Origin of the sequence: Sphingomonas arabinosi, from assembly GCF_036663715.1 — a bacterium.
GTDB lineage: Bacteria > Pseudomonadota > Alphaproteobacteria > Sphingomonadales > Sphingomonadaceae > Sphingomonas.
The window spans coordinates 564,742-660,789 of record NZ_JAXOJN010000001.1; the positions used below are offsets into that span (position 1 = coordinate 564,742).

Annotated in this window: 84 protein-coding genes, 1 tRNA gene and 1 pseudogene (1 of these 86 only partly in view); 43 read left to right on the top strand and 43 right to left on the bottom strand. The window is 64.3% G+C overall.

Annotation, left to right across the window (positions count from 1 at the left end):
- The 4 genes from U1708_RS02595 to U1708_RS02610 all read right to left on the bottom strand — a co-directional run.
- A protein-coding gene (locus tag U1708_RS02595; protein WP_332742404.1) for a lipopolysaccharide biosynthesis protein crosses the window boundary here: on the bottom strand, positions 1 to 999 show its 5' portion. 519 nt of this gene lie to the left of the window's left edge; the window shows 999 of its 1,518 coding nt (coding positions 1-999); it begins with the start codon at positions 997 to 999; the stop codon falls past the left edge of the window.
- A 133-nt stretch (positions 1,000 to 1,132) separates the two neighbouring features.
- Positions 1,133 to 3,907, bottom strand: coding sequence for a DNA polymerase I (polA, locus tag U1708_RS02600; RefSeq protein WP_332742406.1), 2,775 nt, complete (start codon positions 3,905 to 3,907; stop codon positions 1,133 to 1,135).
- Positions 3,908 to 4,314: 407 nt separating this feature from the next.
- The gene (locus tag U1708_RS02605) at positions 4,315 to 5,271 is read right to left on the bottom strand and encodes an isopenicillin N synthase family dioxygenase (protein WP_332742612.1); all 957 of its coding nucleotides are present in this window, start codon (positions 5,269 to 5,271) and stop codon (positions 4,315 to 4,317) included.
- A gap of 113 nt (positions 5,272 to 5,384) precedes the next feature.
- Positions 5,385 to 5,882 (bottom strand): hypothetical protein, encoded by a 498-nt coding sequence (locus U1708_RS02610; RefSeq protein WP_332742408.1) that lies wholly within the window; start codon positions 5,880 to 5,882, stop codon positions 5,385 to 5,387.
- Between the two features lie 128 nt (positions 5,883 to 6,010).
- On the opposite strand from U1708_RS02610, the gene U1708_RS02615 reads away from it, so the two are divergent.
- From U1708_RS02615 to U1708_RS20840, 5 genes are all read left to right on the top strand, one after another.
- On the top strand, positions 6,011 to 7,270 hold the full coding sequence (locus U1708_RS02615; protein WP_332742410.1) for a multidrug effflux MFS transporter: 1,260 nt from the start codon (positions 6,011 to 6,013) through the stop codon (positions 7,268 to 7,270).
- Between the two features lie 79 nt (positions 7,271 to 7,349).
- On the top strand, positions 7,350 to 7,694 hold the full coding sequence (locus U1708_RS02620; protein ID WP_307086950.1) for a DNA primase: 345 nt from the start codon (positions 7,350 to 7,352) through the stop codon (positions 7,692 to 7,694).
- Between the two features lie 437 nt (positions 7,695 to 8,131).
- Positions 8,132 to 8,797 (top strand): outer membrane protein, encoded by a 666-nt coding sequence (locus U1708_RS02625; RefSeq protein WP_307086949.1) that lies wholly within the window; start codon positions 8,132 to 8,134, stop codon positions 8,795 to 8,797.
- A gap of 784 nt (positions 8,798 to 9,581) precedes the next feature.
- Positions 9,582 to 10,400: a thermonuclease family protein gene (locus tag U1708_RS02630; protein ID WP_332742414.1), complete on the top strand. Its 819-nt coding sequence runs from the start codon at positions 9,582 to 9,584 to the stop codon at positions 10,398 to 10,400.
- Between the two features lie 52 nt (positions 10,401 to 10,452).
- Positions 10,453 to 10,629 (top strand): antitoxin, encoded by a 177-nt coding sequence (locus tag U1708_RS20840; RefSeq protein ID WP_503676846.1) that lies wholly within the window; start codon positions 10,453 to 10,455, stop codon positions 10,627 to 10,629.
- A gap of 62 nt (positions 10,630 to 10,691) precedes the next feature.
- Here U1708_RS20840 and U1708_RS02635 read toward each other — a convergent pair whose 3' ends face one another.
- From U1708_RS02635 to U1708_RS02645, 3 genes are all read right to left on the bottom strand, one after another.
- Positions 10,692 to 11,474: a DUF7946 domain-containing protein gene (locus U1708_RS02635; protein ID WP_332742415.1), complete on the bottom strand. Its 783-nt coding sequence runs from the start codon at positions 11,472 to 11,474 to the stop codon at positions 10,692 to 10,694.
- 728 nt (positions 11,475 to 12,202) lie between these two features.
- A complete protein-coding gene (locus tag U1708_RS02640) occupies positions 12,203 to 13,258 on the bottom strand; it encodes a ribonucleotide-diphosphate reductase subunit beta (RefSeq protein WP_332742417.1) in 1,056 nt (351 codons plus the stop codon).
- Positions 13,259 to 13,319: 61 nt separating this feature from the next.
- Positions 13,320 to 13,523: a hypothetical protein gene (locus U1708_RS02645; protein ID WP_187502157.1), complete on the bottom strand. Its 204-nt coding sequence runs from the start codon at positions 13,521 to 13,523 to the stop codon at positions 13,320 to 13,322.
- A gap of 71 nt (positions 13,524 to 13,594) precedes the next feature.
- Between U1708_RS02645 and U1708_RS02650 the strand changes: the two genes are divergently transcribed.
- The gene (locus U1708_RS02650) at positions 13,595 to 13,855 is read left to right on the top strand and encodes a DUF2171 domain-containing protein (RefSeq protein ID WP_307086944.1); all 261 of its coding nucleotides are present in this window, start codon (positions 13,595 to 13,597) and stop codon (positions 13,853 to 13,855) included.
- Positions 13,856 to 13,994: 139 nt separating this feature from the next.
- On the opposite strand, the gene U1708_RS02655 is transcribed toward U1708_RS02650, so the two are convergent.
- The 6 genes from U1708_RS02655 to U1708_RS02680 form a co-directional block, all read right to left on the bottom strand.
- Positions 13,995 to 15,881: a ribonucleoside-diphosphate reductase subunit alpha gene (locus tag U1708_RS02655; protein ID WP_373458502.1), complete on the bottom strand. Its 1,887-nt coding sequence runs from the start codon at positions 15,879 to 15,881 to the stop codon at positions 13,995 to 13,997.
- A gap of 717 nt (positions 15,882 to 16,598) precedes the next feature.
- Positions 16,599 to 18,704, bottom strand: a complete 2,106-nt coding sequence (locus tag U1708_RS02660) for a hybrid sensor histidine kinase/response regulator (RefSeq protein ID WP_332742423.1) — start codon at positions 18,702 to 18,704, stop codon at positions 16,599 to 16,601.
- 166 nt (positions 18,705 to 18,870) lie between these two features.
- Positions 18,871 to 19,596 (bottom strand): haloacid dehalogenase type II, encoded by a 726-nt coding sequence (locus U1708_RS02665; RefSeq protein ID WP_332742425.1) that lies wholly within the window; start codon positions 19,594 to 19,596, stop codon positions 18,871 to 18,873.
- A 320-nt stretch (positions 19,597 to 19,916) separates the two neighbouring features.
- Positions 19,917 to 21,509, bottom strand: coding sequence for an efflux transporter outer membrane subunit (locus U1708_RS02670; RefSeq protein WP_332742427.1), 1,593 nt, complete (start codon positions 21,507 to 21,509; stop codon positions 19,917 to 19,919).
- Positions 21,506 to 24,787, bottom strand: coding sequence for a multidrug efflux RND transporter permease subunit (locus tag U1708_RS02675; protein WP_332742429.1), 3,282 nt, complete (start codon positions 24,785 to 24,787; stop codon positions 21,506 to 21,508). The genes U1708_RS02670 and U1708_RS02675 overlap by 4 nt, the downstream gene beginning before the upstream one ends.
- A gap of 6 nt (positions 24,788 to 24,793) precedes the next feature.
- Positions 24,794 to 26,020: an efflux RND transporter periplasmic adaptor subunit gene (locus U1708_RS02680; protein ID WP_332742614.1), complete on the bottom strand. Its 1,227-nt coding sequence runs from the start codon at positions 26,018 to 26,020 to the stop codon at positions 24,794 to 24,796.
- Positions 26,021 to 26,645: 625 nt separating this feature from the next.
- Between U1708_RS02680 and rpiA the strand changes: the two genes are divergently transcribed.
- The 14 genes from rpiA (at position 26,646) to U1708_RS02750 (ending at position 41,290) form a co-directional block, all read left to right on the top strand.
- Complete coding sequence (gene rpiA / locus U1708_RS02685) at positions 26,646 to 27,320, top strand: ribose-5-phosphate isomerase RpiA (RefSeq protein ID WP_332742431.1); 675 nt, start codon at positions 26,646 to 26,648, stop codon at positions 27,318 to 27,320.
- A gap of 68 nt (positions 27,321 to 27,388) precedes the next feature.
- On the top strand, positions 27,389 to 29,479 hold the full coding sequence (gene tkt / locus U1708_RS02690) for a transketolase (RefSeq protein WP_332742434.1): 2,091 nt from the start codon (positions 27,389 to 27,391) through the stop codon (positions 29,477 to 29,479).
- On the top strand, positions 29,479 to 30,603 hold the full coding sequence (gene tal / locus U1708_RS02695; protein WP_332742435.1) for a transaldolase: 1,125 nt from the start codon (positions 29,479 to 29,481) through the stop codon (positions 30,601 to 30,603). The genes tkt and tal overlap by 1 nt, the downstream gene beginning before the upstream one ends.
- 51 nt (positions 30,604 to 30,654) lie before the next feature.
- Positions 30,655 to 31,638 (top strand): phosphogluconate dehydrogenase (NAD(+)-dependent, decarboxylating), encoded by a 984-nt coding sequence (gene gnd, locus U1708_RS02700; protein ID WP_332742438.1) that lies wholly within the window; start codon positions 30,655 to 30,657, stop codon positions 31,636 to 31,638.
- A gap of 8 nt (positions 31,639 to 31,646) precedes the next feature.
- On the top strand, positions 31,647 to 32,462 hold the full coding sequence (locus tag U1708_RS02705; protein WP_332742440.1) for a Cof-type HAD-IIB family hydrolase: 816 nt from the start codon (positions 31,647 to 31,649) through the stop codon (positions 32,460 to 32,462).
- On the top strand, positions 32,459 to 33,202 hold the full coding sequence (locus tag U1708_RS02710; protein ID WP_332742442.1) for an HAD-IIB family hydrolase: 744 nt from the start codon (positions 32,459 to 32,461) through the stop codon (positions 33,200 to 33,202). Before U1708_RS02705 ends, U1708_RS02710 begins: the two co-directional genes overlap by 4 nt.
- 4 nt (positions 33,203 to 33,206) lie before the next feature.
- Positions 33,207 to 33,674: a GreA/GreB family elongation factor gene (locus tag U1708_RS02715; RefSeq protein ID WP_332742444.1), complete on the top strand. Its 468-nt coding sequence runs from the start codon at positions 33,207 to 33,209 to the stop codon at positions 33,672 to 33,674.
- Complete coding sequence (locus tag U1708_RS02720) at positions 33,674 to 33,856, top strand: hypothetical protein (RefSeq protein WP_055881387.1); 183 nt, start codon at positions 33,674 to 33,676, stop codon at positions 33,854 to 33,856. Before U1708_RS02715 ends, U1708_RS02720 begins: the two co-directional genes overlap by 1 nt.
- A 495-nt stretch (positions 33,857 to 34,351) precedes the next feature.
- Positions 34,352 to 35,524 carry a BaiN/RdsA family NAD(P)/FAD-dependent oxidoreductase gene (locus U1708_RS02725; protein ID WP_332742447.1) on the top strand — a complete coding sequence of 391 codons (1,173 nt, stop codon included), beginning with the start codon at positions 34,352 to 34,354 and terminating at the stop codon, positions 35,522 to 35,524.
- Positions 35,525 to 35,581: 57 nt separating this feature from the next.
- Positions 35,582 to 37,351, top strand: coding sequence for a DEAD/DEAH box helicase (locus U1708_RS02730; protein ID WP_332742449.1), 1,770 nt, complete (start codon positions 35,582 to 35,584; stop codon positions 37,349 to 37,351).
- Positions 37,352 to 37,584: 233 nt separating this feature from the next.
- The gene (locus tag U1708_RS02735) at positions 37,585 to 38,055 is read left to right on the top strand and encodes a YaiI/YqxD family protein (protein WP_332742451.1); all 471 of its coding nucleotides are present in this window, start codon (positions 37,585 to 37,587) and stop codon (positions 38,053 to 38,055) included.
- A 222-nt stretch (positions 38,056 to 38,277) separates the two neighbouring features.
- Positions 38,278 to 39,576, top strand: coding sequence for an Hsp70 family protein (locus tag U1708_RS02740; protein WP_332742453.1), 1,299 nt, complete (start codon positions 38,278 to 38,280; stop codon positions 39,574 to 39,576).
- Positions 39,573 to 40,235 (top strand): spermidine synthase, encoded by a 663-nt coding sequence (locus U1708_RS02745; protein WP_332742455.1) that lies wholly within the window; start codon positions 39,573 to 39,575, stop codon positions 40,233 to 40,235. Before U1708_RS02740 ends, U1708_RS02745 begins: the two co-directional genes overlap by 4 nt.
- Complete coding sequence (locus U1708_RS02750; RefSeq protein ID WP_332742457.1) at positions 40,232 to 41,290, top strand: AbrB family transcriptional regulator; 1,059 nt, start codon at positions 40,232 to 40,234, stop codon at positions 41,288 to 41,290. The genes U1708_RS02745 and U1708_RS02750 overlap by 4 nt, the downstream gene beginning before the upstream one ends.
- Positions 41,291 to 41,443: 153 nt before the next feature.
- Here the strand turns inward: U1708_RS02750 and U1708_RS02755 are convergent, their stop codons facing one another.
- Positions 41,444 to 42,769 carry a sigma-54-dependent transcriptional regulator gene (locus U1708_RS02755; RefSeq protein ID WP_332742459.1) on the bottom strand — a complete coding sequence of 442 codons (1,326 nt, stop codon included), beginning with the start codon at positions 42,767 to 42,769 and terminating at the stop codon, positions 41,444 to 41,446.
- On the bottom strand, positions 42,766 to 44,550 hold the full coding sequence (locus tag U1708_RS02760) for a sensor histidine kinase (protein WP_332742461.1): 1,785 nt from the start codon (positions 44,548 to 44,550) through the stop codon (positions 42,766 to 42,768). The genes U1708_RS02755 and U1708_RS02760 overlap by 4 nt, the downstream gene beginning before the upstream one ends.
- Positions 44,551 to 44,756: 206 nt before the next feature.
- Between U1708_RS02760 and U1708_RS02765 the strand changes: the two genes are divergently transcribed.
- The 4 genes from U1708_RS02765 (at position 44,757) to U1708_RS02780 (ending at position 50,384) form a co-directional block, all read left to right on the top strand.
- Positions 44,757 to 46,124 carry a dicarboxylate/amino acid:cation symporter gene (locus tag U1708_RS02765; RefSeq protein WP_332742463.1) on the top strand — a complete coding sequence of 456 codons (1,368 nt, stop codon included), beginning with the start codon at positions 44,757 to 44,759 and terminating at the stop codon, positions 46,122 to 46,124.
- A 58-nt stretch (positions 46,125 to 46,182) separates the two neighbouring features.
- Positions 46,183 to 47,820: an alginate export family protein gene (locus U1708_RS02770; protein ID WP_332742466.1), complete on the top strand. Its 1,638-nt coding sequence runs from the start codon at positions 46,183 to 46,185 to the stop codon at positions 47,818 to 47,820.
- 280 nt (positions 47,821 to 48,100) lie between these two features.
- On the top strand, positions 48,101 to 49,297 hold the full coding sequence (locus tag U1708_RS02775) for an acyl-CoA dehydrogenase family protein (RefSeq protein WP_332742616.1): 1,197 nt from the start codon (positions 48,101 to 48,103) through the stop codon (positions 49,295 to 49,297).
- A 4-nt stretch (positions 49,298 to 49,301) separates the two neighbouring features.
- A complete protein-coding gene (locus U1708_RS02780) occupies positions 49,302 to 50,384 on the top strand; it encodes an acyl-CoA dehydrogenase family protein (RefSeq protein WP_332742468.1) in 1,083 nt (360 codons plus the stop codon).
- A gap of 160 nt (positions 50,385 to 50,544) precedes the next feature.
- Here the strand turns inward: U1708_RS02780 and U1708_RS02785 are convergent, their stop codons facing one another.
- Positions 50,545 to 50,934 carry a hypothetical protein gene (locus U1708_RS02785; protein WP_332742470.1) on the bottom strand — a complete coding sequence of 130 codons (390 nt, stop codon included), beginning with the start codon at positions 50,932 to 50,934 and terminating at the stop codon, positions 50,545 to 50,547.
- Positions 50,935 to 50,986: 52 nt separating this feature from the next.
- Positions 50,987 to 51,904: a LysR family transcriptional regulator gene (locus U1708_RS02790; protein ID WP_332742472.1), complete on the bottom strand. Its 918-nt coding sequence runs from the start codon at positions 51,902 to 51,904 to the stop codon at positions 50,987 to 50,989.
- A gap of 107 nt (positions 51,905 to 52,011) precedes the next feature.
- On the opposite strand from U1708_RS02790, the gene U1708_RS02795 reads away from it, so the two are divergent.
- Entirely contained in the window at positions 52,012 to 53,538 is a 1,527-nt protein-coding gene (locus U1708_RS02795; protein ID WP_332742474.1) for a CoA-acylating methylmalonate-semialdehyde dehydrogenase, read from the top strand.
- 88 nt (positions 53,539 to 53,626) lie between these two features.
- Here U1708_RS02795 and U1708_RS02800 read toward each other — a convergent pair whose 3' ends face one another.
- Positions 53,627 to 53,971 (bottom strand): GIY-YIG nuclease family protein, encoded by a 345-nt coding sequence (locus U1708_RS02800; protein WP_332742477.1) that lies wholly within the window; start codon positions 53,969 to 53,971, stop codon positions 53,627 to 53,629.
- 91 nt (positions 53,972 to 54,062) lie between these two features.
- Between U1708_RS02800 and U1708_RS02805 the strand changes: the two genes are divergently transcribed.
- From U1708_RS02805 to mmsB, 4 genes are all read left to right on the top strand, one after another.
- Complete coding sequence (locus U1708_RS02805) at positions 54,063 to 55,220, top strand: acyl-CoA dehydrogenase family protein (protein ID WP_332742479.1); 1,158 nt, start codon at positions 54,063 to 54,065, stop codon at positions 55,218 to 55,220.
- 115 nt (positions 55,221 to 55,335) lie between these two features.
- A complete protein-coding gene (locus U1708_RS02810) occupies positions 55,336 to 56,379 on the top strand; it encodes an enoyl-CoA hydratase/isomerase family protein (protein ID WP_332742481.1) in 1,044 nt (347 codons plus the stop codon).
- A 103-nt stretch (positions 56,380 to 56,482) separates the two neighbouring features.
- Positions 56,483 to 57,259 (top strand): enoyl-CoA hydratase, encoded by a 777-nt coding sequence (locus tag U1708_RS02815; protein WP_332742483.1) that lies wholly within the window; start codon positions 56,483 to 56,485, stop codon positions 57,257 to 57,259.
- Positions 57,260 to 57,394: 135 nt separating this feature from the next.
- Entirely contained in the window at positions 57,395 to 58,270 is an 876-nt protein-coding gene (gene mmsB / locus U1708_RS02820; RefSeq protein WP_332742485.1) for a 3-hydroxyisobutyrate dehydrogenase, read from the top strand.
- A 34-nt stretch (positions 58,271 to 58,304) separates the two neighbouring features.
- Here mmsB and U1708_RS02825 read toward each other — a convergent pair whose 3' ends face one another.
- From U1708_RS02825 to U1708_RS02860, 8 genes are all read right to left on the bottom strand, one after another.
- Entirely contained in the window at positions 58,305 to 58,526 is a 222-nt protein-coding gene (locus U1708_RS02825) for a hypothetical protein (protein WP_332742487.1), read from the bottom strand.
- An 85-nt stretch (positions 58,527 to 58,611) separates the two neighbouring features.
- Complete coding sequence (locus tag U1708_RS02830) at positions 58,612 to 59,985, bottom strand: MATE family efflux transporter (RefSeq protein ID WP_332742489.1); 1,374 nt, start codon at positions 59,983 to 59,985, stop codon at positions 58,612 to 58,614.
- A 254-nt stretch (positions 59,986 to 60,239) separates the two neighbouring features.
- Complete coding sequence (locus tag U1708_RS02835) at positions 60,240 to 61,358, bottom strand: extracellular catalytic domain type 1 short-chain-length polyhydroxyalkanoate depolymerase (protein ID WP_332742491.1); 1,119 nt, start codon at positions 61,356 to 61,358, stop codon at positions 60,240 to 60,242.
- 98 nt (positions 61,359 to 61,456) lie between these two features.
- Positions 61,457 to 62,710 carry an adenosylmethionine--8-amino-7-oxononanoate transaminase gene (locus tag U1708_RS02840; protein ID WP_332742493.1) on the bottom strand — a complete coding sequence of 418 codons (1,254 nt, stop codon included), beginning with the start codon at positions 62,708 to 62,710 and terminating at the stop codon, positions 61,457 to 61,459.
- Positions 62,707 to 63,324: a dethiobiotin synthase gene (gene bioD, locus U1708_RS02845; protein ID WP_332742494.1), complete on the bottom strand. Its 618-nt coding sequence runs from the start codon at positions 63,322 to 63,324 to the stop codon at positions 62,707 to 62,709. Before bioD ends, U1708_RS02840 begins: the two co-directional genes overlap by 4 nt.
- Positions 63,321 to 64,442 carry an 8-amino-7-oxononanoate synthase gene (locus U1708_RS02850; RefSeq protein WP_332742496.1) on the bottom strand — a complete coding sequence of 374 codons (1,122 nt, stop codon included), beginning with the start codon at positions 64,440 to 64,442 and terminating at the stop codon, positions 63,321 to 63,323. Before U1708_RS02850 ends, bioD begins: the two co-directional genes overlap by 4 nt.
- Positions 64,443 to 64,498: 56 nt before the next feature.
- Positions 64,499 to 65,134: a 2-dehydro-3-deoxy-6-phosphogalactonate aldolase gene (locus U1708_RS02855; protein WP_332742498.1), complete on the bottom strand. Its 636-nt coding sequence runs from the start codon at positions 65,132 to 65,134 to the stop codon at positions 64,499 to 64,501.
- The gene (locus U1708_RS02860; RefSeq protein WP_443029908.1) at positions 65,131 to 66,000 is read right to left on the bottom strand and encodes a 2-dehydro-3-deoxygalactonokinase; all 870 of its coding nucleotides are present in this window, start codon (positions 65,998 to 66,000) and stop codon (positions 65,131 to 65,133) included. Before U1708_RS02860 ends, U1708_RS02855 begins: the two co-directional genes overlap by 4 nt.
- 131 nt (positions 66,001 to 66,131) lie before the next feature.
- Here U1708_RS02860 and U1708_RS02865 point away from each other — a divergent pair, with 131 nt between their 5' ends.
- The 3 genes from U1708_RS02865 to U1708_RS02875 all read left to right on the top strand — a co-directional run bounded on the left by U1708_RS02865 (position 66,132) and on the right by U1708_RS02875 (position 71,133).
- On the top strand, positions 66,132 to 66,845 hold the full coding sequence (locus tag U1708_RS02865; RefSeq protein WP_332742502.1) for a FadR/GntR family transcriptional regulator: 714 nt from the start codon (positions 66,132 to 66,134) through the stop codon (positions 66,843 to 66,845).
- A 78-nt stretch (positions 66,846 to 66,923) separates the two neighbouring features.
- A complete protein-coding gene (locus tag U1708_RS02870) occupies positions 66,924 to 67,865 on the top strand; it encodes a Gfo/Idh/MocA family protein (RefSeq protein ID WP_332742504.1) in 942 nt (313 codons plus the stop codon).
- Between the two features lie 85 nt (positions 67,866 to 67,950).
- Positions 67,951 to 71,133, top strand: a complete 3,183-nt coding sequence (locus U1708_RS02875) for a TRCF domain-containing protein (protein ID WP_332742506.1) — start codon at positions 67,951 to 67,953, stop codon at positions 71,131 to 71,133.
- A gap of 10 nt (positions 71,134 to 71,143) precedes the next feature.
- Here the strand turns inward: U1708_RS02875 and U1708_RS02880 are convergent, their stop codons facing one another.
- Positions 71,144 to 71,989 carry an N-formylglutamate amidohydrolase gene (locus U1708_RS02880; RefSeq protein WP_332742508.1) on the bottom strand — a complete coding sequence of 282 codons (846 nt, stop codon included), beginning with the start codon at positions 71,987 to 71,989 and terminating at the stop codon, positions 71,144 to 71,146.
- Between the two features lie 110 nt (positions 71,990 to 72,099).
- Between U1708_RS02880 and cpdR the strand changes: the two genes are divergently transcribed.
- The 3 genes from cpdR to U1708_RS02895 all read left to right on the top strand — a co-directional run bounded on the left by cpdR (position 72,100) and on the right by U1708_RS02895 (position 73,754).
- Positions 72,100 to 72,477: a cell cycle two-component system response regulator CpdR gene (cpdR, locus tag U1708_RS02885; protein ID WP_307086902.1), complete on the top strand. Its 378-nt coding sequence runs from the start codon at positions 72,100 to 72,102 to the stop codon at positions 72,475 to 72,477.
- Positions 72,478 to 72,521: 44 nt separating this feature from the next.
- Positions 72,522 to 72,596 (top strand) — tRNA-Val (locus U1708_RS02890).
- A gap of 957 nt (positions 72,597 to 73,553) precedes the next feature.
- Positions 73,554 to 73,754 (top strand): hypothetical protein, encoded by a 201-nt coding sequence (locus tag U1708_RS02895; protein ID WP_332742511.1) that lies wholly within the window; start codon positions 73,554 to 73,556, stop codon positions 73,752 to 73,754.
- 126 nt (positions 73,755 to 73,880) lie between these two features.
- On the opposite strand, the gene U1708_RS02900 is transcribed toward U1708_RS02895, so the two are convergent.
- From U1708_RS02900 to U1708_RS02925, 6 genes are all read right to left on the bottom strand, one after another.
- On the bottom strand, positions 73,881 to 74,339 hold the full coding sequence (locus tag U1708_RS02900) for a hypothetical protein (protein WP_332742513.1): 459 nt from the start codon (positions 74,337 to 74,339) through the stop codon (positions 73,881 to 73,883).
- Positions 74,340 to 74,348: 9 nt separating this feature from the next.
- Positions 74,349 to 74,903, bottom strand: coding sequence for a hypothetical protein (locus tag U1708_RS02905; protein ID WP_332742515.1), 555 nt, complete (start codon positions 74,901 to 74,903; stop codon positions 74,349 to 74,351).
- A 1-nt stretch (position 74,904) separates the two neighbouring features.
- Positions 74,905 to 76,575 (bottom strand): hypothetical protein, encoded by a 1,671-nt coding sequence (locus U1708_RS02910; protein WP_332742517.1) that lies wholly within the window; start codon positions 76,573 to 76,575, stop codon positions 74,905 to 74,907.
- 1,167 nt (positions 76,576 to 77,742) lie between these two features.
- Positions 77,743 to 78,459, bottom strand: a complete 717-nt coding sequence (locus U1708_RS02915; protein ID WP_332742519.1) for a hypothetical protein — start codon at positions 78,457 to 78,459, stop codon at positions 77,743 to 77,745.
- 542 nt (positions 78,460 to 79,001) lie between these two features.
- A complete protein-coding gene (locus tag U1708_RS02920; protein ID WP_332742521.1) occupies positions 79,002 to 80,180 on the bottom strand; it encodes a hypothetical protein in 1,179 nt (392 codons plus the stop codon).
- 155 nt (positions 80,181 to 80,335) lie between these two features.
- Positions 80,336 to 81,562 (bottom strand): hypothetical protein, encoded by a 1,227-nt coding sequence (locus U1708_RS02925; protein WP_332742523.1) that lies wholly within the window; start codon positions 81,560 to 81,562, stop codon positions 80,336 to 80,338.
- An 11-nt stretch (positions 81,563 to 81,573) separates the two neighbouring features.
- On the opposite strand from U1708_RS02925, the gene U1708_RS02930 reads away from it, so the two are divergent.
- The 3 genes from U1708_RS02930 to U1708_RS02940 all read left to right on the top strand — a co-directional run bounded on the left by U1708_RS02930 (position 81,574) and on the right by U1708_RS02940 (position 84,058).
- The gene (locus U1708_RS02930; RefSeq protein WP_332742525.1) at positions 81,574 to 81,756 is read left to right on the top strand and encodes a hypothetical protein; all 183 of its coding nucleotides are present in this window, start codon (positions 81,574 to 81,576) and stop codon (positions 81,754 to 81,756) included.
- 65 nt (positions 81,757 to 81,821) lie between these two features.
- Positions 81,822 to 82,838, top strand: coding sequence for a hypothetical protein (locus U1708_RS02935; protein WP_332742527.1), 1,017 nt, complete (start codon positions 81,822 to 81,824; stop codon positions 82,836 to 82,838).
- Between the two features lie 698 nt (positions 82,839 to 83,536).
- Positions 83,537 to 84,058: a hypothetical protein gene (locus U1708_RS02940; RefSeq protein ID WP_332742529.1), complete on the top strand. Its 522-nt coding sequence runs from the start codon at positions 83,537 to 83,539 to the stop codon at positions 84,056 to 84,058.
- Between the two features lie 503 nt (positions 84,059 to 84,561).
- Here the strand turns inward: U1708_RS02940 and U1708_RS02945 are convergent.
- Together U1708_RS02945 and U1708_RS02950 are read right to left on the bottom strand one after the other, a co-directional pair.
- Positions 84,562 to 85,085, bottom strand: a pseudogene (locus U1708_RS02945) (transposase); the annotation flags it as partial.
- Positions 85,086 to 85,131: 46 nt separating this feature from the next.
- Positions 85,132 to 85,689 (bottom strand): hypothetical protein, encoded by a 558-nt coding sequence (locus U1708_RS02950; RefSeq protein ID WP_332742531.1) that lies wholly within the window; start codon positions 85,687 to 85,689, stop codon positions 85,132 to 85,134.
- 100 nt (positions 85,690 to 85,789) lie between these two features.
- Between U1708_RS02950 and U1708_RS02955 the strand changes: the two genes are divergently transcribed.
- Both U1708_RS02955 and U1708_RS02960 read left to right on the top strand, forming a co-directional pair.
- Positions 85,790 to 86,104 carry a hypothetical protein gene (locus U1708_RS02955; protein ID WP_332742533.1) on the top strand — a complete coding sequence of 105 codons (315 nt, stop codon included), beginning with the start codon at positions 85,790 to 85,792 and terminating at the stop codon, positions 86,102 to 86,104.
- A gap of 246 nt (positions 86,105 to 86,350) precedes the next feature.
- Complete coding sequence (locus U1708_RS02960) at positions 86,351 to 87,004, top strand: PAS domain-containing protein (protein ID WP_332742535.1); 654 nt, start codon at positions 86,351 to 86,353, stop codon at positions 87,002 to 87,004.
- Here the strand turns inward: U1708_RS02960 and U1708_RS02965 are convergent.
- Entirely contained in the window at positions 87,001 to 87,153 is a 153-nt protein-coding gene (locus U1708_RS02965; RefSeq protein ID WP_332742537.1) for a hypothetical protein, read from the bottom strand. The genes U1708_RS02960 and U1708_RS02965 overlap by 4 nt on opposite strands.
- Before the next feature lie 145 nt (positions 87,154 to 87,298).
- Here U1708_RS02965 and U1708_RS02970 point away from each other — a divergent pair, with 145 nt between their 5' ends.
- A complete protein-coding gene (locus U1708_RS02970) occupies positions 87,299 to 88,150 on the top strand; it encodes a LysR family transcriptional regulator (protein ID WP_332742539.1) in 852 nt (283 codons plus the stop codon).
- A 529-nt stretch (positions 88,151 to 88,679) separates the two neighbouring features.
- Here the strand turns inward: U1708_RS02970 and U1708_RS02975 are convergent.
- Both U1708_RS02975 and U1708_RS02980 read right to left on the bottom strand, forming a co-directional pair.
- Positions 88,680 to 89,363, bottom strand: coding sequence for a hypothetical protein (locus U1708_RS02975; protein WP_332742541.1), 684 nt, complete (start codon positions 89,361 to 89,363; stop codon positions 88,680 to 88,682).
- A 331-nt stretch (positions 89,364 to 89,694) separates the two neighbouring features.
- A complete protein-coding gene (locus U1708_RS02980; protein ID WP_332742543.1) occupies positions 89,695 to 90,684 on the bottom strand; it encodes a hypothetical protein in 990 nt (329 codons plus the stop codon).
- Positions 90,685 to 91,322: 638 nt separating this feature from the next.
- Here U1708_RS02980 and U1708_RS02985 point away from each other — a divergent pair.
- Positions 91,323 to 91,982 carry an SOS response-associated peptidase family protein gene (locus U1708_RS02985; RefSeq protein WP_332742545.1) on the top strand — a complete coding sequence of 220 codons (660 nt, stop codon included), beginning with the start codon at positions 91,323 to 91,325 and terminating at the stop codon, positions 91,980 to 91,982.
- 22 nt (positions 91,983 to 92,004) lie between these two features.
- Here the strand turns inward: U1708_RS02985 and U1708_RS02990 are convergent, their stop codons facing one another.
- From U1708_RS02990 to U1708_RS20670, 5 genes are all read right to left on the bottom strand, one after another.
- On the bottom strand, positions 92,005 to 92,349 hold the full coding sequence (locus tag U1708_RS02990) for a hypothetical protein (protein ID WP_332742547.1): 345 nt from the start codon (positions 92,347 to 92,349) through the stop codon (positions 92,005 to 92,007).
- Between the two features lie 56 nt (positions 92,350 to 92,405).
- Positions 92,406 to 93,431: a DinB/UmuC family translesion DNA polymerase gene (locus tag U1708_RS02995; protein WP_332742549.1), complete on the bottom strand. Its 1,026-nt coding sequence runs from the start codon at positions 93,429 to 93,431 to the stop codon at positions 92,406 to 92,408.
- Between the two features lie 211 nt (positions 93,432 to 93,642).
- Positions 93,643 to 94,584 carry a reverse transcriptase family protein gene (locus U1708_RS03000; protein ID WP_332742551.1) on the bottom strand — a complete coding sequence of 314 codons (942 nt, stop codon included), beginning with the start codon at positions 94,582 to 94,584 and terminating at the stop codon, positions 93,643 to 93,645.
- On the bottom strand, positions 94,568 to 94,870 hold the full coding sequence (locus U1708_RS03005; RefSeq protein ID WP_332742553.1) for a helix-turn-helix transcriptional regulator: 303 nt from the start codon (positions 94,868 to 94,870) through the stop codon (positions 94,568 to 94,570). The genes U1708_RS03000 and U1708_RS03005 overlap by 17 nt, the downstream gene beginning before the upstream one ends.
- Before the next feature lie 629 nt (positions 94,871 to 95,499).
- A complete protein-coding gene (locus U1708_RS20670) occupies positions 95,500 to 95,727 on the bottom strand; it encodes a KfrB domain-containing protein (RefSeq protein ID WP_443029918.1) in 228 nt (75 codons plus the stop codon).
- A 49-nt stretch (positions 95,728 to 95,776) separates the two neighbouring features.
- On the opposite strand from U1708_RS20670, the gene U1708_RS20675 reads away from it, so the two are divergent.
- Positions 95,777 to 95,953, top strand: coding sequence for a pyridoxine 5'-phosphate synthase (locus tag U1708_RS20675; protein ID WP_443029919.1), 177 nt, complete (start codon positions 95,777 to 95,779; stop codon positions 95,951 to 95,953).
- Positions 95,954 to 96,048 lie beyond the last annotated feature (95 nt).

A 96,048-nucleotide genomic window follows, 5' to 3' on the forward strand; every position in this document is an offset into this window, starting at 1 on the left:
CGCGGCGGTGCCGGCGACGAACTGCGGGCCGACCACGCCCATCACCGCTTCGCCGGGGATCGAGCCCATCAGCGCGAGTCCGCCTTGTGCGGCCATGATCCAGAACGCGACCTGGCGCACCTGGTTGGCGATGGCGGCGCGGTCGTTGATCGCGAGGCTGTGGGTGATGACGGGGCCGAGGATCGGGTCGAAGCTGGTCTTCAGTTTCTGCGGCAGGCTCGCGACTTGCTGTGCCATGTAGTAAATGCCGACGACCTTCGGCTCGAACATCACGCCGAGGATGAAGCGGTCGACGTTGCGGCTGCCCCATTCGAGGATGTCGGCGCCCGCGAGCGGCACGTTGGCGCGGGCGAGCGCGTAGAGCGGGCGAAGGTGTGGCGGCCAGCCGCGGGGCACGCCGTAGCTGCGCAGGAACGGCACGAGGCTGGCGATCAGCGCCGCGGTCATCGACGCGACGTAGCTCAGCACGAGGCCGTCGCGGATCGTGAAATACGAGAACGCCCAGGCGGCGATCGAGATCGTCCACGGCTCGACCACCGCGCGAGCCGTCACCGCGGCCTTGACGTTGAGGCGATAGGCGAGCGCGGCGAGGCTGACGTCGGACCACGCGATCGCGACGATGATCAGCGGCAGGAACCGGTCGAGGCCGGTGATCGCACTGTTCGGATACATGATCTGCGGGAAGGTGCAGAGGACCGCGCTGGCGATGAGAGATGCAACGAACGCGACCGCCATCGCGTCCCAGACCACGTTGGCATGGGGGCGGTCGGCACTGCTGAGCGCCTGGGCGAGGCCGCGTTTCAGGCCGAGCGTTGCCAGCAAGGCTGCGAGTTCGACGACCACGACTGCGATGGCGAACCGGCCGACGAGGTCCGGCCCGTAGATGCGGCCGGCGATGAACAGGAACGGGATGCGCGCGGCTAGGCGGAGGACGAAGCCGGCGATGTTGGTCCGACCGCCCTTAGCGAGCGTGTCGATATCCTGCGTGGCCTCGGTCACGCTTCCCCCCTCCCTGGAAGGCAGGGGTAGGGGGTGGGTCGGCCCGTGAGGTTCGGTTGCGCCTGCCTCAGGCCGACCCACCCCCGGCCCCTCTCTTCCAGGGAGGGGGGAAGGTTTTCGGGCATCGACTGGCTCAATGCGCGGCGCCCCAGCTGAGGCCGGTGCCGATCTCGATGCCGAGGGGTACGTCGAGTGTTACTGCGGGAAGTGCAGCGGTTGCCATGACGCGTTCGATCACAGGCTTGGCTGCATCGACGTCCCCTTCCGGTAACTCGAACACGAGTTCGTCGTGGACCTGGAGGAGCATGCGGACGTTGGGCAGGCCGGCTTCGAGCAACGCGGGGCCCATGCGGATCATCGCGCGCTTGATGATATCCGCGCTGGTGCCCTGGATCGGGGCGTTGATCGCAGCACGTTCGGCACCCTGGCGTTCGTGCTGGATTTTCGACCGGATGCGCGGGAAGTGCGTTTTGCGGCCGAACAGCGTGGTCGTGTAGCCGGTTGCGCGGACGCTCTCCGTCGTTTCGACGATGTAGGTCGAGATGCCGGGGAAGCGATCGAAATAGCGGTCGATCATCGCCTGCGCTTCGTCAGCGGACACGTCGAGGCGTCCGGCGAGGCCCCAGCGCGAGATGCCGTAGAGGATCGCGAAGTTGATCGTCTTCGCGCGGCCGCGGGTGTCGCGGTTGACCTCGCCGAACAGTTCCTGCGCGGTGAGGCTGTGGATGTCGTCGCCGTTGGCGAACGCCGCCTTCAGCGCGGGGACGTTGGCCATGTGCGCGGCGAGCCGCAGCTCGATCTGCGAGTAATCCGCGGCGAGGATGACGTTGCCGGGCTCGGCGACGAACGCGTCGCGGATCTGGCGGCCGATCTCGGTGCGGATCGGGATGTTCTGCAGGTTCGGATCGGTCGACGACAGCCGTCCGGTCTGCGCGCCGGTGAGGCTGTACGACGTGTGGACGCGGCCCGTCGCCGGGTTGATCTGCGCCTGTAAAGCGTCGGTGTAGGTCGACTTCAGCTTCGACAGCTGGCGCCAGTCGAGCACTTTCCGCGCGATAACGGCGCCAGGCGAATCCTTGTCGGCGGCGATCCGTTCGAGTTCGTTGACGTCGGTCGAATAGACGCCGGACTTGCCTTTTCGGCCGCCCTTGATGCCCATCTTCTCGAACAGCACGTCGCCAAGCTGCTTGGGGCTGCCGATCGTGAACGGCGCGCCGGCGAGCGCGTGGATTTCGGTTTCCAGGCTCGCCATCTGGCCGGCGAACTCGGTCGATAGTTTCGACAGCTTCGCCGCGTCGACCTTGATGCCGTGCATTTCCATCTGCGCGATGACGGGGACGAGCGGGCGGTCGACCATCTCGTAGACGCGGGTCGAGCCTTCCGCGGGAAGGCGGCGCTTGAACCGGCGCCACAGGCGAAGCGTCACGTCGGCGTCTTCGGCGGCGTAGCGGGTGGCGGCCTTGAGGTCGATTTCGTTGAAGGTGCGCTGCGTCTTGCCGGTGCCGACGACGTCCTTGAACGCGATGCAGCTGTGCGAGAGGTGCGTGGCGGCGAGCTCGTCCATGCCGTGGCCGTGCAGCCCGGCGTCGAGATCGAAGCTCATCACGATCGTGTCGTCGAACGGCGCGATCTGCACGCCGCCGGTGGGCGCGTAGGCGCGGCCGAGGACGATCATGTCGTATTTGAGGTTGTGGCCGATTTTCAGGATGCTCGGATCCTCCAGCAACGGCTTCAGTTTCGCGAGCACGAGTGCGCAATCGAGCTGGACCGGGTTTTCCGCGAGCAAATCCGTCCCGCCATGCGCGATAGGTACGTAGCAGGCGAGGTTCGGATGCAGCGCCATGCTGATCCCGACGAGATCGGCACGGGTCGCGTCGATGCCGGTGGTCTCGGTGTCGACCGCGATCCATCCCTGGTGCTTGGCCACGGTGATCCAGCGATCGAGCGCGGCTTCGTCGACGACGGTTTCATAGTCGTCGTGCTTGCACGGTTCGTCGTCGTCCATGTCCGCGACGACGGGCGATTCGGCGACGGGGGCGTCGGCGACCGCGGAGAGCTTGGCGAGCAGCGACTTGAAGCCGTGATGCTCGAGAAACGCCCGCAACGGCGCGTCGGGAATGCCCTTGAGTTCGAGATCCTCGAGCGGTTCGGGCAGCGCGACGTCGCATTTGAGCGAGACGAGCACCTTCGACAGCCGCGCCATCTCGGCATGCTCGATCAGATTGTCGCGCAGCTTGCCCTTCTTCATGCCGTCGGCCGCCGCCAGCACGGATTCGAGATCGCCGTGTTCGAGGATCAGCTTCGCGGCGGTCTTGGGGCCGACGCCGGGGACGCCGGGGACGTTATCGACGCTGTCGCCCATCAGCGCGAGCACGTCGCCGAGCTGCGCCGGTGTGACGCCGTGGAATTTCTCCGCGACGTGCTCCGCGCCGAGCCGGCGGTTGTTCATCGTGTCGTACATGTCGAGCCCGGGCTCGATGAGCTGCATCAGGTCCTTGTCGGAACTGACGATCGTGACTTCCCAGCCCTGCGCGAGCGCGGCCTTCGAATAGCAGGCGATGATGTCGTCGGCTTCGAGTCCTTCGGTCTCGATGCAGGGGAGACTGAACGCGCGCGTGGCGTCGCGGATCATCGGGAACTGCGGGACGAGGTCCTCGGGCGGTGGTGGACGCTGCGCCTTGTACTTGTCGTAGAGATCGTTGCGGAAGGTCTTCGATGATTTGTCGAGGATGACCGCCATGTGGGTCGGGCCGTCGGCCGCGTGGACCTCGTCTGCGAGCTTCCACAGCATCGTCGTATAGCCGTACACCGCGCCGACCGGCTCGCCATGCTTGTTGGTGAGCGGCGGCAGCCGGTGATAGGCGCGGAAGATATAGCCGGAGCCGTCGACGAGATAGAGATGGGGCATCGCGCGCGGTCTAGCGGATGCGCGCGCCTGCACCAATGGGCGAAGCGTGGTTGTTGGGTATCAGGTGGGGAGAAAAGCGGTGGGGTGTTTGGGGGCGCGGCCGTTCCTATGACGAACCGCCACCCCGGCGAAGGCCGGGGCCCAGTTGGGGGACGGTGATAATGAAGCGATGCGTATCGTTACTGCAACCTTTCCAACTGGGCCCCGGCGTCCGCCGGGGTGGAAGAGGAAGGTAGTAGCGGAGGTTTGGGGCGTGCCCGGAATCGCAATCCACCCCCGCCAGGGGGAGGTGGCGCCGAAGGTGACGGAGAGGGAGGGAAGCGGAACGGCGGTTACCCTTTCCTCCCCCTCCGTCTGGCGAGCGCCAGCCACCTCCCCCTGGCGGGGGAGGATCGACATGCCTCGCCCTACTTCTTGATCAGGCCGATCTCGACCAGCCGCTCGTACAGGTAATCATGCGCGGTGATCGGGGTCGGATAGCGGTTCGCGTTGTCCGGCGTGACCGTCCCGGGCAGCGTCTCGATCAGGAAATCCGGCGCGGGATGCAGGAAGAAGGGCATCGAATAGCGCGAATGGCCGCGGCGCTCGGGCGGTGGATTGACGACGCGGTGCGTTGTCGAGGGCAGCACGTTGTTGGTCAGGCGCTGGAGCATGTCGCCGACGTTGACGACCATCGCGCCCTCGGGCGGCTTGATCGACAGCCAGCGGCCGTTGGCGCGGTCGAGCAGTTCTAGACCCGCTTCTTCGGCACCGAGCAGCAGCGTGATGAGGTTGATGTCCTCATGCGCGCCGGCGCGGACGCCCTCTGCATCGGCGGGGATCGGCGGGTAATGCAGCAAACGAAGGATGCTGTTGCCGTCCTTCACCGCCGGATCGAACCAGTCGGGCTTGAGCTTCAGGTGGCGCGCGATCGCAGACAGGAGCTTATCGCCGGCGCGGTCGAATGCAGCGAAGAGTTCGAGGAAGACCGGCTTGAACCCCTCGGGTCGCGTCGGCCAGACGTTGGGCGCCATCGTGTCCGCATAGCGATGGCCCTCGGGCAGTTCGCGGCCGACGTGCCAGAATTCCTTGAGGTCGACGACCTTGGCATCCTTGGCGATCTCGGTCTTGAACGGCGTGTAGCCGCGCGCGCCGCCGCCGCCGGGGATGTGATAGCCGCGCTTCTCGTCCTCGGGCAGGTCGAACAGGAGTTTCGTCTCGGCCCAGGCGCGCTCGATCAGGTCGGCGGGAATGCCGTGGTCGGCAACGATCGCGAAGCCGAACCGCTCGAACGATTCGCCGAACGCGGCGGCGAAGCCGTCGGGGTCGGTGTCCTGCGTGGCGAGGCTGAGCGTCGGGACCTGGGCGGCGGGGGTGTCGAGCATGGGGTTCGTGTCCGGATTGGGGGACTGCTGATATAGGGGATCGGCCATGCCGTGCCAAATGCTTGGGTTAGGGTGAGTTGAGATTTACGCATCCCTGTCATCCCTCTTACGCCTTACCCGCTGATGACGATCGTCCCGGTCGCCTGGTCCTTGCCATCCGGAGCCAGTTCGAGGCGGAAGGGTTTGTTTTCGTCGGTCGTGCCGATCAGGTTCGCCCCCTCGGGATGCACCTGATAGCCGACCTTTCCGAGCCGTTGTGCAAACCAGTCGCGCACAACTAGCGGCGTCGCAGGGCTGGCGAAAGCCACGCGGAGCCCGCCGGCCTTTTCGTTGCCGACGATGTTGAGGGTCTTGATCGTCGAACCCGGGTAGAGTCGCACGCCGTTGAGATCGAAGTTGCTCGTGTCGATCTTGATCTTCGGCAGCTTCACCGAGCCTTGAAAGCCGGGGACGTCGATCTTCATCTCTCCGGTCTCGCCGTTGATTGCGCCGAGCACATTGCCGCCATCGGCGTTGATCGACACCGATGCGCCTTCGTTCGAGCGGTCGCAGGCGGCTAGCGCCAGCACGCCCACGAGACCGACGGTGGCGAGAAAGAGCGGGCGGATCATGGCTATCTCCGAACTGTGTTGTTCTGGCAATACAGATAGGAGGCATCGGCGCATCGTGCAATCATGGCGGAACCGCGCCGGTTAGCGGGTTCCGTGCGATCGCCCGAGCAGGTAAAGGCGCACGCATCATGCAGACCCAGGATCCCCAATCCGACGCGCCGGCGATGCGTGGCGCGCCGATCGGCTTCGTCGAATTCGTCGCGCTCGTCGCCTCGCTGATGTCGCTCACTGCGCTCGGTATCGATTCGATGCTCCCCGCGCTGCCCGCGATCGGCGACTCGCTTGGCGTCGCGTCGGAGAACGGTCGGCAGTTCGTGGTGACCGCGTTCGTGATCGGCTTCGGCGTCGCGCAGCTCGTCCACGGGCCACTGGCGGATCGGTTCGGACGGCGGACGGTGCTGTTGTGGTCGCTGGTCCTGTACATCATCGCGAACGTCGCCTGCGCGACCGCGGGCAGCTTCACGCTGTTGCTGGCCGCGCGGGCATTTGGCGGGGCGGTCATTGCCGCGGCGCGGGTAGCGACGATCGCTTTGGTCCGTGATTGCTATCATGGGCGGGCTATGGCGCGGGTCATGTCTATTGCGTTCATGGTGTTCATGATCGTTCCCATCCTCGCGCCGACGTTCGGGTGGACGGTGCTCCAGTTCGGCGACTGGCGGGCGATCTTCTGGACGGTCGCGGTACTGACATTGGGCGTGCTGATCTGGTTCTACCTGCGGATGCCGGAGACGCTGGCGGCCGAGAACGTATTGCCGATCACACCGGGGCGGATTTTCAGCGACTGGCGCCAGACGCTCGGCGACCGCAATTCGCTTGGCTATACGCTCGCCTCGACCGCGTTGCTGGGATCGTTGTACGGCTATCTCAATTCGATCCAGCAGATCATGGCGGACGTGTTCCACAAGCCGTCGCTGCTCGCACTGATCTTCGCGACGACGTCGGTGACGATGGCAATCTGCAATCTCCTCAACTCGCGGATCGTGATGCGGCTGGGCACCCGCCTGATCAGCCATGGTGCGCTGTCGCTGATGATCCTGGTCTCGCTGGTCCACTTGTTTGCGATCGAGATCGGCTTCGAAACGCTGGTCAGTTTCGCGGTTTTCCAGGCGCTGACGCTGGGCTGTTTCGGGCTGGCGACGTCGAACTTCTCGGCGATGGCGATGGAGAATATGGGGCGTATCGCCGGCACCGCGTCGAGCGTGCAGGGGTTCCTGAGCGTCACCGTCGGCGCAGTGTTCGGCGCGCTGATCGGGCAGGCGTTCGACGGCACCACCGTGCCGCTGGTCGGCGGGTTCCTGATCGCGGGGCTAGCCGCGCTCGTTTCCATCCTGGTCACCGAGCGGGGTCGCCTGTTCCGGCCGGCATCATCCGCACCCACGCGCGCTTGAAGGAACCACCGCGCACGTCCACCGTTCGCATCCGGTAAGCCCGCAACGTGCGGGCGTCCTGGAACGAGGGAGTGTGACCATGGGCGGACATCAGGTGCCGAGTGCCGGTTCGGGCGACGACGGCTACGACGAAGAGGGCTATGACGAGAGCCAGCGCGCCGAGATCCTCGAGGCCACGCGCAACGGCCCGAGCGACGGCATCATCCTGACCGACCTCGAACCCGACCTGGGCGAAGACGACACCGACGACGAGTCGATCGACGAGACCGGGATGGACTCCGAAGAGGTCGGCGAGACGGATTCGTCGGTCACGATGGACGAAGCCGACATGGACGAGGACGATGTCCAGGACGAACTCGACGACGACACCATCGACGACGACGAAGACCTGAAGGACGCCGACGACGTCGCGCTGAAGCCCTGAACGATCCGCGACGCGCCCGTGATGGGCGCGTCGCTCCTAGCCTGAGACGTTTCCCGACGGTGCGTCACTGGCCGCCCACAGAATCCCCGCCGACCGGAACAGAGCCGCCCGGCGGCTGCGGAAAAGGCGGGAAAACTCCATTCATGCTGCACCGCACACAGCAGATCATCAGCCGCTAGGCAGACGACTCTGAAATCCGAGCGAACTGCTTTTTGCCGCTTTTCCGCTGTATTTCTGCCTAGTCCGCCCCAGCACTGCCATGCTTCGTTCATGTAAATGACAGGAACCGTTGCTGTAACGCAACACAGCCGAACAGTTCCCCGAATGTGACATTTTTTGTGCAACCATGTGGCCGCCGGCCTGTTTCGACTTGCCTGGACCAACCGACGCACCGTGCAGTCGGGGATCCACGCAACACACGGTATAAGGTCAAACTCATGCGTAAGCTTTCCCTGGCAATCGCCCTCGCCGCCGCAACGGTCGCAGTTCCCGCCTTCGCGCAGGATATGTCGGCACCGGCACCCGTCGACAACAGCGCACAGCCCGGCGAAGCAGCAGCTCCCGACGGCTCGAAGGCATTCGGCATCGAGCCGTACTTCGGCGTGATGGGCGGCTGGGAGCAGTTCGACAACGAGCGCGGCCACGGCATCCCGCAGGCGCTGAACGCTGACGGTTCGACCCGTCGCGGCTACAAGCCATCGGGCTCGCTGGTCCAGGGCGTGCTCGGCGTGAACGTGCCGCTCGGCCCGGTCTTCGTCGGCGCAGAAGGCAACGTGATTAAGGGCATCGAAGGCAACATCGATTGGGAATACGGCGCAGCAGGCCGCTTCGGCTTCCGCGCTGGCGACAGCGGCCTGATCTACGGCAAGGTCGGCTACCAGTGGGTCAACTTCGACAAGTTCTCGGCACGGTCGACCAACGGTGGCAACACCAACCGTGACTACAGCGCGATCACCTACGGCATCGGCGCAGAAGTCGGTCCGCAGAGCATCGGCCTGAAGGGCATCACCGGCAACGCAGGCTTCCGCATCCGCGCCGAGGTCAACACCTTCGGCGACGCGCAGAGCTTCCGTCCGATGCTCGGCATCATCACGCACTTCTAAGCCTGTGCCTCGAAAGAGGTTCAAGCTGGACGCGTAACGGGGGCGGGGAGTGGCTAGGGCCATTTCCCGCCCTTCGTGTGTCTGGCGTTTCCAGTGGGTTGGTGAGTGAAGTATAGGAAGTATAGACGCTGGCGTGATGATCGCGGGAGGGGGCGCAGGGCGTACGAAGGGCGGGGGGTGGCAGCAACTTTCCCGCCCTTCGTGTGTCCGGCGTTTCCAGTGGGTTGGTGAGTGAAGTATAGGAAGTATAGGCGCTGGCGTGGTGATCGCGGGAGGGGGCGCAGGGAGCACGAAGGGCGGGGGTGGCAGCACTTCCCGCCCTTCGTGCGTCTGGCGACTGCGGGTGTCGGGGAGTGAAGTATAGGAAGTATAGACGCTGGCGTGGTGATCGCGGGAGGGGGCGCAGGGCGTACGAAGGGCGGGGAGTGGCGGCACTTTCCCGCCCTTCGTGCGTCCGGCGCTGCGGGCGTCGGGGAGTGAAGTATAGGAAGTATAGACGCTCGCACGATGATCGCGGGAGGGCGCAGGCCGGTAGGATCGCGGGGGTGTGTGCTCGTCGCGCTGGGGTGGGGTGAGGGCTGGCACGCATCGAACTGGGCACGTCGGCCCCGTGTAGGACAGCGGAAACTCGTGCGTTTGCGGGACGGGGGCATTGTCGGTCCGATTCCTCCGAGACGGGACAGGTAAGATGTTCACGATGCGTTCGCCTCGTTTCCGACTCCGCTGGCCGCAAGTCGGGGCTGCGGCGAGGTGACTTCCGCGCGCGCGCGCGTAGGCGCGGGCGATGATGGAGTATGTGTTTGATTTCATGCGGTTGCTGGGCGGCGATCGCGCTGGCGCCACGCGTGGGCGCGGGAGTGCCGGACGCGGGGGTGCCGGGCGCGGCGCCAAGCCGGGAGTCCTGCTGCAACTTCGCCTGGTGTTCTACGGCGTGCTGCTCGGGCTGATGATTCCGGTGATCCGCCAGGTCGACTGGTCCCCGCTGGTGCCGCCGGGATTGAAGGTCGAATGGCCGACCGGGTTCGGCATCGCCTGGCCCGCCGGGCATCTGCGCGTGCCGGGCGGCTGGGGTTGGGGTAGGGACGCGGCCAAGACGGGGGTGTCGTCCGATGCGGCCGCCGCCGGAACTGCGAGGAATGGCGGTGCCGCCACGGGCGGGGTCACCACAGGGACCTTGGCCACCGCAGCGGGTGTCGCCAGCGCGGCGTCCACCGCCGCTGCCGCCGCATCCGCGCTATCGGGGGGCAAGCCGGTATCGGCGCGCTTCACGATCTGCGGCCGTGCCAAGCGGATCAACTGCATGGTCGACGGCGACACCTTCTGGATGGCCGGCACCAAGATCCGCATCGCCGACATCGACACCCCGGAAACCCACCCACCTCGCTGCGCGCGCGAGGCGCGGCTGGGGCGGGCGGCGACGGTAAAGATGCAAGGGATGCTGAACGCCGGCCCGTTCAAGCTGGCCCCGATCAAGCGTGACGTCGACCGCTACGGGCGCAAATTGCGGATCGTTGAGAGGGGCGGGGTGTCGCTCGGCGCATTGCTAGTCAGGCAGGGCCTCGCGCGGCGGTATGGCGGGGGCAAGCGCTCGCCTTGGTGTTAGCGGGCGTGAGTTGCCGCTGGTCGTGATTGGCGCTGGGGTGTATCTCTGACGAGTGACCCGTGAGAACGCCTTGCTCGATACTAGTGATCAAGCCGCGGAGACTGAGGCCGACGCGCGTGCATATGCAGACGTACAAAACGGACGATTGATCAGCCACGAGGCGGTCAAACGCTGGCTATCGTCATGGGGTTCGACCGAACCTCTGTCCCGACCTGACATTGGCGATTAATTGCGCATCGCTTGAACAAGATTTTGACTATCTACCGCAAATAGCGCTCCGCCAAATCATTATTAAGCCGCGTTTCGCACGTCAAAGCAATCGTAAATAATAATCTTCTTCAGCCGTCCGTCGTTGTGTTTAATTGGGGAGAATTTAATATTAACGCGATCGCCATTGCCTTGCGCATAGCGACGTAGGTAAGTTGATAAATTGGCAACGGTTCTTGATTCTGCATCTCGAGAAACGGCATAAGGAACGGTCCTGCCTAAATCAAACATGTATACGCGACCGCTTCGGTTGTTAACATTTAGCGCGGCAACCGACACATCTTGATTTGAAACCTCTCCCACGACCTCTTCAGTTACAAAATCTTTAGTTCTTGAATTCATTTCAACTTTATCATCGCCATCGATGATGCTAATAGTTTTATCGTCATCGTCTATCCAGCGATGCGCAGATATTAACGCCGATTCTGAAGCCTCTGACATTGCTGCCAAATCGCCGTCTGGTATCTTCGTCCCTGGCACGACAATTACATGCTCATCATCTTGTCCAGTTCCTAATGAAACTAGCTTTGAGAAAAGCGCCTCGGATCGACGCTTGGCGGCGTCTCCCGAAACCCGGTCTGCAAATTTAGATATTTGATCAAAGATGAACTCAAAACTGCCATTTTTAACGCCGGATAATTGTACCTGTAACATCGGCGAATAAGGCGCTCTAAAGCGAACCTCGTTTGTTGCTGCGTAATGGGCGGCTATGGTAGCAACGCGGACTATGCCATCTAGAGACTTGAGCCCTTCGTAAGCTTCAAGTCGATGGTGTTCGGCCTCTGAACCAGAAAAGCTGATCCGCATCAATCTGGTTCCTTTTAGTCGCGGTCAACTGTTCTGGTCCAGGACAGGACAATGAATGACAGAGCTGATAAAATTGCCAATAAAAGAGTTGAGTATCTCCGTATTTCTACAAATTCCGAGCCCAACGTGTAACGCTCTGTCCAAATGTGAGATATGCCAATCAATGTAGGAAGGAAAAAAATTGCTAGTGTGAGTATGCTAAATAGAGCAAGTGTAGTATATTTAATAACTGCAATTATTATGTTTGATTTAACCGATACAATGCCTTGGCCAAATGGTTCAGCCCATGCTTCGTCATTTGGAAAGCTTAAGTATATAAGCTCCGATTTTTCGATGTCTTTTGTATCACATGCAAATTTCAGTCGGCGGTCAAAATTCCGCGAGTCGCATGAGCGAATCATAGATACAATCGATAAAGAAAGTGAGCAGATACAAAATATATATAAGCCGTAAGGTATATCCTTTAAAGGATATCCTGCCACTGATAAGGTCTGACCGATACCCTCAGATCGCAGCATGTACAAAATAGAAAAACAGAGCGAAATAATCATCAGGCGATTTGCGCTCTTAGAGCTCAAGTTTCTCGCGTCAGCTAGGCGTTTAAGGCTCTCGTCTGAGTGTAATTCTGGGCAGCCACTATTGGGTAGCGATGCCCTGTACCAGTCGCGCAGTGCAGACCGTGTCGCTAAATTGTCATTTGCTTCCACGGTCCGCAAGCTACACGTCTATTATTCTGCTGCAACCCCCACATCACTGAACATATCACGAACCTCGCTCAGGTCCACATTAGCCGCAGGCCCCTTCTTCGCGGTCTGGCGCTTGTCGAACGAGTCCCAGACGTCGTTCCACTGGCCCTTGGTCGCGGCCTTCGAATACTCGGTCGCGCGCTGTTCGAAGAAGTTGGCGTGCTCGACGCCGTTGAGCATCGGGGCGAGCCAGGGCAGCGGGTGCTCGTCGATCATGTAGATCGGCTTCAGCCCGAGCTGGGTCATGCGCCAGTCGGCGATGAAGCGGATGTACTTTTTGATCTCCTTGGGGGTCATGCCGTTGACCGGGCCCATCTCGAAGGCGAGATCGATGAAATTGTCCTCGAGGCGGATCGTCGTCTGGCAGACGTCGGCGATGTCGTCCTTGACCGCCTTGGTCAGGCACTGGCGCTCCTGACAGAAGGTGTGGAACATCTTGATGATGCCCTCGCAGTGGAGGCTCTCGTCGCGGATCGACCAGGTGACGATCTGGCCCATGCCCTTCATCTTGTTGAAGCGCGGGAAGTTCATCAGCATCGCGAACGACGCGAACAGCTGGACGCCCTCGGTAAAGCCGCCGAACATGGCGAGCGTGCGGGCGATGTCCTCGTCGTTGTCGACGGTGAACTTCTGCATGTAATCATGCTTTTCCTTCATCTCGGCATATTCGAGGAAGGCGCCATATTCGCTTTCGGGCATGCCGATGGTGTCGAGCAGATGGCTGTAGGCGGCGATGTGGACCGTCTCCATGTTGCTGAACGAGGTCAGCATCATCTTGATCTCGGTCGGCTTGAACACGCGGCCGTACTTCTCGTGGTAGCAATCCTGCACCTCGACGTCGGCCTGCGTGAAGAAGCGGAAGATCTGCGTGAGCAGGTTGCGCTCGTGGTCGCTGAGCTTCTGCGCCCAATCGCGGCAATCCTCGCCCAAGGGCACTTCCTCGGGGAGCCAATGGAGCTGCTGCTGGCGCTTCCAGAACTCGAACGCCCAGGGGTATTCGAACGGCTTGTACTGCTTGGAGGCGTGAAGGAGGGACATGGGGTAAGCCTTTCGGGAATGGGTTTTATATCGGGAAACTGGGGGAATCAGGTCGCGGGTTTCATGTCTCGGTGCTCCATTGCCACATCGCGGCGGCGGACATGGCGAGGACGATCGCGCCCGAGGTGAGCATGATGCCGATCATGCGGAACGCGTAGGTCTGTTGCTCGGTGACGCTCGGGCTGCGCAGACGGAGCAGCATCGCGGTGCCGACGATTCCGAGCACGCCCGCGACCACGAACATGATAGCTGAACCATATGTCATGCGGCGAACTCGCATGACGTGCGTTGAGATGCCGAGCCCCGTATCGGGGAACCCACCACAGGAGAACGACCATGGTCGATGCAACCCAGATCCAGGAACATGCCGAAGTCATCGGCGCGGACGGCGTCCATGTCGGCACCGTCGACAAGGTCGAAGGCAACCGCATCAAGCTGACCAAGAAGGACTCGGGCCCGCAGGTCGTCGAGGGCAAGGGCCGCCATGAAGGGCATCATCACTTCATCTCGCTCGGGCTGGTCGCGGATATCGAGGACGGCAAGGTCCGGCTTTCCGCCAACGCCGACGTGGCGGTGACGTTCGAAGAAGAAGCCTGATCCTCCAGCGGCGCGTGTCGTACGCGCCGCCGAGACTGCCTGGACCCCGGTCCGCTTCGCACGGGCCGGGGTTCGTTGCGTCAGGCGCGCCCCGGTCCGTGTTTCACGGGCCGGGGGCACCTGTGGCAGCCGAGGCGCCTTACTGGCAGGCAAGGCACTCATCGTAATCCTTCGACTCGACGTCGATCTGGCGCAGGTCGATGGTGTTGTCGGCCTCGACCCCGCCGGCGAACCCGGCGCGCTGGACCGACTTCGAGCGGAGGTAGTAGAGCGACTTGATGCCGAGCTCCCACGCGCGGAAGTGGAGCATGAGCAGGTCCCACTTTTCGACGTCGGCCGGGATGAACAGGTTCAGCGACTGCGCCTGGTCGATGTAGGGGGTGCGATCCGCCGCCAGTTCGAGCAGCCAGCGCTGGTCGATCTCGAAGCTCGTCTTGTAGCAGTCCTTTTCCTCGACCGAGAGGAAGTCGAGATGCTGGACCGAGCCGCCCTGCTCGAGGATCGAGTTCCAGACCGCGTCCGAGTTCTTCGACTTCTCGCTCAGCATCTTTTCGAGGTACGGGTTCTTGATCGAGAAGCTGCCCGAGAGCGTCTTGTGCGTGTAGATGTTCGCCGGGATTGGCTCGATGCACGCCGACGTGCCGCCGCAGATGATCGAGATCGACGCGGTCGGTGCGATCGCCATCTTGCAGCTGAAACGCTCCATCGCGCCGACATCGGCGGCATCGGGGCAGGGGCCGCGCTCGATCGCGAGCTGCATCGAGGCTTCGTTAGCCTGGCTGCTGATGTGCTTGAACATCCGCAGGTTCCACGACTTCGCCATCGCGCCCTCGAACGGGATGCCGCGTGCCTGGAGGAAGCTGTGGAAGCCCATCACGCCGAGCCCGACCGACCGCTCGCGGCCGGCGGAGTAGGCGGCGCGTTCCATGCCGGGCTCGTGGCGGTCGATATAGTCCTGCAGGACGTTGTCGAGGAAGCGCATGACGTCCTCGATCAGGCCCTTCTCGTCCTTCCACTGATCCCACGTCTCGAGGTTCAGCGACGACAGGCAGCAGACCGCGGTACGCTCGTTGCCGAGGTGATCCTTGCCGGTCGGCAGCGTGATCTCGGAGCACAGGTTCGAGGTCGAGACCTTGAGGCCGAGTTCGCGGTGATGCTTCGGCATCGCCTTGTTCACGTGATCGGCGAAGACGATGTACGGCTCGCCGGTCTGGAGGCGGGTCTCGACGAGCTTCTGGAACAGCGAGCGCGCGTCGACGGTGGCGCGGATCGCCTGATCCTTCGGCGAGCGGAGATGCCATTCGTCGCCGTTGCGCACGGCTTCCATGAAGTCGTCGGTGATCAGCACGCCGTGGTGGAGGTTCAGTGCCTTGCGGTTGAAATCGCCCGAGGGTTTGCGGATTTCGAGGAATTCCTCGATCTCGGGATGCGAGACGTCAAGATACACGGCGGCCGAACCGCGGCGCAGCGAGCCCTGGCTGATCGCTAGCGTCAGCGAATCCATGACGCGAACGAACGGGATGATGCCGCTGGTCTTGCCGTTGAGGCCGACCGGCTCGCCGATGCCGCGGACGTTGCCCCAATAGGTGCCGATGCCGCCGCCGCGCGAGGCGAGCCAGACATTCTCGTTCCAGGTGTCGACGATGCCGCCGAGGCTGTCGGGAACCGAGTTGAGGTAGCACGAGATCGGCAGGCCGCGACCTGTGCCGCCGTTCGAGAGAACGGGGGTGGCTGGCATGAACCAGAGCTTCGAGATCGCATCGTAGAGGCGCTGGGCGTGGCCGGCGTCGTCGGCATAGGCCGAGGCGACGCGGACGAACAGGTCCTGATAGCTCTCGCCGGGCAGGAGGTAGCGATCCTTGAGCGTGTCCTTGCCGAATTCGGTGAGGAGCGCGTCGCGGCTGTGATCGACCTCGACCGGGTAGATCTGTGCGCGCACGGAGTGGCTGTCCTGCGCCTGGCGCGGCGCCTTGGGGGCCTCGGCTTCAGGCGTGGCAGTGGTTTGTTCGATCGTGTCTGTGGTCATGTCGCTATCCCGGCTGCTGTCTCTGAAATCCATCGAAACCGCTCCTAGTGTTCTGTATTCGTTCGAATCGGCGTCATGTCGCCATGCTACCATCGGACGGCCCCTAACGGGAGAACAAAAAGTGACCATCGCGGCGGTGGAAGGCGCGCTTACGGTCATATCGCATATGGCTATGCGAGGGTTGTTCTACCAGCGATTGGGTCCGCCCCCGAACGCAACCCCAAGAGATTGTGCCAAAGCGCGAAGAGACGCAAGGGGGTGTGGGGGTGGTTCGGGGCTCGGTTCGTCGCGTTCACGTGCGGGTTGGACGAGCGGGATATTCGCGACGCGTGGAGTTCTGCGGGGTTCGCGAAGCGCAAGGGGGCGAAGGGGGAACGAAAAATTATTTAAGGGCGGGAAGTGGCAAATGTTGCTTTGTGGGGGGGGTACGAGGGGGGGTCGATTTTTCGTTAGGTGCCGTCGCTTCTAGCTCCCCCGCTGAGGCGGGGGCCCAGGAGTCACGAACGTCGTCCTGCTTGATTCCTGGGCCCCCGCCTTCGCGGGGGAACGGGATGGGGCGGCTCCATCTCCTACTTACCATCCGAGCATTACCCCGGCGGAGGCCGGGGCCCAGTTGGGGGACGTTGCTAACCGAGCGCGGCGTGTTATTACTGTGACCTCTCCAACTGGGCCCCGGCCTTCGCCGGGGTGGTGGTGATTGGGTGGGGGTGTTCTGCCTCAGCCCCCGATCATCGTCCGGATCTGCGTTGCGAGCGCTTCCATCGCGAACGGTTTGGTGATCATCGACATTCCCGGTTCGAGGAAGCCCGATGCCAGCGCGGCGTTTTCCGCGTAGCCCGTCATGAACAGCACGCGGAGGTCGGGGCGGAGTGCTCGCCCCGCATCCGCAACTTGACGCCCGTTCAATCCGGGGAGGCCGATGTCGGTGACGAGCAGGTCGATACGGTCCATCGTCTGCAGCTTGTCGAGCCCGGCGGGACCGTCATGCGCCTCGACCGCCTGATAGCCGAGTTCGCCCAGCACCTCGACGATCAGCGACCGGACCACCACGTCGTCCTCGACCACCAGCACGATCTCGCCCGCGTCGGTGACGTGCTCCTGGGTCAAGCCTGGAAGCGCCTCGTCCCGTTCCGCCACGCCGTAGTGGCGCGGCAGATACAGCTTGATCGTCGTGCCTTGGCCGACCTCGCTATAGATCCTCGCATAGCCTTCGGACTGGCGCGCGAAGCCGTAGACCATCGACAGGCCGAGCCCGGTACCCTGGCCGAGCGGCTTGGTCGTGAAGAACGGCTCGAACGCCTTGGCGATGGTATCGGCGGACATGCCCGTGCCGGTGTCGGACACGCAGACGCAGACGTAATGGCCGGGCCGGACATCGCGCTGGCTGGCGGCGAAATGGTCGTCGAGTTGTGCGTTGCGGGTCTCGATCGTCAGCGTGCCGCCGTGCGGCATCGCGTCGCGTGCGTTGATGGCGAGGTTCAGCAGCGAATTCTCGAGCTGGTTAGGATCGCACAGCGTCGTCCAGAGCCCCGTCCCGAGCACCATCTCGAGTTCGATCTGCTCGCCGGTCGTGCGACGGATCAGGTCCTCCAGCGATGCGACCAGCGGATTGACCTTCACCGGGCGCGGATCGAGCGGCTGGCGGCGCGAGAAGGCGAGCAGCCGGTGGGTGAGTGCCGCGGCGCGATTGGCGGCGGCCGTAGCGCCTGAAATAAAGCGGTCGAGTTCGCCCACGCGGCCCTGCGCGACGCGGCGCTGGACGATCTCCAGGCTGCCGGTGATGCCTTGCAACAAATTGTTGAAATCGTGCGCGATGCCGCCGGTGAGCTGGCCGACCGCCTCCATCTTCTGCGCCTGGCGGAGCGCCTCCTGCGCCTCGACCAGTTCCTGAGTCCGATCGCGAACGCGCTGTTCGAGGTCGGCGTTGAGCGATTGCAGGTCGCGTTCGAGCATCTTGCGATCGGTGACGTCCGCGCCCTCGACGAAGATGCCGACGACCGCGCCGGTCGCGTCGCGGATCGGCTGGTAGACGAAATCTAGATAGCGATCATCGACCGAACCGCCCGGCGCGGCCTGTACCGCGTAGAGCATGCCGGACGCGGTAAACGGCTCTCCGGTTGCGTAGACATGGTCGAGCAATTCGAGAAACCCTTGTTCGACCGCGTCGGGCAACGCCTCGGCGACGGTGCGGCCAAGTACCTCGCGGTGGCCGACGAGCTTGCTGTAGCCGGGGTTGGCCAGTTCGAACCGGTGCTCGGGCCCGCGCAACATCGCCATGAAGGTCGGCGCCTGCGCGAACATCTGGCCCATCCGCTCGCGTTCGTCGCGCAATGCGCGCTCCGCCACGACCCGTTCGGTGCTTTCGTAGGTCGAGCAGAACATGCCTGCGACCGCGCCGCTCTCGTCCCGCACCGGCGAGTAGGAGAAGGTGAACCACGCCTGCTCGTCATAGCCCTTGCGATTGGTGACGAGAGGCAGGTTCTCGAAGAACGAGGCTTCCCCCGCGAGCGCCTTGTCGACCAGCGGGCTGATGTCCGCCCACACGTCGCCCCAGATGTCGCTGAACCGTCGGCCCAGCGCATGCGGATGCTTGTCGTGCAGCAGGCGCGCATAGTGATCGTTGTAAAGGAAGCCCAACTCCGGCCCCCAGGCGGCGAACATCGCGAATTCCGACGCGAGCATCAGCGATACGATCGAGCGAAGCGATTGCGGCCAGTGCTCGATCGGCCCCAGCGGCGAGGCCGACCAGTCATGCGCGCGGATCATCGCGGCCATCTCGCCGCCGCCGGTCAGGAAATCGGCCTCGGCCGTCTGTGTCGTCATCTCAAGTTCCTGCCGGGTCGCACGCCGGGTCGAATTACACGTCCGCAGTCGGTCGATACGGGGTCGGTGGACACGGGGGCGGTCGATACGGGGTCGGCGAATAGGGGGTCGGTGGATACGGGGTGGGGCCGCGCGTTACCATCGGTGCGCGCGGCAGGTCGGCGGGTCATCGGCACAGTTCGTCGGCCAATCGCGTCAGGCTGTCGACGCCGAACTCCCAGTCCTGAGCGGCATCCGCGTCGGGCGCGGGGCGGCCACCATATTCTAGCGGGCGATCGACATAGGCGGTCTGGAGGCCGGCAGCGCGTGCGGCGGCAAGGTCGCTATGGTGCGCGGCGACGAGGCACAGCTCGGACGGTTCGATCGCCAGCATCCGCGCGGTGGCGAGGTACGCTTCGGGGAGCGGCTTGTAGACGCGGCTGACTTCGGCTCCGAGGATCGCGTCCCAGGGGAGGCCGGCGCGGCGGGCCATCTCCAGCATCGGCGCGATGTTGCCGTTGCTCAAGGTGACGATCGGGTAGCGGGTCTTGAGGCGGGTGAGACCTTCGATGGAATCGGGCCAGGGGTCGAGCCGGTGCCAGGCGTGCGTAAGATCGGTGAGCGTCGCCTCGTCGAGCGCTGCGGGGTCGATGTCGTGATGGCGGAGCAGGTCTTCGAGCGCCTCGCGGTGGAGCGTGTCGAGGATCACGAACGGACGCCGTCCGCTGCGCACCTCCTCCAGCGCAGGCTGATAGCGTTTGCGCCAGCCGTCGGCGAACGCGTGCGGGTCGATATCGGTGCGGCCGAGGCGGGCGAGGATCGGGGCCGCGTCGCGTGCGATCCCCGAGCGCCAGTCGACCACGGTGCCGAACACGTCGAAGGCGAGGGCTTTGATCGGGGGGCGGTGTACCATGCGGGAAAGACGGTGGGGGTGGCGGTTGGTTCCCGGGAGCGGGGGGCTTCTGGGTCTTTGTGGACGCTGGCGGTGAGCGGGGGGGCGGCACTCGTTCAGCCACCACCCCGGCGGAGGCCGGGGCCCAATTGGGAAACGTGGATTAGCGAACGCCGTGCTTCGTTACGGCGACCTTTCCAATTGGGCCCCGGCCTTCGCCGGGGTGGTGGGAACTTCCGTTTTCCTGCGAAGGCGGGAGGCCGGGAGTTTCGGACGGTGGCGCTGCTTGGTCCTGGGCCCCCGCCTGCGCGGGGGAACCAGGAGCGGAGGTGGGCGACGCTTCAGTCCGTTTCCGCTCTTGGTGCGCCGCTCATCGTCACTGGGCGCGGACCGCCTGCCGTAGCCTCGAGCGTCGAATCGCCGCCCAGCACCCGGTACAGGGCCACGCGATTGCTGGCCCCGACGAGCTGCGTCGCGACGAGATTGCGCTGCGCGGTATAGAGCGAGCGCTGCGCATCGAGCGAGGTGAGGAAGGTGTCGATCCCGCCGCGGTAGCGCGCGTCCGACAGGCGGTAGGTGTCCAGCGCCGCCTCCGAGAAGTTCTGGTTCGCCCTGAGCTGCTCGGCGATCGTGCCCTGGCGGGCCAGCGCGTCGGCGGTTTCCTGGAACGCGGTCTGGATCGTGCGCTCGTAGGTCGCGAGCGCGGCATCGCGTTGCGCCTGCGAATAGGCGACCCCGGCGATCCCGGCCCCCGCACGGAAGATCGGGTAGCTGACCGACGGCGCGACCGAATAGTTGAACGCGCCGCCGCTGAACAGCGAGGTCAGCGACGTGCTGGCGAACCCGAGGATACCGGTCAGCGAGATGCGCGGGAACAGTTCCGCACGCGCCGCGCCGATCTCGGCGTTGGTGGCGCGGAGCTGGTATTCCGATTCGACTACGTCCGGACGCCGCAGGAGGATGCTGCTGTCGAGTCCGGCCGGTAGCGTGGCGACGGTCGGGAATGCCTGCTCGATCGATGCTGGCAACAGGCTGGCGTCGACCGGCGCGCCAACGAGCAATTGCAGCGCGTTGACGTCCTGCGCGAGTGCGGTGCGCTGTTGTGCGAGGTCGGACTGCGCGGTGAACAGGATCTGCTGCGCCTGCCGAAGATCGGTGCGCGGAGCCACGCCGCCGCGGAGGCGTGCGTTGGTCAGGGTGACGCTGCGCTGCGAACTGGCGACGGTGTCCTGCGCGATCTTGAGCAGGCTCTGGTCCGACGCGTAGGTGAGCCACGCATCGGCGATGTCGCCGACGAGCGTCAGGCGGGTCGCGCGCGCGGCGGCTTCGGTCGCGAAATAGCGATCGAGCGCGGCGCTGGTGAGCGAACGGATGCGGCCGAACAGGTCGAGCTCGAACGCGGTGGTACCGAGATCGACCGAGAAGGCGCTGTTCGAGCTGGACGAACTGACTACTGAGCCAGTGCCCGTACCGGTGCCGACGCCGGTGCCCGTACCGACGCCGCCCGTGCCGGTACCGGTGCCGGTTCCGGTGTTACCGGTGCCCGTATTGCCGCCCGTTCCGCCGCTCGTAACCGTGTTGCGGGTGCCGTTGCCGCCGCCCGAATAGCTGTAGCGGCCGCTGGCATCGACCTGCGGCAACAGGTCGGCGCGCTGGATGCGGTATTGCGCGCGGGTCGCGGCGATGTTGGCGGCGGCGACACGGAGATCGCGGTTGTTCGCCAGCGCCTGGACGATGATCTGCTGGAGCCGTGGATCGCGGAACACGTCGCGGTAGGTGATCGCGGGCAAAGTCGCCTCGGACTGGCGGAGGTACGAATCGCCGACCGGAAGGGCCGGCGGCACCGGGAGTTCGGTCCGCGCGTATTTGGGCGCGAGCGAGCAACCGGCGAGCGCGGTCGACGCGGCGAGGATCAGGACTAGCGAGCGCATCATGCGGGCTCCGGCCGGCGAGGGCCCTGTGGTTCGGGCGGACCCAGATGTTCGTTGCGATCACCATCAGGTCCGTGGTCGTCGTCATGGCCCTGGAAGCCGGTCGGGCGACCGCGCAGCTTGGCGATGCCGTCGCGTGCGCCGCGGCGGACGAGGACGAAGAACAAGGGGATGTAGAAAATTGCGAGGATCGTCGCGGTCAGCATGCCGCCGACCACCGCGGTGCCGATCGCGATGCGGCTGTTGGCACCCGCACCGGTCGACAGCGCCAACGGCAACACGCCGAGGATGAACGCGAACGAGGTCATCAGGATCGGGCGAAGTCGAATCTTCGCCGCGGACATCGCCGCCTCGATGACGCGCTTGCCCTTCTTTTCCTCCTGCTCGGCGAACTCGATCATCAGGATCGCATTCTTGGCGGCCAGACCCATCGTCGTGAGCAGGCCGATCTGGAGATAGACGTCGTTGATCAGGCCACGCAGCGTCACCGCGAGGATCGCACCGACCAGGCCGAGCGGAATGACGAGCAGCACCGCGATCGGGATCGTCCAGCTTTCGTAGAGCGCGGCAAGGCACAGGAAAACGACGAGCAGCGACAGGCCGTAGAGGATCGGCGCCTGACCCGAGGACAGCCGCTCCTGATAGGACAGACCCGACCAAGCGACCGACGTGCCGGGAATCTGGCCGGCGAGTTCGGCGATCTTCGTCATCGCGTCGCCCGAACTGACGCCGGGCGCGCCCGAACCCTGGATTTCGTAAGAGGCGATGCCGTTGAAGCGCGACAGCGTCGTCGGCGCCTGGCCCCAGCTGGTCTTCGCGAACGACGAGAACGGCGCCATCTGGCCGTTCGAGCCGCGCACGAACCACTGGCTGAGGTCCGACGGCTGCGCACGGAACTGTGCATCGCCCTGGACATAGACGCGCTTGACGCGACCGCGGTCGATGAAGTCGTTGACGTACTGGCCACCCCAGGCGGTCGACAGCGTCGAGTTCACGTTGGCCTGCGTCAGCCCCAGCGCGGACAGCTTCTGCTGATCCGCATCGACGCGCAGGGTCGCGACGTCAGGCAACTCGGTGAGGCGGATCGCGGTGAGCGACGAATCGGCGCGGGCGAGCGCGAGCAACTTGTCGCGCGCGGCATTGAATTGGACCTGCGAAAGGCTGCCGCTGTTCTGAAGCTGCATCGTGAAACCGTTCGACGAACCGAGGCCGCGGATCGCGGGCGGAACGAGCGAATAGACCTGCGCGTCGCGGAAGCCGGCAAACGCCTGCGAAGCGCGACCGGTGATCGCGTCGGCGGTGTTTTCCTTGCCCTTGCGCTCGTCCCAGGGCGCGAACGAGATGAAGCCCTGGCCGGTGTTCTGGCCGCTCGCGCCGCCGCCGCCGCCGCCGCTGACGGTGAACATCGTCCCGACGTTCGCCTTCTCGTTGGTCAGGTAATATTGCTCGATCCGCTTTTGCAGCGCGAAGGTGCGGCCTTGCGTGGCGCCGGCTGGAAGCTGGAACTGAACGATGCCGGTGCCCTGGTCCTCGGTCGGCAGGAAGCCCGTCGGAAGGCGCAGGAACAGCACGGCCAGCAAGGCCACGGTCCCTGCGTAAATCAGCAGGAACAGCCATTTGCGGTCGATTACCGACTGCACGCCACGGGTGTATTTCTGCGTGCCCTTCTCGAACGCCGAATTGAACTTGTCGCCGGCGCGCGTGAAAAAATGCGCGACCTTCGGGAATTTGCGTTCGCCCCAGCTCTTCTCGGTGTTGCCCTCCGCGTCCTTCTTCTTCTGCTTGAGCAGGGTCGCGGTGAGCGCGGGACTGAGGATCAGCGCGACCAGCACCGACAGCACCATCGCCGACACCATCGTCAGCGAGAACTGGCGGTAGATCACGCCGGTCGAGCCGCCGAAGAACGCCATCGGCAGGAATACCGCCGACAGCACGAGCGCGATCGCGACCAGTGCGACGGTGATCTCGTTCATCGACTCGATCGTTGCCTCCCGAGGCGTCATCTCGGGATTCTCTTCCATCAGGCGCTCGACGTTCTCGACCACGACGATCGCGTCATCGACCAGGAGGCCGATCGCGAGCACGAGCCCGAACAGCGTGAGCGTATTGATCGAGAAGCCGGCGAGATAGAACACGCCGAAGGTGCCGAGCAGCACGACCGGCACCGCGATCGTCGGGATCAGCGTCGCGCGCCAGCTTTGCAGGAACACGAACATCACGATGACGACGAGGATGACCGCCTCGATCAGCGTCTCGACGACCTCGTCGATCGACAGTTTGATGAAGTTCGTCGTGTCGTTGGCATAGGCGTATTTCAGGCCGGGCGGGAAGCTCTTCGCCGCGTCGGCGACATAGGCCTTGACGAGCTCTGCGGTCTTGAGCGCGTCGGCGCCGGGCGCGAGCAGCACCGCGATGCCGGCACCGGGATGCGCGTTGATGCGGCTGCGTGCGTTGTAGTTCTCGGCGCCCAGTTCGATCCGGGCGACGTCACGCAGCTTGACGGTGGCGCCGTCGTTGGTGGTCTTCAGGATGATGTTGGCGAACTGCTCGGGCGTCTGGAGACGCGACTGTGCGGTGACGGTCGCATTGAGCATCTGCGTGTCTGGCTGCGGCTGGCCGCCGAGTTCGCCGGCGGCGACCTCGGTGTTCTGCGCCTGGATCGCGGTCGTCACGTCGCTCGGGATCAGCTGGAAGCTGGCGAGCTTGTTCGGGTTGAGCCAGATCCGCATCGCGTACTGCGCGCCGAAGACGTTGCTGTCGCCGATGCCGGGAATGCGGCCGAGCGGATCCTGCAGGTTCGAGACGAGATAGTCGGACACGTCCTGGTTGGTCAGCTTGTCGGTCTCGTCATAGACGCCGACGATCAGGAGGTTGTCCGGGTTCGACTTGCGGACGACGAGGCCCTGTTGCTGGACCTGTTGCGGCAGGCGGGAGATCGTCTGCTGGACCTGGTTCTGGACCTGGACCTGCGCGATGTCGGGATCGGTGCCCTTTTCGAACGTCACGGTGATCGACACCGAGCCGCGCGACGACGAGGACGAGCTGAAATAGATCAGCCCGTCGATCCCAGTCAGCGATTGCTCGACGACCTGCGTGACGCTGTTCTGGATCGTCTGTGCGTTGGCGCCGGGGAAGCTGGCGCGGATCGAGACCTGCGGCGGCGCGACGTCGGGATATTGCGCGATCGGCAGCGCCATGATCGCACCGATGCCGCCGAGCATCACGATGATCGCGAGCACCCAGGCGAAGATCGGGCGATCGATGAAGACACGGGATAACATAAGGGCTTAGCCGGCCTTTTTCTGGCTGGACTGGCCACCTGAGGAATCACCCTTGGGCGCTTCGATCTTTTGCTCGGTGTTTTCCGGCACCGGCTTCACGCCCTGGTTCGGGGCGATCTTCGACAGCCCCTGCGTGATGATCCGGTCGCCGGGGTTGAGCCCGCTGGTGACCACCCAGAACGCGCCCTGCGTGCGGTCCGCCTTGATATTCTTCTGTACCGCCTTGTTGTTCGCATCGACGACATAGACCGTCGCGTTGCCCTTGGCATCACGCGAGACGCCCGCCTGCGGCACGAGGAACGCGCGCTGGTTGATCGCCTGCGCGAACTTGGCCTGGACGAACATGCCGGGGAGCAGAAGCCCCTGCGGATTGGGGAAGCGCGCGCGCAGCGTCACGGTGCCGGTCTGGGTGTTGACGAGCGCCTCGGCGAACTGGACCGTGCCGGTCGCGCCGTATTCGCTGCCATCTTCCAGCGTCAGGCGAACCTGGGCCTCGGTCGGGACGATGCCGTTCTGGCCGAGCGACCGGCGTAGCGCGAGCAGGTCGCCGGACGATTGCTGGATATCGACGAACATCGGATCGAGTCGCTGGATCTGCGCGAGCGGATCGGTTTGCGTGGCGGAGACGAGCGCGCCGACGGTGAACAGCGACCGCCCGATGCGACCGGTGATCGGCGCAGGGACGGTCGTGAACTTGAGATTGATCTGCGCGGTCTCCAGCGCGGCGCGGGTCTGCGCGACCGAGGCCGTGGCCTGGCGCGAGGTGGCGACCGCGTTGGTATAATCCTGTTTGCTGATCGCCTCCATGTCGGCGAGCGGCTTGTAGCGCTCGGCGAGGATGGTCTGCGCCTGCTGGTTGGCGCGCGCGCTCTGGAGGTTGGCCTGCGCTTCGTTGGCAGCGGCGCGATAGAGGCGGGGGTCGATCTCGTAGAGCGGCTGGCCCTTCTTGACGAGCGTGCCCTCGGTGAAGAAGCGGCGGCGGATGATGCCGGTGACCTGCGGCCGCACGTCCGAGCTTTCGAATGCGGTGGTGCGGCCGCTGAGCTCGGTGGTCATCGCGACGCTGGTCGGCTGGACGACGACATAGCCGACGGTGGGCGTGCCCTGGCCGGGCTGGCCGCCGCGACCGGCCTTGCCTTGTGCCTTATCGTCGCCGCCGCCGGAACAGGCCGCGAGCGCCAGTGCGGGCACCAGCAGGACGGCGCACCGCCGTGCAGAGAATCGTGTGGCTATCAAGTTTGGTATCCGCTCGCGATCGGTGGGGGCAGCTGTTGGTCAGGCTAAACCACGAGGATGTACCAGAAGTGTGTCAGTTGAAAAGCGGAGGTGATAAATAGGGTAGAAAGAGTAACCTGGTTTGTTTGTGCGGGGGGGGGGGGGGCGAGACTGGGCTCCCGCCTTCGCGGGAGAACTAGGGAGGGATGCTCCGCCTCCAAACGCACCACCATGCAGCCGCCGCACCACCATTCAGCCACGGCACTACGATGCAGCCACGGCACCACCCTGTAGCTCCTGCACCACCCCGGCGGAGGCCGGGGCCCAATTGGGAAGGTCGTTGTAATGAGGAACTGCGCTCCGTTGGCGCCGTCCCCCAATTGGGCCCCGGCCTTCGCCGGGGTGGTGGCAGTGCTGGCGGTGGCATGTTGATGGTGGCGGTGTGGCGGTGGCGGGGCTCGGACGGACTTTCGCGCACGCCGTCATCCTGACGAAAGTCAGGATCCAGAGTTGCGAGGGGATTGTTTGTGGCTCTGGGTCCTGACTTTCGTCAGGATGACGGATGGTGCGTCGATGACGGATGGTTCGTCAGGGTAACGGGTGATTCGTCAGGATGACGGACGGGCTTTTTGGGGCGGCTGCGATGATCGATGACGACAAGAAGGCGGCGGCAGTCGCTGCCGTGCAAGAGGTTCGGGCCGGGATGCTGGTCGGCCTTGGCACCGGTTCGACCGCTGCGTTTGCGATCCGGGCGCTCGGTGAGCGAGCCGCGGAGGGCTTGGCGATCCGGGCAGTGGTGACGTCTGACGCCAGCGGCAAACTCGCGCGCGAAGTCGGGATCGATGTCCTCGACTTCGCCGACATCGCCGCAGTCGACCTGACGATCGACGGTGCGGACGAGATCGACTTGCGGTGCTTCGCGATCAAGGGCGCGGGCGGGGCGATGTTGCGGGAGAAGATCGTCGCCGCGTCCTCGGCACGGATGATCGTGATCGCGGATGGGTCGAAGCAGGTCGATCGGATCGGCGCGGCCAAGCTGCCGGTCGAGGTGCTGCCGTTCGCGTTGGCCTATGTGATGCGCGTCCTTACCGACATGGGTGCGGCGCCGGTCATCCGCGACAACTACCGGACGGATCAGGGCAATCTCGTCGTCGACTGCTACTTCGCCACGCTAGAAGACCCGCGTGCAACCGCCGCCGCGCTGTCCGCGATCCCTGGTATTCTCGGCCACGGGCTGTTCCTCGACGAGGTCGACGCAGCATATATTGCAACGAATGGCGTTGTTACGCGACTGGAACGGGTGGGTGCATCCGACTAAAGGCGTCCTATGTTGGCAACCAGATCGGATGCGCGGCGTTCGGTCACCGTCTAGAGCGAGGCTTTTCCATGACCGATATCGCAACCGCCGCCCCCAAGGCGGACCCCATGCTGCACGAGGACGGCTCGCCCGAGCGTCTGGCGATCGATACCATTCGCACGCTGTCGATGGACGCGGTGCAGAAGGCGAATTCGGGCCATCCCGGCACGCCGATGGCGCTGGCGCCGGTCGGCTACACGCTCTGGTCGAAGTTCCTGCGCTACGATCCCAAGCACGCCGACTGGCCCAATCGCGACCGTTTCGTGCTGTCGGTCGGCCATGCGTCGATGCTGCTCTATGCGCTGATCCACCTCGCCAAGATCGAGGAGATCGGCGCGGACGGCGAGAAGAGCGGCAAGGAAGCGGTCAGCCTCGAGGACATCAAGCAGTTCCGCCAGCTTTCGTCCAAGACCCCGGGCCATCCCGAATATCGTCATACCACCGGCGTCGAGACGACGACGGGCCCACTCGGCCAGGGTTGCGGCAACTCGGTCGGCATGGCGATCGCCGAGCGTTGGCTTGCGGCGCGCTACAACAAGGACGGCTTCACGCTGTTCGACCATGACGTCTACACGATCTGTGGCGACGGCGACATGATGGAGGGTGTCTCGGCCGAGGCGGCGAGCCTTGCCGGGCATCTGAAGCTTTCGAACCTGTGCTGGATCTACGACAGCAACCATATCTCGATCGAGGGCGCGACCGATCTGGCGTTCGACGAGGATGTTGGCCTGCGCTTCGATGCGTATGGCTGGAACGTCATCCATGTCGACGACGCGAACGACACCGCCGCGCTGACCCGTGCGATCGAGACGTTCAAGGCGACCAACGACAAGCCGACCTTCATCGTCGTGCATTCGGTGATCGGTTACGGCAGCCCCAAGGCGGGCAGCGAGAAGGCGCACGGCGAGCCGCTCGGCGACGAGAATATCCGCCTTACCAAGCAGGCTTACGGTTGGCCCGAGGACAAGTCGTTCTACGTGCCCGACGGCGTGATCGAGCATTTCAACGGCGCGATCGCCGAGCGTGGCGCGAAGCTGCGCGACGAGTGGGTCGCGCTGACCGACAAGTATCGTGATGCCTATCCAGAGTTGTCGGCCGAACTCGATCTGCTACTCAAGGACGAGCTGCCTGAGGGCTGGGATGCCGACATCCCGACCTTCGAGGCGGATCCCAAGGGCGTCGCCAGCCGTGACTCGGGTGGCAAGGTGCTCAACGCGATCGCGGCTAAGGTGCCGTGGCTGATCGGCGGCTCGGCTGATCTCGCGCCGTCGACCAAGACCGACATCAAGGGCCAGCCATCGTTCGAAGGCGACAACTACGCCGGCCGGAACTTCCACTTCGGCATTCGCGAACATGGCATGGGCGCGATCGTCAACGGCATGGCGCTGTCGCACCTGCGCTCCTACGGCTCCACGTTCCTGGTGTTCGTCGATTACATGCGCGCGCCGGTGCGCCTGTCGGCGATCATGGAAGTCGGCGCGATCTGGGTGTTCACGCACGACTCGATCGGGGTCGGCGAGGATGGCCCGACGCACCAGCCGATCGAGCATCTCGCCACGCTGCGCGCGATCCCCGGCCTCGACACTATCCGTCCGAGCGACGCGAACGAAGTCGTCGCGGCGTGGAAGGCGGTCCTGAAGGATGCCAGCACGCCCGCTGCGCTGATCATGTCGCGCCAGGCGCTGCCAACGCTCGACCGGACCAAGTACGCTAGCGCGGACGGGCTCGAGAAGGGTGGCTATATCCTCGCGGACAGTGACGGCACGCCCGATGTGATCCTGATCGCGAGCGGCAGCGAAGTGTCGCTCGCGGTCGACGCGCACGAGAAGTTGCTCGCGGACGGCGTGAAGAGCCGGGTCGTGTCGATGCCGAGCTGGTATCGTTACGAATTGCAGGACGCCGCGTACAAGGAAAGCGTGTTGCCGCGCGAAGTGCGGGCACGCGTTGCGATCGAGATGGCCGGGTCGATCGGTTGGGACCGCTATGTCGGGCTCGACGGGGCGACCGTGACGATGTCGACGTTCGGGGCTTCGGCACCGCTCGCCAAGTTGCAGGACAAGTTCGGGTTCACCGTCGACAATGTCGTCAAGGTCGCCCGCCAAGTGATGGAGACCAAGTGATGGGTGCGCTCAACAATCTCGAAGGCTTCGGCCAGGCGGTATGGCTCGATTTCGTCGATCGGAAGTTCCTGGAGGCCGGTGGTCTCCAGAAACTGGTCGACGAGGACGGCCTGACCGGCGTCACGTCGAACCCGTCGATCTTCGAAAAGGCGATGGGTCACGGCGATGCGTATGACTCGACGCTCGCCGAATACGACAAGCAGCATGCCGGCGCGGCGACGATCGACCGTTACGAGCATCTCGCGATCCAGGACATCAAGGCTGCGGCGGAGACGCTGAAGCCGGTGTACGACAAGCTCGGCGCGAAGGACGGCTATGTCAGCCTGGAGGTGTCGCCGTATATCTCGGACGATACCGATGCGACGATCGCCGAGGCGAAGAAGCTGTGGGCTGCGGTCGACCGGCCGAACCTGATGATCAAGATCCCGGGGACGCTTGCGGGCGGTCCGGCGATCTCTTCGACGATCGCGAGCGGCATCAACGTCAACGTCACGCTGCTGTTCGCGCTCGACGCGTATATCCGCGTTGCCGAGGCCTATGCGGCGGGACTCGAGGAGCGCGTCAAGCAGGGGCAGCCGATCGACAAGATCGCCAGCGTCGCCAGCTTCTTCGTCAGCCGGATCGATGCATCGATCGACAAAGAGATCGATGCGCGGGTCGAGAAGGGCGATGCCGAGGCGGAAGCGCTGAAGGCGATCCGCGGCAAGGTCGCGATCGCCAACGCAAAAATGGCCTATCAATGGTATCTCGACTTCCTGAAGTCGGACCGCTGGCAGGCGCTCGCTGCCAAGGGTGCGCAGCCGCAGCGGCTGTTGTGGGCATCGACAGGCGTGAAGGATCCGAGCTATCCCGACACGCTGTATATCGACACGCTGATCGGCAAGGATACGGTCAACACGATGCCGCCGAAGACGATGGACGCGTTCCGCGACCACGGCACTGCGGCGGAGACGATCACGCAGGACGTGGATCAGGCGAAGCATGTGTTGGCGGAAGCCGAGCGGCTGGGGCTCGACCTCAACGGCGTGACTGGCAAGCTGGTCGAAGAGGGCGTCGCGTCGTTCGTGAAGGCGTTCGACGATCTGCTCGGCTCGATTGCGAAGAAGCAGCCCGCGACGGCGTAAGCTTCTGCTCCCTCTCCCCGGAGGGGAAAGGGAGAAGACAAGGATTTCACCATGAAGATCGGACTGATCGGCCTCGGCCGGATGGGCGGCAATATCGCGCGCCGTTTGATGAAGAACGGCCATGAAGTCGTCGCCTATGACCGCGACGCCGAAGCCGTGAAGAAGCTCGCCGCCGATGGCGCGATCGGCGCGGACTCGCTTGACGACATGCGCGGCAAGCTCGACACGCCGGCGATCTGGTGGGTCATGGTGCCTGCGGGCGAGCCGACCGAAAGTACCGTCCAGGCGATCGCAGCGAAGGCTAACGACGGCGACATCATCATCGACGGCGGCAACAGCTTCTACAAGGACGACGTCCGTCGCGCCAAGGAACTGGCCGAAAAGGGCATCCATTACGTCGACGTCGGCACGTCTGGCGGCGTGTGGGGCCTCGAGCGCGGCTATTGCATGATGATCGGCGGCGACAAGGAAACGGTCGATTACCTCGATCCGATCTTCGAGACGCTCGCACCGGGCATGGGCGACATCGTCCGCACGCCGGGCCGCGTCGAGGGTCAGGCCGATCCGCGTGCCGAGAAGGGCTATATCCACGCAGGCCCATCGGGCGCCGGGCACTTCGTCAAGATGGTCCATAACGGCATCGAATACGGCCTGATGCAGGCCTATGCCGAGGGCTTCGACATCCTCAAGGGCAAGTCGGGCGAGCATGTCGCGGAGGACGAGCGCTTCGACATCAACCTGACCGACGTCGCCGAAGTCTGGCGTCGCGGCAGCGTGATTTCGTCGTGGTTGCTCGACCTGTCGGCGATCGCGCTGGCGAAGGACGGCAAGCTGGAGGCGTTCAGCGGCAGCGTCGCGGACTCGGGCGAGGGCCAGTGGACGATCGACGCGGCGATGGAGGAGAAGGTGCCGGCCAACGTGCTGACCGCCGCGCTCTACGCACGCTACCGCAGCCGGGTCGACCATACGTTCGGCGACAAGCTGTTGTCGGCGATGCGCTATGGCTTTGGCGGTCATGTCGAGATGCCGCAGTGAGTGCCCAAGTGAGTTCTGGTATCAAGCTCCTCGTCTCCGATGTCGACGGCACGCTCGTCGACAAGGAGAAGAAGGTAACGCCGGCAACGGTTGATGCAGTCGAACGGCTGAAGGCGGCGGGCCTCGGCTTCACGATCATCAGCGCGCGGCCGCGGTCGGGGATGATGCCGATCGCCGAGCTGCTCGGCATCGACGAGCCCATGGGCGCGTTCAATGGCGGGATCGTGTTCAAGCGCGACGGCACCGTGATCGAGCATCACATGATCGACGTGGACGTCGTGCGGGGCGCGATGGAGATCGTCGGTGACGCGCCGGTCGACACTTGGTTCTTTGCTGACGACGTATGGTATGCCAGCACCGATCAGGGTGGGCATGTCGGCAGCGAGCGTAAGGCGTCGGCACAGGATCCGGTGATCGTTTCCGACTTCTCCGATCTGCTGGCCAAGGCGGACAAGGTTACCTTCGTCAGCGATGACGAGGAGTTATTGCGCGACTTGCATGCCAAGGTCGCGGCCAAGTTCGATACGCAGGCGACGATCGTCCAGTCGCAGACCTATTATCTCGACATCACGCCGGTTGCCGGCAACAAGGGCAGCGGGATCGAGGAACTGGCGGACGCGTTCGGCATCAGCTTGACGCAGACCGCGGCGATCGGCGATCAGGCCAACGACATCGCGATGCTCAAGCGCGCGGGCCTCGCCATCGCGATGGGCAACGCGCCGCAGAATGTCCGCGACGTCGTCCACCAGATTACCAGCGCGAACGATGCTGACGGCGTCGCGCACGCGATCGACAATTTTATCCTTACTGGAGTTTCCGCATGAAAGAGTTGGTTGCCTTCGACCTCGATGGAACGCTGGCCGAGAGCAAGCAGCCCCTGCAGGAGCCGATGGGCGAGGCGCTGGCGAACCTGCTCGACGTCGCGCATGTCGCGGTGATCTCGGGTGGCGACTGGCCGCAGTTCGAAAAGCAGGTGGCTTCGCGGTTGCCCGAGCGTGCCGATCGCACCAAGCTGTGGCTGATGCCGACGACGGGGACCAAGCTGTACCGGTTCGATGGCGAATGGCGCGCGGTGTATGCCGAGCTGTTCGAGGAGGACGAGAAGCAGAAGATCCTGAAGGCGTTCGACGAGTCGCTCGAGGCGACCGGTTTCGTACCGGAGAAGACCTGGGGCGAGCGGATCGAGGATCGCGGTAGCCAGATCACGTTCTCGGCACTCGGCCAGGAAGCACCGATCGATGCCAAGCACAGCTGGGATCCGGATTTCGCCAAGCGCAAGGTGATCCAGGCCGATCTGCGCAAGCGCCTGCCGGGGCTGTCGATCAACATGGGCGGTGCGACCTCGATCGACATCACGCGTGAGGGTGTCGACAAGGCGTATGGTTTGAAGAAGCTCAACGAGGCGAGCGGCATCGCGCTCGACAAGATGATGTTCATCGGCGACGCGATCTTCCCGGGCGGGAATGATTATCCGGCGGAGCAGCTTGGGTTGGACGTCGTGAAGGTGAAGAACGTCGATGGCACGCTGGCGGCGATCGCCGGGATCGTCGCGTGTCTGAAGTAAGGTCATGAGCGTCGCTTTCCGTCGCGAGAGTGACGAGGAACATCTCGAGCCGAAGTTCGAACAGCCGATCGCGCCGGGGCCGAATCTGGTCACGGCGCGGGGGTTACGGCTGATCGGCGAGCGGGTCGTGGAGATCGAGGCTGCGGTTGCGGCGGAGACCGACGAGGAGGCGCGGAAGCTTCTGCTGCGTGACCTGCGGTATTGGCATACGCGGCAGACGACCGCCGAGATTGCGCCTGAGCCTGAAGAGGACGAGGTCGGGATCGGCTCGCGGGTTCGGGTTCGGATGAATGGGGCGGAGCGGGTGATTTCGATCGTCGGTGGTGACGAGGCCGAGCCTGGTGATGATCGGCTGGCGTTCTCGGCACCCTTGGCACGTGCGTTAATGGGGGCTGCCGTCGGGGAGACGGTCGCGTTTGCGGACAAGGCGGATGCGATCGAGGTGCTGGCGATCGACAAGGATGACGGCTGATGGCTGAGGCGAAATTCGAGCGGCATCGTCAGGCTTGGACGCAGGACGAGATCCAGAAGCTGCATACGCTGGCGAAGAAGGGCATGGCGCTGAAGGCGATCGCCAAGGCGCTGACCCGGAGCGAGGAGTCGGTGAAGGTGCGGGCGAAGGAGGATTCGCTGAATATCGCGAAGCTGCGGTAGGCTTATGAGGCAAGAAGCCCTCTCCCCTCCGGGGAGAGGGTTGGGTGAGGGGCTGTTCCGGGCGGTGCGCTGCTTGGCGGCCCCTCACCCCGGCCCTCTCCCCGGAGGGGAGAGGGAGAAGAAGGGCGGTGGCGTTCTCGCTTCGCTATGTTCCACGGCGCCATCGGATACTGTCGCCCTTTCACTCCCCACTATCTAGAGGGCCACCACCCCGGCGAAGGCCGGGGCCCAATTGGAAAGGTCGCCGTAACGAGGCGCAGACTGCGTCATTGCCGTCCCCCGATTGGGCCCCGGCCTTCGCCGGGGTGGTGCTGTTTGGCGAACTGGAATGCGAGTCTGAAAGGCAGATCACCACCACCTATGTCGCCGATCCCGAACGCGCTACAGCGGCCACCCCTTGTTCTCCCGCGAAGGCGGGAGCCCGGTCTGGGTCCCCGCCTTCGCGGGGAAACATTCTAATTGGCGGCTCCCGACCTGAGCCTTACGGAGCTACACTTGGCTGATTACGACGCGATAATCCTCGGAGCCGGTGCCGCCGGCCTCATGTGCGCCGCCGTCGCCGGCCAGCGCGGGCGGAAGATGCTGCTCGTCGATCACGCCGACCAAGCCGGCAAGAAGATCCTCATCTCCGGCGGCGGGCGGTGCAATTTCACCAACGTGCACACCGCCGCCGACCGCTACATCTCCGCCAACCCGCATTTCGCCAAGTCCGCGCTCGGCCGCTACACCGCGCAGGATTTCATCGCGCTCGTCGAGTCCTACGGCATCGCGTGGCATGAGAAGACGCTCGGGCAACTCTTCTGCAACGGCTCCGCGAAGCAGATCGTCGAGATGCTGCTCGACGAATGTGACAAGGGGCGAGTCGATCTGTCGCTCGGTCGCGCGGTCACTGGAGTCGAACACGCAGACGGCCGCTACCGCGTCTCGCTCGACGGCCGCACCGTCACCGCCTCCGCTTTAGTCATCGCCACCGGCGGGCCATCGATCCCGAAGATGGGCGCGACCGGGTTCGCCTATGATCTCGCGCGGCAGTTCGGGTTGAAGGTCGTCGAGCCACGCCCCGCACTCGTCCCGCTGACGCTCGGTGGCGACGAGATCCTGTTTCGCGAATTGTCGGGCGTTGCCGCCGACGTGGTTGCGACCGCCGGCAAGACAGCCTTCCGCGAGGCGGCGCTGTTCACGCACCGCGGCCTGTCCGGTCCTGCGATCCTCCAAGCATCGTCGTATTGGCGCCACGGCCAGCCCGTCGGGATCGATTTCCTCCCCGATCGCGAGTCCGGCTGGCTCCCCGCCGCCAAGCGTACCACGCCGCGCGCGACTCTCCGGAAACTGCTCGGCAGCACACTGCCGGACCGACTCGCGGAGACTCTAAGCGACCGATTGGGGATGACGAGCGAGATTTCCACCCTCACCGACCGGAAACTCCAGGATGCCGAACGCGTGCTAAGTCATTGGCAATTCACGCCAAACGGCTCGGAAGGCTATGCCAAGGCCGAGGTGACCGCTGGCGGAATCAGCACTGCGGAACTATCTTCGCAAACAATGCAAGCCAAACGCGTACCAATGTTGTATGCGGTCGGCGAAGCGGTCGATGTCACAGGGTGGCTCGGCGGCTACAACTTCCAATGGGCATGGGCGAGCGGGTGGGCCGCGGGCCAAGTCCTGTAGGGACCACCACGCCAGTGCTTTGCCGTAGCGTCAAGCCGGCCACCAATTAGGACGTACATGCCTTTTACCAATATTCCGTCGCTTCTCTCCGAGGCGCTCGAAGCGCGCGGCTATACCGCGCTCACCCCCGTCCAGGCTCATGTGATCGAGGACAATGCGATCGGTCGCGATCTCGTCGTGTCGGCGCAGACCGGTTCGGGCAAGACCGTCGCGTTCGGCCTGGCGATGGCCGGCGAACTGCTCGGTGAGGCCGGCGAGGACGGCGTCCAGCGCCTGCCCGCGCCGCACAAGCCGCTCGTGCTCTGCATCGCGCCGACTCGCGAGCTAGCGCTCCAGGTCAGCCGCGAGCTGATGTGGCTCTACGCCAAGGCTGGCGCGCGGATTTCGACCTGCGTCGGCGGGATGGACGCCTCGAAGGAGCGTCGTTCGCTGGCACATGGCGCGCATATCGTCGTCGGTACGCCGGGGCGTCTGCGCGATCACCTCGAGCGTGGCGCGCTCGACCTGTCGGCCCTGAAGGTCGCGGTGCTCGACGAGGCCGACGAGATGCTCGACATGGGCTTCCGCGAGGATCTCGAGCAGATCCTCGACGCATCGCCCGAGCAGCGCCGTACGCTGTTGTTCTCGGCGACGATGCCGCGGCCGATCGTCGCGCTCGCCAAGCGCTACCAGAAGGACGCGCTGCGGATTTCGACCGTCGGCGAGGATCGCGGCCATGGCGATATCTCGTACCAGGCCGTCACGGTCTCGCCGTCCGAGATCGAGCATGCGGTGATCAACCTGCTGCGCTTCCACGAGGCGGAGACGGCGATGCTGTTCTGCGCCACGCGTGACAATGTGCGCCACCTGCATGCGAGCCTGGTCGAGCGTGGCTTTGCTGCCGTTGCGCTGTCGGGCGAGCATTCGCAGAACGAGCGTAATGCGGCGCTTCAGGCTTTGCGCGACCGTCGTGCTCGCGTCTGCGTTGCGACCGACGTTGCGGCTCGCGGTATCGATCTGCCGACGTTGTCGCTGGTCGTGCACGTCGAGCTGCCGCGCGATGCCGAGACGCTCCAGCATCGCTCGGGTCGTACCGGTCGTGCAGGCAAGAAGGGCACCGCCGTCCTGATCGTGCCGTTCCCGCGTCGCCGTCGCGTCGAGATGATGCTCCGTGGTGCGAAGATCAACGCGGAGTGGGTCAACGCCCCGACCGCGGAGGACATCCGCAAGAACGACCACGAGCGCCTGATCGGCATGCTGTTGCAGCCGGTCGAGGTCGAGGAGGAGGATCGCGCACTCGCCGTCCGCCTGATGGCCGAGAAGACGCCGGAGGATATTGCCGCGGCGCTGGTGCACATGCACCGTTCGACGATGCCGCAGGCCGAGGATCTGATCGACCAGAGCAAGCAGCCGACGCAGGACGAGCGTAGCCAAGGGCCGCGCGCCGGCTTCGAGGACACGGTGTGGTTCCGGATGGACATCGGTCGTCGCCAGAACGCCGATCCGCGCTGGATCCTGCCGCTGATCTGCCGTCGCGGGCACATCACCAAGTCTGAGATCGGCGCGATCCGGATCGGGCCGAACGAGACCGCTTTCGAGATTCCTCGCGCGGTTGCGTCGCGGTTCTCGGCGGCGATCCAGCGGACTGCGCAGGCTGGCGAAGAAGAGAGCGGCGTTGCGATCGAGGCGATGCAGGGCGCGCCGGAGAGCGGTGCGCGGCATGACGGCGGTGGCGGTGGTCGCAGCAATGCTAGCGGTCCGCGCTCGACGCTGCACCGTGCGGCACCGCGTGGCGGTCCGGCTCCGACGCGGAAGCCGCCGTATCGCGGGAATCGCGAGCGGAGCTGAGCTACCTGCCATCTTCCGTTCGTGCTGAGCGAAGTCGAAGCACCCCGGCTTGGGGCATGCCCTTCGACTTCGCTCAGGGCGAAGGGGTGGGGGGTGAGAAGCGCGGAATACCTCCAGCCCCGTCATCCTGACGAACGTCAGGATTCAGAGTAACGAACGCCGTCCTGCTTGATCCTGGATCCTGACTTTCGTCAGGATGACGGGAGCGAGTTGGGCGGTTTGGGAGGTGTACGATGACGAACGTATCTTCCAGCACGATCCGGATCCTCGTCGACGCCGACGCGTGCCCGGTGAAGGACGAGATCTACAAGGTCGCGTGGCGTCACGAAGTGCCCGTCACGATCGTCGCCAACAGCCATTTCCGCATTCCCGTCCACCCGCTGATCTCCCGCGTGGTGGTCAGCGACGGGTTCGACGCGGCGGACGACTGGATCGCCGAACAGGCCGATGCGAAGTCGGTCGTGATCACCGCCGACATCCTGCTCGCCGATCGCTGCGTGAAGGCCGGCGCGACCGTGCTAGCGAACACCGGCAAGCCGTTCACCACCAGCTCGATCGGCGGCGCCATCGCGACGCGCGCGATCATGGCGGACTTGCGTGCGGGCGGCGACATCATCGGCGGCCCGGCACCGTTTTCGAAGGCAGACCGGTCGAGCTTCCTGTCAGCGCTCGACGCGGCGCTGGTGCGGTTGAAGCGACTTTAGGGCGGCTCGTTTCGCTCCCCTCGCTGAAAGGGAGGGGCTGGGGGTGGGTTGGTCGGCTTGTGACGACCCGCTTGCCGCTGGCGTTCGATGATGCGGAACCCGACCCACCCCCGACCCCTCCCTTTCAGGGATGGGGGAAGCGTGGCGCTTATGGCGTGCACGCACGGGGTTGCCATCACGCACCGCGTATCGCCATAGGCGCGCGTTCACGGAGAACATGCGATGCACACGAACGCTGGCGGCCCCGCGCTGGGGCTGGATTTCGGCACGACCAACAGCGTCGTGGCGCTGGGGACGGCGGGTGGGCTGCCCGAACTGGTGACGTTTGCGGCGCCCGCCGAGACGAGCCCGGTATTCCGCTCGGCGTTGTGCTTCTGGCAGGACGACAGCGGCAAGGGGCTCGCGTCGGATGCGGGGCCATGGGCGATCGCGGAATATATGGAGTATCCGCTCGACAGCCGGTTCATCCAGTCGTTCAAGTCGGTCGCGGCGATGAAGACGTTCGAGCAGGCCTCGGTCTTCGACAAGCGCTATCGCTTCGAAGAAATGGGCCAGCTGTTCCTCGAAAAGCTGATCGCACATGCAGGCGGCAAGCTCGACACGCGGCCGCACCGGATCGTCGTCGGGCGGCCGGTCGAATATGCCGGTGCGCGGCCCGACGAGGCTTTGGCGCGCACGCGCTACGACGCGATGTTCAAGGGCTTTGGGGCGGAGATCCACTACGTCTACGAACCGCTCGGCGCGGCGTACAGCTACGCGACGCGGCTGACCGAGCCGGCGACGATTCTGGTGGCGGATTTCGGCGGCGGTACGAGCGACTTTTCGGTGGTGCGTGTGGCCGAACCGGGCGCGGCGCGGCGGTGTACGCCGCTCGGGCATGCGGGCGTCGGGATTGCGGGGGATCGGTTCGATTACCGCATTCTCGATCGTCTCGTGCTGCCGATGCTGGGCAAGGGCGGCGCGTACAAGTCGTTCGGCAAGGAACTCGAGATTCCCCGCGCGTATTTCGCCGATTTCGCGGACTGGTCGCGGCTGGCGCTGATGCGCAACCGCAAGACGATGACCGAGCTCGAGCGGTTGCAGAAGACCGCGGTCGATCCGGACGCGATCGGGCGGATGATCGCGGTGATCGAGAACGAACTGGGGTATCCGCTGTACGACGCGGTCGGGTCGCTCAAGCGCGCGCTGTCGAGCGGCGAGGATGCGCATTTCCACTTTGCGGGCGCGGGGCTGGAGATCGAGGCGGACGTGACGCGCGCGCAGTTCGAGGGCTGGATCGCCGACGACGTCGTGCGGATCGAGGCGGCGGTCGATCGGGCCTTGGACGTCGCCAACGTCGGCGGCGGCGAGATCGACCGGGTGTTCCTGACCGGCGGGTCGTCGCTGATCCCGCGCATCCGCCGTAACTTCGTCGAACGGTTCGGCGAGGCGGCGATCATGAGCGGCGGCGAACTGACCTCGATCGCGCACGGGCTGGCCTTGATCGGCGAGCAGGACGATATCGCGGCGTGGTCCGCATGATCCCTCGCGTGCTTCTCGGTACGGCGCAGGTGCCGGGTGGGGGCGAGCTTCGGTTGCTCCAGCGTGGTGCAGAGTTCTCGATCATGCTCGGGGCGAACGAGTTGATGAACAGCCGGTTGAGCGGGTCGGAAGAGGCGCTGGCGGAGCAGGCGTGCGATCGGATCGGGACACGGCCGGGTGTGCGGATGCTGATCGGTGGGCTCGGGATGGGGTTCACCTTGCGGGCCGCGCTTGGCCGGCTTGGCCCTGACGCGGAGGTTGCGGTTGCGGAGATCGTGCCGGCGGTGATCGAGTGGGCGCGGGGGCCGATGGCGGCGTTGCACGGCGACAGCCTGACCGATCCGCGGACACGGATCTTCGAGGGCGATGTTGCCGCGGCGATTGCCGAGGGGGAGTGGGACGCGATCCTGCTCGACGTCGATAACGGGCCTGACGGAATTTCGCGGCCGGGTAACGACCGGCTGTATGGCGCGCGCGGACTTTCGCTGGCGTGGGCGGCGCTCAGGCCGGGTGGCGTGCTGGCGGTGTGGTCGTCCGCGCCGAGCAAGCCGTTCGCCAACCGGCTCGCCGAAGCGGGGTTCGCGGTCGACGAGGTGATCGCGCGGGCGACGCGCAAGGGCGGGGCGCGGCATGTGATCTGGTTCGCCACGAGGGCATGATCGGGCGCTGGGCTATCCTGATTGCGCTGTCGGCGGCGATGGCGGGTGTGCTGGAACTGGTCGGGCTGCCAGCGGGATTGCTGCTCGGGCCGATGGTCGCGGCGGTGGTGCTGGCCGTTCGCGGGTGGTCGCTGACCGTGCCGACGTCGGCGTTTCGTGGCGCGCAGGCGGCGGTGGGGACGCTGATCGCTGGGTCGATCACGACCGGGATCGTCGCGACGGTGGCGGATCACTGGCCGGTCTTCCTGATGGTCAATTTCGTCACGCTCGCGGCCAGCAGCGTGCTCGGGTATCTGCTCAGCCGGTGGCAGGTGTTGCCCGGCACCGTCGCGGTGTGGGGATCGACGCCGGGCGCAGCTAGCGCGATGGTGTTGATGGCGCAGGCCTATGGCGCGGACTCGCGGCTGGTCGCGGTGATGACCTACACGCGGGTGGTGAGCGTGGCGGTGGTGGCGTCGGTGCTGGCAGCGGTGATGGTCGGCGGGGGGAGTGGGCATCATGTCGCGGGGGCGTGGTTCGCATCTGTCGATCCGGTCGCCGTGCTGCGGACGATCGCGATTGCCGGTATTGGTGCGGGGGTGGGTGTCGCGTTGAAGCTTCCTGCCGGCGCCCTGCTCGGGTCGCTGGTGGCGGGGGCGGCGCTCAATGTTACCGGCGTTGCGCAACCGGTGTTGCCGCAGTGGCTGCTCGCTATCAGCTATGCGGTGGTGGGGTGGCGGATCGGGCTGTCGTTCACGCGTGATACGTTGCGGGTCGCGGGCAAGGCGATGCCGCGGATCCTGCTGTCGGTGGCGCTGCTGATCGCGTTTTGCGGCGGGATCGCGGCGGTGTTGACGCGGTGGTGGGGGATCGATCCGGTTACCGCGTATCTGGCGACTAGCCCGGGCGGGATGGATTCGGTCGCGATTATCGCGGCGTCGAGTCCGGTGGATGTGCCGTTCGTAATGGCGTTGCAGGTGTTGCGGTTTCTGGGGGTGCTGTTGATCGGGCCTCCGTTGGCGAAGTTCGTGGCGACGCGGCAGGGCGGTGTGCCGCCGCCGGTGATCCCTACTTAGATCTTTCCCCGACATCCCCAACCCCAACCCCAACCCCGTTCGCCCTGAGCGAAGTCGAAGGGTGGGTACCGCGCGCAGGTGCTTCGACTTCGCTCAGCACGAACGGGTGTGGTGTGCGACTTCCCCTCAGGGCGAACAGGTATGGGGTGGAGGTTACCCCCTGTTCGGACGATACGCCTCCACGTCGATCTCGTGGCGCTTGAGCTTGTCGTAGAACGTCTTTCGCGGGATGCCGAGTGCGGCCAGCGCGGAGCGGACGTCGCCGTTGACCTGTTGGAGGGTCGCGCGGATCGTGGCTTCCTCGAACTTGTCGACGCGGGCGGGGAGGGGGATTTCGCTGTCCTCGTCGACCGCCTCCTCCGCCTCGACGCGGAGGACGAGGCGCTTGGCGAGATTGTCGAGTTCGCGGACGTTGCCCGGCCAGTCATGCTGGGCGAGATAGGCTAACGTCGCGGTATCGATGGTCGGGACCTCGCGACCGAACCGTTCCGCCGCCTGGTGGAGCAGGTGGCCGAACAGCAGCGGTATGTCGTCGCGGCGTTCCCTCAGCGGCGGGATGCGCAGGCGTACCGCGTCGAGCCGGAACAGGAGATCGGCGCGGAAGCGGCCTTCCTCGACGGCGTGGTCAAGGCCGGGTTTGGCGGCGGCGATCACGCGGAGGTCGAGTGCACGCGGCAGGTCGCCACCGACCGGCATGACCTCACGCTCCTCCAGCACCCGCAGCAGTTTCGCCTGGAAGGCCGGCAGCGTGCTCTCGATCTCGTCGAGGAACAGCGTGCCGCGGTTCGAGGCCTCGATCCGGCCGGTGCGTGGCAGGCGGGAGTCGCCGTCGTGGCCGAACAGTTCGATTTCCGCGACCGCCTCGGGCAGCGCGGCGCAGTTGACCGCTACGAAGGGCCGCGAGCGACGGTTGCTCCAGCGGTGGAGGAGGACGGCGACGAGTTCCTTGCCGGTGCCGGTCTCTCCCTCGATCAAGACGTCGATATCGGCTTGTGCGATCTGGCGCATCGTTTCGCGGAGGCGGACCATCACCGGGGTTTCGCCGATCAGCGGTTCGGCGCCGATCGTTTCCTCGGCCGCCGCTCTGAGCCGACGGTTATCGAGGACGAGGCGGCGCATTTCGAGCGCACGCCGGGCGCCCGCGATCAGGTGATCGGTCGCGAACGGTTTGGGGATGAAGTCGAACGCGCCGTTCTTCAGCGCGGCGACCGCCATCGCGACATCGCCGTGGCCGGTCATCAGCAGCACGGGGATCTCGTGGTCGATCGCGGCGATCCGGCGGAAGAGTTCGAGGCCGTCCATCTTCGGCATGCGGATGTCGGATACGACCGCGCCGTCGAACCCGGCGGTCACGCGGGCCAGCGCGACGGTCGGATCGCGTTCGGCGATCACCGCGATGCCCGCGAGTTCGAACGATTGCTCCAGCGCACCGCGCAACACGTCGTCGTCGTCGACGAGCAATACCGCTTGCTCGCTCATGCCTTCACCAGGATCATACGGAAAATGGCGCCTTCTGGAGCTGGGACGAGGTCGAGCGTGCCGCCGAACTCGGTCATGATGTCGCGCGCGATGCCGAGGCCGAGCCCGAGGCCGTCCTTCTTGCTCGTCGCGAACGGGGTGAAGAGGTTGTCGGCGATCGCCGCGTCGATGCCGGGACCGTTGTCTGCGACGGTCAGCACGACGTCGCGGCCCTTCCGCCCGACTGTGACGCTGACGCGGGCGTCGCGGCGGTCGGCGACCGCGTCGAGTGCGTTCTGGAGGAGGTTGACGAGGACCTGCTCCAGGCGGACGCGGCCGGCGATGACGGTCAGGCGTGCTTCGGGGCCGGTCGGGAGGTCGAGCGTCACGCCCTTCGCGCGAAAGCGGTCGCCGATCAGCAGGCGGACGCCGTCGATCGCCTCGTCGAGCGCCACCGGGCCGATCGAGCCTGCGCCCCGTCTCGCATAACGCCTGAGGCCCGCGGTGATCGTGCCGATCCGGCTGGTGAGATCGACGATCGACTGGAGATTGGTCGCCGCGCGCGCCGGTTCGCCGCGGTCGAGGAAGGCGGCGGCGTTGTCGGCGAAGGTGCGGATCGCGGCGACCGGCTGGTTGATCTCGTGCGCGACGCTGGCGGTGATCGTGCCGATCGAGCCGACCCGGTTGGCGTGCGCCAGTTCCTCGCGCGCCTGGCGGAAACGCTGGTCGGACGCCTCGCGCTGCTCGACCTCGATTTGGAGGCGGTCGGCGGTGGCGCGGAGTTCTGCGGTGCGGCGCGCGACTTCGGCTTCGAGTTCGGCGCGGGCGCCCGCATTGCGCTTGCGCCGCTCATACGCCCACCACGCGGCCAGCATCGTCGCGATCGTCACCAGCGCGGCGATCGCGGTCGCCCAGCGTGTCCTGGCGGCGGCCATGCGTAGCGCGGCGTCGAGCGGCTCCATGTGCACCAGCCGCCAGCCCGCGATCGGCACCGGTAGCGACACCGTCACCGCCGGCGTCCCGTCCGAAAGACGCGCGAGATACTCGTCGAGCAAGAGCGGCGCGGGCGCGAGCGGCGAGTTTCCGAACTGGCGGGTGGCGATCAGCGCGGCGCGGCGCGCGGGCGCAAGCGCGCGGGTCGTACGGAATTGCAGTGCCGGGTCGCTGGAGATCAGGATGATGCCGTCCGCATCGGTCACGAAGGTCGCCATGTGGTCCTGGATCCACTCGCGGGCGATCTTCTCGAACTCGACCTTCACCACGACCACGCCGAGCGGCCGTCCGTCACGGTCGATCCGTCGCGAGAGATACAGGCCGGGGCGCCCGCTGACGCTGCCGAGCGCGAAGAACTCGGTTGCGCCCGATGCCATCGCCTTGGTGAAATACTCGCGGAACCGGTAGTCGTGGCCGAGGAAGCTGTCGGGCCGCGCGGCGTTCGACGCGGCGATCGTCATCCCCTGCGTGTCGAGCGCGTAGATCACCGGGGCGCCGGTCCGCTCCGCCAGCATCGCCAGCTTTTCGTTGAGCGCCGGGTCGACCTGGCCGGATGCGAGCGCGGCGCGCACCGCGGGATATTCGCCGAGCATGACCGGGAGCAGGCGATAGGTCTGCAACTCGGCTTCGAGCAGGCGGAGGTTGCTCCGCGTCTGCTGCACCGCGCGCATCCGGACGCTGGCGGTGACGTCGGCGACGGCGCGCTGACCATAGATCGAGGCGACCCCGGCGACGATCACGCCGAGTGCTGCAAATGCCAGCAACACCGTCAGCGCGGTGATAAACAGGGGGGATCGGAGCCGCGCCATTTGTGCGGATTATCACACACGAACGAGGTTCGCCATCACCCAAACACGGCATTTTCCACACATCTGAAAACCCGGTATGCCGACAAAGTACGCAAAACCAACGTTTTATGCGTAATGTCACGTGGTCTTGTAGTCCTCGGTTCGGCCCGGCATTACCGTCGCCATAAACGTCCCGAGGCAGTGGACGAGGTTTTCAGGAGGCGATGTTGACCCTACCATCCCAGACATATGGTGTCGCGGAAACGCCCGCGCGCAAGCGCTGGAGCGGCCAGCTGTATATCCAGGTGCTGATCGCGATCGCGCTCGGCGCGGCGCTCGGGCATTTCTATCCGACCTATGGCGCGGCGCTGAAGCCGCTCGGCGACGCGTTCATCAAGCTGGTGAAGATGATCATCGCGCCGGTGATCTTCCTGACGCTCGTCACCGGGATCGCGGGCATGAAGGAACTGGGTTCGGTCGGCCGCGTCGCGGGCAAGGCGTTCGCCTACTTCCTGTTCTTCTCGACGCTGGCGCTGATCGTCGGGCTGATCGTCGCCAACGTCGTCCAGCCGGGCGCGGGGATGAACATCGACGCCGCCACGCTCGATACCAAGGGCATCGCGGATTACACCGTGAAGGCGCACGAGACGACGATCACCGGGTTCCTGATGAGCATCATCCCGGACACGATGGTCAGCGCGTTCACCGATGGTAACATCCTCCAGATCCTGCTGATCGCGATCCTGTTCGGCATCTCGCTGAGCCTGGTCGGCGAGCCTGCCAAGCCGGTGCTGAACTTCCTCGAGCGCCTCAGCCTGATCGTCTTCAAGCTGGTCGGCATCCTGATGCGCGCAGCCCCGCTGGGTGCGTTCGGTGCGATCGCCTTCACTATCGGCAAATACGGGATCGGCAGCCTCGCCAATCTCGGCGCGCTGGTCGCGACCTTCTATCTCACCGCGGCGCTGTTCGTGGTCGTCGTGCTCGGCACCGTTGCGCGGCTCACCGGTTTCTCGATCTTCAAGCTGATCAAGTATCTGAAGGCCGAACTGCTGCTGGTGCTCGGCACGTCGTCGTCGGAAGCCGCCCTGCCGAACCTGATCCAGAAGATGGAGGCGGCAGGCTGCGAGAAGTCGGTCGTCGGGCTGGTCGTGCCGACCGGCTATTCGTTCAACCTCGACGGCACCAACATCTACATGACGCTGGCGGCCTTGTTCATCGCGCAGGCAACCAACACGCACCTGACGCTCGGCCAAGAACTGCTGTTGCTAGTCGTGGCGATGATCTCGTCCAAGGGTGCGGCCGGCGTTACCGGTGCGGGCTTCATCACCTTGGCCGCGACGCTGTCGATCGTGCCGACCGTGCCGATCGCGGGGATGGCGCTGATCCTGGGCGTCGATCGCTTCATGAGCGAGTGCCGCAGCCTGACCAACTTCATCGGCAACGCGGTCGCGACGATCGTCGTGGCGCGCTGGGAAGGTGCCCTCGACCGCGACAAGCTCGACGCCGCCTTGTCGGGCAAGCTGCCCGAGCTGGCGCCGGCGCAGACGTCCGCCCCCACGACGGCCCCCACGACGGCTGGGCCCGCAATCGTCTAAAATGAGGGTGGCGGTCGCCCGGCAGCGGGCAGCCACCCTAGCAGTTCGAGGTGCTTTTATGATCCGTCCGTCCATCGGTGGAGCGCTGTGCGCGCTCGCCTCCTCCTTGCTCGCGTCCACCGCTATCGCCCAGACGGCTATAGCCCAGACGGCGGGAGTTCAGACCGCCCCGGCGACCGATCCCGTGGCGGCGGAGCCCGCGGCCGATCCCGTGCCTCTCTCCGATGGCGTCTCCGCAGGCGCGCCCGCATCGGCTCCGCGCCAGCTGAGGGCGCGGCGCAATCCCGTTTCGAAGGACCAGTCGGCCAGCGCTGCGGCGTCGCCGATCGCCGAGAGCTATCCCAACGCCGCGATCGGCGACGGGACGACCGCGGGTGGCTACAACCAGTCGCGCTGGGCGGAGGATTGGTCGAAGCTGCGCGATCCGGCCAAGCGCAAGGACATCGTCGACCAGCTGAAGTTCATCCCGATCGCCGCGGACGGCGAGGTGTATCTGACGCTGTCGGGCGAGGCGCGGTTGCGCGTCAACCAGACCACCAACCCTAATCTGCGCGATGCCGAAGCGCAGCGGCAGGATATTCTGCGTCTGTTCGGCGGTGCAGATCTGCATGTCGGCGAGCATTTCCGGTTTTACGGGGAATTGGCGCACGGCACGCTGGAGGGGCAGAATCTCGGCACCGCATTGCCAAATCTGCGCAACAAGCTGGCGGTGCAGCAGGCGTTCGTCGACGTGACCGGGACGGTCGCCGATGTCGATCTGGGCGTGCGTTATGGTCGCCAGACCTTCGCGGACGGGCCGAACCTGCTGGTCGTGCCGCGCGACAACAACACGTTGTATTTCGGGTTCAACGGTTTCCGCGCCTGGGCGCGGACGGCTGGAGTCCGCGCCGACGTGTTCGATTTCAAGCCGACCGCGTATGGCAATGGCGGAACACAGGACGATAATGCCGAGAGCGATCGGCGGTTCACGGGCATCTCGACCGGCATCGTTGTGCCCGAATCGCTGTTCGGCGGATCGAAGCTGTACGTCGATCCTTTCCTCTGGCGGCTGCGCGATCGCTCGGCGACGTGGGGCACCGGCACGGCGCGCGAGGTGCGCAACTTCTATGGCCTGCACATCTGGGGCGATGCGGGGCCGGTCAACCTCGACTGGACGATCAACTATCAGGGCGGCAGTTATGACAACCGCTCGATCAAGGCGTGGCTGTTGCTGGCGGGGCAGACCTATCGGCTCGGCAAGGCCAAGAATGCGCCGCGCGTCGGCTTCCATGCGGATTATGCGAGCGGTGGTGGTGCGTATGGCACCGGCACGCTGCGCAACTCGCTCGCGCCGTTCGGCAACAACATCTACTACAGCTATCAGCTGTTCGCGACGCCGACCAACCTGATCGCGGTCGCGCCCAACTTCAGCTTCACCACGCTCGGCAAGCTGAGGCTGACCGCAGAATACCAGCTGTCGTGGCGCGATACGACCAGCGACGCGGTGTACCGTGCGAACGGGTCCGCGTTCGCCGGCACGCAGAATTTCGGGGGCAAGAAGATCGCCGACACGATCCGGTTCCAGGCGGTGTATCCGATCAGCTCGCGGCTGTCGTTCACCGGGCGCTACGAGCATCTGATCGCGGGGCCGGCGCTGACGAACGCGGGGTATAAGAATTCCGACTTCCTGGCCGGGTGGATCAGCTACCGGTTCTGATGTGCTCCCCTTCCTGAAGGCGAGGGCTGTCTGACATTTTCCCCCCTCCCTGGAAGGGAGGGGCTGGGGGTGGGTCGGCTTCCGCATAATGAACGGTGATGGCCCGAGCTGGCCGACCCACCCCCGACCCCTCCCTTTCAGGGAGGGGGGAAGACGTTGGATACCGGGTGGATTAACCTGCGTCGCTCGGCTCCGCATTTTATGCGATTTTGACCATACCGGTCCTTCAATTCCTCGATCGACTGTGGCACATGGTCTCCAACATCAGGAGCACATGGCCATGGATCTCAGCTTCACGCCCGAGGAAGAAGCGTTCCGCGACGAAGTTCGCGCGTTCTTCCGCGACAAACTCCCCGCGCGTCTCTCGACGCTGGTCCGCGAAGGCAAGCGCCTCCGCAAATCGGACATGGAGGAATGGCACGCGATCCTGAACGAGCGCGGCTGGCTGGCGAACCACTGGCCCGAGGAGTGGGGCGGTCCGGGCTGGAGCGTGATCCAGCGCTTCATCTTCGACAATGAATCCGCGCTTGCGCACGCGCCTCGCGTGGTCCCGTTCGGGGTGAACATGCTCGGGCCGGTGCTGATCAAATACGGCTCCGAGGAGCAGAAGAAGCACTGGTTGCCGCGTATCCTCGATGGCTCCGACTGGTGGTGCCAGGGCTATTCGGAGCCGGGCGCAGGCTCCGATCTCGCGGGCCTCAAGACGACCGCGGTTCGGAAGGGCGACGTCTATGTCGTCAACGGCCAGAAGACCTGGACGACGCTCGGCCAGCATGCCGACATGATCTTTTGCCTCGTCCGCACCGATCCGGCCGCGAAGAAGCAGGAGGGCATTTCGTTCCTGCTGATCGACATGAAGTCGCCCGGTATCGAAGTACGCCCGATCACGCTGATCGACGGCGAGCAGGAGGTGAACGAGGTGTTCTTCACCGATGTCGAGGTGCCGGTGGCGAACCTCGTCGGGGAGGAGAACCAGGGCTGGACCTACGCCAAGTATCTGCTGACCTATGAGCGCACCAACATCGCCGGCGTCGGCTTCTCGATCGCGTCGTTCGAGCGACTGAAGGAAGTCGCGCAGATGCAGAAGAAGGGCGGGCGGGCGCTTGCCGACGACCCGTTGTTCGCGGCGCGGATGGCGCGGGTCGAGATCGATCTGGCCAACATGCAGACGACCAACCTGCGCGTGCTGGCGGCGGTCGCGGGCGGTGGTGCGCCGGGGGCGGAAAGTTCGATGCTCAAGATCAAGGGCACCGAGATCCGCCAGGAGATCACCTCGCTGACCCGTCGTGCCTATGGTTCGTATGCCGCGCCTTACATACCCGAGGCTCTGGAAGCCGGGTGGAACGGTGAGGATGTCGGCCCGGAGGACGCGGCGATGGCGGCGCCGAGCTATTTCAACAACCGCAAGCTGTCGATCTTCGGCGGGTCGAACGAGATCCAGAAGAACATCATCTCCAAAGCCATCCTGGGTCTGTGATCACATGAACTTCGAACACTCCGACGACCGGCGCATGCTGGCCGACACGCTCGTCCGCGCGCTGCGGGACGGCTATCCGATCGATACCCGCAATGCGGGGGCGTATAGCGAGGCAGGGTACGACCCGGCGGTCTGGAAGCAGTTGAACGAACTCGGCATCGTCTCGGCCTTGTTCGACGAGGCGGCGGGCGGTTTCGGCGGCAGCGGGTTCGACATCATGGTGGTGTTCGAGGCGCTCGGCCGGGCGCTGGTGGTCGAGCCGTTCCTGGGTGCGCTGATGGCCGGCCGGGCGTTGGCGAAGGCCGGCGGACAGGACGAGATGCTGTCCGGGGTCGTGTCGGGCGAGACGATCGCCGCTTTCGCACTCGATGACGGCGCCACGCCGGTGACCGCGACGAAGAGCGGCGATGGCTGGACGCTCAGCGGGACGAAGGCGGTCGTGCCGCAGGCCGGTGCGGCGTCGGTGTTCGTCGTGGTGGTCGAGCAGGACGGCGATCCGCTGGTGCTGGTCGTGCCCGCGGACACGGCGGGCGTGTCGGTGCGAAGCTACAACACCGTCGAGGGCGGTGCGGCCGGCGACGTGACGTTCGATGGCGTGACGCTAGGGGCTGAGGCGCGGCTTGGCGGCGACGGGCAGGGGCAGGCGATCGTGGACGCGGCGGTAGGGGCGGGGCTGCTTGCGCTGTCGGCCGAAGCGGTGGGCGCGATGGAGTTCGTGAAGGAGGCGACGCTCGGCTATCTCCGCGACCGCAAGCAGTTCGGTGTGCCGATCGGCAAGTTCCAGGCGCTCCAGCACCGCATGGCGACCGTTCTGCTCGAGATCGAACAGGCGCAGTCGGCGGTGATCAACGCGGCGTCGGCGTTCGACGGCGACGACGCGAAGGCGCGCGCGCGGGCGCTGGCTGCGGCAAAATATACGATCGGGCGGACTGGGGCACTGGTGGCCGAGGAGTCGATCCAGCTTCACGGTGGGATCGGCATGACGTGGGAATATGCGGTGTCGCACTATGCCAAGCGGCTGGTGATGATCGACCACCAGTTGGGTGATGAGGATTATCATTTGCAACGCTACATCGCGCTTGGCTGAGGCGGGTTGGCTGGCTTGGCTGCGCTGAGCCAACCTTGCCCACACCCCTACCCCCTCCCTGGAAGGGAGGGGGTAGGGGTGGGTAGGCTGCTTGGGATCTTCGGCACTCGCCAACTGGCCGACCCACCCCCGACCCCTCCCTTCCAGGGAGGGGGGCAGGTTAGTGCTTGGTCTCGACTGGTAAGCTCTCAGTCAAAGCCTCCTCTGGATTGGTCTCGACATCGCTTGCTTTGACCGTCACCCTCTGCGCGATCATCGGCCGCAACCGCACGCCGAGGCAGATCACCGTCGGCCATAACAGCGTATTGATGATATCCAGCGAGGTGTCCTCCCAACGCCACGCCCCGAAGTTCAACCGGTCCATGATCTCGTTGAACGCTTCGCCGGCGGCCACGACGTACCACGGAATGAACGTCCCGAACGACCGCCGCGTCACCAGCCGCGCGAGCATCAGCAGCGCCATGCCGGCATGGATATGCAGGATCGTGTCGGGCAGGCCGGTGCCGTCGCCGATCGCATCGATCATCTGGTGATAGAGTTTGGGGATCAACGCGGTGCTCCGGTCCGGCGATGCTGCCGTGCAACATCGATCTATACGGCGCTCAGTTCGGGGCGGCAATCGGCGCCGAGGGCACGCCCAGCATCAGTGGCTTTAGCTCGCCGATCGTCGCGTCCAGCCAAACGATGAACCGGTCGATCCGCGCGATCCGGCGGACGTCGCGGTGGACGACGAGCCAAAAGGAGCGTTGAATATCGACCGCTTCGGGCAGGACGCGGACCAGTCCCGGTACGCGGTCGCCGATGAAGCAGGGGAGGATTCCACACCCGGCGCCGGCCGCGATCAGTTCGGCTTGTGCGACGATGCTCGAACTGCGGATCGAGGCATCGAGCCGGCCGTCGATCTCCGCCAGATAGCGGAGTTCGGGCGCATAGATCATGTCGGGCACGTAGCCGATCAGCCGGTGGCGCGTCAGGTCTGCCGTGGTCGCGATCGGTCCGGTCCGCGCTAGGTGATCGGGATGCGCGTAGAGGCCGAGGTGATAGTCGGTCAGCTTGCGTGCCACCAAAGGTCCGCTTTTCGGTCGTGCGAGCATCACCGCGATGTCCGCTTCGCGTCGTGACGGGTTTAGGAAGCCGGTCGACGCGATCAGGTCGACGGCGATCCGTGGATGCTGGTTGGTGAACGACGCGAGGCGTGGCGCTAGGATGCGGCTGCCGAAGCCTTCCGAAACGCTCAGCCGGATCGGGCCGGCGAGCACGCCCGCGTCGGTGCCGACCACTTCCTGGATGCCGAGCGCGGACGCCTCCATGGTCTCGGCATGTGCGAGCAACGCTGCGCCGCGCTCGGTCAGCGCGTAGCCGGCGACGGTCTGTTCGAACAACGTCGTCTGGAGTCGCCGCTCGAGCCGCTGCAGCCGCCGCGAGACCGTCGTCGCGTCCTGCCCGAGCAGTTTTGCGGCGGGCCCGAGCCGGTGCGTGCGCGCAAGGGCGAGGAAATACCGAACGTCGTCCCAATCCATGAACGCTTCACCTTGAGCTGCATATTCGCAGAGCGAATCTGCAAACAGCCCCACTTGGCTGCGAAAGCCTTATGGCCGACGGTGTGGATAACTAGAAGAGGATGCCCATGCGGACGATCGAGAATTTCGTGAGCGGTGCGGCCAGCACGGCCGAGCGCTTCGGCGACGTGTTCGACCCGAATTCGGGCGAGGTGCAGGCGCGGGTACGGCTGTCGGGCGCGGTCGATCTGGATGCGGCGGTCGCGGCCGCGCAAAAGGCGCAACCCGGTTGGGCCGCGACCAACCCGCAGCGCCGCGCCCGCGTCATGTTCGAGTTCAAGCGGCTCGTCGAAGCGAACATGGACGAACTGGCGCGGCTGCTCTCGTCCGAGCACGGCAAGGTGATCGCGGATTCGAAGGGCGATATCCAGCGCGGGCTCGAGGTGATCGAGTTCTGCTGCGGCATTCCGCACATCCTCAAGGGCGAATATACGCAGGGTGCCGGGCCGGGGATCGACGTCTATTCGATGCGCCAGCCATTAGGCATCGGTGCGGGCATCACCCCGTTCAACTTCCCGGCGATGATCCCGCTATGGATGAGCGGAGTCGCAATCGCCACGGGTAACGCGTTCATCCTCAAGCCGTCTGAGCGCGATCCGTCGGTGCCGGTGCGGCTTGGCAAGTTGTTTGTCGAGGCGGGGCTGCCCGAGGGCATTTTCCAAGTCGTCCACGGCGACAAGGAGATGGTCGACGCGATCCTCGACCATCCGGCGATTTCGGCGGTGAGCTTCGTCGGATCGTCCGACATCGCGCATTACGTGTACCGTCGCGGCGTCGAGGCGGGGAAGCGCGTCCAGGCGATGGGCGGCGCGAAGAATCACGGCATCGTCATGCCCGACGCGGACCTCGACCAGGTCGTCGCCGACCTGTCGGGCGCGGCTTTCGGCTCGGCGGGCGAGCGTTGCATGGCGCTGCCGGTGGTGGTGCCGGTGGGTGAGAAGACCGCGATCGCGTTGCGCGAGAAGCTGATCCCGGCGATCGCGGCGTTGCGCGTTGGTGTGTCGACCGACAACGACGCGCATTACGGCCCGGTCGTGAACGCGGCGCATCGCACCCGGATCGAGAACTGGATCCAGACCGGCGTCGACGAGGGCGCGGAACTGGTCGTCGATGGGCGTGGGTTTGCTTTGCAGGGTCATGAGAAGGGCTTCTTCATCGGCCCGTCGTTGTTCGATCACGTGACGACGGAGATGTCGGCGTACAAGGAGGAGATCTTCGGACCCGTCCTCCAGATCGTCCGCGCCGCCGATTTCGAGGAGGCGGTGCGCCTGCCGAGCGAGCATCAATACGGCAACGGCGTCGCGATCTTCACGCGCAACGGCCACGCCGCGCGCGAGTTCGCGGCGCGGGTGAACGTCGGGATGGTGGGGATCAACGTGCCGATCCCGGTACCGGTCGCGTATCATACCTTTGGCGGGTGGAAGCGCTCGGCGTTTGGGGACACCAACCAGCATGGCATGGAAGGTGTGAAGTTCTGGACCAAGGTCAAGACGATCACGCAGCGCTGGCCGGATGGCTCTGCGTTGCCGGCTATGGCGGAAGATGGCGGGCCGGCGCGGAATAACGACGCTTTCGTTATTCCGACGATGGGGTGATTGGGGTTGCGCGACCCTTCTTCCGTCATCCTGACGAACGTCAGGACCCAGAGCCACGGGCGTTGGGCTCGTGGCTCTGGGTCCCGGGTCAAGCCCGGGATGACGGTTGGGGGAGCGGTCCGAATCCCAAGTCTTCCGCCAGATCGCGCCACGTCGGATTGTCAGCTTCGATCAGTTCGATTTTCCAGGCGCGGTGCCAGTTCTTCAATTGCTTTTCGCGAGCTATGACGCTTTCCATCGTGTCCGCCATCTCGAACCAGACGAGCCGTTTGACGCCGTACATTCGGGTAAAGCCTCCGAAGGATCCGGCACGATGCCGCACAATCCGCGCCATGAGGTCGGACGTGACGCCGATGTACAGCGTACCGTTGCGCCAGCTTGCGAGGATGTAGACCGCCGGTTGCCGTTCCACACCATTTCCCCCAATCGTCATCCTGACGCACGTCAGGACCCAGAGCCACGAACACCGGCGTCCGTGGCTCTGGGTGCCGGGTCAAGCCCGGCATGACGGAGATAGGACCACGATGAACCAGCTTGCCGCCAACCAGTTCGACCTCACCGACGACCAGCGCGAGATCCAGGAGTTGGCGCGCCGGTTTACCGCCGATCGGATCACGCCGCATGCGGCCGAGTGGGACGAGAAGCACATCTTTCCACGTGATACGATCAAGGCTGCGGCCGAACTCGGCTTCGCGGCGATCTATGTCAGCGAGGAGAGCGGCGGGATCGCGCTCGGGCGGCTCGAGGCGGCGCTGATCATGGAGGCGATGTCGTATGGGTGTCCTTCCACCAGCGCGTTCATCAGCATCCACAATATGGCGGCGTGGATGATCGACCGGTTTGGCTCGCAGGGCGTCAAGGACAAGTATCTCCCCGATCTGGTGACGATGGACCGGCTGGCGAGCTATTGCCTGACCGAGCCGGGCTCGGGCTCCGACGCGGCTGCGCTCAAAACGCGCGCCGTGCGCGACGGCGACGACTGGATCGTAACCGGCTCGAAGCAGTTCATCTCGGGCGCCGGCGAGAACGAGGTGTACGTCACCATGGTCCGCACCGGTGAGGACGGGCCGAAGGGCATTTCCTGCCTGGTGATCGAGAAGGACATGCCGGGCGTGTCGTTCGGCGCGAACGAGAAGAAGCTCGGCTGGCACTCGCAGCCGACCCGGCAGGTGATCTTCGATGGCGTCCGCGTGCCGGGCGCGAACATGGTCGGCGGGGAGGGCGAGGGCTTCCGGATCGCGATGATGGGGCTCGATGGCGGGCGGTTGAATATCGGCGCGTGCTCGCTTGGCGGGGCGCAGCGGTGTCTCGACGAGGCGATCGCGTACACCAGGGACCGCAAGCAGTTCGGGAAGGCGATCGCGGATTTCCAGAACACGCAGTTCATGCTGGCGGACATGGCGACCGAATTGGAGGCGGCGCGCGCGCTGCTGTACATGGCGGCGGCCAAGGTGACGGCGAACGCGCCCGACAAGACTAAGTTCGCGGCGATGGCGAAGCGGTTGGCGACGGATACGGGGTCTTCGGTGGTCGACCGCGCGTTGCAGCTGCATGGCGGCTATGGATATCTGCAGGATTACCCGATCGAACGCTTCTGGCGCGATCTGCGGGTGCATTCGATCCTCGAGGGCACGAACCAGGTGATGCGGATGATCGTCGGTCGCGAACTGACGCGGCAATGAGTCCGCGCAGCTTCGCTCATTCCTTCTGCTCCGCGCCTCCGCGTCTCCGCGTGAAAAGATTCTTGGTTCACGCGGAGACGCGGAGACGCGGAGATGGTGCTTTGGAGGTGAACGCGTGACCGATGATCTGATCGTCGAGAATGAAGGGCCTGTCGGCCGTATTCGGTTGAACCGACCGAAGGCGTTGCACGCGTTGAATCTGGGTATGTGCGAAGGCGTGCTTGAGGCGCTGGAGACCTGGCGGGGCGACCCGGCGGTCGAGGCGGTCGTGGTTGATCATGCGGAAGGGCGTGGATTCTGCGCTGGGGGTGATATTCGGATGCTCGCCGCCTCGGGGGCGACCGACGGCGTCGAGGCGCGGGCGTTTTTTCATGCCGAGTATCGGATGAACCACCGACTGTTCACCTATGCCAAGTCGATCGTGGCCTTCATGGACGGGATCACGATGGGCGGCGGCGTCGGGCTTGCGCTGCCGTGCCGGTTCCGGGTGGCTACCGAGAACACCAAGTTCGCGATGCCGGAGACGGGGATCGGGCTGTTCCCCGACGTTGGCGGCGGCTGGTATCTGTCGCGACTGCCGGGGCGGATCGGGCACTATCTGGCGCTGACCGGGCATCGGCTCGATGGCGCGGAATGTCTCGCGCTGGGGCTGGCGACGCATTTCCTGACTAGCGATACGCTCGATACGGCCAAGGCGCGGATTGCGGAGACGCCGCGGGATATTGCGGGGGTGCTGGACGCGTTGGCGACATCGGCTCCCGACGCGAAGGTTCTCGCGCGGAAGGACGACATCGACCGGCTGTTCGCGTCGGACGTGCTGGAGGAGATCTATGCTGCGCTCGAAGCCGATGGTGGCGAGTGGGCGACGCAGACGCTCGGGACGCTGAAGACCAAGTCGCCGCAGTCGATGAAGGTGTCTTTGCGGCTGCTCCATGAGGGGGCGGCAATGGCGAGTTTCGCGGACGAGATGCGGCAGGAATATGCGGTTGGCGCGCATGTCGTGCAGCGGCACGACTTCATCGAGGGCGTGCGGGCGGTGATCGTCGACAAGGACAATGCGCCGCGTTGGGATCCGGCGGCGCCCGAGGATGTGACCGATCACGTGATCGACCAGATCTTCGCGCCGTTGCCGGAGAATGAGGCTTGGACGCCGGGCTGACTCGTCATCCCGACGAAAGTCAGGATCCAGGGTTACAGGCGGCAGCGTTGCGGGCTCTGGATCCTGGATCGAGTCCAGGATGACGATGTTTTTGGAGAGTAAGATGGCCGATTACGAAACGATCCTCGTCGAGCAGCGCGGCAGCGTTACGCTCGTGACGCTGAACCGGCCTCAGGCGCTCAATGCGCTTAACTCGCAGGTGCTGGCGGACCTGATCGCCGCGTTTGCTGCGTTCGATGCGGATCCGTCGCAGGGCTGCGCGGTGCTGACCGGGAGCGGCAAGGCGTTCGCGGCGGGGGCGGACATCAAGGAGATGCAGTCGCAGGGCTTCGCCGAGATGTACGCGAGCAACTTCTTTGCCGGCTGGGAGAATTTCACGCGGACGCGCAAACCCGTGATCGCGGCGGTGGCGGGCTATGCGCTGGGCGGCGGGTGCGAGCTGGCGATGATGTGCGACTTCATCCTCGCGGCCGATACCGCGAAGTTCGGGCAGCCGGAAATCAAGCTGGCGGTGTCGCCGGGGATGGGCGGATCGCAGCGGCTGACGCGCGCGGTCGGCAAGGCCAAGGCGATGGAGATGTGTCTGACTGGGCGGATGATGGACGCGGAGGAAGCCGAGCGCGCCGGGCTCGTCTCGCGGATCGTGGCCGCGGACGATCTGGTCGAGGAGGCGGTGAAGACTGCCGCGACGATCGCTGCGATGGCGCCGCTGGCGGTGTTGGCGAACAAGGAGATGGTCAACGCGGCGTTCGAGACGGGGCTTGCGATGGGGGTCCAATTCGAGCGGCGGCTGTTCCATGGGCTGTTCGGGACGGCGGACCAGAGCGAGGGGATGGCCGCGTTCGTCGAGAAGCGTGCCGGGAGTTGGACGGGGAAATGAACCAAATTCCCCTCCCGCTTGCGGGAGGGGCTAGGGGAGGGGCGTGCCGCAAAACGTAGCAGTACGTGTGTAGCGCTGCCCTCCCCCAACCCCTCCCGTAAACGGGAGGGGAGAAAAAAGTTTAGGAGAGAGAACATGGCACGGATCGCATTTATCGGGCTCGGCAACATGGGCGGCGGGATGGCGGCTAACCTCGCGAAGAAGGGCCACGACGTTCGCGCGTTCGACTTGAGCGCCGACCCTCTGGACAAGGCGAAGACCGCCGGATGTCTGCCGGTCGCGTCCGTTGACGAAGCCGCCGATGGTGCCGAGGCGATCGTGACGATGCTCCCCGCCGGCAAGCATGTCGCCGAGGTGTACGATGCGCTGTTCGGCGTCGCGTCGCCGTCCGCGATCCTGATCGACTGTTCGACGATCGACGTCGCGACCGCCAAGCAGGTCGCCGCAGCGGCGCAGGCCAAGGGACTCGTCGCGGTCGATGCGCCGGTGTCGGGCGGGATCGGCGCGGCCAATGCGGGCACGCTGACGTTCATGGTCGGCGGTTCGGCCGAGGCGTTCGGGCGGGCTCAGCCCATCCTCGCGGACATGGGCAAGGCGGTCATCCACGCCGGCGCGAACGGCGCGGGGCAGGCGGCAAAGATCTGCAACAACATGATCCTCGGGGCGACGATGATCGCGACCTGCGAGGCGTTCGTGCTGGCGGAGAAGCTCGGGCTCGACGCGCAGGCATTTTACGACATCGCCAGCGTGTCGTCTGGGCAAAGCTGGTCGATGACGACCTATGCGCCGCTCCCCGGGATTGGCCCGGATACCCCCGCCGATTACGACTATCAGGGCGGCTTTGCGGCGGCGCTGATGCTGAAGGACCTGCGGCTGGCGATGGCGGCGGCGCAGGATGTCGGCGCGGATACGCCGATGGGGGCGAAGGCTGCCGAGCGATACGAGGCGTTCGCGGCGGCTGGGCAGGGCAATCTCGACTTCTCGGCGATCATCCGCACGCTAAGCGACTGAAATTGCGACGGGCGCGCTTGATTCTCGAACGTCGCTAGCGCGCTGGTGTTGAAACCTTGATCTGCGGATTGGCAGGCGATTGGCCGGCATCCTGCGCGCGGTGGAACGCGCGGTCGGCGTCGTCGATCGCGCCGAGCAACGCGCCGAAGCAGGGGGCATCGTCGATAGGATAAACGCGCGACAGATCATGGCCGAGCGCGAACACGTCGCGTTGCGTAAGAAGTCCGATCGCGACGATACGGTCTGGGTCGGACATGTTAGGCTCCCGTGGTGCAATATATGTTAACGCACCCAGCGTGTTATCGGTACCGGCCCGTCGAAAAAACGGGTCCAGCGGAGCGTCAACCGAGGTCGAGACGCTCGCGCGCGTGCCAACGGGCCATCATCAGCACCGATACCACCGCCAAGCCGGTCGCGAGACCTGTCCAGATGCCGACTCCGCCCCAGCCGCGCGCGAAGGCGAGCCATGCGCCGACGCCGATGCCGATCCCCCAATAGCCGACCGCCGCGAAGATCATCGGCACCGTGGTATCCCCCAATCCGCGCAACATGCCCGCACCGATCACCTGCGCGCCGTCGACCACCTGGAATATTGCAGCGACTGCCAGCAGCGAGATCGCGAGCGTGACGACGGGTGCATTCGCAGGCGCATCGACGTCGAGGATGATGCCGATCAGCAGTTGCGGAGCGAGTACGAGCAAAGCGGCGGTCAGTACCATGAACCCCTCGCCGATCGCGAATGCGGCCCAGCCGGCGCGGCCAATGCCGGCGCGGTCGCCCCGACCGGAGGCGAGTCCGACGCGGATGGTGGCCGCCTGGGCTATGCCGAGCGGGACCATGAAGGTGACACTGGCGATCTGGATCGCGATCGCGTGGGCGGCGAGCGGCACGGTGCCGAGCAGCCCCATCAGGAAGACGGCGGCGATGAACACGGTGGACTCGAACCCGAGCGTGATCGCGATCGGCAGGCCGAGTTTCCACACGGCGCGGTATCGTGGCCAGTCGGCGCGCCAGAACCGGCCGAGCAGGTGGTAGCGGCGGAACGGTCTTACGTAGACGATGACCGAGGCCATCGCGACGAAGCTGAGTCCGTTGGCTATGCTGCTCGCCATGCCCGAGCCGAGCAGGCCGAGCGCGGGCAATCCTGCGTGGCCGAAGATCAGCAGCCAGTTGAGGCCGGCGTTGACGACCAGCAGCCCGACCATCACCACCAGCGACCAGGCGGGTTTCTCCAGCGCGGCGACGAATGCGCGCAGCACGAGGAAGCAGAGGCTCGGCAACATTCCCCACATCACCGCGCGGACGAAGCGCGCCGCCTCGTGCGCGAGCGCCGGGTCCTGGTCGAGCAGGTGGACGAGGATCGCTTCGGCGTTCCACAGGACGATCCAGGACGGGATGCAGAGCGTGGCGGCGACCCAGATCGTCTGGCGAACGGTCCGCCGGATATCGCGCACCGCGTGCGGCCGCGCGCCCCGCTCGCGCGCGATCATCGGCACGGCGGCGGTGGTGAGGCCCATCCCGAAAATCAGGAAGACGAGGTAGAGATTGAGCCCGAGCGTCGCTGCCGCCAACGTGTCCGAGCCAAGCCGCCCGAGCATCGCCACGTCGGTCGCGCCGACCAGCGCCTGCGCGAGATTGGTCGCGACCAGTGGCCAGGCGAGTTTCAGCGTGGCTGCGAATTCGGTGGGCCAAGGGCGGGGCGGGGTGGACGTCATGGGCTGGCTTTAGTGGGGTTGGGCGGCTTGTCGATTACCTACCAATGCTTCCCCAGCAGGAGGATTGGCGCTGAGCGGTCGGGCGCGATTGGCTCGCGGATTCGGCCAGGACCTCACCACCACCACCCCGTCATCCTGACGAAAGTCAGGACCCAGGGTAGCGAACGGTGCCTTGTGTGGCTCTGGATCCTGACTTTCGTCAGGATGACGGTGGGGCATTTGGCGCGCTTAACTCCCCCCCACCGTCTGGTGTCCTACCGCATCAGTCCAGCAGCGCGGAGGGCGTTTTCGATCGTCGCCTGGATTCCGGCGGGTGCCTCGGCGCGAGGCTTCGATGCAGGCTTTGGCGATACGGGAATCGCCATCTTCGCGACGCGTTCGACCGGCGCCGGCTTGAGCGCAGTCTCCGCCTTCGCCGCTGAAACCAGACCCCAGGACTTGGCGATCACCGTCGTGCTCGAAATTCCGACGTCGAGCATGAACGGTCCCGCGGCGCCCAGTCGCTCGCCGCGCAACGGATCGATCGGCGTCCCGTGGCCCATGCCCGGCACGGTCCAGTCCTCGACGACGTCGCGCCCTTCCGTGTCGGACCAGATCCGGTGGACCGCAGTTCCTACCCGTTCCGCGCGCACGGCCTTCGCATCGACGCCGTGGATGCCGCGCCACTGCCGCGCGATCGTGTCCGCGTTCGCGACGCTGACCGTCGCATCCGCGCCGCCGTGCCAGATCGCCAGCGTCGGCCAGCGCCCGTCATGGCCGCGCGCGCCGCTGCGGACCATGTCGACCAGCGCGGTGTCGCTGGTGTCGCCATGCCCACGCATCCGGTCGAGCGCCTGCGACACGCCGGTCGCGGTGCCGTAAGCTAGCCCACCGATTACCGCGCCGCCGGCGAACAGGTCCGGTCGCGTAACCAGCATCGCCATGGTCATCGCACCGCCGGCCGACAGCCCGGTGACGTAGACGCGGCTGCGGTCGAGGCCGTGGCGCGCGATCATCGTCTCGGTCATCTGCGCGATCGATTCCGCCTCGCCGCCAGCCTGCGCGGTGTCCTCCGACGCGAACCAGTTGAAGCAGAGATTGGGGTTGTTCGCGCGCGTCTGCTCGGGGAAGACTAGTGCAAAGCCGGCGCGGTCCGCTAGCTTCGACCAGCCCGAGCCGTGGTCATAGCCGGCAGCGGTCTGCGTGCAGCCGTGCAGGACGACGACCAATGGCGCGCCGGATGGCAAGTCCTTGGGCACGTAGCTATGCCCAAGCAGCGCGCCCGGATTGGTCCCGAACTCGGCCAGTGGAGTCAGGCGGCTCGGCACGGTGTTGCGGGGCGTCGGCGCTCCGGCGCGCGCCATCCGGGCAATGGTATCGGCGATGTTTCTCACGTAATCGGACCTTTTCGTCGCCAGCGTACTCGGCCGCGATCTTATCTCAACGTCGCACCTACATCATTTGTTGCTGCAGTGCAGCAAGAACGTCTGGATCAGTGTCCGACTGCATCGCAGGCTTCGCCGATCGCAGCGTAGATTTGGTCGAGATCGGCGTCGTCGATGCAATAAGGCGGCATGACGTAGACGGTGTTGCCGAGCGGGCGGAGCAGCAGGTTGCGGTCACGGAAGAAGGCGAGCAGGCGCGGGCCGATCTGCGATAAATAGCCGTCCTCGTCGCGCAGTTCGACAGCCGTGATGGTGCCGATCTGGCGCGCGTTCGCGATGCGGGGGTGCCGGGTGAGCGCCTCCAGGCGCGCTGCCTGCCGAGCGGTGAGATCTGCGATCCGCTCGCGCACCGGTTCGTCGCGCCAGATGGCGAGGTTCGCATTGGCGGCGGCGCAGGCGATCGGGTTGGCGGTGTAGCTCGACGAGTGGAAGAACATCCGCGCACGGTCGGTGCCGTAATGCGCCTGGTAGATCGCCTCGGTCGCCATCGTCACCGCGAGCGGGATCGCGCCACCGGTCAGCCCCTTCGACAGACAGAGGATGTCGGGCACGACGCCCGCCTGTTCGCAGGCGAGCAACGTGCCGGTACGGCCCCAGCCGGTCATAACCTCGTCGGCAATGAACAGGACGCCGTGCGCTGCGCAGATCCGGCGCATTTCGGCGAGGATATGCGCGGGATAGATGTGCATTCCGCCCGCGCCGAGTAGCAGCGGCTCGACGATGAACGCGGCCGGGTGTGCTGCGCAGGCCTTCTCCAGTGCGTCGAGCGTCGTCTGTTCTTGGCCGGCGGCGGGAAAGGGGATCGTTCCGACGTCGAACAGCAACGGCGCGTACGCCCGGTTGTAGACGCCGCGTGCACCGACCGACATCGCGCCAATGGTATCGCCGTGATAGCCGTGTTCGAGCACGAGGATGCGGTGGCGATCCTCGCCGCGGTCGAGCCAATAGCCGAGCGCCATTTTCAGCGCGCACTCGACGCTGGTAGAGCCTGAGTCCGAGAAGAACACCCGCGTCAGTTCGGGCGGCATGATCGCAGTCAGGCCCCGGGCGAGGTCTTCGGCCGGCTGATGCGTCCAGCCGGCGAAGATGATCTGGTCGAGCTTGCCCGCCTGTTCTGCGATCGCCGCCATGATCCTGGGGTTGGCGTGGCCATGCGTGGTCACCCACCAGGACGAGATCGCATCGACGATCCGCCGGCCGTCCGACGTGTAGAGCGCGGCGCCCTCAGCATGTGTCACGAGCGGGATCGGCTCGCGCAGGCCGTGCTGCGTGAAGGGGTGCCAGACGGGGGAGTCGCTCACCGGAACGCCTCGGCGTCGAAGTTCGCGGCAAACGCCTCGGCCAGCGTCGCGGCGTTCAGCGGATCGAGGCGGGGCAAGCGGCCGAGTTGACGGACCTTGCCGAGCGTCGCGATGGTCGCCTCGCTATCCTCCACCGCGTCGCCGACGAAGGCGATGCCGAGGATCGGTACGCCGCGACTGCGCAATGCCCCGATCGAGAGCAGACTGTGGTTGATCGTGCCGAGGCCGGTGCGGGCGACGAGCACGACCGGCTTGCCCCATCGTGCGAACAGGTCGGCGAAGATCAACTCGCGCGTGACGGGGACCATCACGCCGCCGGCGCCCTCGACGACCAGCGGGCCATCGACCTGCGGTAGCGCGAGCAGGTCGGGATCGATCGTGACCCCGTCGATCTCGGCGGCGAGATGCGGTGAGCACGGAGTCGTCAGCCGGTATGCTTCGGGCAGGACGTGGTCCGCGGGCACGCCGAGCGTGACGACCGAAGCCGCATCGCTACCGTCCGAGAGTCCGGCTTGCACCGGCTTCCAGTAGCGCGCGCCGAGCGCCACGGTCAGGCCCGCGGCGAACACGGTCTTGCCGATATCGGTGTCCGTCCCGGTAACGACGATCGTCATTGCAGCGCTTCTCCCATGACCGCTCCCAGAGCTTCGATATCCGCGACGGTCGCATTAAGCGTCAGCGATATCCGCAGCCGCGATCCGCCATCGGGCACGGTCGGTGGCCGTATCCCGCGCACGTCGAACCCGGCCGCCTGGATCGCGCCGGCCACCCGCATCGTCCGCGCGGCATCGCCGAGGACGAGCGGCAGGATCTGAGACCCGGTTGCCGCGACGCCATATGGTGCGAGCACGCGTTCCGCCGTGGCGATCGACGTCCAGAGCCTCTCCCGCCGCGCTGGTTCGTCCGCGACGATGCGCAGCGCCTCGCCGACGGCCAGCGCCATGAGCGGCGACGGCGCGGTCGAGAAGATGAAGCCGCGCCCGCGATTGACGATGAACTCGCGCATGACCGTCGGTCCACACAGCAAAGCGCCTTCGCATCCCAGTGCCTTGCCGCAGGTGCGCAGGGTGATGACGTTCTCGCGACCTTCGAGAGTTTCGGCCAGCCCGCGGCCGTCGGTGCCGAACACGCCGGTCGCGTGCGCCTCGTCGATCAGGAGAACGGCGTTGTGCCGGTCCGCGATCTCGGCGAGCGCCGCGAGCGGGGCCTGGTCGCCGTCCATGCTGTAGAGGCTCTCGACCGCGATCCACACGCGGCCTGTGCCGCCCGATGCGCGCCACGCTACGATCGCGTCCTCGAACGCGTCGGCATCGTTATGCGCCGCAGCAGCGAAGGTCGCTCGCGTGAGACGTATGCCTTCGTGCGCGCTCGCATGGATCAGCGCGTCGTGGACGATCAGGTCGCCGCGCTGGGGCAGGGTCGCGAACAGGATCGTGTTGGCGACATAGCCGCTGGCGAAGAACAATGCCGCCTCGGTTCCGAAGAACCGCGCGGCCTCTGCTTCCAGCGTCTCGTGCTCGGGCGCATTCCCCCGCAGCAACCGCGACCCGCCCGATCCGACGGGCACGCCGCGCTGCAACGCATCGGTCATCGCCGCCCGCAGCCGCTCCGATCCTGCGAGTCCGAGATAGTCATTCGAGGCGAAGTCCACGCCTTGACGCGGGCGGAGTGACCGGTACCGGTCGGCAGCGGTCAGTTTGGCGAGGTCTCGTTCCTGGTCGGCGAACATCATCGCGCCGCCCTAAACGTTACGGGCCGCGAAGACGATAGCGCGGGTGGATCGCGTCGTTACCCCGCGTTCCACGTCTCGATGAACTTGCTCGCTTGTGCACCAACGTCCGCTGCGGTCATGCCGGGTGCGAACAGGGCGGAGCCTAGGCCGAAGCCTGCCGCGCCGGCCTTGCGCCAGTCCGCCATCAGCTCCGGCACGATCCCGCCGACGGGCAGCACACGCGTGTCCTTGGGGAGGATCGCGCGCATCGCCTTCAGCACCGCGGGGCTGGCGGCTTCGGCGGGAAACAGCTTCAGTGCGGCGGCGCCTGCGTCGAGCGCTGCGAATGCCTCGGTCGGCGTGGCGATGCCGGGGAGCGCGACATAGCCTTTGTCCGCGGCCGCAGCGATCACGCGCACGTTTGCGTTCGGGGCGATGATCAGCGTGCCGCCCGCAGCGCCGACCGCCTCGACGTCTTCGATGCGCAACACCGTGCCCGCACCGACGACCGCGCGGCCCTCGAACCGGCGCGCCAGTCGCGCGATGCTGTCGAGCGGATCGGGCGAGTTCATCGGCACTTCGAGGATCGTGAAGCCCGCCTCGACCAGCGCATCGCCGATCGCCTCGACCTCGTCCGGCTTCACGCCGCGCAGGATCGCGATCAGCGGGCATTTTACGAAGGCGTCGTCGAACGCCTGGCGATGTGTGGTCATGCTGCAAGATCCTGGATACGGGTGATGCCGGCCACGAACGCGGCTTGGCTGTCGATGTGGTGCGAGGTCCCCCCGAGCGCATCGATCGCGCTGGCGTAGAGCGCGCCGAGTGCGGGATCGGCGAGGATGTGGACGGTCGTGCCTGCCTCGATCCGCGCGGCGGTATCCGCCCCGATCAGCAGGCCGCTTGCGAACGACGCTGCGTGCGCGTCGTCGGCAAGTCCGAGCACGCCGCGCGCACGGATCGCGAACAGGCTGGCGGCGAGATCGCGCTTGGCGCCTTCCGATACGCCTTCGAGGAACGCCGCGCCCGGCTCGACCGGATGGCCGAGTTGCCGCGACAGGACCCCGTGCGTGCGGAGCAGCGCGAAGAGTTCGCCGGTCATCGCGGTGGTGAACCGTTCGATACGGCCACGCTCGACGGTTGCCCATTTGCAATGCGTGCCGGGCTGGCAAAGCAGCGCGTCCGCCGGGACGAGTTCGGCGGCGACTGCGCCGAGCAACTGCACCTCCTCGCCGCGCATCACGTCGGCGTGCAGCCCGTCTCGGTACGACAGGCCGGGCACGATTGCGGTCCGGTCATCGATCCGGTCGAGCGCAGCGGCGATGTCCGGAAGTCCGGCAGGAGCGGCGACATAAGGCACGCTGCGCCAGCCGATGTTCGATCCGACCATCCCGGCGAGCAGCATCGGCAGGTCGCCGAGCCGTGCGCGGATGCCGGCTACTTCCGCCTCGTACTCGCCCGCGCCGACGGTAGCGGCGCCGCGATCGTCCCGCTCGGACGCAACGACGACGCTCTCCTCGATCCGGAACGCGCGGCGGTTGCTGGTGCCCCAGTCGACCGCGATAAAAGCATTCATCGTCATTACCTCGACCCCATCACAGCGTGATTATACGACAAATCGCGGGAGCCGCCATGAGGGATTGGCAATACGGCCTTGAAGGCACGTGACAGCGCGGTTCCGTTGCGCCAGAACCTGCGGCGATGAATATCGACATGACAGATACTGACAGTCTTCCCGTCGTCGGTGTGACGGGGCGCAACCTGACTCACGGCATGCTCGATACGCTGGGACGTGCCATCGTCACCGGACGGTACGAGACGCGTCCATTCCCGACCGAGGCGGAAATCGCCAAGACCCACGGCGTCAGCCGGTCGGTGACACGCGAGGCGGTCAAGATGCTGACCGCGAAGGGCCTGGTCAGCGCACGCCCGCGGCAGGGCACCGTGGTGCAGCCGGCGAGCTCGTGGAACCTGTTCGATACCGACGTGCTGCGCTGGACGCTGGAGCGAAAGTTCTCGGTCGAACTGCTGCGGCACTTCAATCAGTTGCGGGTCGCGATCGAGCCCGAGGCCGCGGCATTGGCGGCGCGGTTCGGCGATGCCGCGGACGAGGCGGCGATCCGCAACGGACTGGCGCAGATGGAGGCGGGCGAGGCGGGAACGGCCGATCCGCTCGAAGCCGATATCGCGTTTCACATGGCGATCCTGCGCGCGTCGAAGAATCCGTTCTACGCGCAGTTCCAGTCGGTGGTGTCGACTGCGCTGCGGACGTCGATCCGCTTCACCAACCGGATCAAGGGCCGTTCCGCGAATATCCCTGATCACGCCGCGGTGGCGGACGCGATCATCGCACGTGATCCCGCCGGAGCGCGGACCGCGATGACGCGGATCATCGGCGATGTCCTGACGCTGATCGGCGACGAGTAAGCCCGGTCACGTGATGGCGGACCGAGCGGAAGCGTGCACGCCACCCCTGTTCTAATACGATAACTGAGAGGATTTCGAATGGCGACCGAGGCAATGTCCGCAAAGCCGATTCGGCTGGCGATCGTCGGCGTTGGCAAGATCGCGCGCGACCAGCATCTGCCGGCGATCGCGAACGATCCGCGCTTCGAACTGGTCGCGGCGGTCAGTCGCAATGCGGTGGTCGACGGCGTCGACAATTATCACGACATCGCCGAACTGCTCGCCGCCGGGCATGAGCTGGACGCGGTGTCGCTCTGCACGCCACCGGTGGGGCGGTCCGCGATCGCGATGACGGCGCTCGATGCCGGGCTGGACGTGATGATGGAAAAGCCGCCGGCCGCAACGCTGTCCGAGGTGGCGCGGATCGAGGCGCATGCGGTTGCCGCGGGCCGTTCGCTGTTCGCGACCTGGCATTCGCGTGAGGCGGCCGGCGTCGCGCCGGCGCGGGCGTGGCTTGCCGATCGCAAGGTCCAGCGCGTCGCGATCGCGTGGCGCGAGGACATTCGCCGCTGGCACCCAGGGCAGGACTGGATACTGGAAGCCGGTGGGTTCGGCGTGTTCGATCCCGGCATCAACGCGCTGTCGATCGCGACCGAGATCCTTCCCGGCGACTGGGTCGTGAACAATGCCGACCTGCATGTGCCGGAAGGTCGCATGTCGCCACTGGCCGCCAATATCGATCTCACCTGCGGCGACATTCCCGTCACCGCAGCGTTCGACTTTCTCCACGAAGGCCCGCAGCAGTGGGACATCGTCGTCGAGACCGACGACGGTACGCTCAAGCTGGGCATGGGTGGTGCGGTGCTGGACATCGACGGCAAGGTCACCGAGGCGACGGATGCCGAATATCCAGGGCTCTACGCCAAGTTCGCGGACCTGGTCGGTTCGCGGTCCAGCGACGTGGACGTGACTCCGCTGCGGCTGGTGGCGGACGCGTTCCTGGTCGGGCGGCGCATGATCGTTCCCGCCTTCGAATGGTGAAATCCGATTTAGCTGATCGAAGATAGGATCGCCGGAACGCGTCTGGCCGGGACCACGTTCATCCTCGAAAGAAGGATGTCTATCGGTGCTTCAGGTCAGTCGGCAGGTCGAGAACGAGAATATTGCACCGGCGTCAGCGGCGACCGTTGCCGCAGCCGCACCATTGGCGGCCGCGATCGTCGAGCGGTTGTCCGATGGGAACCTCGTCTACGTCGCTGCCGACGATCAGCGTGCGACCGAGATCGCGACGATCGCGGCGGCGCTCGCGCCCGATGCGCTGGTCGTCCACGTGCCGTCGAGCGATGCACTGCCGGGCGACGATGCGCCCGCATCGCCGGCCAATGTCGGACGTCGCGTTGCGGCGTTGCGGCGGCTGCGCGCGGGGTTGGAGATTGGCGCGGCACCGATCCTGGTCGTCACGACCGCGGAGGCGACTGCGGTGCGATATCCGCCACCACAGATGTTCGACGTTGCACCGCCGCGGCTGAAGGTCGGCGATCCGATCGATATCGACGCGTTTGCCGCGATCGCCGAAGAGGTCGGCTATCTGACCGACGACCGGATCGACGAACCCGGCGAGATCGCGGTGCGCGGCGGGGTGATCGACGTCTTCCCGGCCGATCGCGAAACTCCGGTGCGGATCGAGTTCGCCGATGGCCACATTACGGGCCTGCGCGATTACGATCCGGTGTCGCAGCTTGGCTTGGGCGACGTCGAGGTCGTGGAGATCGGACGAGCCACCGAGCCGGTGGTCGAAAAGGGCGTGTCGATCCTGGCGCATCTGCCGGATGCTGCAATCGCGTTCGACCGGGACGCGGAGAAGCGGCGTAGTCGCTTCCTCCACATCGCTTCGGATGGCCTGCCCCGGCGTCGTGCCGCAGTCGATCTGGTCCTGGACAAGGCCTGGGCCAATGAGACTGCGGATCGCGAAACGGTGACGTTCGACGTTGCCGCCGACGTGCCGCCACGGTTTATCGAGCGGCGCGATCCGGCGCGGGCATTTGCGCGGTTCGCAAAGAGTACGCTCGCCGATGGACGCTTGTTGGTGGTCGGTTCGCCGCGCGATCTGCGGTTCCTCCAGCCAAGGCTAGAGCGCGCGGCTAAGATTAATTTCGCGCAGGTCGATTGTTGGGCGGACGTCGCATCCTCCAAGCCGGGCACGGCAATGCTGCTGGTGGCACCCATCGACCGCGGGTTCGTTGCGAGCGGTACCGAAATCGTCGCTAGTGCGGACCTGCTCGGCGGAAGGGCGCGCGGGGACGAAACCGCCGGTGGGGGCTCTGGCAGGTTGCCGGGACTGACCAGCGAGTTGCGGTGCGGCGACGTGATCGTGCACGAGGAATTCGGAATCGGCGTCGTCCGCGGGCTGGAGATGCTGCCGGGCACCGACGGCGACGCGATCATACTCGAATATGCAAAGGAAGGCCGCCGCCTCGTCCCCGTGCGCGAGGCGGACCGGATCTGGCGATACGGTGCCGAGATCGACGCGGTCACGCTTGATTCGCTCGACGGCGCGTCGTGGCAGAAGCGGCGGGGGGCGATCGATGCCGCGATCGCCGAGAGCGCACGGGATCTGGCGGCGATCGCCGCAGAGCGCGATGCCTGGACGACCGATCCGATCGTGCCCGATCGTGCCCGCTATGAGACGTTCGCCGCCGGGTTCGCGTTTACCGAGACGCCCGACCAAGCACGGGCGATCACGACGACGCTGGCCGATCTCGCGAGCGGCAAGCCGATGGACCGGCTGATCATCGGCGACGTCGGCTATGGTAAGACGGAGGTCGCGTTGCGTGCCGCGGCTGCGGTCGCGCTGGCCGGGCGACAGGTTGCGATCGCCGCACCGACGACGGTGCTGGTCCGCCAGCATATCGAGACGTTTACGAAGCGGTTCGAGGGGACGGGGGTAGCCGTCGCCGGGCTGTCGCGGCTGTCGAGTACCGCAGAGAAGGCGCGGGTTCGGGCGGGTCTTGCGGACGGCTCGATCGGGGTCGTGATCGGCACGGGGGCGATCGCCGGCAAGGGTGTCGCGTACAAGGACCTCGCGCTCGTCGTGATCGATGAAGAGCAAAGGTTCGGCGCAGCGGACAAGGCGAAGATGCATGCGCTGGGAGCCGGGCATGTCCTGACGCTGAGCGCGACGCCGATCCCGCGCACGCTGCAATCCGCGATGATCGGCCTGCAGGGCTTGTCGGTGATCGCCACCCCGCCTGCACGTCGCCAGCCGATCCGTACCTCGGTGGCACGTTTCGACGATTCGATAGTGCGCGCTGCATTGCGTCGCGAGCGAGCGCGGGGCGGACAGAGTTTCGTCGTGGTGCCGCGGATCGACGACATGGCGCCGCTGGCCGCGAAGCTTGCCGAGCTCGTGCCCGAGCTCGGCGTCGTGCAGGCGCATGGGAAAATGCCGGCAGGGGACATTGACGAGGCGATGGTCGCGTTCGCTGCAGGTGACGGAGACGTGCTGCTCGCGACCAACATCATCGAGGCCGGACTCGACGTGCCCCGCGCGAACACGATGATCGTGCATCACGCAGACCGATTCGGCTTGTCGCAACTGCACCAGTTGCGAGGGCGGGTCGGCCGTAGCGGGCGGCGCGGGCAGGTGATGCTGCTGACCGACGGCGAAGCGACGATAGCGGAGGCGACGTTGAAGCGGCTGCGGACGCTTCAGGCGTTCGACCGGTTGGGCGCTGGCTTTGCGATTAGCGCACGCGATCTCGATCTCCGGGGCGCAGGGGATCTGGTCGGCGAGGCGCAGGCCGGTCACATGAAGCTGATCGGGATCGACCTGTACCAGCATTTGTTCGGTCGCGCGTTGCGGCTGGCGAGGATCAACCGCGAGGGCGGTGCGCCGATCGACGACTGGATTCCCGAACTGCACCTGGAATTGGGCGGTAGCCTTCCCGAGGCGTGGATCCCCGAGATGGAGGTGCGGATGTCGCTGTATGGCCGGCTTGCGCGGCTGGAGGACGTGTCGGCGCTCGACCTGTTCGAGGCGGAGCTCGACGACCGGTTCGGCAAGGCACCCGATGCCGCGCTGCGACTGTTGCAGGTCGCACGGATACGCATGATGGCGCGCGAGGCTGGTATCCGCAGGATCGACGCCGGTCCCGCGGCGATCGCCTTGACGCCGCACGACCGCACCGCGGCGAAACCGCTCGACGATCTGGTCGAGAAGAACGGGCGCTGGATCGCCTCCGAAAGCATCGCCGACCCGATCGCGCGGGCAGGGCGGATCGAGGAACTGCTGGACGCGCTGATCGGGTAGGCGCGTTAGGTTATTCGGCGGCCGCGGCCAGCGGGGCGGACAACGCTTCGTCGGTCAGCGCCGCCAAGATCGACCGCATCAGGTCGACGACGCGCGCGAAGCCTGCACCGGGCGCGTGGAGCTTGCGATCGAGATACAGCGTGCGATCCAGTTCGAACTGCACCGCGTGGATGTTGGCGGCGGGCCGCGCATGGCGTTCGAGGATATGCCCACCTGCATAGGGTGCGTTGATCGCGGTCGAGAATCCGCGTGCGGTACACTCGGCTTCGATCCGCGCGACGAACCTTGGCTCTGCGGAATGGCCGAACCGGTCGCCGATCACGATCCGCGATCCACCGGGCCCGAGCGGCGGCATCGAATGCACGTCGAGCAGTACCGCGACGCCGAATCGGTCGTGCGCGGCCTGCAATGCAGCGGCGAGGGCGGAATGGTAAGGGCGGTGATCGTTGGCGATCCGCGCGGTGACGTCGGCATCGGTGAACCGGCGCGCCCAGAGATCGCCCGCACCCGATGCCCGGCGTGGGACGAGGCCGAGCCCGCTGCGCAGTTTGGCGGATTGCTGGGCGAGCGGCATCGACGGTGCGCCCTCGTCGAGCAGCGGGTCGCGCTCGTCCTCGCGCCGGTTGAGATCGATCCAGGCGCGCGCGCGGGTCTGGACGATCGTCGTCTGGTCGGTCCGTGCGGCGCGTGCCACCGCGTCGACGAGCCGGTCCTCGAGCGGGAGCAGCCCGGCGAGCGGCACGCGCAACGCCGTCTTGAGCGCGAGCGGATAGTCCCGACCCGCGTGCGGGACGGACACCACCACCGGGCTGACGGGCGGCATTGCGCCCAGACGCTCGAAGGAAGAAGACTGCATGCCACCATGCTAGGGCCAGCACCGGGCGCGGGCAATCGACCTGGATATGTTAACCACTTTCAGGGTAGGGCTGCCGCAGAATGTACGTGTAAAAACGGGACTTTAGATCGATGTTGCGAATTCTGCTGGCCGAGGACGATCAGGTCATGCGCGAGTATCTGACCCGGGCGCTCGAACGCTCGGGCTATGCCGTGACCGCGGTCGATCGGGGGACGGCGGCGATTCCGCTGCTCGAAACCCAGACGTTCGACCTGTTGCTGACCGATATTGTCATGCCCGAGATGGACGGCATCGAGCTCGCGCAAAAGGCCGGTGAGATGTGCGCGGACCTTCGCGTGATGTTCATTACAGGCTTTGCGGCGGTCACGTTGAAGGCCGGCCGGGCGATGCCGCAGGCGCGCGTCCTGTCCAAGCCGTTCCACCTGCGCGACCTTGTCGCCGAGGTCGACCGGCTGTTCGAGACGGATAATGTGACGGGCGTGCATTGAGGGCTTGCACGCCGCGAAGACCGCGGCTAGTGGAGCCCTCCGGCGGGCGTGTAGCTCAGTGGTAGAGCACTGTGTTGACATCGCAGGGGTCGCAAGTTCAATCCTTGCCACGCCCACCATAGAAAGCCCTGGTAACTCAACGAGTTGCCAGGGCTTTTTTATGAATTCAGCCCGAGGCTGGGGTGAACGAGCGCGGTAAAACTGCGGTAACTCCCGGTTCCTATCGCTATCCTCGGCCTTCTCGAAGGGTGCGCCAACCGCCAGTCTCATCCCATCGAACCTCTGTTTAAAGGCGTAACCGCCGTGATCGTCAGAGCTCGCTTAGCCGCTTATCTGAGCGTGGACGCGCTCGTCGTGAGCCGAGTCCCAAGAGGGCGACGGATGTCCGGTCCACAACACAGTTCCTTTTCGGCCGTCTGCCACTATGCGACGTCCGACCGTCGAGTGGCTAACATAGCGGCGCAGTCGCGACTGGACCGCTTGCTTGTCCAATAGCCCGCGTCGTGCATCGACGTTAATCCCGACGCTGATGGGGAAGGAAGCCGACGTCGCCTGCACGGGTGGGCAAGAAGCACGGGTCGGAGTTCAGACCGTGTTGCTTCGTGCAGCACGGGCTCGGCTGCGGCGATGGTCATCCGCAGGACGTGTCGGCTCCGGTCAGGAATGAAACGTCGGGAACGAGGTCGGACGTCGCTCGGCCATCCTTGGTCGGATCAACCTCGCGGCGACCGGCTGCCGAATCGACACCCCGCACTTCGACCGTGATCGGTCCCGAGCTGTTCGCTCTGATCGTCGAGGCCTCAAGTTGAAGTCGGGGATCGCCGCGGCGAAGTCGAGACGTTCGCCCCTGGCTCGGTCACGCCAGAACTTCGCATTCCGGTGATTCGTGATCACGAGGATACCGTGCCTACGGTTCGCCGGCTAAAGGTAGCGCTCCGCTAGCTGCGTGGCGAGCGCATCGCTTACCGATTGCGTTTATCGCTCGCGCTTCCGATGTCTTCGGGCACACGATGCTCACGAGCTGCTTGAGCACAGTACCACCTCCCAATTTTCGGCGATCCTGCTAAAAAGTAGAGATGCTGAAAACACGTATCAGGCACCGGGCTCGGCGAGCTGCCGAGACCGAAGCGAGCCTCGCATCCATCAACGGTTCCATCACCGCTTTACAGGACGAAGACCTACTCGACCTAGCAGACATCTTCAGATCGCAGACGGAAACCCCGATCGCGGAGATCGCTGCGGCGGAGATGAAGAAACGCGGCATCACCTTGGCGTAGTTTGCGGGCCGCCCGTACTCGTACCGCGAAGGGGCGGTATGTGTTGGCGGGGTGAAAAGGGTTGTTCCCGCCACGAGACAAGGCACTGGTCGTGTCGAAGGCGCGAACACGTACTGCAGTTAGCTTTCAAAGGGGCCAGGCCTCCAACACGCCGGCGGTGGCGCGCATGATCGCGCCCGCCGCCGCCGAGGCGCCTATTCTTGCCTCTAGCACGCCGACTGCACCGCTCACGTTCGCGACCTGAGATGCGCTTGGGTAACGCATCTGCGTCGACGCCTGGAGGTCGTCGATCTCCGCACTCAGCATGAACACCGAGCGCCTCAAGTCATCGACGTCGTCGCGCAACCGTTCGGGGTCTTCCCTCGGATCAGCGAACTTGAGCGCGATCGCCCGAATCGCATGCTCAAGCGAGTTCCGCTGTGATCGCCTCGACGCGACCGCCGACTGCCTGCGTAGTTCGCCCTCGTCGTCGGCGAGAGCGACCGCTGCGTAGTCGTTGTCGAGAGCGTGTTCGACAACGATGAGCAGCCGTAGGCGACTCTCCGCCATCAGCTCAACGAGTTCGCTTGTTCGCTTATCCGTCATCGATCGCTCCTAGTCATCCGTTTCGATCGGCATGGGCTTGGCGGCGCCGGTTTCGGTCTTGGCAGCCTCGGCGACGTTCTTGCGCATTTGCTCAGAGACAGCACGACCGTAACTGAGGAGGAAGTCGACTTGGTCCGCCCCCGACCGCTTCGCTGCCAAGGGCTTCAACGCCGTTATCAGGTCGTCATACGTCTTCGAGTCGAGTTTCACGCCACTGGCCGGAGATGACGCCAGCAGTGCGCCAGTGGAGACGCTTGCGGGCAACGTCCCAACAGCGTTCGACGACGCCTGCTCGAAGATGCGAAGTGCCGCAACGTCACCCGATGACTTCCAGTCCATGACGTGCCTGCGCGCTCGGTACTCGGAAAGTGAGCTGTTCTCATCGAGCGTGGCGATGGCGAGCCGTCGCGACTCAAGTTCGACGTTCTGCCGGCCGGCAAAGGCGGACAACTCTGTCTTCAGGTCCTGCGTCAGCGAGAGTGTCCGGGTCGCAGTCGGCCTGATGGCGTCCGCTGCACATCCGGCCAGCAGCATTACCGGCAAGACGATTGGGAGAATCTTCATGTCACTTCGCCGCGATCGTGGCGGCGATGATCAACGGTGAGAGCAGACCGACGACGTCGTTCTGCGTGATCCCGACCTCGCTCGCTCGAGCCATTTGCGAAATCGCCGGTGCGATCAGGCCGCGCCAGTTCTCGGTCGTCTTCTCGGCCATGCTGATCCTGTATCCCCTATTGAGGTAGACGTGGCGAAGGCGCGCCAGATTCGTTGGAATGCGTCCTTCGCTCCATGATAGAGAAACGCTGTTGAGGGCCTTGATGGCGGCGTCCCGTTGCGCTGCGTCGCGAATGGCGACGATCCCGTCATTCGTTGCGTCGACCTTCCCGACGAACTGCCGTGCCTCCGCAAGCAACGCGAGTTCCGTAGCGCCACCAAGGACCTCTGCGTCTGCGATCGCGACGCGTTCCCGGTCCCGGCGGGCGGCCAACTGAAGCATGTCGACCTTCTGTCGCTGAGCGGCAAGGAGGATCAGCAATGCGCTTACCCGGTTGTCGGGGTCGTTCAGACGAAGTGCGTCCGCGAGGCCGGCGCCTGCTTCCACGAGTTGCAGAATGGCCTGAACTCGCTTGGTCGTCACCGTGACGGGTTCCGGGGCGGCGGCGGCATCGACGGTGGCTGCGCCGTTCGCTTGCGGGGCGGCGGCATTCTCGACCGACCCAGTCGTAGCCGCTTTGGCCAACTCGGCCTTGAGCGCCTCGTCGAGAAGGCTCGCCACCTTCTCGGAGCCCAGCAGGCGCGCCAATTCCTGCGCGTTCACTAGCAACCGTCGGACGTCCGCCACTGCCTCCGTGAAGTCCTTAGAGGTTGCGTCCGTCGCCACATCGTCGATTTGCTTCTGCAGGAGGGCAAGCGCCGGGGCGACGGAGGCCGCCGCTTCTTCAGATGTGGCGGCCTCTGTGCGGACCTCGATAGTTCGCCGGAGCAGGTCTGCGAGGATCGATCCTTCGTAGGCGGATATCGCTTTCCCTACCGGACCATTAGGGCCGAAGATGGCTAGTTCGGCGATTACGCCGCCTCTGCCGTCCGGCCCGACGCACGATTCCACAACCCGCCGATAGGCGTCGACCGGGTAACCCGCCAAACCGGCTAAACCTGACGAGACTGCGAGATCCGTGTCGGGCGCAACCCAAGCGAACGGTATCTTGTCGCAGGCAAGCGGCAGTTCAGGCGCCATCGCGGCGGGGGGAGCAGCTTTCTTCCAGGCCGACCTTTCGACGACGAAGCTCTCCACGGACTCGCGGTACTCCCGCTGTGCCGCCGCAGTGCCCAAGCGGAGACCGGTGAGCATGTCCGGAAGCCTCGACCACGTCACTAGGACGGCGGGCGCCGGCGGCGGGGAGCACGCGTAGGGACTTTCCGCATCCGGCGACAGGTACGGGTAGGTCGCTCCGACGAGTTTGTTCAACCTTCTATCTACGTCGTGGCAGAGCTTGCGTACACCGCGCAGTGGGTTGCGAAGCACCACGTTCGGCGGCTCGCTTGGGGAGATGTAGGTTGCCAGGTTGCGGTCCCGGCTCGCCTGCAAGGAGCGCACGAGAGCGGTGTCCTCTCGCTGTTGCAGCGAAGCGTATTCGGTTCTGATCGCGCTGAAGTATGCTGTATCGTTCCCCTTTTCCCAGGCTTCCTTCACCAACGCCGTCTGGGACTGTACCGCATCATCCTTCAGGATAGGCATGGCGCACCCCGCTAGGCTCGAGGCCATCGCCGCCGTTAGAACGACCACGAGGATCGTCGGACACGTGCTGGACACGCTGTCGTCAGATGTGACGGCGCAGGCTGGTCGGGCCGATCCGTTAGTGGCCATCATCTGAAGGCTCCGGTTTTGCCCACTCCGAGTTTCACGATACGGCTCAGCAGACCCCGACCACGACCATCCGCTGCGATCCAAGATCCGTCCTGGGCACGCATGGGACCTGGGTAACCCCAGATGTGTTCCAACGAACGTTGCCCTGACCCGTCAGCCGGAGCGAGGCTTAAGGCGATGACTTTCGGCGACCTTGCGGTGGCGATTGCAACGTACGTCCGGGCTTCCCGAAACCTGGGGCGGAGAGATTTCCGCTTCTTGCGAAGGCCTAGCACTCGGCCGCCAACCCTCAAGCGGTTCCGGACCATCGTGTGAGTGCGTACCATCCCCGAGATCTCCCAGCATGTCGTCCACCGACCGCGCGGATGTCGCGTGTCGCGATCCGGGATGACGGCGGGATGAGGTACGCGCGGAACTGGAACGCAAAGGAACCGGCGCAAGCATTGTCCGAATCTGACGAGCTTGCGCAAGCATGAACAATAACCGAACCAATAAGGCTTGCAAGCGGTAAGATTATAACCCCACATCCAAGTGGATTTTAGGAAGCAAAAAATCCGCCACAATCATTGCCGTTACGGCGGGCGGTCCACAGGTGCCCCGTTCACTTGTAATCGAGCTGAGGTTCATCTCTGCGGTAACATAAGCCTTGAATTACCGTGCCCTATCGAACTCGACTGCAAATGCCTGCTCTGATGTCGTATCCTCGCATTCCGATCCTCATGGTGTGCCATTCCAGCTCTGACGGGCCGAAGAGCGTACTTTTGAGAACCGTGCCGTCGGGTCGAACAACCCGTGCTTCAAACATCCTCATCCTGGGCTTTCGGCAGTCGACCTCCATATGAGTGTCCATCTGCTCACCCCTCCCGTTGACGCCCTTCAGCTCCATGTTAACGAATCTCACCCACGTATCTACGATGTCGCCTTTCCGCGTCGTCGACGTCCGATCGTAAAGTCCGCCATCCGGCGTTCGCTGTATGGGGAAGGGCTGCCAGTCGATGATCGGCGCTGGGGTCGACTGCAGAGCGATGGCAAGTAGGATCACGACATCACCTCCAGCATGTAGTTCTTGAGTTCGACACGTTGATGCTTGAGCTCTCGGATGCGACGCAGGCGCAAGAGAGGCAGGGTTACGAAAGCACCCGTCATCGCCAAACCAGCGATCGGGTGTGGCGATAGGATCTGGCCTGCCATCAAGGCCGTTGCCAACATCAGGACGCCGTGCATCTTCGTGAATGACGCGGTGCCGATGAACGCGGATGGACCTAGAAGGATGACGCCGCCTTGTCGTCCGGTAAGGTTGGTGGCACTCACGAGCCTGTCGTTGATCAAGTCGAGCCGCAGGATGCTGCCTTCGAGCAAGGCCATTTCGGACGGTAGTTCGTGCGTCGTGTGTCGTGCATTGCCGTCCTCGACGACGACGCTGACGACGCCGCGGTGATCCGTATCGACGAAGCCCCCGCCGCCGGTTACGAAGCCTCGTCCATTGCTAGTTAGTCCAAAAACGCCGGCGCTACGTCCGTATGTGGTCGACTGCTGCTGGTAGGTCACGTGCCGTACCCGAGCGATAATGCATCCGCCCTGATACGTCGTGCCGCCTATCCGGCGGCATTGAATCAACCAACTGCGTAGCCTGCTGGAGGTGGCGACAGGTGCGCTCACCGCTTCCGCTCCTTCCATGGCCAAATCGTCCGGCTCTCGGAGCAGTTCGGCCTCGCCATCAGGATGGCGGAGGAAATCCGTTCTCTTCTCACCCACGCGCGTTTCCCCTCGCGTCGGTGCCCGTTTACCGGAAAGCCGGCGGCACCGCTTCGGTTGACGAAGCGGTGCCGGCCCGTGAGCCGGAAGTTGGAAACTCGCTATTAGACGAGCGCGGACGCCTTTGGGCCCGGAGGCCTTGGACATACGCGTCCGCCTCCCGGCCGAAACTGGTTCGGGCCGGGCGTTCGGCAACTAATAGCGAGGTTTCCACGCCTCGGTCCGCGTGCTCGCGGACCCCTCGGTTGTAAGCCGAGATGGTAAGCGTGATCAATCCGTCTTCTGCGGTCCGGTGGGCTTCGATGAATGAGTGGCGGATGCCAAGCGAGGAGCGTTCCGATCCGAGGCAGGCGGGCGCCGTCGCGACGTCGGCACCGCGTGCCGAGATCATGAACCGGCAGTTTATCGAACAACGCCGGTCCAAACCTCCGGCCGCCACGACGCTTGCACCTTGGAAGGGCCGGTGATCATCCGTGACCTTCGTAACGGGCCCCGAAACTGCGTTGTAACCCGGTTACGGCCGCGAAGCCGCGGCCCATGGTTTAAGCGACTAAGATCTTATCTGCAGGTATCACGCGATCGGGATGACACAGACACAACCCATCATCCGTGATGCTGGCGCTCGAAATCCTGAGGTCACTCGCCCTGAAGGCGGGATGGTCCATGATCGCCGTCAGCGGTCGCCCTTCGCAAGCAAGCGCCAACGAGTCCGGATGGTCGCCGTACAACGTTAGCTCTCCGTTGTCATATCGACCCTGAGGGAACTGAATGGTCGTCCGCAGCACGCCCTCGATCCAGCTGAGGGAATTCGTGCATCCCCATCTTCGAATTTGCAGGGCACCTTGCGGATCACGAGTTCGAGCGGCGTACGCGGACTGCAACGTCTCAAACGGATCGAGGCCGAGGGCGCGGACGAGTGCCAGAGAGGTTTCGGTCATCGCTCCGATAGAACCTGAATTCCGAAACGCGGAAAGCGCACCTGCCCGACGGCGCTGTGCATGGTTATGAAGTCGCCAATGATCACGGACGTCACCGACGGTCCATACGGCGTCCGGCAAACTCGGCGATGTCGAAAGCGAGTCATCGAGGATCGTCATCACCAGCTTGTAATGACGAGAGAACGACGGATCGGGCCGTTCATCGAAGGCGGCGGGATCCAAGCGTAGCCATAGTGGCGCACATCCTCCGCCGATCCGCTTCGAGGTCTCCTCCAGTGCGCGGCGCAGCGCCGCTTCGCGTCGTGCGAGGGGAGCACGGTTCCGTGCCGCTGCCTCGACGTGCCTCAGCACCCCATCGGTTACAAAACCTAGAGAGGCGGGAGCGCCGTCAAACGCGGTCGCGCCGATAGCGATCGGCAAGATGAAATCTTCGAAATCCACGTCGATGGTCAAACGTTCTTCCTCAGCTAGTCCAGCGGCGCACGCCCGTACGTCACCTACGGTCGGCGCCTTGACGTGAGGAACGTTCAGCTTCTCGATCTTCAGCTTAAGTTGCGATAGGGACCGACTGATGGCGCCGCCCGCCACCGCGTGTTCTCCAATGCGCAGTGGCGATGCGCCGTCCCACGCCACGCCGGCCCATTCGATCCGATTCCTCGACCACCTGGCCGATGATCCGCCGTTTTGCGATGCCAGCGTGTCAATGTCGCCAGCCGTTAGGCGCCACCAATCTCGGTCGGCCGTCATGTCCGCGATGGGACTTTTGGCAATCTTCGCACTCACGATGATTTCCCCCCGCGCTCAGTGATGTTCAGACCGGCTTGTCCTGTGGCGACGTCGTCTGTTGGATTGAACCGCGACGATTAGTGATTTACGACATCGGTCATATGTAGCGGTACGGCGTGATTCCATCGAAGGCGCGGGCGGGGGACGCGACATCAGCCGACTTCTGGTTCGCATCGGCCGACATCGACCAGAAAGGCGCCAGGCACCAAGCTTTCAATTCTAGCGACGATCCCCTCAATTGCAGCGAGGGCGCGTCGGAGATAGTCGGGACTGAATGGGGCGTAGAGATCGGACACGTCGTCGAACCTGGCGTGGCCGAGAAACATCTCGAGCTCACCCCAAGCCTCCTGCGGCAATTCCGCTCTGACGAGGTTGGCCACAGAACGCCTGATAAGCTTCATGCCGCTTTCACCGGCACCGGGCAGATCCAACGTAGTCGCCATGCTCTCCCAGGCCGACTTCACCGACTGCCCGCTGACCAGCATCCCCGTCGACGCATCGAGGATGGCTTGCATTGGTCCGCCGACGGGAACGACGGCGCGGTACTTCCTGGTCTGTCGTCGTCCTACGGGATTGAGATTGAGTACGCTGCGTTCGCTGTTCCATTGGCCGCGTTCCGGGGCGGTCGAGACGTCGTGCGCGGCGTCGGGGCGCGCCATCGTCGTCACGCTGATCCTGAGGAACGCGAGAAGCCCGCTTCGCTCGCGCTTCCGCCGCTCGATCTCCTTGTCCGAGCGGGCTTCCGGTTGGAGGCAGTACCGAAACATCGCCGCCAACTGCGGAACGTCGGCTCTGAACTGTGGCGTGCGGTTCACCTCCTTGGGCTGCAGAGACCTGAACCGTGCTTTGATACCGCCACATTCGTTTATCGCCGCCGCGAGCTGCAGGACGCTGTTCTCGACGGTCGAAAGCGATCGAGCCCGCGTCTTCCCCGTTGGTGAAACGATCGGCCGGGGCGTAAGCCATTTGCGGAACCGCTCCACCCATGCCGCATCGATCCTGTCGCACTTGATCGTCGCGAGATTCTTGTCGACCAGGTATAGCAGTACATGCTGGAGCCTGGCCCTGATGGCGTCGACAGACGGCTTGTCGGCCGACAACGTCAGATAGTCCGCGATCGCCGCACTGACATAGACTCCGTCCGCTGCGCGGGGCTGGCCGCAGGTCGGACAGAAAGCGTCGCCGCGCGTGCGTTCTAGATAGAGGCGATCGAGCGCAGCACGTGCGGCTGCGACATCCTCTGTGCGCGCACTAGCGCTTCGCTCGCGCTTTCGCTCGTCGTCGTACCAGACGATTTCGAACGCTTCGCGGTCGGCTCGACGGTAGAGCTTGTAGCCCCCGCGCTGATAGACCGGCTTGGCACGCTTCGTTGCTGGCATTGCTTCCTCTGATGGTCGGCGACAGCCCCGCGAAAGGCGTCGTAGGCGCCCGATTCGACGAGCAGGTTCAGGTCGTCGGCGCTCAGTTGAATGCCGCGTCCCGCCTCCAGTTTGCGCGAAAGGCGGCGGTCGAGATCAGCGAATCCCGGCACGTTGTCCATTCCGTCCAGACTGAGGTCGATCGAATTCCATAACGATCTCGTTATGGATCATCCAAACTCGAATTGCAATGCCATAACGATGCGGTTATCGTATTCGTATGATATCAATTCGAAAGGTCGAGGCGGTGATCGCCGGGATGTACGCCCTCGAACCGACCAAGGTCGTCCGGGCGAGGCTGCAGCACCTCAACGTTCGTGACTTTCCTCCTGGACTGCGTGTGGGAAAAGCCAAACGCGCAGAGTACGGGGTCGCCGAACTCTACGCCTATGCCGTCTGGTTCGCCTTGACCGAAGCCTTCGTGCCCGGCGCCGTCGCGGCGGAGATCGTTCGCGACGCCTGGCCGGAACTCGTCAGGGTACTGCTGGCGTCAGCGAAGCCGACGTCAGCCGCTAACCCCAGCGACAGCAGCTTCGTCGCCATCATTCCAGAAGCACTGGCCGCCGCCGGCCCCGGCACGAACGCCGCTGATACCGGCTCCAACACATGGGACCTGCGGATCGTAGGCGAGCGCGATCTCCTCCCATCGATTTCGGGAGCTGTCGGCGGCGCTTGGTTTCTCGACATCGCTGGATTGTATGCACGAATGGTCCATTGGCTGAGCGTTGGAATCGCGCCGATGGGTACGGACGTCGTGCGTGCAGAAATAGACGAACTGCTGCTGCGGGACGGTTGGGTCGCCAAGCCTGAGAAACTCGGCAATCCGGAGGCGCCGCCGTCCATCAGGCAGGCGCAGGTTAGACACCGCGGGGATCGTCTGATCGAGGCCGACTATTACTTCACTCGAGCAATCGCCATTCTGGAAAGCCTTAATTCCAGGGGTGCCGAGGTGGCGCTCGACGTGCGGTCGTTGCGATACCTGCGCTACATAGAGGACCCCGCGCCGCGAGAGCGCTGGAAGGCCTGGCCGCGGGTAACCGATGGGGGTGTACCGTTCTGGTGGGCGCTTGCAGCGCTGGTGCAGAACGGCAACACCAACGTCCTTTCCCATCTACCCGCTACGCTGCTGGCTGCCGCGACCAACGCACTCCAGGACTTCGGTGACACGACAGCTCAGATATCATTGCTGCGCAGCGCCGCCGAACGCTACCGGGAGATGGAGCTGGATGATGACTAATCGTCCCGGCGACGCGTTACGGCCTCCGGCGATACAATGGCGTGAACTCGTACGTTATCGACCGCTGCGCCACTGCGGTCACCAGCCACGAAGTCGGCGTTAATTCGAAAAAGACGCAGGCTTCTGCAAGGCACAGGCGTCCGCCCTGTGCCGGTCCACGCTTTGCCGCTCGGTCATGGAGAGATCACAGTTCCACCAGGAACCCTGTCAATGCATCCGACTTCAATCGTCGCGAATGGTCGCGTCGCGGACGCCGATCAGCGGACGTCCGGACATGCCGCCAGGCATTCAATTCTTGGTTTTCGTTGGCGTAACCAACGGGAGACGGGAAAATGAATTGCTCCAGCGTCGGCAAGCCCCGGAGGGGCTGCCTCCACACACGATCCTCTTCATCGGGTCGGCAGCTTCAGCATACCTTTCTGTACGCTGCAAAGCGTTACGAAAGTGCTGAAGAATCAGGTTAACGACCTGCATGTTCGCTGCGTTGGCCGACGGATGCATCGTGCACCGCGGCCGCAGCAGGTGGTGGTGGTGGTCCAGCAGGCCCACCGAGATCTAAATTTCAGGCAATTGAGGCGAGGACGGTTAGGAGGGGAAAAACCTTCGGATGTCTTCCTCGATCATCGAGCATTCGCGCGCCCAGCGCGCTGGAAGGAAACATCATGACTTATGGATTCGATCACTACACCATGAACCACATGATCGTCGCGATCAGCCGCGAGATGACGCCGCGGAGTGCGAAGTCGAACGCGGAAACCGACGGGGACACCGTTTTCATCGGTGGCGCGCGGCCGACGGAGTCGGATCAGGCTGCGCTCGCGCGCTTCGGTCTCGACAAGAACTACAGGGTGGTTTTCCCCTCGTTTGATCTCAACGATCCCAGCACTGGTCCGATCGGGTTCCACGTCGTCGTGACGGATGGCCGTACGGTTGCCACCACCTTGCGCGATGGACGTCTCTGGAAACGCGATCGACGCAGCGCGGCGGTGCTAGTCTTTCCAGATATCGGAGCAGTGGTAAAACTTACTTCCAAGCGCCAAATGGCGGTCCACGAAACGCGCCGCCAGTTTCACGATCACGGATACGATCTGGCCCGCGAAGCCGTACGCACGCACGCGGCGAAGGAACCCGGAACCGTTCCGGTCGTCTCCACGATCGGCAACATGCTCGCGGTCCTCGACATCAAGACGATGTCCAACGCTTTCGCGGCTGCTGAGTGACACGCAACCCGGCGGCCTTCGGACGCCGGGTTGGTTTCTCGTAAGTCACAACGTCGGGCATCTTCGGTCATTCGTCCGCGACGTTGGCAAAGGTGTCAGACACCGAGGCGACCAGCAGCTTCGCCATCGTCGTTTCCATGCCAGAGCAAGCGTGCGGGCGAACGGTCGTATTGCCTGAAGAATGCCATGTCACGCCAATGGCATGGCAGGGCCATTGCCAGGTAAACGAGCGTAGCCGTTGAAAAATGTCAACCGCCTCGTTGCTACTCGAGCCAATCGTGAGGGTCCGCGTTAGAAGGCTAGCGCTTCAAACTCGCTTACGGCCAAAGCCGGTTCCCACGGGATACGCTGTTGCTTCTAGCCGCTCATCGGATTGCAATGCCACGTTGCGTCTTCGTGATTGGTCGTTCGGTCGTGCCCACGTTTCATCGTCAATTTCAGCCGGTTTGGCGTCCACAACCCCGACGAGGCGACGCAGCAGCCTGGGGCTGATGATCGCGAGGCCGATATAGCCGATAGACGCGTTTGTGGTTCACGACCCATCCTTCCCTGCGCAGCAGGATGTAGATCCGGAAATAGCCATAGCGCGTCCGCGTCGCCGCTAGATCACGGATGCGCATCACCAGCGGTGTCTGGTCCGGCTTGTGCGAGATGTAGCGCACCGACGACCGCTGGACGCCCAGCGCCGAGCAACTGCGCCGTTCGCTCACGGCATGGGACGCCTGGATGTACGCGACGAGTTCGCGTCGTCGTCTAGGCGTCAGAGCTTTTTTGACAGGACATCCTGCAAAATGTGCTTGTCCAGACTCAGGTCGGCAACCAGCTGTTTTAACTGCCGGTTCTCATCCTCGAGCTGCTTCAGGCGCCTCAGCTCGCCAACTCCGAGACCGCCGTACACCTTCTTCCAGCGGTAGAACGTCTGCTCCGAAATCCCCATCCGCCGGATGACTTCGGCCACCGGTGTGCCGGTTTCCGCCTGCTTCAGCGCGAAGGCAATCTGCTCGTCCGCGTACCTAGATTTCTTCATTTCCAGCTCCTTGCCCGAAGGCTTCTCAAGGCCGGAAAACTCTCGCTCAAAATGGACTAAAAAACCGGGGGGACGTCAAGGGGCTGGCGATCGTGGCATTCATTTCGGCACCGACGACCGGATCGGACACCGCCTTCGGGTATTCGACTGCTTCGCCGTCCACATCGACCAGGATGGTCGGGCCGCTTCCGATCAGAAAGTCGGCGATGAAATGCGCGCTGAAATAGCGCAGGAACGTGTCTGCGCGCTTCGGGAATGGTTCGGCATACTCCTTCGTCCGAATGCCTTTGAAACGCACACGCGTACCATGCGCTTCGGTCGTTGCGGCTGGTTCGTCCTCCGCGCTGGGTATTACCTGCTCCGAATTGTTCAAGACGAACGCGAATGCCCGTTTCGCCATGCCCCAGCCCAGTGCGTAGGAGCTGTCAACTTGGATGTCGCTGAAGGCGTCGAGCCAGAACAGACGACCCACACCCTTGCCGCCCCTGCTCTTCTTGAAGTCCGTATCGAGTTCGCAGAAAGCCGCGTATCTCCTGCCGTCGAGTCCGATCCCATCGTCAGCGATCGATATCTCGATGGCGGCTGGGTCTGCGAGCTTCGACACGGTAATGTCGATCCGGCCCTTGCCGTCATGCGCGTCATACCGGTCTTCGATCGCGAACATCGCATTGCTGACCGCTTCGAACAATGGCTGCAGGCTTTGCGTGGCGTTCGACGGCTTGGGAAGTTTGCGAACCCTGTTCTCGATATTGGGAGTCAACGCCGGCAAGTATGCATCTCCCGTTACATGTGATGCTTCCACTTATACGCATGACGGCGATCACGGCCAGCTCGCCCGCTTTCGCCGCAAGCGGCGAGATCCCGGCCAGACGACGCCCTGCATGAACGTGCTCGTCAGTGGTCTCGCTTGCATGTCGATGCTCGGAAGCGACGGACGTCGACGGATCACTAAGCTCTCTGTGGCAGTGGATTTCTGCAACCTGTTCGATGCTCACGTCAAAGGGGCGACGGAGGCCTGATACCCCCCGCATCACGGCAATGTCCGACCTCCGCGGACTCCAGACGGCTACCGGCTTCAAGACGGGCTTGCCACCGGGGCAGCACGACCGGGCCGAAACCTTGACGACCAACTAGCGGTCCTAATCCAAAGTACCTGTTCAGACCGGCCTTCGTCCCGAATTCGAGGTCCGCCGTGCCGCGTCTAAAACTTTCTTCAGGCGTTACTTGTTGCGCAGACAAAAAAATACCTGGCGAGGTGGGACGAGATGCTGGTCGGTCATTCTATTTCGGATTCGTTCGGGCTGATTCTGGCAGTCGATCAAGGTGTTTGCGAACTCCTGCATCGATCGGAAGCCGAATTGATCGGGACGTCGTACACCAATCTGACGCATCCGGATGACGTCACCTGGAACGCCTCGCTCGTCGACAAGCTCGAGGCCAGCGGAGGACCGCTGTTCATCAGAAAACGATACCTCCGTCCGCGCGCGTCGGCGGTCTGGAGCGATGTACAGGTCTCGCGACTCGGGGGCGGACTTGATCAGGGGAGACTCGTAGGTACGATCAACAAGGTTGATCGGCATACGGTCAAGTTGACCCCCGAGATGCTTTGGCGGTCCGCCGGCAGAAAAGAACTGGCCCTACAACTGCGCCGTGCGGAACTCGGTAACGACCTATTCTGCGACTACGCCTGGCTGATCCTCTTGCAACTCTACAAAGCCGAGGCTGAAGGAACCAGCATCAGCGTCCAGCAGCTTTGCAGCCGAACAGGATGCCGGGAATCTGGCATCGTCCGGTGGATGAGGGCTCTGGAGGAAAAGCAGCTGGTGGACTGCTTTCATTCCAATTTGTGCGCTGGCCAACTGACATCCGCCGGTATCTCAAAGGTCGAAAAGCTGCTGGAAGGGACTTCGGAGAGCTAGCGCGCTTCGACTTCCTCCCTGAGCTGGTGCAGGGCTTGGTCGAGATGGGTGGCCGCCAACGTCATTCCCGCCTCATCGAGCAATCCGAGCGCTTCGCTCATGAGTGCCGCTGCCCGCGCAACGGCATCGGCGTCGTGTTCGTGTGTCATCACCCATCTTGCGAACTAAGGCGGGGTGACGAAAGTGAATTCGCCGTCAGGTTGACCCTACGTTCGGCCAGTAGACGGATTTCCACGGTTGATGGATGTGCTAGGGACGTAGCGAGCGGCGATTCCCGACCGCGATGGGTACGTCGTGGCTGACAAGTTCGAAGATCTGCGTACCTACATCGCAATCGTTGAATCCGGCGGGGTCAACGCCGCTGCCGCCAAACTCGAGATCGCCAAGAGCGCGACGAGCCGACGCCTTTCCGATCTCGAGGAGAGGTTGGGGGTAACCCTGATACTCCGGACCACCCGGAGCTTCGAACTCACGGAAGCCGGCCGAACGTTCTATGGAGAATCACGTCGGATCCTCGACGACATGGCGTCGGTCGAGGAACGACTGCGCATAGGCGGTACGGGCGCAGCAGGGCATCTAGTCGTGGCCGCGGATCGCGGACTGAGCCGGCTATTGATGCCGTCGATCGCCTCCTTCCACGAGGCGCATCCCGACACCCGCATAACCCTCCGCTCGGACGTGGCAAACGCCGGCTCCGACACGCTTGTTGTAACGACCGGACACGTCGATCCAGAGCGCGCGAGCCGAAGAATCGGAGAGTTCCGGTCTGGCGTCTTCGCGTCGCCTACCTATCTGGCACGATCGGGCCAACTGCGCACCCCGGCCGACCTGGCCGCTCATGACGGGATCCTCGTCGCCGCATCCGATCATTCGAGCTGGATTTTCGGATCCGGAAACACGATTCGGCCGAGGCCAGTCCTCACGGTCGCCGACAACGAAGCGGCGCTCGCTGCGGCCAATGCGAATCTTGGACTAGCCCAACTACCGGCATTTCTGGCGGACGCGGCTGTCCGCGCCGGCGATCTCGTCGCTTGTCTTGCGGATCACGACGCCACCACCGTCATCAACGCGGCGAAGCCGAGCGTGTCATCCGCCGAAGTGGATGGTCTGCTCGACCACCTGATTGCCGCACTGACGCGGATGTGACGATCGGGATCCGTGCGGTTGGCCATCTCTCCATCACTCTGACGGCTCCACCAAGAACGTCTGGATGTCGTCATCGTCTGAATGTCGCCAACATGCCCTTCAGCTGAGCGCGGCGAAACATTGGCCGACCAGATGAGGTAGCAAGCTCCGTACGCCTTGGGTCGTTACTCCCGCCAGAAACGCGAGTGCTTCGCTGACAACCGCCTCGGCCAAGGCAACTCTTCGGTGAAGCGGCCCCGCCAAAGCGTCGCCCCGTCGCAGGGTGGGGGTAACCCATCGCCGCTGCATCGGAGAGACGTCATGGTCGCGTTCATCTCCTCGACATAGCCGTCATTCCGTTAGGAATGAGTGTTTGCGTCGCCCCGTCAGGATCAGCTTGGAGCAATTGATTGCCGCCCCGGCGTCCGTTCGGCGGTGTCGCAATCGTGCAACGTTTTCCATGTCAAAGCACGAACGGGTGATTGCGACGCCCGCCTGATTATCGGTGGGCGTTGACGCTCGAACGTTTCGTCCTGGGCCGCGCGAAGGCTCAGAGTTCGCTTAGCTTGCGAACGGCGATGGCAATCGGATGCCCCTCGGAGGAATGCGAAAGGAACCCGTCTATCACGTAAGTGACACCGTGACGGACGCCGCCCGCGACGAGATGCGACAGATCGAGCGGAAGCAGCACTCCGAACATTCCCTCCGCCCGAGCATACCACGTACCGTCGACGGAGAAGACCGTTCCGACGAGCTGTCCGGCGCCGGAAAGCTCGGCTGCGTGTTCGAGAACGTGCCGTTCAGGCGGGAACGCCGCCTGCGCCGTAGCGGGGAGTCTGGAGGTCCGCGACTGTTTTGTCCGATCGTTGTCGGGTCGAAGTATCAGGTCATACTGGGCCGCCGTGATGGTGACCCGTGCAATCGAGATCAGGTCGATCGCGTCTGCGCCGAGGCGTTGGCCGGCTCGCGCTAGATCCTGTACCAGATCGCGCAGATGTTTGGCCGTATCCTTCGGTTCCTGGGTCGTCAGTATGCGATAGGTCGCGTCCACGTTGTTGACGAAGACGGGAATGAGGTCCGGATGATCCTGGGATAGATCATAGACCTCCTTGCAGGCCATCAGGATCGCCCACCAGCTGCCAACGCCGGTCTCCACGATCTGCAGTCTGGCTCCGCGACGCCCGTATTCGGCTTGAACGTACCGGGAGAACGCCTTGTCGAGCGACGACAGCACGGTTGCCACGCCTCGGGCAGCGACTCCGTTCTCGATCGAAATCACAACCCGCAGGCTGTTGCTCTCCAGAGGCTTCAGATCCACGATGGTCCCTTCGGTTCGCGTCGGTTCGAATCACTATCGTGAATGCCCTAAAAGCAAAAAGGCTCGGATTCGAGATCCAAGCCTTCCGCCATTCTTCCATGTCTTCGTGACGACTTCAGTCGTCCTTTACCGGCTGACGTTGCATGATCTGCTCCTTCGTGTGGCACTTGGGAAGTTGGAATACGGCGTATCGTCCTTGAGGGACTTGGATCGAAACGTTCTTCTTTTCAAGTCTCGCAATGCATTTTCAGGCCTTCACTCGTCCCACCTCGTCGTGGTGCGGCACCGGTTCGAGCGCTTTTCGGGCGTCTTCGAGGATCGTAGTCTCGTTCGGAATGCGCGACGTCCGGTTGGGATCCGTGACGATCTGGATGATCCGTTCCGCCGCCGCGCGTGCGGCGGGGCGGTCGTCGAGGAATTCACTCGCGACGCGTATGGTGTCCCAAAGCCGAAAATCGTCATTGGCGTTAGTCACGACCTGATTTACCAACGCGCGTAGCTTCGCTGCGTGGGCGGCGTCGATTCCCCCGGTGACACTCGCGATGCGAAGTCTGTCCACGCTGTAATACAGCAGATTGTTCCGCGCCCTTCCGGCATCATCCGCCGTCGAGAACTCCGAGATGGCGGCCTCCGTGTACCGTATGGCATCGTCGAACAGGCGTACGGCCTCACCCTCGGCGGAATCGCCTCCTTTGCGCAGGATCGCGACGCCTTCCTCCCATTTCGAGAACCCCAGCAGCCTCGGTGCCGCTGAGCGAACCCAGTGTTCCGGTGGCAATTCGCTCGCCTTGAGCAGATCCAGCGTTCGCTCGTAGCTGCTCTGTGCGGCTGCGCGGTCGTTGAGTTCATCCTGCGTCCGTGCCAGCCGGTAGGTCGCAACCGGCCGCTCGGGATAGGCGGCGACCATCTCCGAATATATCCGGTTGGCGTCCACCAGAGACGGATTGCCAGCCACCGGTCCCAATTCTTTGCCGATGGTGAACAGTATGAGCGCCCGTTCCATCTCCAGGACGTAGCCGAGCTCGCGAAGGTGCTCGTCCGGGATCGTGAGGCGGACGAGCTTCGAACGACCGCGGTGCAGATCGGCTATGGCGCGACGTCTCGCCGCCAGTCGGGCGCCCTCGGACATCGCACCGGCCTTGGCGGACTCCTCGGCCAGCTGGGCCGCATGGACGGCCTCCTCGACGACTTGTCGCGCGACGGGATCCAGACCGTCGATACGACCCAGTCGATCCACGGCCTGCTCCTGCCGAGGAGTCGGCGCCCGGATCCGATCGGTACGCTCGCTCTCCATCTGGAGTTTGATCTGGTCCCCGTACTGCGCCAAATGCCTTTGCGGCTCCACACGCCGTCGGGGTCGCTCTTTCCCGAAGCTATGCGTTCGAGAAGCACCGGCAGAATTTCCAGAGCATCCAGGCGGTAGAGGGTAACGATCCGCAATCCGACGATGTCGCGTAGCGACGTGACGGCGTAGTCGGGCTTGCTTCCGCCCCTCTTGCGCTCGACCTTCTCGATGATCTTGAAGTCCTCCTTCACACGAACCTTCACGGCGTAGGCGAGGTCGGAGATGGACGGGTTGCCGGTGTTGACCTCCAGGAGCAGCTGTCGGCGCCGCGGAGCGCATCCATGGTGTCGAGTTCGAGCATGTTGTGGTCCATCGGTCCCTATTGATCCAAGAACGTTGAAAACGGTTGAACGAGGCTACATTGGCGGCGAGGTGTGAAAAGCGAGTAGGCATGATCTGAGCGCGAATTTGTCAAAGTCGCTTTCATAGGCAACAAGTCAAACGTCGCCGGACGTTTCGGCAACATGCGACATGTCGACCGGTAGCAGCGACGACGCTGGGTCAGACACCGAACGAAGCAGGCTTGGATCATGTGTAACAGAGCAATGTTCGACGGCGAGCCGGAAACGATCACCGAACGGTTCGGTGCCGAATGGCTTGCCGACAAACCAATGGACAATCGGTTCGACCCGAAGGAACTGCGCCCGTTCGGTCGGGCGTACGTCGTGCGGAAAGAAGGCGACCGCCGCGGACTCGACGTGATGGAATGGGACGTTCTGGCCGGGCAGGCGAAACAGGCCGGTCGCAAGGTTGCGCAGACCAACGTCCGCACGTTGCATCTTCCGCAATGGCGTTCGCTCGTCACCGATCCAGACAACCGCTGCCTGATACCACTGACGGAATTCTGCGAATGGGCTCGCGAGCCCACCGACCTCGGCGACTGCAAGAAGCCGATCAAGGGGGAGATGTGGTTCGGGGTGACCGATCAGCCCGTGTTCGCGATTGCGGGTTTCTGGCGGCAGGTCGGCGAACAACGCTACTTCGCGATGGTCACGTGCGACGCGAACGAACTGGTGGCGCCGATCCATCCGAAGGCGATGATCACGATCCTGCGGCCTGACGATCACGAGCGCTGGCTGACGGGAAGCTATGACGAGGTCCTGTCCTTGCAGCGCCCATATCCGGCCGACCGGATGACGGTGCGGGGGCCCGTCTTTCCAACACGCAGCCAGACGGCGCGGTTGATCTAGAAAACGATCAGCCTGCTCCGGCTCAGGTTTCCGCCAAACCGGGCTGGGCCAGGTCGACCTCCACCTCCGTGTCGCTCGGCTCGAAGCGTATCGTCCAACGAGGATACCCTTCCGGGGAGATTTCGATATCGGGTAAACCGATCGGATCGGTTCCCGTTTCCACCCAGCCGGCACCGTGGCATCGATCGCACGCCGTTCGCTTGGACCGGAAGCTGACGAGATCGATCTCGGTATTCCACTGCCCGCGGCCCTTGCAGACAGGGCACATGGCATCGAGGCTGCCGTTCCGCGGCTGAAGAGGCACGACGTCGAACGCGTGGGGGTTGTCGGGCCCGTCGCAGAGAACGATATTGCTGTCATGAGGCATGACCGCGTCCTCGTTCCGAACTCCGGCGAACGCAAGGCCCCTCGGCGGCTGCGGCATCATCCCGCGCGGACCGTAGGCACCTCGGCGATGTTGGTCGTCCACGCCGGCGACCGCATTTCGGACCGCATCCTCCACTCGCGCTTGAACCCCTGCGAAGCCGTCACCGCCGTCCACGTGCCGAACTTGCCGTTGATCGCGTCGAGCGCCCTCATCAGTCGGTCGCGCTTGGCGGTATCCTCCTCGAACAGCGTGCGCGGCCGCTCGTCCTCGGGGAGAAGATCGTCGAGCATGATGCCCGCCTTGGTATAGGCGAAGCCATCCCGCCAGGCCTTCTCCGCACCGCGCCTTGCAGCCGCGATCAGCTCAAGACTGTCGTTCGTCATCGGGTGGAGCGTGACCATCCGGGACGCGCCGTACTGGGGTCGGTCGGGCTTGTGCTTGTTCGTGTGGAAGAACGCGGTCAGCTTGGCGGCGACCAGCCCATGCGATCGCAGCTTCTCGCCAGCCCGCAACGCGTATTGCGACAGTGCGCCCATCATCCGCTCGAAGTCGCAGATCGGAGTGCCGAACGATCGCGTGACGGCCATGCCCTTCCGCCGCGGCTCGACCGCCTCGACCGCGTTGGACGGGACGCCGCGAAGCTCGGCCACCAGTCGCTCGAGCACGACCGTGCCGACTGCGCGAGCCTGCTTCATCGACATGTCGCGCAAGGCTCCCGCCGTATGGATTCCCAGATCGGTCAGCTTGCGGGCAGTAGCACCACCGACACCCCAAACGTCCCCTGCGGCGAAGGTGTGCATCACATCGCGCCGCACGTCGTCGTCACGAAGATCGGCCACGCCGGCGAACTGCGGGTTCTTCTTGGCCGCCGCGTTTGCCATCTTCGCCAGCGTCTTCGTTTCCGCGATGCCGACGCAGGTGGGTATCGTCGTCCATAGCTGGACCTGCGCCCGCATCGCGTTCGCGTGCGCCACAAGATCGCGACCCTCGAAGCCGGCAAGATCAAGGAACGTCTCGTCGATCGAGTAGATCTCGAAGTCGCGGGCGAAGGACTCGCACGCGGCGATTACCCGGCGCTGCATGTCACCGTTTATGTGGAATGGAAATCAAGCGGTTTCGTCTACAAAATGAGTAGGCCTTTGTTGGTAGCAGCAGGGGCAGCGCGCAGCCATCCCAACAGCGCAGCGTTGCCCCTGCTGATGCGCTGACCTTTCGGGTCAAGCTATCTTGGACCCGCTGCGACAGCAGCGGGCTCTGTACAAGCGGGCGCCCTGGATTCTTGGATCGCTCGATTCAGGAAGGCGCGTGGCGATATTGGTGTTCGACCTGGCGCTGTTGGGCAAGTCGGCCTGCGATTTGGCTATCAAGTGCGGCCTTTGCCAGCGAACCCTTAGCCCGTTGCCGTTCACCCCGTAACTCAAAAAGTCGTTTTAATTGCCGGTTAGGCAACATTGTCCTGCCACCTTTAACAATAACCCCTGTGATATCAGCAGGGCTATCGATAATGCTCAGTTCTTTCTCCGCTTTGATACGCAAGCCATGTCTGTGTACGGTTGCCTTGATATTCCAGATGACCTCCTTCTTAATGAGGTTGCCAGAAATCGTTATGTCATCGGCATATACGCTATGCGTCAGTCCAGAATCAGTAACGATTTCGGATATTTTTAGCCACATTGTGTGATTTGAATAGTATGCCATAATCGGACTGCATGGCGACCCTTGCGGTAGACAACCGTATAAAGTGATAAGTTTGACCATAATCGCGGCTACATCCGGCGAGCATTCAAGTCTTGTATGAAAAAGATGCGCCACGTTATTATCGGTACAGCTCGGAAAGTAGTCAGCAATATCTAGTAGCCAAAAAGCACGTGCTCCCACATGACGCGCGGCATTGTCGACATAAGACCGCCCCTTAACCGGACTGAAAAGCCAATCGGGGGGCGTAACTTTTGAAAATAACTTCGCAATTCGGGATTGTACCGACTTTAAGCCCTTGTCCGGTATATCGATGGGTCTATAAAAGTGCCTAGTCTCCGGCTTGGGTTCAAAATTAAGCCAGCTATCTTTTTCTTTTTTGTGCTTCCATCGGCGTTCATACAACTTGTCTTCGTTCAGAATCCGCTGCAGCGCAGCGTCCGAGACTAGCAAAATCTCCGCAAGCTTTTTTCTGGATCTCAAGCGGAAAAAAGGTGTGTCTCGAAGAGTGTATTGTGAGCCGTTAGGAAGAGGTAGCATTCGCCTTCCTCTCGATGAATCCCAATAGATCTAGAACCTTAGAAGCAATCTTGGTTCTAGCTTTCTCGCCGCGTTGGGCGTTGGGAATTTGCTCGGCAAAGAACATAATAGCCGAAACCGGTACTTTAAATTCTGCGGAATATTTCTCGATCAGATCGAGAGATGGCGTTTTGTTGCCGCTTTCGATTTCCGATATATGAGATTTTGACACGGATAGACGCTCAGCAAGTTCAAATTGCTTAATGTCATGAAAGACTCGCATCAATCTAAGAGCTTCGTTTATCATTGCGATTCCTAACGTCCATCAATGTAGATATTAGGTTGGCGGTTTACTAAGAGGGCTGAAAGAGTCGCAGCAAGAAGCGTATGACCCTGTAAATCAGAAGACCTGCCGAAATGGCAAATCTCAAAGTATTTGGGTTTTTGAGACTAGCCCAAAACCCACGACGCTGCCCAAGAGCTTTACCTCGCAGCTCACGTCGCCGCCGTCGTCGGTATGTGTTTCTCGAAAAAGCCATGAGCTTTTCCTTTCTCTGTTCGCCATGGCGGCAAGCTCAAAACGAGCCGACCTGACCATGGATTCTCGCCAAACAGAGCGGACCCGACAACTACACCTGCAACCTAGAGACGGAAGCACTTCTCGCTTTCGTCTCTGCTTCGCCCGCCCGCCGACGCCTTCCCCGTCGCCGGGGGGCCATCGGACTGACCGGAAAAAACGACAGAGAACTTTCGCCCTCCACGCTTTGGCAAATGCCAAAACTGAATATGAGAACTTCTTCCGTTATTCACACCGGAGCCGTATGCGACGTCATTGCACTGGACGCAAGAAATAAATTCACTTTAAGCGAACTTATTTTGAACGTAAGCGGCCAGTGGTCAACGTAGTCGGGTGCGGAACGCTTTTACTCCCGGCTTTCAGCGCTCGCGATTAACCGGCGGGCGGAATGATGTTTGTGGCGTTCCCGGCTCCCGTGAGGGAGTAACATCGGGCGAGCGGTAAAGGGTGACGCCCCGGCTGTTACCGGATCTGATACGCGCACCATCCCCAACGTGCGGCGTTTCTTGGAAGCGGTCGCGGTCATGCCGCACCACCTGGCTATCTGTGCCGAGCTGGTAATTGTTGGCTTTGTCGACGGATTGCAGAGGGCCAGGGTTGCCCTGCCGTTTAACCCATGACTCGCTCTTGCCTTTGGTGAACGTCGGTCATGACCTCAACCTTGCCAACCTATCTGATTTGATCGGCGCTATGCCTCCGATCGCCGAAGCGTCCACCGGCCACGAACTGACAGCAGACGCGTTAGTGATGGGGTTCGGGCCAGCAGTTGCGGCCTACAAGGCGGCTCTCGGTATTGAGCGGCGATCTGGATGAGACAGTAGCGGCGATCAGGATGAGACTCTGCGGCCGTGACGGGAGCGAGATTGTCGAGGCGCGACAGGCAATGCAAGGCCAACTTTGGTGTTGAT

What these genes read in the sequence shown, in the direction of transcription:
- U1708_RS02790 (WP_332742472.1), bottom strand. Translation starts at nt 51,904, where the DNA reads ATGGATTGGGACGACGTTCGGTATTTCCTCGCCCTTGCGCGCACGCAC.
- tkt (WP_332742434.1), top strand. Translation starts at nt 27,389, where the DNA reads ATGACCGATATCGCAACCGCCGCCCCCAAGGCGGACCCCATGCTGCAC.
- U1708_RS02880 (WP_332742508.1), bottom strand. Translation starts at nt 71,989, where the DNA reads ATGCAGTCTTCTTCCTTCGAGCGTCTGGGCGCAATGCCGCCCGTCAGC.
- U1708_RS02800 (WP_332742477.1), bottom strand. Translation starts at nt 53,971, where the DNA reads ATGACGATTGGGGGAAATGGTGTGGAACGGCAACCGGCGGTCTACATC.
- polA (WP_332742406.1), bottom strand. Translation starts at nt 3,907, where the DNA reads ATGCCCCATCTCTATCTCGTCGACGGCTCCGGCTATATCTTCCGCGCC.
- U1708_RS02675 (WP_332742429.1), bottom strand. Translation starts at nt 24,787, where the DNA reads ATGTTATCCCGTGTCTTCATCGATCGCCCGATCTTCGCCTGGGTGCTC.
- U1708_RS02750 (WP_332742457.1), top strand. Translation starts at nt 40,232, where the DNA reads ATGATCGGGCGCTGGGCTATCCTGATTGCGCTGTCGGCGGCGATGGCG.
- U1708_RS02995 (WP_332742549.1), bottom strand. Translation starts at nt 93,431, where the DNA reads ATGCAGCGCCGGGTAATCGCCGCGTGCGAGTCCTTCGCCCGCGACTTC.
- U1708_RS02625 (WP_307086949.1), top strand. Translation starts at nt 8,132, where the DNA reads ATGCGTAAGCTTTCCCTGGCAATCGCCCTCGCCGCCGCAACGGTCGCA.
- U1708_RS02630 (WP_332742414.1), top strand. Translation starts at nt 9,582, where the DNA reads ATGATGGAGTATGTGTTTGATTTCATGCGGTTGCTGGGCGGCGATCGC.
- bioD (WP_332742494.1), bottom strand. Translation starts at nt 63,324, where the DNA reads ATGACGATCGTCGTTACCGGGACGGACACCGATATCGGCAAGACCGTG.
- U1708_RS02905 (WP_332742515.1), bottom strand. Translation starts at nt 74,903, where the DNA reads ATGAAGATTCTCCCAATCGTCTTGCCGGTAATGCTGCTGGCCGGATGT.
- U1708_RS02740 (WP_332742453.1), top strand. Translation starts at nt 38,278, where the DNA reads ATGCACACGAACGCTGGCGGCCCCGCGCTGGGGCTGGATTTCGGCACG.
- U1708_RS02640 (WP_332742417.1), bottom strand. Translation starts at nt 13,258, where the DNA reads ATGTCCCTCCTTCACGCCTCCAAGCAGTACAAGCCGTTCGAATACCCC.
- cpdR (WP_307086902.1), top strand. Translation starts at nt 72,100, where the DNA reads ATGTTGCGAATTCTGCTGGCCGAGGACGATCAGGTCATGCGCGAGTAT.
- U1708_RS02670 (WP_332742427.1), bottom strand. Translation starts at nt 21,509, where the DNA reads ATGATGCGCTCGCTAGTCCTGATCCTCGCCGCGTCGACCGCGCTCGCC.
- U1708_RS02605 (WP_332742612.1), bottom strand. Translation starts at nt 5,271, where the DNA reads ATGCTCGACACCCCCGCCGCCCAGGTCCCGACGCTCAGCCTCGCCACG.
- U1708_RS02925 (WP_332742523.1), bottom strand. Translation starts at nt 81,562, where the DNA reads ATGCCAGCAACGAAGCGTGCCAAGCCGGTCTATCAGCGCGGGGGCTAC.
- U1708_RS02620 (WP_307086950.1), top strand. Translation starts at nt 7,350, where the DNA reads ATGGGCGGACATCAGGTGCCGAGTGCCGGTTCGGGCGACGACGGCTAC.
- U1708_RS02755 (WP_332742459.1), bottom strand. Translation starts at nt 42,769, where the DNA reads ATGAGCGAGCAAGCGGTATTGCTCGTCGACGACGACGACGTGTTGCGC.
- U1708_RS02795 (WP_332742474.1), top strand. Translation starts at nt 52,012, where the DNA reads ATGCGGACGATCGAGAATTTCGTGAGCGGTGCGGCCAGCACGGCCGAG.
- rpiA (WP_332742431.1), top strand. Translation starts at nt 26,646, where the DNA reads ATGATCGATGACGACAAGAAGGCGGCGGCAGTCGCTGCCGTGCAAGAG.
- U1708_RS02940 (WP_332742529.1), top strand. Translation starts at nt 83,537, where the DNA reads ATGATCGTCGCGATCAGCCGCGAGATGACGCCGCGGAGTGCGAAGTCG.
- U1708_RS02760 (WP_332742461.1), bottom strand. Translation starts at nt 44,550, where the DNA reads ATGGCGCGGCTCCGATCCCCCCTGTTTATCACCGCGCTGACGGTGTTG.
- U1708_RS02745 (WP_332742455.1), top strand. Translation starts at nt 39,573, where the DNA reads ATGATCCCTCGCGTGCTTCTCGGTACGGCGCAGGTGCCGGGTGGGGGC.
- U1708_RS02720 (WP_055881387.1), top strand. Translation starts at nt 33,674, where the DNA reads ATGGCTGAGGCGAAATTCGAGCGGCATCGTCAGGCTTGGACGCAGGAC.
- U1708_RS02830 (WP_332742489.1), bottom strand. Translation starts at nt 59,985, where the DNA reads ATGACGTCCACCCCGCCCCGCCCTTGGCCCACCGAATTCGCAGCCACG.
- U1708_RS02710 (WP_332742442.1), top strand. Translation starts at nt 32,459, where the DNA reads ATGAAAGAGTTGGTTGCCTTCGACCTCGATGGAACGCTGGCCGAGAGC.
- U1708_RS02855 (WP_332742498.1), bottom strand. Translation starts at nt 65,134, where the DNA reads ATGACCACACATCGCCAGGCGTTCGACGACGCCTTCGTAAAATGCCCG.
- U1708_RS02990 (WP_332742547.1), bottom strand. Translation starts at nt 92,349, where the DNA reads ATGCCTCATGACAGCAATATCGTTCTCTGCGACGGGCCCGACAACCCC.
- mmsB (WP_332742485.1), top strand. Translation starts at nt 57,395, where the DNA reads ATGGCACGGATCGCATTTATCGGGCTCGGCAACATGGGCGGCGGGATG.
- U1708_RS02870 (WP_332742504.1), top strand. Translation starts at nt 66,924, where the DNA reads ATGGCGACCGAGGCAATGTCCGCAAAGCCGATTCGGCTGGCGATCGTC.
- U1708_RS02650 (WP_307086944.1), top strand. Translation starts at nt 13,595, where the DNA reads ATGGTCGATGCAACCCAGATCCAGGAACATGCCGAAGTCATCGGCGCG.
- U1708_RS02960 (WP_332742535.1), top strand. Translation starts at nt 86,351, where the DNA reads ATGCTGGTCGGTCATTCTATTTCGGATTCGTTCGGGCTGATTCTGGCA.
- U1708_RS02900 (WP_332742513.1), bottom strand. Translation starts at nt 74,339, where the DNA reads ATGACGGATAAGCGAACAAGCGAACTCGTTGAGCTGATGGCGGAGAGT.
- U1708_RS02965 (WP_332742537.1), bottom strand. Translation starts at nt 87,153, where the DNA reads ATGACACACGAACACGACGCCGATGCCGTTGCGCGGGCAGCGGCACTC.
- U1708_RS02645 (WP_187502157.1), bottom strand. Translation starts at nt 13,523, where the DNA reads ATGACATATGGTTCAGCTATCATGTTCGTGGTCGCGGGCGTGCTCGGA.
- tal (WP_332742435.1), top strand. Translation starts at nt 29,479, where the DNA reads ATGGGTGCGCTCAACAATCTCGAAGGCTTCGGCCAGGCGGTATGGCTC.
- U1708_RS02615 (WP_332742410.1), top strand. Translation starts at nt 6,011, where the DNA reads ATGCAGACCCAGGATCCCCAATCCGACGCGCCGGCGATGCGTGGCGCG.
- U1708_RS02730 (WP_332742449.1), top strand. Translation starts at nt 35,582, where the DNA reads ATGCCTTTTACCAATATTCCGTCGCTTCTCTCCGAGGCGCTCGAAGCG.
- U1708_RS02860 (WP_443029908.1), bottom strand. Translation starts at nt 66,000, where the DNA reads ATGACGATGAATGCTTTTATCGCGGTCGACTGGGGCACCAGCAACCGC.
- U1708_RS02735 (WP_332742451.1), top strand. Translation starts at nt 37,585, where the DNA reads ATGACGAACGTATCTTCCAGCACGATCCGGATCCTCGTCGACGCCGAC.
- U1708_RS02770 (WP_332742466.1), top strand. Translation starts at nt 46,183, where the DNA reads ATGATCCGTCCGTCCATCGGTGGAGCGCTGTGCGCGCTCGCCTCCTCC.
- U1708_RS02665 (WP_332742425.1), bottom strand. Translation starts at nt 19,596, where the DNA reads ATGGTACACCGCCCCCCGATCAAAGCCCTCGCCTTCGACGTGTTCGGC.
- U1708_RS02895 (WP_332742511.1), top strand. Translation starts at nt 73,554, where the DNA reads ATGCTGAAAACACGTATCAGGCACCGGGCTCGGCGAGCTGCCGAGACC.
- U1708_RS02805 (WP_332742479.1), top strand. Translation starts at nt 54,063, where the DNA reads ATGAACCAGCTTGCCGCCAACCAGTTCGACCTCACCGACGACCAGCGC.
- U1708_RS02825 (WP_332742487.1), bottom strand. Translation starts at nt 58,526, where the DNA reads ATGTCCGACCCAGACCGTATCGTCGCGATCGGACTTCTTACGCAACGC.
- U1708_RS02655 (WP_373458502.1), bottom strand. Translation starts at nt 15,881, where the DNA reads ATGACCACAGACACGATCGAACAAACCACTGCCACGCCTGAAGCCGAG.
- U1708_RS02865 (WP_332742502.1), top strand. Translation starts at nt 66,132, where the DNA reads ATGACAGATACTGACAGTCTTCCCGTCGTCGGTGTGACGGGGCGCAAC.
- U1708_RS02930 (WP_332742525.1), top strand. Translation starts at nt 81,574, where the DNA reads ATGGTCGGCGACAGCCCCGCGAAAGGCGTCGTAGGCGCCCGATTCGAC.
- U1708_RS02985 (WP_332742545.1), top strand. Translation starts at nt 91,323, where the DNA reads ATGTGTAACAGAGCAATGTTCGACGGCGAGCCGGAAACGATCACCGAA.
- U1708_RS02610 (WP_332742408.1), bottom strand. Translation starts at nt 5,882, where the DNA reads ATGATCCGCCCGCTCTTTCTCGCCACCGTCGGTCTCGTGGGCGTGCTG.
- U1708_RS02660 (WP_332742423.1), bottom strand. Translation starts at nt 18,704, where the DNA reads ATGACGACACAGACGGCCGAGGCCGATTTCCTGACCGGCGGCGGCGAG.
- U1708_RS02780 (WP_332742468.1), top strand. Translation starts at nt 49,302, where the DNA reads ATGAACTTCGAACACTCCGACGACCGGCGCATGCTGGCCGACACGCTC.
- U1708_RS02635 (WP_332742415.1), bottom strand. Translation starts at nt 11,474, where the DNA reads ATGCGGATCAGCTTTTCTGGTTCAGAGGCCGAACACCATCGACTTGAA.
- U1708_RS02815 (WP_332742483.1), top strand. Translation starts at nt 56,483, where the DNA reads ATGGCCGATTACGAAACGATCCTCGTCGAGCAGCGCGGCAGCGTTACG.
- U1708_RS02850 (WP_332742496.1), bottom strand. Translation starts at nt 64,442, where the DNA reads ATGATGTTCGCCGACCAGGAACGAGACCTCGCCAAACTGACCGCTGCC.
- U1708_RS02775 (WP_332742616.1), top strand. Translation starts at nt 48,101, where the DNA reads ATGGATCTCAGCTTCACGCCCGAGGAAGAAGCGTTCCGCGACGAAGTT.
- U1708_RS02715 (WP_332742444.1), top strand. Translation starts at nt 33,207, where the DNA reads ATGAGCGTCGCTTTCCGTCGCGAGAGTGACGAGGAACATCTCGAGCCG.
- gnd (WP_332742438.1), top strand. Translation starts at nt 30,655, where the DNA reads ATGAAGATCGGACTGATCGGCCTCGGCCGGATGGGCGGCAATATCGCG.
- U1708_RS02910 (WP_332742517.1), bottom strand. Translation starts at nt 76,575, where the DNA reads ATGCCTATCCTGAAGGATGATGCGGTACAGTCCCAGACGGCGTTGGTG.
- U1708_RS02935 (WP_332742527.1), top strand. Translation starts at nt 81,822, where the DNA reads ATGATATCAATTCGAAAGGTCGAGGCGGTGATCGCCGGGATGTACGCC.
- U1708_RS03005 (WP_332742553.1), bottom strand. Translation starts at nt 94,870, where the DNA reads ATGATAAACGAAGCTCTTAGATTGATGCGAGTCTTTCATGACATTAAG.
- U1708_RS03000 (WP_332742551.1), bottom strand. Translation starts at nt 94,584, where the DNA reads ATGCTACCTCTTCCTAACGGCTCACAATACACTCTTCGAGACACACCT.